This is a genomic window from Nocardia sputi (assembly GCF_023501985.1).
Genome location: NZ_JAMFLC010000004.1, coordinates 339163 through 443371, shown reverse-complemented (window position 1 = coordinate 443371; position 104209 = coordinate 339163). Strand labels below are relative to the sequence as shown.

Sequence of the window (104209 nt, the reverse complement as noted above, 5' to 3'; positions counted from 1 at the left end):
GATGATCGCGTCCTCGTAGTTGTGACCCTCCCACGGCATGATCGCCACCAGCAGGTTCTTACCCAGCGCCATCTCACCGTTCTCGGTGCACGGACCATCGGCCAGAACCTGACCACGCTCCACCCGCTGCCCCTCGTCCACGATCGGACGCTGATTGGCACACGTGCCCTGATTCGATCGAGCGAACTTACGCATCCGATAGGACTTACGCGTCCCGTCATCAGCCATCACCGTGACGTAGTCGGCGGAAACCTCCTCCACCACACCGGCCTTCTCGTTCACCACGACATCACCGGCGTCCACGGCAGCGCGCAGCTCCATGCCGGTGCCGACGATCGGCGCCTCGGAACGGATCAGCGGCACGGCCTGACGCTGCATGTTCGCGCCCATCAGGGCGCGGTTGGCGTCGTCGTGCTCGAGGAACGGGATCATCGCCGTCGCGACCGACACCATCTGACGCGGCGACACGTCCATGTAGTCGACCTCGGTGGCCGCGACGAGCTCGTTCTCCTCGTTGCCCCGGCGGCACAGCACCCGGTCCTCGAGGAAGCGGCCGTCGGCGTCGACCGGCGAGTTGGCCTGGGCACGAACGTGCCTGTCCTCCTCGTCGGCGGTCAGGTAACGGACCTCGTCGGTCACCCGGCCCTCGACCACCTTGCGGTACGGCGTCTCGATGAAGCCGAACGGGTTGACCCGCGCGTACACCGACAGCGAGCCGATCAGGCCGATGTTCGGGCCTTCCGGGGTCTCGATCGGGCACATGCGGCCGTAGTGCGACGGGTGGACGTCACGGACTTCCAGGCCGGCGCGCTCACGGGACAGACCACCCGGGCCCAGCGCCGAGAGGCGGCGCTTGTGGGTCAGGCCCGACAGCGGGTTGTTCTGGTCCATGAACTGCGACAGCTGGGACGTTCCGAAGAACTCCTTGATCGCGGCGACGACCGGGCGGATGTTGATCAGGGTCTGCGGCGTGATCGCCTCGACGTCCTGAGTCGTCATGCGCTCGCGGACCACGCGCTCCATGCGGGAGAGACCGACCCGGATCTGGTTCTGGATCAGCTCGCCGACGGTGCGCAGGCGACGGTTGCCGAAGTGGTCGATGTCATCCACTTCCACCGGAACCTCGACGCCACCGGGGGCGGTCATGGCCTTGTCGCCCGAGTGCAGCCGCACCAGGTACTCGATGGTGTTGACGATGTCTTCCCTCGTCAGCACCGAACCGACGACCTGCTCGCCCACGTGGATGCCAAGCTTCTTGTTGATCTTGTACCGGCCGACGCGCGCCAGGTCGTAGCGCTTCTCCTTGAAGAACAGGTTCTCCAGCAGAGTCTGCGCGGACTCCTTGGTCGGCGGCTCGCCCGGACGCAGCTTGCGGTAGATGTCCAACAGCGCCTCGTCCTGACCGGCGGTGTTGTCCTTCTCCAGGGTCGACATCATGATCTCGGAGAAGCCGAAGCGCTCGACGATCTCCTCGGTGGTCCACCCCAGCGCCTTGAGCAGCACGGTGACCGGCTGACGGCGCTTGCGGTCGATGCGAACGCCCACGGTGTCGCGCTTGTCCACGTCGAATTCCAGCCACGCGCCGCGGCTGGGGATGACGCGCACGCTGTGCAGGTCCTTCTCCGTGCCCTTGTCGACGCTGTGGTCGAAGTAGACACCCGGCGAACGCACCAGCTGCGAGACGACGACGCGCTCGGTGCCGTTGATGATGAACGTGCCCTTGTCGGTCATCATCGGGAAGTCACCCATGAAGACCGTCTGGCTCTTGATCTCACCGGTGTTGTTGTTGATGAACTCCGCTGTCACGAACAGCGGAGCCGCATAGGTCATGTCCTTGTCTTTGCACTCATCGATCGAGGCCTTGACCTCTTCGAAGCGCGGGTCGGAGAACGACAGCGACATGGAGCCGGAGAAGTCCTCGATCGGAGAGAGCTCCTCGAGCACCTCCTCGAGGCCACCGACTAGGCCGACATCGCCGCGAGCGGCCGCGCGCTCGCGCCATTCCGGCGAACCGATCAACCAGGCGAACGATTCCGTTTGTAGATCGAGAAGTCCGGGCACCTCCAAGGGTTCACGGATCTTCGCGAAAGACACCCGCAACGGGGCTCCGGGGATTCCGGCAACTGCCTTGGTCTGGGTGGAGACTGCCAAGATGCGTCCTTCCAGCACCTCACGCGCGTCGCGTGGTGGTCCGCGACCGTCGCTTGTCTGCTACGAATTCCGCTGGTTACTACCCGAACGAAACTCGAACAGGCAACCACGGAAGTAACACCGGAAGGGTGAACTTACGTGTGCAAATCGAGGTATGGACAGGAGGCAGCCAGCGCAACGTCCAAACCTACACCCAAGTACACGGGAGTGTCAAAGTACCACCCGTGTGATCGTCCGCATGGCTGCCGCGCCGCGTCGAAGTCGCTGGCTGCGTCCTTCAGGTGCGGTGCGCTGGAAGCCACTGTGACAGCTGCCGCTGTTGTGAATAGCGTGACGGTTCGGGCGAAACTCGTCAAGTGGCAGGCCCGGCCGGGGAGCCGGTGAGATCGCCTGCCGCGCTGCGTCATCCCCGCCGATACGGCGGGGGTTACTGGTCCACGATGTCGCTGGCCAGCCAGCGACCATCCACCTTCTGCATGTGCAGGACCACCGGTCCCGCGACGCTCTGCTGCGCTACGCCGTCCTTGGTGGCGCTCACCACCAAGTTGACGATCAGCTCGGCGCGATCATCGGTGAGCAACGTCACAGCAATCGGATCGGCTTTCGCGTCGGCGCTGGTCTGCGCCTGCTTGACCGCCGAAATCGTCGTGTCGGCGTACTTGTCCAAATCGGCGAGCATCTTCCCGGTGAGCACCTGCTTGGCGGTGTCCCGGTAGCCGTTGATGTTCTGTACGTCGTAGGCGTAGACGGTGCGCAGGGCGTGGTCGGCGGCCGCGCGCACTTCTTGGGTGGCCTCGTTGTCCACATACGCCTGGTTCGAGGTGTCCACCCCGGGCCGCTGGGCGGCCAGCCATGCGAAACCACCCAGCAGGGTAGCGGCGATCAGCATGCCGGCGACGAGTCCCCATCGGGGGCGCCCGCCGTCGCGGCGCGACGGACGACTCGGCTTCCGCGGCAGGATCCCACGCCACCGCGACGACCCGCCCGCGTCCGCACGGGGCTCTTCGCCGCGAACGGCACCCGACTGCCCGCCGGGCCGGGAAATGCCCGTCACGCGCGGTTTACGGCCGGTTGCGGGCCGCTCGGTACGCGCGGAGGCGGTACGCGCGGAAGACTCCGTGGCGGGCCTGCGCTTGGAGGTGACCCGGTTGACCGGTCGGCGAGACGTCATGGGTGTTCCTCCTACGATCCCGGCTTGGGCGCTGCGGGCGGCTGGTCGGCCGCCGGGGCGGGCGCCTGTTGAGCGGGGCCGCCGCTCAACAGCACCGGCTGGCTGAGCGAGGAGATCTGCTCGGCCTTCCAGATGTCGCCGTCCTTGGCCAGGTCGACGGTCCAGGTATAGCGGTAGTCGGCGGACGGGGAGTCCTTGCCCTTTTCGGTGACCTGTAGCACGACCAGCGCCGACGCCTTGTCCTGTTCGCTGTTGAGCGAGGTGAGCGCCGCGCCGAGCACCTTCGAGGTCATCCCGATCCCACTCTGCTGGGCCAGCTTCTCGGCCTGGTCCTTGTTCTTCGTGGCCGAGTCCAGCAGCGCGCCGGTCATCGAGGACCTGGCCAGCGCCAGCGAGCCGGGCACGTCGTCCAAGTTCATCGAGGTCATGTTGAGCGCGGCCTGCCGGGCGGCGTCCAGCGCGGTGTCGCGGGCGTCGGCGCGCGGTCCGTCGGTCAGCGCGGCCCGCACCCAACCCGCTCCGAACCATGCTGCGCAGCTCAACGCGATCACCAGCAGCGCGGCGGAGCAGACCACAACCACCCGGCCCAGCGCGGACCCGCCGCCCGGACGCGCGGAGTCGCTCCGGTCGGCGGCCTTCTGATCGCCCGCGTCGCCCGGCTTCGCGGGCGGGGCGGGCTTGTCCGCCGTCGCGATGTCCGGCGCGTCCTGCGACACCGCATCGGACTGCTTGGCCAGGTCGGCGGTCACGACAGCGCCTCGCCGTCGCTCGGCTCGGTCGCGCTCCAGGACAGCATGCCCGTGGTTCGCTCGCTCCAGTCACTCACGCTCGACACCCTAACGTCATTGCTCCTGGTCACCGCTTCGGTGTGACCCCCAGCAGGGTCGACAACTGCACGGCGACCGGAGTCAGGTTCAGCTTCTCCGGATCGGTTTTGGGGTTGGAGTCCCAGGGCTGGACGATGGCCGGATCGGCGAATTCGGCTCGGTCGCCACCCCGGACGGCGGTCGGATTACCGAAGGGGACAAGACATCTGGCGTCTTTGTTGAACGGGAACTCGTCGCGCGTGTCGTCGAAGTCCGGGTTCTGCGCCTTCATCTGTTCCAGAATCCGATGCGTGCCCTCGTAGCCCACGGTACAGGCGGGTGGGTTGTTGGTTTCCAGCACGAGGCCGAAGTGGCTGGTCCCATCGCCGGGCGCGGTGGAGGACCCGCCGATCGACAGCTGCGGGATCATCTGCAACAAGGGCTTGATCGCATAGAACTTCGGCGAGATCGCCTGCAACAACAGCCGCAAGTTGGCCAGGTCCTGGGTGAGCGCGCCGCCGCTCTCGTCGATCAGCGCGCCGATCTGCTCCCCCGCGTCGGTTCCGGTGCCGATGAGCCTGCGCACGTCGGGGTCGCTGGAGCGCAGCTGGGCGGTGAGCCGGTCGAGGCCGTCGCTGAATTCGCGGATCGCGGCGGACTGGTCGGCTTGCGTGCCGAGCGCGACACGGCCGTCGCGGACCAGCTGGATGGTCTGCGGGAGCGTCGCGTGGAAGGTCTCGGTGAACTTGTTCAGCGAATCGATCAGTACTCGCAGATCGTCGCCTTTGCCGTCGAACGCCTTGCCGAGTTCGCGCACCGTCGTGTTGAGCGCGTTCAGGTCCACCGAGCCCGCGAAGGAGTCCACGCTGGAGATCAGCTCCTCCACCGGCACCGGCAGGGTCGCCGAGGTGATCACCGAGTTGTCCCGCAGGTACGGGCCGGCGTCCGAGTCCGGCTGCAGGTCGACGTACTGCTCACCGATCGCCGAACGGTTGGCCACCACGGCTTTCGCCGACGCCGGGATCTTCGGCGAACTCGAGTCGATGACGAGGTTCATCACCACGCCCTCGCCGGTGAGTTCCAGCTCACCGACCCGCCCGACCGGGACGCCGCGGTAGGTCACTTCGGCGCCCTTGTAGATGCCGCCGGTCTGCGCCGCACGCAGCTTCACCGTGTACTCGTTGAGCCCCACCATGTGGTCGAGGCGGATGTACTTGCCGCCGACGTACACGACGCCGAGCACCGCGATCACCAGGAACGCGATGAGCTGCCATCGGACCAGACGTGTCACCGCGGACCACTCCCCACACCGAGTTGCTCGAGGATCGCCCCGGCCGGGTTCGGCGGCACACCCGGCGCGGGCGGCTGCGCCATCAGCGGCGGCAGCGGCAGGATCGATACCGTCGGCCAGCCCGGACGCGGGCCGTTGCCGTTGTAGTACGGATTGGTCGGGTCCACCGGCACCGGGGGGCCGACCGGCGGGATGTACACCGGATCGGGCTTGCCCACGCCGAGGTTGCCGAGGGTGACGCCGATCTGCTGGTCCACCGACAACCACGTGTTCACGCTGCCGCCGAAGGTGCTCTCCAGCGCCGAGTCGGGGAACGGGTAGGTCGGGATCAGGGGAACCGCGGCGACCAGATCCGGCGCCGCACGGCCCAGTTCCTGCAATGTCGGCCGCAGCGCGGTGAGGTCGCGGATCAGGTCGTCCTTCGAGGTGTTCAGCACGTCGAAGCCCACCTCGCCGAGCCGGTCCAGCTGCGCGAGCAGGCCGACCAGCTGCGGGCGCTGTTCTTCCAGGATCTTGATGCCCTGCGGCAGCTCGTCGAGGATCTTGCCGATCTGGTCGGTCTGCCTGCTGACCCGGCTGCTGAGCACATCGAGACCGTCGAGCGCGCGGGTGATGTCGTCCACCTGCTGGTTCAGGCCGCCGATCAGCGTGTTCGCCTGCTCGATCAGCGAGCGCACCCGGTCTTCCCGGCCGCCGAGTGTCTTGTTCAGCTCCGTGACGATCGGCTGCAACTGCGCGACGCCACCGCCGTTGAGCAGCAGCGACAGCGCACCGAGCACCTGCTCGACCTCGGTGGCGTGCCGGGTGCGGTCGAGCGGGATGACCGACCCGTCGGTGAGCCGGTAGGGATCGGGATCGGCGGCGGGCCGGGAGAGCTCGATGAACTTCTCGCCGAGCAGATTCGACTGCCGCACCTCTGCGCGCGCGTTCGCGGGCAGGTCCACCGAGGAGTTGACCAGAGTACGCACGGTGGCGGTCCACTGGTCTTCGCCGAGGCTGATCTTCTCGACCCGGCCGACCGGCACGCCCTCGACCTTGACCGCCGACTGCGGAACCAGGTCGAGAACGTCGTCGAACTGGATATCGATGTGCATCGGGCGCTCGCCCACGTCGGCGCCGCCGGGCAGCGGCACGCTGTAGATGCCGTCGGCGGCGCACGAACTGACCAGGGCGGCGGACAGACCCAGCGCCAGGGCCGCGCCGAAACCGCGTGCGACCGAACGGATCCGAATGCTCATCGCGCACCTTCCTGCGACGGCGGAAGCCGGTCCGACGGCGTGCCGGGCACCGTGCCCGGCACCGGGTCACGCTGCTGGTTCTCGCCGCTGAGGATGCCGAACGGCAGGATCAGCGTCGGGGTCTGCACCCCGGCGGTGATCTGGTCGGTGATCTCCTTGCAGTGATCGAGAACCGGCCGCATCTGTCTGCCGAGGGCCTCGAACTTGGGATCGCCCGGCATCAGTTTGGACAGGTCGAGCATCTTGCACACCACACCGAACGGGTCCTGCAATTCGGGGAAGTTGGCACGCATGTCGAGGGTGCCCGATTCGGCGTTGTGCACGTTGATCAGGTTGCTCAACGCCACCGGCAGGACCGGCAGCAAGGCGGCCACGTCGTCGCGCTGGTCGGACAGCGTCTTGGTGAGCGTGATCAAACCTTCGGCGTTGCTGGCGATCAGGTCTCGATTGTCGTCGATGAAGCGGGCGACGTCGCCGAGCGCGACAGAGAGCAGATGCAGCGCGGCGCCGAGGTCCTCGCGTTCGTCGGCCAGGAACGTCGACAGGTCGGCCAGCTGGGTGTTGAACTGCCGTACCTGCTGGTCGTTCTGGGCCAGCATGGTGATGAAAGCCTGCAAATTCTTGACCGTGTCGAAGATGTCGCCGCGCGCGTCGGACAAGTAGCGGGCCGCCCTGGACAGCTGGGTCAGGCTGTTGGCAAGCGCCTCACCGTTGCCCGCCAGATTCGCCGCGCCGGTGCGCACCAGGTCGTTCACCGCGCCCTCGGCATTGGCGCCGTTGGGGCCCAACGCGTCCGACAGTTCGGTGATGCTCTTGTACAACTGGTCGACTTCGACCGGCGTCGCCGTGCGCTCGCGCGGAATCGTCGCGTCGCGCGGCATCTTCGGGCCGCCGGTGTAGACCGGGGTCAGCTGGATGTAGCGGTCGGAGACGATGGACGGTGTGATCTGGGCGGCCCGCGCGCCCGCGGGCACATCGAACTCGCGGTTCACGCTCATCACGACCTTGACCTGGTCGCCCTGCGGCTCGACCTTGTCCACCGAGCCGACCGGCACGCCGAGAATCCGCACGTCCGAGCCCTCGTAGATGCCGACCGACCGATCGAAGTACGCGGTGATTCTGGTGGTGGTCAGCCGGTTGAACAGCCACCACAGCACCACCGCCACCAGCACGGCGAGGACGACTACCAGCGCGATGCCCACCTTGGCGCCGCGGCTGGAACCGCGCACCGCGCCGACGGGATCGTTACGCCAGTTCTCCGCCACGTCAGTTACCTCCCAGGGTGCGGATCGGCTGACGGTAGCCGGGGATTTCGGGTAGCGCGGGCGGCAGCACGTTGACGATCACCGCGTCGAACCAGCGGCCGGTCCCCAGCACGTTGGCGTAGAGGTTGTAGAACGGGGCCGCGAGTTCCAATGTCTTGGAGATGTTCTGCTGGTTGGCGTTGAGCAGATCGATGGAGGCGCGCAGATTCGTCAGCGCGGGGCCGATCTGCTCCTCGTTGTCGTGCACGAGCGCGCTCAGCTCCGCCGAAACCGTCTTGGCGCCGGACAACAACTGCTTGATGGACTGCTGCCGGATGTTCAGTTCGGCCAGCAGCTGGCCGCCGGAGGCCAGCAGCCGCTCGAACTCGGCGTTGCGGTCGGCGAGTACCTGCGTGGTCTGCCTGGTCGCGGCGAACAGCTTCTTCAGCTCCTGGTCGCGTTTGGCCAGCGTCTCCGACAGCCGCGCGACCCCGTCGATGGAGCCGCGGATCTCCGGCGGCGTCGTCTCGAACGCCTCCGACAGCACTTGCATGCTCTTGGCCAGCTGTGAGGTGTCGATCTGATCGATCGTGCGCGCGGCATCGGTGAACGCGTCCACCACGTCGTACGGAGAGACCGTGCGGGACAGCGGAATTCGCGTACTCGGATCGGCAGGCTTCGAGCCCCTCGGGTCGAGCGCGAGGTACTTCTGTCCGAGCAGCGTCTTGATCTGGATGGACGCGGTGGTGTCGTTGCCGATCCAGGTGTCCTTGGTGCGGAAGTCCACGAGCACGCGGTCACCGGCGAGCCGCACATTGGACACCGAACCGACCTTGACGCCCGCGACGCGGACTTCGTTGCCCTTCTTCAGGCCCGCCGCCTCGGTGAATTCGGCGGTGTACTTGGTCCCCGCGCCGATGATCGGCAACTGATCCAGGGAGAACGCCGACACCGTCACCAGCAGCACCATGGCGAGGCCGAGTACGCCCATGAACGCCGGGCTGCGCTTACCGAGCAGAGTCCGGTCGTCCATCAGCGAGCCTTCCCATGGCAGCGCGGCGCCGCGTTGGTGTACAGCGGCTGGTTGATCGTCGGCAGGCCCGCGGGCAGGTTGAGCTGCGGCGCGTCGACCGCGCCCGGTCCGACGACGATGTCGATGCCGCACAGGTAGAACTGGAACCAGGAGCCGTAGCTGGCGGCGCGGCCGAGCTTCTCCATCTTCAGCGGCAGGTTGTACAGCGCTTCGTTCACCTCGTCCTGACGCTCGTCGAGCGTGCCGGTCAGCTGGCTCAGGCCCGCGATCGAGCCTTGCAGCGTCGGACGCACCGGGACGAGTAGGTCCGATGTCGCCGAGGTCAGGTTGGCCAGCGAGGTCACCGAGCGCCCGATCGTGTCGCGGTCGGCATTGAGGCCGCTGATCAGCGCCTCGGTGTTCACGATCAACTGGTCGAACTGGTCGTCGCGCTGGTTGACCGCGTCCAGTACGGCGGTCAGGTTGCGGGTCAGCTCACCGATCACGGCGTCCTTGTCCGCGATCTTGTTGGTCAGGTTCGCTGTGGTCGCGACCAGATCGCGGATCGTGCCCTGCTCGCCCTGGAAGACCTGGATGATCTCGAAAGACAACTTGTTCACGTCGTCGGCGGTCAGCGTGCGGAACAGCGGCCGGAAGCCGTTGAACAGCGTGGTCAGGTTCAGCGCGGGCCGGGTGCGCTCCAGCGGGATGGTGCCGCCCTTGTTCAGTTTGCGGCCCTGTTCCCCCGTGCCCTGCTCCAGCGCGATGTAGCGCTGGCCGACGAGGTTGCGGTACTTGATCGTGGCCGTGGTCGAGGCGGGCAGCCAATCCCGGTCGAGCAGATCGAACCGGACCTCGGCCAGCCGCTTGTCCACGATCGAGACATCGGTGACCTTGCCGACGCGGACGCCGGCGATGCGGACCTCGTCGCCCGGGTTGAGGGCGGTGACGTCGGTGAACCTGGCCTTGAACCCGGTGCCGCGACCGCTGTAGTTGGCGATCGACAGCCCGAGCATGGTCGTCACGAACAGGGTCACCACGACGAAGACGACCAGCTTGGTCAGCGGCCCGCCCAGGCCGCGCAGCTGCTGTTTCATCGCACGCTCACCTCGCTTCCGCGGAACGCGGGCGCGCCGGCCCGGGTCACCCAGCCCGGCACCTGATCCGGGGCGACACCGTTGGCCGCGCCGTAGATCGCGCCGAGCGACTGCTGCTCCATGGGAGAACCGGCGATGGTCGGCATCTTGCTCGCCGGGTAGACGCCGAACTGCGGCGGCTCCAGATGGCCGATCTCCTGGTCACCGGGGTTGCGGCTGGGGACAGCGTAGGAGCCGTCGTTGTTCGGGCCGCCGGTGTACTGGCCGGGGTCGACGCCCAACGGCATCTCGGGGATGCACCACGGCCCCCTCGTGTCCAGCCAGCGCGGTTCGTCCTGGTTGGGCAGGTACTTGCCGCGGGTGTTGGTGAGTTCGATGGTCACCCGGGAGCCGGGCGTATCGGTGCCCTTGCCGAAGATCCGGTCGATACGCGGCTTCAGCTGCGCGAAGTTCGCCAGCGAGCAGGCGTAGTTGGGCGAGTAGTAGGCCAGTTGCTCCAGCGCGGGGCGGGAGTCGGCGGCGACGTCGATGATGTTGTCGCGGTTGGCGATCAAGAACTCGGTGGTGGTGGCGGAGGTCGGCGTCAGCGTCGCGTACAGGACGTCGATATCGGTGCGTCGCTGCACGATCGTGGCGTTGGTCGTGCGTAGGTTGTCCAAGGCTTGGATCAGCTGCGGCGCCGCGTCGGAGTAGGTGGCCGCCACCTCGGCGAAACTGCGTAGGTCGGCTTGCAGGTCCGGAAGCACGACGTTGACCTGACGGAAGATGTCGTCCAGCTTGTCCACGCTCTGGCCGAGCGCCAGTCCTTGCCCGGCCAGCGCCTGGGACAGCGCGCCCAGGGTGGCCGCGAGATCCTGCGGCGGGATGGCCTGCAGCAGCGGTAGCAGGTCGTCGAGCAGTTTGCTCAGCTCGATCGCGTTGCCGCTGACGTCCTGGTGCAGCGTCAAGCCGTCGGTCAGGTGCTGTGGGCTGGGATTCTGCGGAATCACCAGGTCCACGTAGCGCTCACCGAACAGCGTCTTGGGTAGCAGGCGCGCGGTCGCGTTGGCGGGGATCTGGCGCGCCTTCTCCGGATCGATGGCCAGGTTCAAGGTCACCTCGCCACCCTCGGAGCGGCTCGACCGCACCGTGCCGACATTGATGCCGCGCACCTTCACGTCCGCGTTGCGGGTCAGCGCGTTGCCCACGCTGTCGGTGATCAGGTCGACGTCGACGGTCCGCACGAACTGCTTGTTGTAGATCGCGACGGTGGTCCACAGGAACAACGCGACCACGACGAAGAACGCGATGCCCAGCACTCGAATGCGCAGTCTCTCCGTCGAGCGCCAGGTCTGTGTGCGGCTCATCCGGCCACCCGCACCGTGGTGGTGGTGCCCCAGATCGCGAGGCTGAGGAAGAAGTCGAGCACGTTCACCAGGACGATGGCGGCGCGGACCGCGCGGCCGACCGCGACGCCGACGCCCGCGGGCCCGCCGGTGGCGTGGAACCCGTAGTAGCAGTGCACCATGATGATCACGAACGCGAAGACAAGCACCTTGAGGAACGAATAGAGCACGTCCTCCGGTGGCAGGAACAGACTGAAATAGTGGTCGTAGGACCCGCTGGACTGCCCGTTGAACCAGATGCTGATCGTCCGCGATGCCAGGAACGTGCCCAGCAGCCCGACGATGTAGAGCGGGATCACCGCGAGGAACCCGGCGATCACCCGGCTGGTCACCAGGAACGGCACGCCGGGCACCGCCATCACCTCGAGCGCGTCGATCTCCTCGGAGATCCGCATGGCGCCCAGCTGCGCGGTGAAACCACAACCGACCGTTGCCGAGAGCGCGAGCGCGGCGACCAGCGGCGCGATCTCGCGGGTGTTGATATAGGCGGTGAGGAAGCCGGTGAGCACCGAGCTGCCGAGCGCGTCGAGGGCCTTGAATCCCTGCAGTCCGACGACGACGCCGACCGAGCCGGACATGAACACGATGACGCCGATGGTGCCACCGATCACCGCGAGCGCGCCGCTGCCGAAGGTGACCTCGGCGAGCAGCCGCATGACTTCCTTGCGGTAGTGCACCGCGGTGCGCGGAATCCACGCGATGGCCCGCAGGTAGAACGACATCTGTTCGCCCGCGCGGTCGATGACGCCCAGCGGCATACGAGCGATCTCACCCACCCGGCGCATGGACTTGGCGACCGGGGTTCGGTATGACGTGGCCATCCGTCAGGCGCCCTTGGCCGGGACGACCTGTAGGTACACCAGGGTCAGAATGAGGTTCACGAAGAACAGCACCATGAATGTGATCACCACGGATTGGTTCACCGCGTCACCGACTCCTTTCGGACCCCCTTTGGGATGCAGACCCTTGTACGCGGCGATCACACCGGCGATCAGGCCGAACACCGCTGCCTTGATCTCGCCGATCCACAGGTCCGGCAGCTGGGCCAGGGCGGAGAACGACGCCAGGTAGGCGCCCGGGGTACCGCCCTGCAGCAGGACGTTGAAGAAATACCCGCCCGCGATGCCGACCACCGAGACCAAACCGTTGAGCAGCAGCGCGACCAGCATCATGCCGATCACGCGCGGCACCACCAGCTTTCGCACCGGATCGACGCCGAGCACTTCCAGCGCGTCGATCTCCTCGCGGATGGTGCGCGAGCCCAGATCGGCGGCCACCGCCGACCCTGCCGCGCCCGCGATGATCAGGGCCGTGACGACGGGAGCCGCCTGCTGGACTGTTGCCAGGACGCTGGTCGCACCGGTGAAGGATTCCGCGCCCAGCTGCTTGATCAACGAGCCGGTCTGCAGTGCGACGACCGCGCCGAAGGGAATCGCGACCAACGCGCTGGGCAGGATCGAGACGCTCGCAATGAACCACGACTGCTCGATGAACTCCCGCCACTCGAAGGGACGGCGAAAGGTCTTGCGTAGAACGTCGATGAACAGCGCAAATATGTTGCCGGCCTGGGCAAACCCCGACTCCAGGGGAGTTCGCAATCGCGCCAGGGTCGAATTCACGATCGCAGATGTTACCCGTTAGTTGTGTTGTGTCGCACGGTGGTGTCGTACGTGCCGCCCGGATAATTAGCCAGGTCGCCGCTGTTGTACGCCATCACCTGCGTGTCGTCGCTCTCCGCAAGTGATTCACGGATCGCCACCTGGGCGGCGTGTGGCAGGGTGTGCATGATCTCGCGAACGCGTTCCTTGCGCCGCAGCACCGCCTGACGCACCGGCATGCCCGGGGTCGCACGCATCTGCGGGATGATCCCCTCCACCTCTTCGGCGCCGCCGTGGTGGTGACCGGCGTCCACCAGCGCCTGCTCGCGCGCCATCTGCGCCTCGTCCTTCTCCTCGGACATGCCGATCGGGCCGAGCATGCGGCCGTTGAGGAACTGCTTGACCACGGGCTCCTCGGAGGTCAGCAGCACCTCGCGCGGGCCGAACATGACCAGCTGACGACGGAAGAGCATGCCGATGTTGTCCGGCACGGTGCGCGCGAGGTTGATGTTGTGCGTGACGATCAGGATCGTGGCGTCGATCTGGGCGTTGATATCGATCAGCAACTGCGACAGGTACGAGGTGCGCACCGGGTCCAGGCCCGAGTCGGGCTCGTCGACGAGGATGATCTGCGGATCCAGCACCAGGGCGCGCGCCAGCCCGGCGCGCTTGCGCATACCGCCGGAGATCTCGCCGGGCAGCTTGCCCTCGGCCCCGAGCAGACCGGTGAGCTCCAGCTTCTCCATGACGATCTTCTTGATCTCGGATTCGCTCTTCTTGGTGTGCTCGCGCAGCGGGAAGGCCACGTTGTCGAACAGATTCATCGACCCGAACAGCGCGCCGTCCTGGAACAGGACGCCGAAGAGCTTGCGGATCTCGTACAGCTGCTTGTTGGAGCAGGTGGTGATATCGGTGCCGTCGACGTAGATCGAGCCGCGCTCCGGGCGCAGCAGTCCGATCAGCGACTTCAGGAACACCGACTTACCGGTGCCCGACGGGCCCAGCAGCGCGCTGACCTCGCCCGAGGGCAACGTCAGAGAGACGTCCTGCCAAATCCGCTGCGAACCGAAAGACTTGGTTACACTCTCGGTCCTGACCTCGACGCCCACGCCAACCTCCACAATTCTCAGCGAGCTGCCCACCGGCGAACCGCGCGCTCGGACATCGCGGTGCGTCACGTCACAGTGGGTTCGGTCACTGTAACCCATGAGAGAGACGGGGCACACCCCGAGCTGACTGAAGAGTAACCCCGCGATCCTTTCGCCATTTGTAATTGCGGCAAGTTTGCCGAAAAACAGCAAACGGGCGGCCCCACAAAGGGGACCGCCCGTTCGGCGTGTTTCGGTCCGGAATTACTTGACCGAGACCTTGGCGCCGGCCTCTTCCAGCTTCGCCTTGGCAGCCTCGGCGGCATCCTTGGCGACCTTCTCCAGGATCGGCTTCGGAGCGCTCTCGACGAGGTCCTTGGCCTCCTTCAGGCCCAGGCCGGAGACGATCTCGCGGACCACCTTGATGACCTGGATCTTCTTGTCGCCCGCGCCCTCGAGCACGACGTCGAACTCGTCCTGCTCCTCGACGGCCTCGGCCGGAGCAGCGGCACCGCCGACGGCGGCGACGGCGACCGGAGCAGCCGCGGTGACCTCGAACTTCTCCTCGAACTTCTTCACGAAGTCCGACAGCTCGAGCAGGGTCATGTTGCCGAAGGTCTCGAGCAGTTCGTCAACGTTGGCCATTGTTGTTTTCCTTTCGGTAGGTGATGTCTATGCGGGCGTGTCGTGCCGCACGGGTCTTACTCGGCGGCAGTCGCGCCTTCTTCGGCCTGCTTCTTCTCCTGCAGCGCGGCGGCCAAGCGGGCCACCTGCGAAGCGGGAGCGTTGAACAGACCAGCGGCCTTGGCGAGGTTGCCCTTCAGCGCGCCGGCCAGCTTGGCCAGAAGCACCTCGCGGGTCTCCAGGTCGGCGATCCGCTCGACCTCGGACACGGACAGCGGAGCGCCGTCCATGTAGCCGCCCTTGATGATGAGCGCCTTGTTGTCCTTCGCGAAGGTCTTCAGGGCCTTGGCCGCGTTGACCGGCTCACCGGTGATGAAGGTGATCGCGGTCGGTCCGACGAACAGCTCGTCGAGGCCTTCCACGCCCGCCTCGGCGGCGGCACGCTTGACCAGGGTGTTCTTGGCGACGGAGTACGTGGCGTCGGCGCCGAGCGCGCGCCGCAGCTCGGTGAGCTTGCCGACCGACAGGCCACGGTATTCCGTGACGACGGTGGCCGTCGAGCTCTTGAACTGCTCCGCGATCTCCTCGACCGCGGTGACCTTCTCGGGTTTTGCCATACTTCGCCTCCTCTCTGATTGGTCGGTTCGTATACGCGAACTACCGATCAGGGGCCGGCGACAAAACAAACGCCCCGAACGCAGAGCGTTCCGGGGCGCAACAGAAAACCGATCCGAGATGTACCCGGATCAATTCCCAGCCTCGGCTCTCCCTGCGTGGGCCGCCGGCAATGTCGCCGGACCTTCGACCGAACCCATGCGGGATCGGCGACCAACGGTCTTCGGTAGAACGGATTGGGTAGCGATCGAACTCGTCGATAACTGATGTCCAATGTACCTGTAGGGGTTCTTTCTGCCAAAACGACCCCTCACAGAACACCCGATCAAACGTGCCGCCTCTACCGTGTTGTGGTGCGGGACACATGGCCGGGGCGGCGAGGGCGAGTGCGAACGGCGATGAATGCACGGTAGGTCAATGATTCGCCGCTCGACCGGAAGCCGCCGAGCCGGGTTGCTGAGCTGTGATATCAGTCAGCCGAGCCGAAGGGCGCTGGTTCGACTCGGCTGACGCTCTTCACCTTGTCGATACCTTTGCCGAAGGAGGCGACACTCGATCCAGGATCGGCCTCCGCGAGCGCGACCAGATAGGCGTCGGCAAAGGACAACCGTAACGCCGCAACGGCGGGAACGCGAATGCGTTCCCGCCGTTGCGGTCAGCTCAGCTGCTGCTTACGCGTCCTCGTCGAGGAGGTTGCGGGTGCGGTTCGGGTCCACCGGGATGCCCGGTCCGGTGTTCGTCGAGACCGTCACCTTCTTGACGTAACGCCCCTTGGCGGTCGACGGCTTCGCACGCAGGATCTCGTCCAGCGCGGCGCCGTAGTTCTCCACCAGCTTCGCGTCGTCGAAGGACGCCTTGCCGATGACGAAGTGCAGGTTGGCCTGCTTGTCGACGCGGAAGTTGATCTTGCCGCCCTTGATGTCGTTGACAGCCTTGGTCACATCGGTGGTGACCGTGCCCGTCTTCGGGTTCGGCATCAGGCCGCGCGGGCCCAGGACGCGCGCGATCCGGCCGACCTTGGCCATCTGGTCCGGGGTGGCGATCGCGGCGTCGAAGTCCAGCCAGCCGCCCTGGATCCGCTCGATCAGGTCCTCGGCGCCGACGGCGTCGGCTCCGGCGGCCTCGGCCTCGGCGGCCTTCTCGCCCGCCGCGAACACGATGACGCGGGCGGTCTTACCGGTGCCGTGCGGCAGGTTGACCGTGCCGCGGACCATCTGGTCCGCCTTGCGGGGATCCACACCGAGACGCACGGCGACCTCGACGGTCGCGTCGGTCTTGGTGGTGGCGGTCTCCTTCGCCAGGCGCGCGGCGGCCAGCGGGGAGTAGAGCTTGGTGCGATCGACCTTCTCGGCCGCGGCGAGGTACGCCTTGCTTCGTTTTGCCATGATTCTCTGTCCTGTTCGATCCGCGGCGCTCCCGGGCTCTCCGTGGTCACGCAGGCTTCCGCCTCCGAGCCCGTCGCTGGCGCCGCTGTGTTGGTAGTTCAGACGTGGTTATCGGGCCTGGCCGGCCCTCCCACCAGGGAGCGATTCCGCTCAGCCTTCGACGGTGATGCCCATCGAACGCGCGGTACCCGCGATGATCTTGGCCGCCTGATCGATGTCGTTGGCGTTCAGATCTTCCTGCTTGGTCTTGGCGATCTCGCGCACCTGGTCCATGGTCACCTTGGCGACCTTGTTGCGGTGCGGCTCCGCCGAGCCCTTCTGCACGCCTGCGGCCTTGAGCAGCAGCTTGGCGGCGGGCGGGGTCTTCAGCTTGAAGTCGAACGACCGATCCTCGTACACCGAGATCTCGACCGGAATGACGTTGCCACGCTGCGACTCGGTCGCGGCGTTGTACGCCTTGCAGAACTCCATGATGTTGACGCCGTGCTGACCGAGCGCGGGGCCGACCGGAGGGGCCGGGTTCGCCTGGCCGGCCTGGATCTGAAGCTTGATGATCCCGGCGAGCTTCTTCTTCTTGGGGGGCATCTTTCTTTCCTAGGTGTTTGGTGTCCTTGCTCTTTGCAAGTCTGGTGTCGCGATCCTCGACCGGGCGGATTCACCCGACCGCTGACAGCGGTCTAGATCTTCGCGACCTGGGTGAACGCCAGCTCGACCGGGGTCTCGCGGCCGAAGATCGACACGAGCACCTTGAGTTTCTGCTGCTCGGCGTTGACCTCGGAGATGCTGGCGGGCAGCGTCGCGAACGGACCGTCCATGACCGTCACCGACTCGCCGACCTCGAAGTCGACCTCGATGACCGGCTTCGGCGCGACCTCGCCGCCCGCGGCCTCGGCGCTCGACGCCGCGGCCGCCGCGGCGGGCTTCTTCTGCTGCTGCGCGGCCGGGACGAGGAACTTCACCACGTCATCGATGGACAGCGGTGACGGACGCGAGGTGGCGCCGACGAAACCGGTGACACCGGGGGTGTTGCGCACCGCGCCCCACGACTCGTCGTTGAGCTCCATCCGAACCAGGATGTAACCGGGCAGCACCTTGCGGTTGACGTGCTTGCGCTGCCCGTTCTTGATCTCGGTGACCTCTTCGGTGGGCACCTCGACCTGGAAGATGTAGTCCTCCAGGTCCAGGTTCTGCACGCGGGTCTCGAGGTTGGCCTTCACCTTGTTCTCGTAGCCGGCGTAGGAGTGGATGACGTACCACTCACCGGGGGCGCGCCGCAGCGCTGCCTTCATCTCGGCGACGGGATCGGCGGGCTCGGCATCCACAGCGGCGGCAGGGGCGGACTCAGCGGGCTCCGATTCCTCGAGCGCGGGCCCGTCGGTCGCGAACTCCTCGACGGAGTCGGTGGGCTCGGCCACCGCGTCGTCGGCCGGGAACTTGTCGGGTGTGTCGTTCTCCGGGGTGCTCACTGGGGCACTCGCTTCCTGTGTCGTCACGTACATCCTCTGCGTGCCGGGCCGGGCGCGCGGCGAAATCACTGCCGCCCGTGTCCGCCCGGGATCGGCTACCGGCGTCGGCGTCGTTCAGCTAGCCGAACAGCCAGTTGACACCCTTGATGAACGCCAGATCCAACCCGCTGATGAACGCGACCATGAAAATCACGAACACCAGAACAACGCTCGTATAGGTGACCATCTGCTTCCGGTTGGGCCAGATCACCTTGCGCAGTTCCGCGATGACCTCACGCAGGAACTTGATCAAACGCTTGAGCGGATTACCCGGCTTCTTGCGTTCGGCCCGATCGGTCGTCTTGGTTGCCTTACGCGACGGGCGGTCGAGCGTGGCGATCGAGCCCGTGTCGACCTGGGAGGAAGCACTGCGGGACCGCCGGGCGGACCGCTTTCCGCTCGGTCGTGTCGCTGCGGCGGTGCCATCGCCTTCGTCGGCGGCATGTGCGCCGCGGCGAGTGTCCCGCTCGTCGCTCACGCCTTCTCCTCGCTGCGCTCGGTGCCGCCGTGCGCGATGCGCGCTGTGCCAATGGCTCGCTCGCTACGCTCGCTCACGTCGGTCCTCTCTCGTCGCTGGCATCCAGGGCAGGGGCGACAGGACTTGAACCTGCAACCTGCGGTTTTGGAGACCGCTGCTCTGCCAGTTGAGCTACGCCCCTTCGGTCGGACGGTATCGGCTGTCCGACCACTGTTCGATATTCAGTTGTGCTCCGGTGTCACACAACACGCGCGCTACTCCGGCAGTTGCCGGCCCCGTCGACGATCCTCGCGGACCGCTTGGAACCAGCCCCACAGAGCAGCGCGCAGCGGCTGGCGACCCCAGAAACCTGAGTGTACGTTACCGTGCGCGCCATTAGCCAATCAGGGTCGCTGTAGCTGGTCAGGCCAGCTGCACCGTGGCGGTGGCGCGGCCGAAGATCTTCTTTCCCGCCGCCTTCGCCACGATGGCGACGACTGCGGTTTTCGACTCCGGATCGACCGATTTCACCTTACCGGTGTACTCGACCTCGGCGGCCTCGTCGGTGCCCACGTAGACCGGGCTGGTGAAGCGGACGTTGTACTCCTTGATCGCGCCGGGATCACCGAGCCAAGAGGTGACGAACCCGCCACCGAGACCCATGGTGAGCATGCCGTGCGCGACGACGTTGTCCAAGCCGACCAGCTTAACGACCTCGTCGCTCCAGTGGATCGGGTTGGCGTCGCCGGAGACACCGGCGTAGTTCACCAGATCGCCGCGAGTGAGCCGGACGATACGCGCCGGCAGCTCGTCCCCGACCGAGACGTCCTCGAAGCGGATGGCGTGCTTGGTGCGCACCGCCTCCGGCACTTGCGCGACCGGCGAGGGCGCCTGGGTCACGACGGGCGTGCTGCGCGGGCTGTGTCCCGGCGCTTCCTCACCGATGCCGTGCATGAGCACGTTGCGGACCGCGGCGTTCAGGTTGGGGTCGATATCGGCGCCGCTGCGGCCGACCAGGGTGGTGTAGGTGGTGAGTACCAGCTCGTCGTTCTGCGCGGTGACGATGTTCTTGGTGACCATGATGTCGCCGCCGAAGGCCTGGCGGAACGAATGCAGGTAGACGTCGCAGGTGAGCTGGTCGCCGACCTTGATCGGGCGATGGAACTCGAGGATCTGGTCGGTCTGCATGATCTGGCTGAGGTCGTAACCGGTGACGACCTGCTCGAACAGCTTGCGCTGGGCCAGGATCCCGACCAGGGAGATGAAGGTGACCGGCGCGAGCAGGTTGTCGTACCCGTACTCCTGCGCCACGTCCTCGTCCCAGTGCACCGGGTGGTAGTCCTGCACGGCGCGGGCGTATTCACGCACCTTCTCGCGGCCGACCTCGTAGTAGTCGTCGACGCGATAGTGGTGACCGACCATCGCCGCGGCGTTCGCCGCGGGGTCGAGCGCCTCGCCCGTCTGGACCGCTTCGTCTGTACCGGTGTTGATTGTCACGGGAGGACTGTACCTATCTGACCCCGTCGCCCGGAGTCGGCGGAGCGTTCACCACCGCACCCGCACCGTGAAAATGCGTCAGGGCCGGACAACTGTCCGGCCCTCGCGGTGCCACGGCCCGAGATACCGGGATGCGACTCCCGGCGCTACACCACGCGGTAGTTCACGCGCGGAGGACTAGCGGGATTCGCGGTGCGCCCGGTGTGTGCCGCAGTTCGGGCAGAACTTCTTCAGCTCCAGACGATCCGGGTCGTTGCGCCGGTTCTTCTTGGTGATGTAGTTGCGGTGCTTGCACTGCTCGCAGGCCAAGGTGATCTTTGGCCGGACATCGGTGGACTTCGCGGCCACGATATGCCTTCTTTCCGGTACCTGATGGGCTTGTATCGGTTGTGGTAGCGATGGCCGGACTTGAACCGGCGACACAACGATTATGAGTCGTTTGCTCTACCGACTGAGCTACACCGCCACGGCGTCGCATTGCCATGGTGCCGAGCCCGCACTACGGGAGCGATGCCGAGTCGGTCACCACCGGCAATCCGGCGAGCCCCCTAACGGAATCGAACCGTTGACCTTTTCCTTACCATGGAAACGCTCTGCCGACTGAGCTAAGGGGGCATGACTACTTCCGCACCGAGCCCCGAACACTCGACCTCAGCGCGGTGAAGTCTTGAACGAGGTTACACACTCCCAGCTCCCACCACCAAACCGCGTGGTCAGAGGGGTGTTTTACGCGCGGATTCTACCGTCCAGGGCCCGTTTGCGGCTCGCATTCGGGCACGAAAGCGCTCGTAGAAGTCGCGCCACGCGAGGCGACGATAGCGGACGGTTCCATCAGGTCGAGCGAGTGAGGGCGGCAAATACCCGCGCCGAATTGCCGCGTCCACGCAGACCCGCTCGAGGGCAAGCGCCGACAACCTGCCGATCCGGCGGTGGGCGCGTTGTCCCGGATCATGTCGAGCGACGGAACGCAGAGCCGTGAAGTGGAGCGAGACCAACGTCGATCAGATCTCCTGGAGCACGGACCGAAGGCTCCGATCCCCGGAGCACGAAATCACTCCGTTGTCAGCTTCCCCACAAACCGCACACCCCCCAACGCAACCACGACAAGCGGGTCCGGGGGGCGAAGCCCGCCGGGCGGGGCGTGGGGGTTGCACCTTCACAAGACATTACGAAGCGAGCCCTGTACGCGCTTTCTGCGTACAGGGCTCGCTCAGTGAGCGGAGTGGCAGGTGTAGGATTCGAACCTACGTAGGCTTTCACCGACAGATTTACAGTCTGCTCCCATTGGCCGCTCGGGCAACCTGCCGTTCGCGCATTCTTTCGCGCGCTGAGCAGAATACATCGAACCCGCACCCTGAATGCAAACCGGCTGGCTATCGGCCGTGCGACCCGACTACCCTCGGGTCTCCGGGTAGAACTGACGGTGGCTGGAAGCAGAGGGTTCAGCTCACCCGTCGGACCGTCAGAACAGGAGCGCAGCGTGGCTGATTCGTCTTTCGATGTTGTGAGCAAGGTCGACCGGCAGGAGGTCGACAACGCCCTGCATCAGGCGGAGAAGGAACTCAACACCCGCTACGACTTCCGCGGCACCGGCGCGTCGATCGAATGGTCGGGCGAGGACAAGATCGTGCTCACCGCGGAGGCGGAAGAGCGCGTCAAGGCCGCGCTGGAGGTGTTCAAGGAGAAGCTGATCCGCCGCGACATCTCGCTGAAGGCGTTCGACGCGGGCGAGCCGGTCTCCTCCGGCAAGGTGTACAAGATCACAGGTTCACTGGTGCAGGGCATCGACTCCGAGCACGCGAAGAAGATCTCCAAGAAGATCCGGGACGAGGGCCCCAAGGGCGTGAAGGCGCAGATCCAAGGGGACGAGCTGCGGGTGAGCAGCAAGAAGCGCGACGATCTGCAGGCCGTGATCACCCTGCTGAAGAGCGAGGATTTCGGGATCGCGCTGCAGTTCGTCAACTACCGCTGACCGCCGGACCGGAGCGCGGCCGGGTCGGTCGCGTTGAGCGTGTCCACGAGGGTGTCCTCCTCGTAGGTGAAGTGGGTTTCCAGTTCCGTCGCGAGGCGTTCGAATTCCGTGCGCAGCCGCGCGGGGTCGCCCAGGTGCGGCGGGTCGAGAAGTGTCCGTAGTTCGGTTAGCGCGGTGGCGACCACACCGTGTTCGCGGCTCAGCCGGTCGACCACCGGCGCGAGTTCGGGATGCAGCCGCACCAGGGCGGGAAAGACCCCGTCCTCGCCGGTGTGATGTTCACCGAGCGCACCACAGAACGCCAGGCAGTGGGCGCGCAGATCCCGCGGCGGAGTTGGTTGGGCCGCGACGTCCGGTGCACGCACATACTCCGCGAGGCTCGCTCGAATTTCGGTGAGGTCGCGGCGCAGCTGGGCATGGACCTGACGCAGGTGGTCGCCAACGGCCGCGGCGCGCTGTTGCGCGGGTGCGGCCACTCCAGGCGAGTCGGCCGACGCCATCGTGCCCGCGACGCCGGCCGCTACGGTAGCGACAGCGCCTGTTCCCATCAGGAAGCGGCGCCTCTCGAGTTCGCGCCGCTCGAGCGGCTCCAGAGCGACGACGGGGATAGTCCGGTCGGTCGCCGCTCGATAGGCGGCGAACGCCGGCTCGTCGCTTGCCTGAGCGGCATAGTGACGGTCTCGCTCGGCGCCCTCGAGAACTCGGGCGCTCGCGGTGTAGGTCCGGATTCGCTCACCCTCGCCGATCTCGACGGTCACCTCCGGATTCGCCCGCACATTGTGGAACCAGGCGGGATGGTTGTCGGCGCCCGCATTGGATCCGAACACCAGCACACGGTCACCATCCGGGCGGTAGACGACCGGTACGGTGTGCCTCCGTCCCGTCTTCGATCCGGCGGTGGTGAGCAGGAGCAGGGACGCCCCCTCGAACATCCCGCCGACCTTGCCCGCGTTCGCGCGGAACTCCGCGATGATCGCCCGGTTGAAATTCTCTGGCCTGATCTCCGGATCGGTCATGTCCGATATCCCTTCCGCGGCTCACCTGCCGTGACCGCTGGCTATAACCTGATGCCGAAGTCAATATTTGCTTTGCAAGCAAATATGTTTTGTAGTCAAAGATTATTGGGAGGTGGGCCGCATGTCAACCGAGGAGCGGGCCGGACTGGGCGTGGACGAGGGCATCCGCACGCTGCTGCTACTCATGCCGCGCGTCGTGGGGCGGGCCAAGAAGCTGGGCGTTCCGAAGGAACTGGAATCGTTCTCGCTGGCGCCCCGGCACCTGTCGCTGCTGGCCAACCTGGTCTTCGACGGCCCGACCACGGTGACGGATCTGGCCGCCCGCCTGGAAGTGGCTCCGACGACGGTGAGCCTGATGGTCGGCGAACTCAGCAAGCAGGGTGTGCTCGACCGCGGCGCGGACCCGGACGATCGGAGGCGCACCATCGTCGCCATCGCGCCCGCCCACGAGCAATCCGTGCGGGAATGGCTCGGTCGCAGCGCCCGGGCCTGGCGTACGGTGCTCGAGCCCCTGACGGCGGAGCAGCGGAAATTGTTCGTCGACACGTTCCGCGCTTACGAGGACCAGCTGGCCTCGGACGATTGAGGCCGCCGGGACTCAGTACCGGCGCGGGCCGCCCGCCATCTCCTCCAGCCGGGCAATGCGCTCGTTCATCGACGGGTGTGTGGAGAACCAGCGGGCGACCTTCTCGCCCGGACGGAACGGGTTGGCGATCATCAGGTGCGACTGCGCCGCCAGCCGTGGCTCGGGCGGAAGCGGAGCGGTGTGCACGCCACGCTCGATCTTCCGCAGCGCCGACGCGAGAGCCAGCGGGTCGCCGGTGAGTTCGGCGCCGGACTGGTCGGCCTGGAATTCGCGCGAGCGCGAGACCGCGAGCTTGATCAACGTCGCGGCGATCGGGCCGAGCAGCGACACCAGCAGCACGGCAAGCAGGTTCGGGCCCTCCCCGTTGCGGTTGCCGCCGAACATCGACAGGTAGAAGGCCAGATTGGCCACGCCCGAGATGACCGCGGCAAGCGCGCCCGCGATGGAGGAGATCAGGATGTCGCGGTTGTAGACGTGCGAAAGTTCGTGACCGAGCACGGCCCGCAATTCCCGCTCCTCGAGAATCTGCAGGATGCCGCTGGTGCAACAGACAGCGGCATGGCGGGGACTGCGTCCGGTGGCGAAGGCGTTGGGCGCGTTCGTCGGGCTGATGTACAGCCTCGGCATCGGCTGGCGCGCGGTGGTGGCCAGTTCACGCACGATCCGGTACATGACCGGAGCCTCCAGCTCGCTGACCGGCTGGGCGTGCATTGTCTTCAACGCGATCTTGTCGCTGTTGAAGTACGCGTAGGCGTTCATGCCCACCGCGAGCAGGATGGCGATGACCAGGATCGTCGGATTGCGGAACAGCGCGCCGATGAACACGATCATGGCCGACAGGCCCACCATCAGCCCGAAGGTCTTCAGCCCGTTCGCAAGCCCGTGTCCGTGCATGTGTCTCCCTTGCCCGCTCCCCCGTTCACCGAGTCGCCTGACAGCAGGTCAACGATAGAAGCCGCAGGCAAAGTTCCGGTGAATCCCCCACCGCGCCGAAACCAGCCCGAGGAAATCACTCCGCGCCCGCATGGGACCGTTCTTCGACGCGCGGATCACCCCACGCGTTCGATGGTGTACCGGACCAGCCGCTCGAGGGCGTCGTTGGCGGGGCCGTCCGGGAGCGCGGACAGCTCGGCATAGGCGAGATCGGCGTAGCCCTGCAGCTTCTCCTTCGCCAGCACCATGCCGCGGGAATCGGCCAGCAGATCGAGCGCCTCCGCGACCTCCTCGTCGGTTTCCAGCGGACGGGCCAGCAGTTTGCGCAGGCGGTCGCCCGCGGCGCCGTCTTCGCGCAGCGCGTACAGCACCGGCAGGGTGTGCACGCCTTCGCGCAGGTCGGTGCCCGGGGTCTTGCCGGACTGCTCGGAGACGGAGGAGATGTCGATGATGTCGTCGGAGATCTGGAAAGCGGTGCCGACCGCGTCGCCGAGGCGGGCCAGCCGCTCGACGTGCTCGGGGTCCGCGCCGGAGAAGGTGCCGCCGAATCGGCCCGCGGCGGCGATGAGCGAACCGGTCTTCTCCCACACCACACGCAAGTAGTGCTCGACCGGATCCTGGGATCCGCGTGCGCCCATGGTCTCGCGCATCTGACCGGTGACGAGTTCGGCGAAGGTCTCGGCGATGATGCGCACCGCGTCGGGGCCGAGGGTGGAGGTGAGCCGGGACGCGTGCGCGAACAAGTAGTCGCCCGCGAGGATGGCGATGTTGTTCCCCCACCGCGAGTTGACGCTCGGAGCGCCGCGGCGCATCGGGGCCTCGTCCATCACGTCGTCGTGGTACAGCGTGGCCAGGTGGACGAGTTCGACGACGGTGCCCGCGGTGATCAGAGCGGGATCGGTGGGGCGCGGGCCGAGCTGGCCGGTGAGGATGGTGAAGAGCGGACGGAAACGTTTACCGCCGGCCTTGGCCAGGTGCAGCGCGGCCTCCTGGAGGAATTTCGCACCGTCGGAGAGCTCGTCGACCAGGAGTTTCTCCACGTCGGCAAGGCCGTCGCGCACCGTGTCCGCGAGCCGGGGGTCACCGAGGTCGACCCCGGCCACGACCGTGCTCACGTCGCTCCCGGCTTCGCTGTGCCCGCCGTGCGCCGTGCCCATGATTCGCTCGCTGCGCTCGCTCATGGCCGATGTGCTCATTTCTTCTCCCAGCGATGCGTCCGACCCCACGGTAGAGAACCTAGCGTGTCCCCGTCGGATGGCCCATGAACACCGTCACTCTGTGGTGGATCGGCCACCGCCGCACCGCGTCGCTCGTGACCGTCCACGGCGCGAGCGCGACCGCCGTCGACACGGAAGAGACGGCCCTGCGAGTATGGACCGCATGGGTTCACCGGAAGCGAGTCCCGCGAGCGACGAGGACGCGTTGCCCAGCCGGGCCGAGGTGCTGGTCGTCGGCGCGGGCCCGGCCGGATCGGCGTCGGCGGCATGGGCGGCGCGGGCGGGACGGGACGTGGTGCTCGTCGATTCCGCCGTTTTTCCCAGGGACAAGACCTGCGGTGACGGGCTCACCCCGCGCGCGACCGCCGAACTGGAGCAACTCGGTCTCGGCGAGTGGGTGCGCGCGCACATCGTCAACCACGGCCTCCGGATGACCGGCTTCGGCCGCGAGGCGCTGCTGAGCTGGCCGGGCGGTTCCTTCCCGACGTACGGCAGCGCGGTCCCCCGTACCGAACTCGACGACAAGCTGCGCGAGACGGCGGTGAAGTCCGGCGCGCGCATGGTGGACGGGACGAAAGTGGTCGACATCACCCGTGACGGCGACCGGGTCACCGGTGTGACGGTGCGCACGGCCGACGGCACTCGGACGATCGCTTGCCGGACGCTGGTGGTCGCCGACGGAGTGCGTTCACCGATCGGGCGGCTGCTCGGGCGCACCTGGCATCGGCAGTACGCGTACGGCACCGCGGCGCGCGCCTACATCAAGTCCGGCCGCAGCGACGACCAATGGATCACTTCGCATCTGGAGTTGCGCGACGCCGCGGGCGAGCTGGTTCCCGGCTACGGCTGGGTGTTCCCGCTCGGCAACGGTGAGGTGAACATCGGCGTCGGGTCGCTGGCCACGGAGCGGCGGCCCTCGCACATCGCGTTGAAACCGCTGCTGGGGCACTACACCGCGCTGCGCAGCGAGGAATGGCAGTTCGAGGGCTCGCTGCGCGCGGTGGCGTCGGCCCTGCTTCCGATGGGTGGCGCGGTCTCGAACGTGGCCGGACGCAACTGGGTCCTGATCGGTGACGCCGCCGGCTGCGTGAACCCGCTCAACGGCGAGGGTATCGATTACGGCTTGGAGGGCGGTCACATGCTGGCCGACCTGCTGGACGAGCCCGACTTCACCGCGGTCTGGCCGCAGGTGCTGCGCGCCCGCTACGGACGCACGTTCTCCGTGGCCCGGCGGATCGCCGGACTGGCCACCCACCCGCGCATGGTGCCGCTGGGTGGTCCCCCCGTGATGCGCTCGAAGTATTTGCAGCGCACGGCCGTCCGGGTGATGGGCAACCTGGTGACCGACGAGGACGTCGACCTGACCGCGCGGGCCTGGCGGATGGCGGGCCGGGCGTCGCTGCGCTTCGACGAACGCCAGCCGTTCGGATAGGGACGGTGGCCGGCGCGATGGGCGAACAACGAGCCCGCGGATTGCCCGCGCTGTCTCTGCTCCCGCATCTGCGCCGAGCCAGGGACCTGGCGGACCGGCGTTACGCCGACCCGCTCGATCTGGACGAGCTGGCGGCGGCCGCCGGGGTGTCGAAATACCACTTCTTGCGCGCGTTCGCCGCGGTCTACGGCCTCACCCCCGCCGCCTACCTGGCCGAGCGGCGCATCGAACGCGCGCAGGATCTGCTCCGGGCGACCAACCTCACGGTCACCGAGGTGTGCATGGTGGTCGGTTACAGCAGTCTCGGCTCGTTCAGCAGCAAGTTCCGCCAGCTGGTCGGGGTCACGCCATCGGAGTATCAAGCGAAGTTCGCCGACGGCGCTCCGCGCATCCCCGGTTGTTTCGTCTTCATGCACGGGCTGTCGGACCGCAAGCGGACCGGCTGAGCAAACGGCGCAATTTCGGAGAAGCCCGCGGCGAGGCGCGCGCCATAGCCTGGGCCGCATGACGACGATTACGAACGTTTCCCTGGTCACGGTGTATGTCACGGACCAGGACGCAGCAAAACAGTGGTATGTCGACAAGCTCGGCTTCGTCGAGACCAGCGATGTCACGATGGGCGACAACGGTTTCCGCTGGGTCACCGTCGCGCATCCCGCGCAGCCGGAGCTGGAGATCACGCTGATGCTCCCGGGCCCGCCGCTGGACGAGCACTACGCCGACGCCGTCCGGCGCGCGCTCGCCAACGGTACGCACGGTTCGCTCGGCTTGCGGACCGAGAACTGCCAGAAGACCTTCGAAGAACTCACCGCCAAGGGTGTGGAGTTCGTTCAGCCGCCCGCCGAGCGGCCCTACGGGACCGAGGCGATCATCCGGGACAACTCCGGGAACTGGCTGGTGCTGATGGAGCCGAAGGAGTACTCGCCAAAGGACTTCGCCTAGAGGTGCCTAGGGCGAAGGGAAGTTGCCCCGGCGCACGCCGGGGCAACTCGCACGCTCAGGCGGTCGGCTTCGCGGACAGCCATTCCTCGATGAATTTGCGCTCGCTGTTGAGCACCCGGTGGTGCAACTGTTCGGCGAGCGGCTCGATCGCGCCGCCGACCAGTGGCACCTTCACCTGAACGGTGCCAACGACCTCGATCTCGGAACCTTCCGCTGTGGAGCGGATCTCGTAGGTGCCGGACATCACGGTATTGATGCCGCCGGTGCTGGCCTCGAAGGCGCCCTTGGCCACCTCGCCGACCAGCGGCTGCCAGTTGTCGGTGCGATCGAAGGTGAGCTCGCTCTTGAGGACCTTGCGCACCAGCGCCGGTACCTTGTCCTGCGCGGCCTTCTCGGTCATGTGGATGCGGATGGTGCCCGCCCCGTCCGGATGCGACAGCTCCAACGTCGCGGTCGGGGCGTCGGCGAAGCGAGCCCGCCAGACGTCATCGGTGGTGAGTGCCCGGTGGAGATCTTCGACCGGGACGGTGTAAGGCACGGTGAAGCTGAATTTTCGGGACATGGCCGTCACCGTAGCCGAGCCGCTCGGTAGCCTGTGGCGGTGTCGGAAACCAGTCGGTCCAGTGGGCGGCCGATCCGTCTGCGGCGGGCCAGGCTCGGGGTGCTGATCGCCGCGACGGCGGTGAGCGTGCTCGTCGGGCTGCTGGTGCTGGCCGCTTGGCGCAACGACTACCTGATCAGCTCCGACAAGGGCAGCACCACGGCCGAGGTGCTCTCGGCGGGGCGGCTGCGCTCGGCGGTCATGTATGTCACACCCGATGGAGAGACGCATAATCCGAAGGTCGGCGTCCTGTATCCGACCAACCTGACCGCGGGTGAGCGGATTCGCGTGGAATACAGCCGCAGCGACCCCGACTTGGTGCGCGTGGAAGGCCGTGACGTGCGCGTCGCCATTCCGCCCGCGCTGTCGGTCATCGTGGTGGTGTGGCTGCTCGCACTCCCCGCGCTGTGGTTGCTCACCCGCACGGGCAGGCGTGGTCCCGCTCCGGTGACCTGATCCGAGCGTGCCACCGCCCCGCAGCGTCGCGGCCCCGACAATTCGCCGGATCTTTCCGTGTCCTTCACTTCGGTGTGGCGGCGCGGCGCGGTGCACCCGTCACGCTGAGAAGGTGCGTGTAGCGATCGTCGCGGAGTCGTTCCTGCCGAATATGAACGGCGTCGTCAACTCCGTGCTGCGGGTGCTGGATCACTTGGACCGGCACGGGCACGATGCGCTGATCATCGCGCCGGACACCCCGCGCGGGCAGCCCACCGCACCGCGGCGCTATCAACGTTTCCCGGTACATCGGGTGCCCGCGGTCATGGTGCCGAAGATCAGCTCGCTGCCGGTCGGGTTGCCGCAGCCGGGCATCGTCTCGGCCATCGACGACTTCGACGCCGACGTGGTCCACCTGGCCTCGCCGTTCCTGCTCGGCGCGGGCGGACTGGGCGCGGCGCTGCGGCTGGACCTGCCGACCGTCGCGGTGTACCAGACCGACGTCGCGGGCTTTGCCAAGAGCTACGGGCTCGGCCTGGCGAGCCGGGCCGCCTGGAGCTGGACGCGGCGCATCCACGAAGGTGCCACCCGCACGCTCGTCCCGTCCCGGGCCGCCGCGGAGGACCTGGTCCGGCACGGTATCCCGCGCGTGCACCGGTGGGGCCGGGGTGTCGACATCGCGAGGTTCACGCCGAGCGCCCGCTCCGTCGAGTTGCGCGACTCCTGGCTGGGCGGCCGGGACCGCCTGCTGGTGGGCTTCGTGGGGCGGCTCGCCCCGGAGAAGCACGTCGAACGCCTCGCGGTGCTCGACGCCGACCCCGACATCCAGCTGGTGATCGTCGGCGACGGGCCGGAACGCCAGCGGCTGGCCCGTCTCATGCCGACCGCGGTGTTCACCGGCGAGCTCGGCGGTGACGAGCTGGCACAGGCGTACGCCAGCTTGGACGTGATGGCGCACGCGGGCGAGCACGAGACCTTCTGCCAGGGCGTACAGGAGGCGCTGGCGTCGGGAATCCCGGTGATCGGCCCCGACGCGGGCGGTCCGCGCGACCTGATCGCCCACTGCCGTAACGGCTACCTGCTGCCGGTGGACCGGTTCTGCGAGTTGTTGCCCAGCGCCGTCGCAGCGCTGCACGATCCGCGGCTGCGGGGCCGGTTCGCCGGAGCGGCCAGGAAGTCGGTGCTGTCGCGGACCTGGCCCGCCATCTGCACCCAGCTGATGGGCCACTACGCCGAGGTGACCGGTACCCGGATTCGGTTGCCGCATACGGCTTGAAACCCGGCTCGGCGTGACGGAAGTATCCCCGTGCCACGCTCGGTTCGGAACAGACCGCGAGTTAGGGTCTTGGCGTGGCGAAAACGCAATCGAACCGGGCCTCGTTGGACAAGCAGCCGCGCGAAGTCGCGTCGATGTTCGACGGCGTCGCCCGTCGCTACGACCTGACCAATACGGTGATCTCCGGGGGGCAGGATCGCTACTGGCGCTGGGCGACCCGCAAGGCATTGGCGCCGCGGCCGGGCGAGCGATTGCTCGATCTGGCCGCCGGAACCGGTGTGTCCACCCTGGAGCTGCGGAAATCCGGAGCCTGGTGCCTGGCGGCCGACTTCTCCAAGGGCATGCTCAGCGCGGGCCGGTTCCGCGATGTGCCGATGGTGGCGGCCGACGCGATGGCGCTGCCGTTCGCCGACGACTCCTTCGACGCGGTGACCATCTCGTTCGGGCTGCGCAATGTGGCCGACACCGACCTCGCCTTGCGCGAGATGCTGCGCGTCACCAAACCCGGCGGCAGGTTGGTCGTCTGCGAGTTCTCCGCACCGGTTCTCCCGCTGTTCCGCACGATCTACCTGGAATACCTGATGAAGGCGCTACCCAAAGTGGCGCGCGTGGTGAGCAGCAATCCCGACGCGTACATCTACCTCGCCGAATCCATCCCGGACTGGCCGAATCAGCGCAGGCTGGCGATGCGGATCGCGGCGAACGGGTGGTCGTCGGTGAAGTGGCGCAACCTCACCGGAGGAGTGGTCGCCCTGCACCGGGCGTACAAGCTCGGCTGAGCCCGGAGATCCTGATCACACCTCACCGCCGGATTCGTGTGCGGTGAGGTGGAATGTCACCTGGCGATAACGCGAGGTAAATCCCGCGCAATCGGCGGTCCGCATGATCGAAGGCATGTCTGACGCAGTGACCGGCCGCAGCGACGGCACCGCCCGAACGGCGTGCTCGTACTGCGGCGTGGGCTGTGGAATCACGGTGCGGACCGCTTCGAACGACGCGGGGCAGCCGGTGATCGCCAAGGTCAGCGGCGACAAGTTGCACCCGGCGAACGCGGGCAGGCTGTGCACCAAAGGCACGACCCATGCCGAGCTGATGCGCACCCCCGGGCGGATGGAAACCGCCTACCGGCGCTTCGAGCGCGGCCAGGTCCCGGTGCCGTTCCCCGTCGACGAGGCCGTGCACGAGGCCGCCACCCGGCTGCGGGCGATCCTGGACGAGCACGGTCCGGACGCGATCGCGCTGTATGTCTCCGGGCAGATGTCGCTGGAAGCGCAGTACCTCGCCACCAAGCTCGCCAAGGGCTATCTGCGCACGGTGCACATCGAGGCGAACTCGCGGCTGTGCATGGCCAGTGCGGGCACCGGGTACAAACAGTCCCTCGGTGCGGACGGGCCGCCCGGCTCCTACGACGACTTCGAGCACGCGGACCTGTTCTTCGTGATCGGCGCGAACATGGCCGACTGCCATCCGATCCTGTTCCTGCGGATGGCCGACCGGCTCAAGGCGGGCGCGAAGCTGATCGTGGTCGATCCGCGGCGCACCGAGACCGCCGAGCGCGCCGACCTCTTCCTGCAGATCGCGCCCGGCACGGATCTGGCGCTGCTGAACGGACTGCTGCACCTGCTGGTCGCCGACGGTGACATCGACGCGGAGTTCATCGCCGAGCACACCGAAGGCTGGGAGGCGATGCCGGAGTTCCTGGCCGACTATCCGCCGCAGCGGGTGGCCGAGATCACCGGACTGTCCGAGGCCGACATCCGGACCGCCGCCCAGTGGATCGGCGCGGCGGGCGAGTGGATGTCGCTGTGGACGATGGGCCTCAACCAGTCCACGCACGGCACCTGGAACACCAACGCGCTGTGCAACCTGCACCTGGCCACGGGGGCCATCTGCCGTCCCGGCAGCGGGCCGTTCTCGCTGACCGGGCAGCCGAACGCGATGGGCGGGCGGGAGATGGGCTACATGGGCCCAGGGCTGCCCGGCCAGCGCAGTCTGCTCTCCGCCGAGGACCGCGCGTTCGTGGAGACCGCGTGGCAGCTCGAGCCCGGCGCGCTACGCGCCGAAGCCGGGCCCGGCACGGTGGAGATGTTCCGCGGACTGGCCGAAGGGGAGATCAAAGCGGCCTGGATCATCTGCACCAATCCCGTGGCCACCGTGCCGAACCGCAAGACGGTGATCGCGGGACTCGAGGCGGCCGAACTGGTGATCGCCCAGGACGCCTACACCGAAACCGCGACCAACGCCTACGCCGACCTCCTGCTCCCGGCCACGCTGTGGGCGGAAGCCGACGCGGTGATGGTGAATTCCGAACGAAATCTCACCCTGCTGCAACAGTCGGTCCCGCCCATCGGCGACGCGCGGCCGGACTGGCGGATCATCGCCGATATCGCCACCGCGATGGGGTTCCCCGGCTTCGACTTCGCCTCCAGCGCCGAGGTGTTCGACGAGATCAAGCGGTTCGCCAACCCCGCGACCGGCTACGACCTGCGCGGCGTCAGCTACGAGGCGCTGCGCGACGGTCCGATGCAGTGGCCGTGCGCGCGGCCGGAGCAGCGGCGCAATCCGATCCGCTACCGCAACGACGGCGTCAGCCAGACGCTGTTCGTCGACGAGAACGGGCACCGGCCCCGGCTGGCCTTCGCCACGCCGAGCCGCCGCGCGGTGTTCTGGCCGCGGCCGCACATGCTGCCGGAGGAGATGCCGGACGACGACTACCCGTTCCTGCTGAACACCGGCCGCCTACAGCATCAGTGGCACACCATGACCAAGACCGGCAAGATCGACAAGCTGACCAAGCTGAACGGACAGCCGTTCGCCGAGGTGCACCCGGCCGATGCCGAGCGTCTCGGGTTGCACGAGGGCGACCAGCTCGAGATCGCCTCCCGCAGGGGCCGGGCCGTGCTGCCGGTGCAGGTCAGCGACCGAGTGCGCCAGGGAGATTGCTTCGTGCCGTTCCATTGGAACGACGAGCAAGGCGAATACCTGACCATCAACGCGGTCACCAACGACGCGGTCGACCCGGCCTCGCTGCAACCGGAGTTCAAGGCGTGCGCGATAGCGCTGCGCCGGGTGGCCGCCGTGCCGCGACCGAAATCGCCCGACGCCCTGCCCGCGACGGAGTCGGCGCACCCGCTGGCGGCCGTGCTCGGTCTCGACAGCGGCACCGCGCCCACGCTCAGCGAAACCGAGCGGATCTATCTGAGCGGTTATCTGGCCGCGCTGCAATCGCTTCCGGTGACGGGTCAGCCGGTGCTCCCGGAGTCGGCGCCGATGTCCGCGCACAGCAGGTTGTGGGTCGACGGTCTGCTGGCAGGCATGTACTCGCGTGCGGCGGCGGGCTCGGCGCCCGCGACGGACGCGGGTGACATCGGGCACGCGATCACCGTCCTGTGGGCCTCGCAGACCGGCACCGCCGAGGAATTCGCCGCCACGGTCGCGGCGCACCTCGCCGAGCACGGCTTCGCGCCCCGCCTGCTGGACCTGGATTCCTGCGAGCTGAGCGCGATCCGGGGTGACGTGCTGGTGGTCAGCAGCACCTTCGGCGACGGCGGGCCGCCGGACAACGGAGCCGATTTCTGGGATCGGCTGGCCGACGGCGCCGTGCGGCTGACCGGCGTGCGGTACGCGGTGTTCGCCCTCGGCGACTCCTCCTATGACGACTTCTGCGGCTACGGCCGCAAACTCGACGAGAGATTCGCCGCACTGGGCGCTACCCGGCTGCTCCCGCGCGTCGACAGCGAACCCGACTACGAAGACGCGGCCCAGCGCTGGCTCGACGACGTGCTCGCCGCGTTCGGCGACGGCCCGGCCGAGAGCCCGGACTTCCCCACCGCACTTCCGGCGCACGGTGCGACCGACTCGAGGCGGTCCACCCCCCGTGGCGGTGGAGTCGCGACCATGGAGTTGCCGACCGCCGCACCAGCGCTCGGCCGCCACCGTGGCGCACCCACACCGTTCACTCGCACGGCGCCCTTGCGTGCTCCACTCGTGCGCAACGAGTTGCTGTCGACCGCGGAGTCGTCGAAAGAGGTGCGCCGCTTCGGGTTCGATCTGCGCGGTCTGGACGCGGCCTACGAGGTGGGCGATTCGCTGGGCGTGTGGCCGGTGAATTCCACCTCGCTGGTCACCGAATGGCTGGCCGCGACCGGGTTGGACGGCCGTCGCGTCGTCGAGGTCGACCAACGCGAACTCCCCTTGGCCGAGGCGCTGCGCACGCATTACGACATCACGAAGGTCGGGCAGGATCTGCTCGGCTTCCTCGCCGAGCGCAACCACAACGGCAAGCTCGCCAAACTGCTGCGCCGGGACAATCGCAACGAGCTGGCGAGCTACCTGTGGGACCGGCAGGCCGTGGACGTGCTGCGCGACTTCCCGGTGCGGGCCGATCTGGTGGAGTGGCTCGGCACGCTGAAGAAACTACAGCCGCGCCAGTATTCGATCTCGTCGAGTCCGCTGGTCAGCCCGGACGAGGTGGAGCTGACCGTCGGCATCGTGCGTTACGGCGATCCCGCTGCCACCGGTTCGGCGGCGCGGCGCGGCGGAGTGTGCTCGACCTTCCTCGCCGACCGGGCGCACGCCGCCCGCACCGACCCTGCGGTGCCGATCTTCCTGCAGCGCGCACCGCATTTCCGTCCGCCCGCCGACCCGACCGCACCGATGATCATGGTCGGCCCCGGCACGGGTATCGCGCCCTTCCGCGGGTTCCTGCACGAGCGCAGGGCCCTCGGCTGCACCGGCCGCAACTGGTTGTTCTTCGGCGATCAGCATGCGGCGCAGAACTTCTACTACCGCGCCGAGCTGGAGGACATGTTCCGTTCCGGCTTCCTCACCCGCCTCGACCTGGCCTTCTCCCGCGACCAGCGCGAGCGGATCTACGTGCAGCACCGCATGATCGAGCACGGCGCCGAGCTGTGGTCCTGGCTGCGCGAGGGCGCCCATTTCTACGTCTGCGGCGACGCCAGCCGCATGGCCAAAGACGTCGACGAGGCGCTGCTGCGCATCGCGCGCGTCCACGGCAAGCTCGACGAGGACGGCGCACTGGCCTTCAAGAAGCAACTCGTCGCCGAAAAACGTTACGTCCGCGACGTCTACTGATGTTTCAGTTCGCCAGTACCACCTGAGACGGAGGAAAGGCTTGCCGTGGATGAGCCGACATACGACGAGTTGACGGACTCCATCGTTCGCGCCGGGAACTGGGAGGGTTTGAAAATCTCGGTTCGGGAAGGCATTCCGTACATCGTCGAACGCGATGGCGTGGCGCTGGCTCCTCCCGTCGCCATGCGATTCACTCCGGACACGCTGCGGGACTACTACCGGAAGGTTGCGGAGGACGCTCTGCGTGGCAGGCCTGAATCCCCCTGGGACTGGTGGATGGACTTGATGTCCACCCACCTCGGCGAGGCGATGTACGACATGGACCGCGTAGGCGGTCCAGTCGTGATCACGATCGGTGAGTTCGGCTCCACCGCGACCCCGGTCGGAGCGGATTGACGATCGTTCCCCCGCGTTCACACCGCGGGCGGGTTCAGGCGGGTGAAGTCCGGGAGACGGTAGTACGGGTAGTAAGGGTAGGGCGGGGTGGTGGCGCTGGCTTTGTCCAGGCGGGCGACCTGGTCGGGGGTGAGTTCCCAGCCGACGGCGCCGAGATTCTGGCGCAGCTGCTCCTCGTTGCGGGCGCCCACGATGACGGTCGAGACGGTGGGGCGGCGCAGTAGCCAATTGAGGGCGATCTGCGGGACCGTCTTGCCGGTCTCGGCGGCCAACTCGTCGAGGACGTCGACCACGTCGTAGAGCTTCTCCTCGTCCACCGGCGGGCCCGCCTCGGCGGTCCGGTGCAAGCGGCTGCCTTCCGGGAGTGGCCGTCCGCGACGAATCTTGCCGGTGAGCCTTCCCCAACCCAGCGGACTCCATACCACCGCGCCGACACCCTGGTCGCGGCCCAGCGGCATGAGTTCCCACTCGTAGTCGCGCCCGACCAGCGAATAGTAGACCTGGTGAGCGACGTACCTGGTCAGGCCGTTGCGATCCGCCGTGGCAAGGGATTTCATCAACTGCCAACCCGCGAAGTTGGACGCGCCGACATAGCGGATCTTGCCCGCGCGCACCAGATCGTCCAGTGCCGCGACGACTTCCTCCACCGGCGTGCCCGCGTCGAAAGCGTGCAGCTGGAACAGATCGATGTAGTCGGTACGGAGCCTGCGCAGCGACCCCTCCACCGCACCGATCAACCTGGCCCGGCCGGACCCGGCGTCCAGCGGACCCGGGCCGGTCGGCAGTGTCGCCTTGGTGGACAGCAGCACCCGATCACGCCTGCCCTTGACCGCGGCGCCCAGCACCTCCTCGGAGGCGCCGTCGGAGTAGACGTCGGCGGTGTCGAACATGCTGACACCGGCGTCCAGACTGATGTCGACCAGCCGTCGCGCCTGCTCGGCGTCGGTGTCGCCCCACGCGCCGAACAATTCGCCCCGACCGCCGAAGGTGCCCGCCCCGAAGCTCAGGGCCGGCACGTGCAGGCCCGATGAGCCGAGCCGCCGGTACTCCATCTGCGTGTCCACCGTCTGATCGTTCACTGGAGCACCCTCCTAAAGGGTCTATAGTTCCGTTAACGATTCGAACGATACACCCGTCCACGCTTAAATGAAACTGGAGTGCCGTTATGGAGCTTGAAGACGCCACACCCGGCTCGGTTCGACCCGGTGGACGGACCGCGCGGGTCCGCGCGGCCGTCCTCCAGGCGGCGGGCGATTTGCTGGCCGAACGCGGCTTCGCCCATCTGGACCTCGCCGAGGTCGCGGCTCGCGCCGAAGTAGGCAAGACCACCGTCTACCGCCGCTGGCGCACGCCCCCCGGCCTGATCGCCGACCTGCTGGTCGGCATGGCCGAACAGTCGCTGCCACGCGTGGACACCGGCTCGCTACTCGGCGATCTCACCGCCAACGCCCGCCTGGTCGCGAAGACACTCTCCGACCCCCGCCAAGGCAGGCTCTTCCGCGCCGTGATCGCGGCCGCCACGTGCGACGAGTCGGCCGCGTCCGCCCTGCGCCGCTTCTACGACGTCCGGCTCACCGAATGGTCCGCCTGTGTGGATGCCGCCATCGCGCGAGGTGAAGCGCCCGAGCACACCGACGCACGCGCGGTGCTTTCCGCCGTGTCGGCCCCGCTCTACTACCGGCTGCTCGCCAGCGGCGACCCGATCGATGACGCCGCGGCGGACATGGCCGCCCAGGCCGCCGTCGACGCCGTCACCGCGGGCACCTTCGTGACCACCGGTGGACGGCACTGAGCCGACTCCGGCTAGTCGAGCACCGCTGCCCTGGTCTCGGCAGTCCAGTCGGCGCGGCGGCCGGTGAACGCGAGGACCCGCTCCCAGTCGGACGCCGCCGCCGCGACCGGCACCACCGGCCCGAACAAGCCCGGCACGCCCTCGGCGGGAGTGTCGCGCAGCATGTCCAAGAGAATCGCGCCGGACCGGGCATCACACGTGAAAGGCTGGCCGGTGGCCTTCGCCAGATCCCAGCCGTGCACGACCACCTCGTCCAGCGCGAACCTGGCCATCACCGGGGCGGGCTGGCTCACCCCACCCGCCTCCGTCACGCCGTCCCAGGCCGCGGGCTCCCGCCACGCTGCTACCAGGGCATCGAGCCGGGCAGGGATGCGCGAGCGCCAATCTTCCGGCAGGGCGCGCTCGGCAGGGGAATCCGGCGCGACGGACCTGCCGACGGCCTCCTTGGTGGCCGACTGACGAAACGCCTCGGTCAGATCGTCGACGTGCGCGAGCAGAGCACCGACCGTGATGTCCGCGCAGGGTGTCGGCGCCGCGAGCTGGTCGTCGGTGATGCGGCCGATCACTGTCGCCAGCGCGGTAGCGGCCGGTTCGAAATCGAATTCCGGATTCATCGGATCTCCTGAGCCGGGGATATGTCCAACCATGTAGACACAACCGCCGCGCGGAATTCATCGGTCCGGAGGGAACGCGCCGAGCCAGCGCCGCCGCCGCGTGAGCGCTCCGGTCAGCCGTCCGACGCGATGCGGTCGGTTTGTCCGCGATGGACGGCGAGCGCGGTATGCAGGAAGTCCAGGATCAGCGAAAGCTGGGCGGCGTCGTAGCGATCGAGAGCCTGCGCACCTGCCCGGCCGACGGGTTCGAAGATCCGCTCCGCCACCTCTCGCGCAGCGGTGGTGGCGGTTACCAGCACGCGCCGCCGATTGGACGGATCCTGACCGCGCACGACGAATCCGGCACGTTCCAGTCGATCGATCGCCGCGGTGGTGGCCGCGGGGCTGAGTTTCACCGCGGCACTCAGCTCGCCCGCAGGCAGCGGGCCACGGCCGAGCACCACATCCAAGCACCGCATATCGGTGCGGTTCACGCCGAGGTGTGCGGCGACCGCCTCGTCGAAGACGTCGAAGCTCTGCTGAAGCAGCCGCAACTGCATGCCGATTTCGCCGATGAGCTTATCTTTCGACATTCCAAACTTTCTGTTATCGTAACTTTCGTTGATCGAAATCATAGCACGGAGGCGCACCGCCATGACCGACACCCGCGACCGCACCGACGACGACGCCCGGATCCGGGCGCTGTTCGGAGACCTCATGCAGGCGTGGACCGACAACGACGCCGATGCCTACGCCGGGTATTTCACCGACGACTCCGACTACGTGTCCTATGACGGCACCCGCGCCATCGGCCGCGCCCAGCACCAGCACAATCACGACAAGCTCTTCCGAGGCGTGCTGGCAGGCTCCGCACTGGTCGGCGACGTGGAGTCGATCCGCTTCCTCACCTCCGACGTGGCGATCCTGCACGGCACCGCGTCGGTACTGATGCCATGGCGCTCGCGGCTGCCCGAGCGCAGGCTGTCGCGCCAGACACTGGTGCTGGTACGCACGTCCGAAGGCTGGCGGGTAACCGCGATTCACAACGGCCGGGTCCGCCCGGTCGCGATCCCCGAACCGGATTCCTTTCCGGCCGAGATGTCGCACCTCATGGGCCGCCTCGCGCGCAAGCTCGGACTCGGATCGCGCAGGCCCGCTCCGTGATCGGCACGCGCGAGACCGAACCGTCCCGACCGGCTCGCCACACCGCCGTTACCTACTCGTAGCGGCGAAATGCGCTGGAAAAGCGGACAATTGGTAGATGAAGGGTGATCGGGTGGAGATCGTCGTCGACGTGGGCGACGGGTCTCGCAGTTACGAGATCGCGGCTACCCGGGCGGGGCGGCGGGTCGAGGTACGGATCGCGCGCGGCGTGGTCGAAGTCAGCGAAGTGACGCGATCGGGGACGGCGGTGCGGACCGCTCGATTCATGGCCGGGCGCACCCTCGCACTCGTCGAGCACCCCGCCGACGCGACGGCGCCGCAGATCGGCGAAGAACGACAACGTTGACGGGGAGATGCTTGCCGTACGGTCCTGCCGCGGGCATCCTCGATGCAGCCGAAGTTGAACGTCCGCCTCGATTGCGGCGCGCCACGACGGGTATGCCGATCGAGAGGCCTACATGGAGAGGAGCGCACGATGTCAGATCCCCTTGCCGACGCGGTCCCGGAGGCCGATCTCGCCGAGCAGTCCGTTCCGGCGTATCCGGAGGAGCCGGTGCTCGCCGACGACCTGCCGGAAGAGGACGTCGTCGAGCGGGCGATCCTGGAGCGCGACATCTTGGAGGCGAACCCCGCGGACGTGATCGAACAGTCCATCGCGGTTCCGATCGATGACGATCCCGAGGAGGACCTCGGCTACTGACCGCCCCGGCCCGCGCTCAGGGCTAAATCTTCGCCCGCACCGTCGTGTGCAGTTCGCGCAGGCTCGACCGCTCGGTGGCCACCTCCAGCACGCGCACGCCGTGGGCGTGCCCGGTCAGCTCGGTGGCCAGTTGCTGCGGGTCCACCTGCCGGTGCGGGATGCGGTAGGCGGCGCACAGTGCGGCGAGATCCATGCCGTGCGGGGTGCCGAAGACCCGCTCGAACACGCCCGCGTACTGCGGGTCGCCCTGTTCGAGCAGCTCGAAGATGCCGCCGCCGTCGTCGTTGGCGACCACGATGGTCAGATCGGCCGGCCGCGGTTCGCCGGGTCCGATGAGCAGGCCGGACGCGTCGTGCAGGAACGTCAGGTCACCGATCAGCGCGATGGTGCGCCCCTCGTGATGCAGAGCGGCGCCGACGGCCGTGGACACCGTGCCGTCGATACCGGCCACGCCGCGATTCGACAGCACTTCGATCCCCGGCCGCGGATGCGACACCAGCGCGGCGTCACGCACCGGGTTCGAGGCGCCGAGCAAGAGTTGGTCACCTTCGCGCAGCGCGTCCATGACGACAGCGGCGACGTGCAGCCCGGTGGGTTTCGGGTGCCGGGCCAGTTCGGCCCGCACCACTTGCTCGGCTTTGGCGTTCAGTTCGCGGCAGTGCTCCAGCCATTGCGCTCTGGGCGTGCCGGTGATGACAGCACGCGTGCCGGTTCCCACCACATTGCCGGACACGTCGGGCCATCGCGGCCCGGTGGTCAGCGCGTAGACCCGCACGTCGGGATCCGCGAGCACCTTCGAGACCTGCCGGTGCAAAGTGGGGCGGCCGGTGATGATCGCCTGCTTCGGCCGCAGCAGCGGCAGCGCCAACGGGTGCAGCGCCGGACCGTGCATGGGGGCGGTGGGCTCCGCGACGGTCGGCAGATGCGCCAGCTCAGGGCGCAACCCGGCGCCGTGTCCGGAGATGACGACGGTGTCCGGGGTGAGGTCCAGTTCGAGCGGCACGTCGAGCGTCGCGTACTGGGTCTCGGTCCAGGCGCACTCGCCCGCGCGACCGGCGGGAGCCGACTCGCCGGGCGCGAGGTCGGGGACCAGCGGCTCGCGCAGCGGCACATCGAAGTGCACCGGGCCCGCATTGCCGGAGCGGGTGCCGCGCGCCGCCGCGAGCACCCGGCAGACCGCTGAGCGCCACTGGCTGTTCTGGTGGCCGTACGGCTGGTGATCGCCGTCGCCCGCCTCCTCCTCTGCCAGACCCAGCGAGATGGTGGCGCGTACCTGGCTGCCGAACAGGCCGAACTGCTCGACGGTCTGGTTGGCGCCGGAGCCGAGCATCTCGTAGGGCCGGTTGGCGCTGAGCACCACCAGCGGGACCCTGGCGTAGTTCGCCTCCAGCACGGCAGGCCCGAGGTTGGCCACCGCGGTGCCCGAGGTCATCACGACGGGGACGGGGAGCCGGCTGGCGATCGCGAGCCCGACGGCGAGGAATCCGGCCGTCCGCTCATCGATCCGCATGTGCAGCCGCAGGCGCCCGGCCGCGTCGGCAGCCTGCAGGGCGAAGGCCAGCGGAGCGTTCCGGGAGCCGGGGCACAGGACGACATCCCGCACGCCCCCGCGCACGAGTTCGTCGACGACGACCTGCGCTTGTGCTGTAGACGGGTTCACGCCTCCAGACTGGCAGACAGTCAACTAGAAGTCGCCGCCGGGAGGCTCGCAATCACACTGTGTCATCGCACACCCTGCGGCTTCGCGCAGTGGCTCGCCCATGAATCACCCGCACCGCCGCCATCGACCGGAGCGTGATCCGGTATCCCGCGTCGCGCCCTCGTGCGTCGGCTCCCTCGCCGTCTCCATAGGGGGTCGGCCTCGAGGCTCATCAATCGCTGCGTGACCCCACCGGTTCGGCCAAGCCTTTCGAGCGAAGCGAGACCGAGCATCGTCCGTTCACGGCCCGGCTCGTGTCCGTGTGGCCGTCGCGTAGGCGACGAACGAGCAAGCGGCGGCCGCTGGGGTCGCGAACCTTGATGGGGCCGCGAACACGCCGCGTGGAAGGCGCGGCAAACGAACAAGCCCGCCAGTCACCGGGTGCCGCGAACCCTAGCGACCAAGCGCCGGCAAAACCGAACAGCCGAGAGCACCCAGCATGGAAGGCGCTGGGAACAAACGCAGCTCGCGTCCGAGCGACCGACCCGTCCGCGACGAAGTCGTCGGCGGTGGCCGCTCGGACGCGAGCCGTACAGGGGCGCGAACTCGCGCTGCCCGACGCGCTGTGCACAAGCACAGCGCTAGGAGATCACTTGGCGTGCTTCTCGATCAGGTCGCCGACCCGCGGGAGCGCCTCGATGACGTTCTTCTTCGCCGAGGAGCGCATCGAGGAGTAGACCTTCTTCAGGGCGGGGCGAGTGGAGGACTCGGCCCGGGCGTCGGTGACGGCGAGCAACGCCTCGGCGACCTCGTCGGACTTGGCGACGAGCAGATCGGCGAACTTGCCGGAGCCCGACGCGGCGTATTCCTGCCAGAACGGCTCCAGCTGCGCGACGAGCTTGGGCGCCAACGACTCCAGCGCATCGGGCACGATGGACGGGCTGATCTTCTTGACCGCCGCGTAGCCACCCTTCACAGCCAGGCCGGACGCACCACCCTTGTCCGAGACCTCGGCGTCGAGAACCTCGACGGCGTCGGCAAGGAAAGCCGGGCGCTTCGCGTCGTCGAGCAGGGATTCAGACAGTGCTGCAACCACTTTCAGGTTCCTCCGGATCGGTATCGATGAACGAGCGAGGGCAACTATACGCACCCGCGCCAGCATTCACCCGGCTATGGCTGCCAGGGCAGCAACTCCACCATAAGGCCTTCGCAGTCCGCGAGCAGATCGCCCTGCTCATCGCGCAATTCAGCGGTGATGAAAGTCTTGCGCCCTTCGATCCGGTCGACCCGCCCGCGAACCGTCAGCGGTGCTTCCAGCGGAGTGATCTTGCGGTAGTTCACGTGCAGGTACGCGGTGCGACTGATCGGCCGTCCGGCGTAGTGCACGATCATGCCGAGCAGGTCGTCGAACAGCAGCGGCAGCACTCCGCCGTGCGCGGCCCCGTTTCCGCCGAGATGGAAGCGGCGGAACACACCGGTCATCTCGATGCCGTCTGGCCCCGCCTCGACCACCTGCCACGGCAGCAGCAGAAGGCTTCCCCGCCCGGGCAATTCGACGGCGCGGCCCGCCGGGCCCTGCAACTCCGGCGCGCGGTGGGGCTCCAGCAGCTCGATCAGTTCGCGGGCTTTGGCCTGCGCGGCCCCGAAGACGTCGTCCGGCGCGTCCGCCGACACCGCCAGATCCTGCAACGTCCGCATCGCTTCCACGAACCCGCCGAAGTTCGGCCCCACCCGCGCAGGCGTGACCTTCGGAAATCCCCCGTGCTTCTCGTACCGGGAGGCATCCACCGCAGTCCGGTCGATAACCGGTTTCACTCGCTCGCTCATACTTGCACGGTAACGCGTAGTTTTACACCGTCAAATCGAAGTCCGGCGCACACGGCGGCAAGCCGGTCGCCGGCACGCGTCCGAGCACCGCCACGAACCGTGCTGTCCGAGACACTCATAGAGCCCGACGGACTCATGAGTCGCATCCCGACGCCACCACACCGGCTCGACCACCGGTTTCGAGCGAAGCGCCTCCGAGCATCCGCCGTTCGTGGCCCGGCTCGCGTCCGAGTGGCCGCCGCGTAGGCGACGAAGGCGCTGCGAATCGGACACAGCGATAATCACAAGGTGACGTTCAATCCGAAGCTGTGGCGTCCCGTTCCGGGATTCGAGAACCTGACCGACATCACCTATCACCGGCACATCGAACAGGGCACGGTTCGTGTCGCATTCGACCGGCCGGAGGTGCGCAATGCGTTTCGCCCGCATACGGTCGACGAACTCTATCGGGCCCTCGACCACGCCCGGATGACGCCGGACGTCGGCGCGGTTCTGCTCACCGGCAACGGCCCCAGCCCCAAGGACGGTGGCTGGGCCTTCTGTTCCGGCGGTGACCAGCGGATTCGCGGTCGCAGCGGATACCAGTACGCCAGCGGCGACACCGCGGACACGGTCGACCAGGCTCGCGCGGGCCGGCTGCACATTCTGGAGGTGCAGCGGCTGATCCGCTTCATGCCGAAGGTGGTGATCGCGCTGGTGAACGGCTGGGCCGCGGGCGGAGGGCACAGCCTGCACGTGGTCTGCGACCTCACCCTGGCCAGCCGCGAGCACGCCCGCTTCAAGCAGACCGACGCCGACGTGGGCAGCTTCGACGGCGGCTACGGCAGCGCGTACCTGGCCAAGATGGTCGGCCAGAAGTTCGCCCGCGAGATCTTCTTCCTCGGCCGCCCTTACACCGCCGAGGAAATGCATCAGATGGGCGCGGTGAACAAGGTGGTCGACCACGCCGAGCTGGAGGACGTCGCGCTGGAGTGGACCGCCGACATCAACGGCAAATCGCCGCAGGCTCAGCGCATGCTGAAGTACGCGTTCAATTTGCTGGACGACGGGCTGGTCGGCCAGCAACTGTTCGCGGGTGAGGCGACGCGGATGGCCTACATGACCGATGAGGCCGTCGAAGGCCGTGACGCGTTCCTGCAGAAACGCCAGCCGGACTGGACCCCCTACCCCTGGTACTTCTGACATGGACATTCTCAGCAGCCGGGTCATCCTGCGGCCCGCCGACTACGAGGTCACCCTCGCGTTCTACCGGGACGGGCTCGGCCTGGCGATCGCGCGGGAGTATCCCGGCGGCACGGTCTTCTTCGCCGGCCAGTCGCTGATCGAGGTGGCCGCGCACGGCGGATCGGGCCGGGCGTCATCGTTCGAGGGCGCCATCTGGCTCCAGGTGCGTGAACTGTCCTACGCGGCCGCGGAGTTGGCGCTGAAGGGCATCCCGATCGACCGCGCCCCGGTCGAAGAGCCGTGGGGTTTGCACGAGATGTGGGTGCACGACCCGGACGGGGTGCCGATCGTGCTCGTGGAAGTCCCGCCGTCCCATCCGATCAGACGGGATTCTCGCTGGTCACCGTCGTAGCGATGATTCCGTTCGGTAGCTCGGCGGGCAACACCGAGTTGCCAACGCGACAACCGGCGAGGACGATAACGCTCGGATGGCCACCCGACCGCCGACGTCCGGGCCGGCTGCGTCCGTGTCCCGTCCGACGAGTGAATCGCAGTCTCGATGTCTGTCGTACTTGAGCCCCGATCCGACCGGGTGGCCGCGCCGCGGGTGCGCCACTCCGGCATACCGACCCGTTCCGCGTGCGGCGACGCGGGCATGACACGATCCCTACCGTGAGGGAGTGCAGCGAGCGAGCCGTGGGTACAGCGGCTCTGAGCACGACCGCGCCTGGTGAGCGGCGAGGCACGGTATGAGTAAGACACTGCGAACCTTGCCGATGCCCACCGGGTCCGGTCTCGGCGACGTCATGCCGCACCTGCGGGAGGCGCTGGAAGGTAGCGGGTCCGCCTGGCTGCCCATTCCCACCAGCGACCGGCGTGAGGCCAGACGCCTGAGCGACGCCCTGTCGCCGGGCGAGCCGATCGATGACGAGATCGCTCTGGTGGTGACCACCTCCGGCACCACGGGCGTGCCGAAGGGCGCGATGCTCGGCACGGCGGCTCTGCGCGCGAGCGGCACCGCGACACACGACCGGCTCGGCGGCCCCGGCAACTGGTTGCTGGCCCTGCCGACCCATCACATCGCCGGTATCCAGGTGCTGCTGCGCAGCATCCTGGCGGGGACCGAACCCACCGTGCTGGACGTGTCCGGCGGATTCCTGCCCGAGGCCCTGGCGGGCGCCATTTCGGGGATGCGCGGGGAACGCCGCTACACGGCCCTGGTGCCCACCCAGTTGATCAAGGCGCTCGAATCGCCGGTCGCCGCTGCCGCGCTGGCCGAACTCGACGGCGTGCTCGTCGGCGGCGCGGCCACTCCGTTGCCGGTCTACGAGCGCGCGCGAGCGGCCGGCATCCCCGTGGTCCGCACCTACGGTATGAGCGAGACCTGTGGCGGCTGCGTGTACGACGGCGTGCCGTTGGACGGCGCGAAGGTGCGTATCGAGGACGGCAGGGTCGTCCTCGGCGGCGCGATGCTCGCCTCGGGGTACCGCAATCAGCCCGACCATCCCGCGTTCGCCGAGCCGGGTTGGTTCCGCACCGAGGACGAGGGCACCTTCGACAACGGCGTGCTCAGCATCACCGGACGGCTCGACGAGGCGATCACGACCGGCGGCCTGCTGGTGATCCCGCAGGTGGTCGAGGCCGTGCTGATCAACCACCCGGCGATCAGCGAAGTGGTGGTGCTCGGCCTACCGGACGAACGACTCGGCCAGCGCGTCGCCGTAGCGGTGATCCCCGCCCCCGGCGCGGCTCCCAGCCTGGCCGAACTGCGCGAATACGTGGTCGCCGAACTGGACGCCATCGCCGCTCCCCGCGAACTCGCCGTCCTCGACGAGTTCCCGCTCCGCGGCCCGGGCAAGCCCGACCGCGCCAAACTGCGCGAATACCTGTTGGCCGAATCGTCGCACTAGCGGTCGTCTGCGGCACTCGCGACGCGGCAGGATCCCGCTGCCGCGGAACCGAGCAATCGCGGCGCGCGGCTACGGCGAAGCGGCTGTGGGCCGCTCGGACCCGAGCCGTCAGAGGGTCGCGAACACACGACACCGAGAAGACAGAGCTGTGCAAGCGCGGTGCAAGCCCGGGTGGCCACAGTAGTCCGCATGACTTCTTTCGCACCGACTTCAGCGCTCGCCGTCGAGGCGGACGGCCTGGTCAAGGTGTTCGGGGAACAGCGAGCCGTGGACGGGGTGAGCTTGGCGGTGCCGCGGGGCTCGGTGTACGGCGTGCTCGGACCGAACGGCGCGGGCAAGACCACGACCATCCGCATGCTCGCGACCCTGTTGCGACCGGACGGCGGCAGCGGGCGCATCTTCGGCCGTGACGTGGTCGCCGAGCCGACGGCGGTCCGCTCGCTCATCGGCGTAACCGGGCAGTACGCCTCGGTCGACGAGGACCTGACCGCCACCGAGAACCTGATCGTCTTCTCCCGCCTGCTCGGCCTGAGCCGAATCGACGCCCGGCGCAAAGCGACCGAACTGCTGGAGGAGTTCGACCTCACCGAGGCGGCGAGCAAGCCGCTGCGGAACTTCTCCGGCGGCATGCGGCGCAGGCTCGACCTGGCGGCCAGCTTGATCGCGACGCCGCCGCTGCTGTTCTTGGACGAACCGACCACCGGCCTCGACCCGCGCACCCGCGCCCAGATGTGGGAGACCATCCGCCGCCTCGTTCGCGACGGGGCGACGGTGCTGCTCACCACGCAGTATCTGGACGAGGCCGATCAGCTGGCCGACCGGATCGCGGTGATCGACCGCGGAAAGGTGATCGCCGATGGCACGGCCGACGAACTGAAGGCCTCGGTGGGTGGTTCCTCACTGCACTTGACCCTGGTCGATCGCGGGCAGCTGGAGGAAGCGCGCCGTATCATCGGCGATTTCCTCGGCGCCGAGGCGCAGATCACCCCGGAAGCCGGGCGGCTCACAGCCCCGCTGACCGACACCGGTGTCACCGCTGACCTGCTGATCCGCCTGCGCGAGTGGGAGATCGGCGTCGACGAGATCACCGTGAACAAGCCCAGCCTGGACGAGGTCTTCCTCACCATTACCGGCCACCCGGTCGAAGACACCACCGACGAGTCCGAAAGGAGCGCGGCATGAGCGTCAGGCCCGGAGGCGGCAGCGTGCGTAACCACGAAGGGCCCGCGCATGCCGACAACGAACACAGCATGAGCGTCAGGCCCGGAGGCGGCAGCGTGCGTAACCACGAAGGGCCCGCGCATGCCGACAACGAACACAGCATGAGCGTCATCGCGACCGACACCGTCGCACACCATGCGGCACCGACCGCGATTCCCGAAGTGAGCAACCGCGTTCCGCTGGGTCGAGCGGTGACCAGTTCGCTCACCATGGCCTACCGCGGCCTGTTGAAGATCAAGCACAAGCCCGAGCAGCTGTTCGACGTGACGGTGCAGCCGATCCTGTTCACCGCCTTGTTCGCCTACATCTTCGGTGGCGCCATCGGCGGCAGCGTGCAGGACTACCTGCCGGTTCTGGTCCCCGGCATCCTGGTGCAGACCGTGGTGCTCACGTCGGTCGTCACCGGTACCCAGTTGCGCGAGGACATGGACAAAGGTGTCTTCGACCGGTTCAAATCCCTGCCGATCGCGCGTATCTCGGCGCTCGCGGGCGCGCTGTTGGCGGACATGGTGCGCTATGTCATCGCCACCGTGCTGACCATCGTCGTCGGCCTGGTGATCGGCTACCGCCCGGAGGGCGGCGTGCTGGGCGTCGTCGCGGCGGGTCTGGTCATCGTGGCCTGCTCGTTCGCGATCAGCTGGATCTGGGCGCTGGTCGGGGTCACCGGCAAGAGCGCGGCGGGCGTGCAGGGCATCTCGATGATGATCATGTTCCCCCTGACCTTCATGTCCGGCGCCTTCGCCTTGGTGAGCACGATGCCGGGCTGGATGCAGGGGCTCAATCACGTCAACCCGGTGTACTACATGGTGAACGCGTGCCGCGGGCTGATGAACGGCGCCGGCTTCGGCGGCGACCTGGCGTGGTCGCTGATCGGGTCGCTGGTCGTCATCGCGATCTTCGCCCCGCTGACCGTCAAGGCGTACATGCGCCGGGCGTGAGACGCGCGCACGCGAGACGGCGGCACGCCGGGGGTGACGACCAGTCCACCGGCGTGCCGCCGTCGTGCTCGCGATTCCGCTCAGCCGACACGGCGCCGCGGGAGTGTCAGCGGGCGGCGTCCAATTCTCGTAGCGCTCGCAGGATACGAGCGGCGGATTCCCTCCTCCCCAAATGACCCGAGCGGCGACGCGCCTGGTCAACCCGTTCGGAGCCCAGCTTCACGACGGCGGCGTCCAGGTGCCGGTCCCAGCGCAGGGAAGGGAAATCCTGGCGGCAGGACACCTTCGGAGCCAGCATCAGCAGCTCGAGACCGCGGTCGATCTCACGGTCGACCGCGATGAGATACGAGCCGATCGCACAGGCGACGGTGCCGATCTGCGGAAGGTCCTGATACTGCGCCATCATCGGCACCGTGAGCTGCGCCAGTTGAGCGCACAGCGTCGCGGCGGCGCCCGCGGCGCCGTGCAGCACCTGGGCGGCGAGTGCGGCCCCGGCGAGCATCAGTGCGCCCGGCCCCGGGCCGAGCGCGCTGTCCGGCCAGCCGAACCGTTCCAGCGCGCGCTCGTAGCGAGCCAGACCGCCCGCGATGTCGCCCACGGCGAAAGCCAGCTCGGCGGAACTCTGCAGCACGGTGGACAGCAGTCGATTCTGTCCGGCGGCCGAGAAATCCAGATCCGATGTGCCGAAGGCGAGGTCGAGTTCCCGTCGGGCCTGCTCCAATTCGCCGATCCCGACCAGCGAAGCCACCAGCACGCTGCGGATCTCCACGATCTCCTCGTAGGCCCCGAACTCTTGCAGCAGGTCGAGCGAGCGGCGGTAATAGGTCACCGATTCGGCGTACCGGGCGATCTGGCCGCAGGCCTGTCCCAGGTGCCTGCACACCATGGCTACGCTCCAGACGTTCTCTTCCCCCAGGATCTCCAGCGCCTTGGTCGCGTCGAGGGTGGAGCCGCGCACATCGCCGAAGTTCTCCCTGATGTTGGCCCGCAACAACAGCGCCGTGGCCTTGGTCTCCGGATCGGCCGAACGCGCCGCATCGGCGAGCAACCTGCCGAGGCCACGCCCGTCAGCCCTGGTGAGCAGGACTCGGCCGACGAAACGGTTGTTCTCGCTGAGTTCGGCGGGGTTGCGCAGCAGTCGGCGCACGCGCAGGCGCAGCTCGGCCATCCTGCGGGCGTCGCTGTTGGTGTAGGCGAGATGCAGGAACATCATTTCGTAGGTGACGAGCACCAGGTCCGGACGCGGTGCCCTGGGGCCGAGGTCGACCGCCTCCAGCTCGATGACCCGCTCGGCCCAGGCGACCACCTCGAGGTGCGATCCGCGGATCACCCACAGCGTCGCGACGACGGGAAACACCGTGTAGGCCGTCGCGCTGTCCTGCCGGTCGATCGCGCAGCGCAGGGCAGCGACCAGGTTGTCCAACTCCGCCGCCACGGAGAGCGCGAGGCGGATCTGATCCCCGGTCAGGTACCGGCTCGCCACGTCCTCGGCGTAGTCCTCGGCCCATCGCATCATTCGGGTGTCGACCTGGTCCGGCTCGCCCGCGACGGCAGCCAGCTGTTCTTCACCGAACTCCCGCACCGTCTCCAGCATGCGGTAGCGGGTACCGAGTACCTCGTCGTCCAGCACGGTGAGCAGTGATTGGTTGACCAGGCCGTCGATAGCCGCGGCGACATCGCTCACGTCGGTTCCACCCGCGACCGCCTCGGCGGCCACCGCGGTGAATCCGGCCGGGAATCGGCACAACCGGCGCAGCGCCGCCCGCTGGTCGGTGTCGAGCAGATTCCAGCTCCAGTCGATCACCGCGTGCAGGGTGCGGTGCCGTTGGGGCGAGCTGCGATCGCCGTGCCGCAGCAGCGCGAACCGATCGGCGAGCCGCTCGGTGATCTCCTCGACGCTCATCACGCGCGCTCGGGCGGCGGCCAGCTCGATGGCCAGTGGCAGCCCGTCGAGGGTGCGGCACAGCTGGGCGACGACGTCCGGGTCCAGCCGGACCGCCGGTCGCACCGCCCTGGCGCGCGCGGCGAACAGCTCGGTGGCCGGTGAACCCGCCGGGTCGATGGTCAGCGGCGGTAGGGGATACACGGTCTCGGCGGTGATCGTCAGCGGCGAACGGCTCGTGGTGAGCACGGTCAGCCGGGGCGCGACGCCGATCAGGTCGGCGACCACCACTGCGACGGCGTCGATCAGATGCTCGCAGTTGTCCAGGATCAGCAGCATCGAGCGCGCCGACACCGCGTCACGCAGCCGCCCGCGCATATCGACGGTCTGCCCGGCACGCAACGTCGCCGTGTCGAAGGTGACCTCGCTGAGGCCGAGCACCGCGGCGATCGCCGCCTCGATCTCGAACCTGGCGTCGTCGTCATCGGCGCGCACCGACGCCAGCTCGACCAGCGCCACGAACCGGGTGGCCGCCGCCCGCGCACCGATCTCGTTGGCGACTCTGGTCTTTCCGGCACCGCCGGGGCCGAGCACGGTGACCACCCGGCAGTCCCGGAGCAGATCGGTCAACGCGGTGAGATCGGCGGCCCGGCCGAGCAGTGCGTTGGGCGCCGCGCGCAGGCCTATCGCCGCATGCTGCGGTCCCAGCGCGAAGTCACCGGGCGAAAGGATGGCATCCGCCGCGAACCCGCTGTGGGGAACGCCGTTCGCCGCCGGCGTCACGACGCCGGCGGAGCGAGGGGGCGCGATGCGTGCTACCGGCTCTCCGCGCAGGATCGCGGTGTGCATCTCGGCGAGCGCCGGTCCGGGATCGGTGCCGAGTTCCTCCGCCAGCCGGGAGCGGAATGCCGCGAACGATTCCAGCGCCTCGTTGGCCCGTCCCGCAGCGGCGAGCAGCCGCATCAAGGTCTGCTGCGCGGGCTCGTGCAACGGGTCGGCGGCGGCGCGCACACGGGCCAAGCTCAACGCGCCGTCGAGGTCGCCGCCGTCCTCGCGTGCGGTGAGTTCGAGCTCGTCGAGTTCGGCGAGGCGCTGCTCGGCGGCGGCACTCAGGTCTTCGGCGAGATCGCCCGGCGGCAGATCGGCGCCGGGGTCGCCGCGCCACAGCGCCCGTGCCCGCTCGACCTCCGCCAGACATCCGGGAAGGTCACCCGCGGCGCGGCGCCCGCGCGCCCGTGCCAGTCGCTCGCCTACCGAGGACAAGTCGATTTGTTCGGCGCCGAGCGTCAAGCGGTAGCCCGCCGGGCCGATTTCCAGCGCGCCTTCCGGCAGCGCCGAGCGCAACCGGGAGACCTGGGTATGCAGCGCGTTCATCGGCGATCGCGGGGGCTGTTCCCCCCAGACCTCCTCGATCAGGGCGTGCGCACCGCGGCTGCGTCCTGGCCGCAGCGCGAGGGCGGTGAGCAGGAGCCGGGAGCGCGCGCCGGGCAACGGCGTCAGCGCACCGTCACGACGCAGCGCCACCTCGCCCAGCAAGGCCACCACGACCGATTCGCCTGCGGGCGGCATCACTGCTCGACTGTGGCCGTGCGGGCCGCTGTGCTCCGGAAACATCCCGCGGTCATCGTAGGCGAGCAGGCCGGACCGGCCGACACGAATTCTTTGCCGCTGATGCGAACGCCGTCTCGCATAGGGTGACCCCCATGGCTGAGTTCGAGGTGGTCCGATCGGCTGTCATCACGGCCGATCCCGCGCGCGTGCACGGGCTGATCGACGATTTCCACGAATGGGTCAGATGGTCGCCATGGGAGGACCTCGACCCGCAGCTCCAGCGCAGCTACTCCGGCGCGGAATCCGGCGTCGGCGCGAAGTACGCCTGGAGCGGCAACCGCAAGGCGGGGGCGGGCAGCATGGAGATCATCGGCAGCGCCGACCGGGAGATCGCGGTGCGCCTGGAGTTCCTGAAACCGATGAAGGCCACCAATATGGTGACCTTCACCCTGGACCCGGTTGAGACCGGCACCGAAGTGACCTGGCGGATGACCGGACAGCAGACCGGCCTCATGGGCTGGATCGGCAAGCTCATCCCGATGGACAAATTCGTCGGCCGGGATTTCGAGAAGGGACTGGCGCGGTTGCAGCAGGCTGTGACGGACGAAACGACCTGATCGACCCGCGCGCACCAGGCGTACCTGCGCCTTCGCTCCGGCCGTGCGCGGGCTGAGGACGGACTGCGTCCGACTGCGCCCATTATGCTGCGGACATGGCTACTGCAGCGCAATGGATCGAGGGCGCGCGACCCCGTACTCTGCCGAACGCGATCGCCCCGGTGCTCGCCGGGACCGGCGCCGCGGCGTCGGTCGACGGTGCGGTGTGGTGGAAAGCGATTCTGGCACTGCTCGTTTCGCTGGCGCTGATCATCGGCGTGAACTACGCCAACGACTACTCCGACGGCATCCGCGGCACCGATGACGTCCGCGTCGGCCCGTTGCGTCTGGTCGGGCAGAAACTGGCCTCGCCCGCCGCGGTGAAGAACGCCGCGGTCGTCAGTCTCGTCATCGGGGCAGCGCTCGGTCTGGTGCTGGTGTTCACCAGCGCGTGGTGGTTGCTGCTCGTCGGCGCGGCCTGCCTGGCCGGGGCCTGGTTCTACACCGGGGGCAGCAAGCCGTACGGCTACAGCGGATTCGGCGAAGTGGCGGTGTTCCTCTTCTTCGGGCTGGTGGCGGTGCTCGGCACCCAGTTCGTGCAGGCGGGCCGGATCGACTGGGTGGGCGCGCTGCTCGCGGTCGCGGTGGGCGCGTTCTCCAGCGCCGTGCTCGTCGCGAACAACTTGCGCGACATTCCCACCGACACCGAGTCCGGGAAGGTCACCCTCGCGGTGAAACTCGGCGACCCGCGCACCCGCACGCTGCATCTCGCGCTGCTCACGGTGCCGTTCCTGGCGACGCTCGTGCTGGTCGCGCGCACGCCGTGGGCACTGCTCGCGCTGATCGCGGCGCCGCTCGCCGTGCGGGCCAACGCGCCGGTGCGCGGCGGCAAGGGCGGCCTGGAACTGATCCCCGCCCTGCGGGATTCCGGCCTGGCCCTGCTGGTCTGGTCGGCGGTCACCGCGCTGGCGGTCGGGCTGGGTTAGCGGCGCCGAGGATCAGTCTCCGTCGGGCACCAGGATGCCGAGCACCCAGTTCACGATCGAGACGATGATGCCACCGAGCACCGCGGCCCAGAAACCTTCGACGCGCAAACCGTAATCGGTGAACGCATCGGTGATCTCGGCGGTCAGCCACAACATGAGCGCGTTGACCAGAAGCAGGAACAGCCCGAGCGTCACGATCACCAACGGCAGCGACAGCAGCTTCACGATCGGCTTGACCAGCGCGTTCACCGCAGTGAACACCGCGGCCACCGCGAGGACGACGGCGATCTTGGCGCCCGTGCCGCCTTCGGGGGCGAGAATGTCGATGTTGTCCACCCAGAACGCGGCCAGCCAGATGGCCGCCGCGTTGATGATCAACCGAATCACAAGCTGCATGGACCAATGCTAGGCCCCGGGTGGGGACATGCGCCGTGGGACAGCGGGAACCGGCACAGCGCATGTCCGCTCACTCACGCCGCACGGTCGAGCAGGGCGTGCACTTCGGGGCGCAAGGCGTGGACCGCGTCGGCTCCCCCGAACAGCCGCTGGGTGGTCGGGTTGGGCGCCCGCAGGATGCCGAGCAGGACGTGCCCGGATTCGATGGTCTTGTCCTTGCGGGCGAGCGCCTCGCGCAGGGCGAGTTCGAGCACCTTCTTCGCGTCTCTGGTGAACGGGATGTGCCGGTAGTCCCCGGCGCGGCCCCAGCCGAACAGCCCGCGCCGCGGCCCGGGCGCCGCACGCTCCAGTGCGTCTTCGCCGAAATGAGCTTCCAGCGAATCCCGCACGGCGTCGAGATCGATGCCGATGGATCGCAGCGCCTCGGCGTCTTCCGCGCCGAGCGGGTCGCCCTTGCCCTGGTCCGACAGCGTGCGGATGACGCCTTCATGGGTGAGCCCCGCGTCGGCGAGCAACGCCGTGAGCTCCGGCTCGCCCTGCGCGAGCAACCCGAGCAGCACGTGCTCCACATCGATATTCGATGCGCGCAATGCGCGCGCGTCCTCCTGCGCGACCACGATCGCCGTGCGTGCCGACCTGGTGAATCGTTCGAACATCAGCGGCTCCTGTCTCTCCGGTTGTACTTCTGGTGGACCGCCTGCTTGCTGACCTCGAGCGCCTCCGCGATGGCCTGCCAGGACCAGCCCTGAGCACGGGCATTGGCCACCTGGATCGCTTCGAGACGTTCGAGCAGCCTGCGTAGCGCGAGTACCGCGCGCAGCCCGACCTTGGGATCGGGGCTGCCCGCGGCGGCCGCCAGAGTGGTTGCTTCGGTCATGACGTCAATTTTGATTGACGAGCGCGCACGGTGTCAACAAAAATTGACGATCGGCGACGTGGCAGCGCTCGATTCCACTTTCGGCGAACATCCGGAGGCCGCGCCCCGCGCGAGGCGGGAACCGCTCAGTCGTCCCAGACTCCGGTCGCGAAGAACTTCTCCAAGACGGCGGTGGGCTCCGCGAGATCCAGCCCCTGGGACGCGACCCACGCGTCATCGAAATAGGTTCCGGCATAGCGATCCCCGCCGTCGCACAGCAGAGTGACCACACTGCCACCGCACCCTTCGGAGATCATCTCCGCGATCAGCGCGAATACGCCCCACAGGTTGGTCCCGGTCGATCCACCCACCCGGCGGCCGAGGCGCGCGCTCGCGAACCTCGCCGTCGCGATGGACGCCGCGTCCGGCACCTCGAACATGCGGTCGACCACTTGTCCGACGAACGACGGCTCCACGCGCGGACGGCCGATGCCCTCGATCCGGGAGGGCATTCCGGTCTGGTAAGCCGAGTCACCCGTTTCGTAACCGCCGTAGAAGGCGGAGTTCTCCGGATCGACCACGGCCAGCTTCGTCGCGTGCCTGCGATACCGGATATAGCGACCGATCGTGGCGCTGGTTCCGCCCGTGCCCGCGCCGACAACGATCCATTCCGGCACCGGATAAGCCTCCAATGTCATCTGCTGGAAGATCGATTCGGCGATGTTGTTGTTGCCGCGCCAGTCGGTGGCGCGCTCGGCGTGGGTGAACTGGTCCATGTAGTGACCGCCGCATTCGGCCGCCAACCGCGCCGCCTCGGTGTACATGTCCGGCGGGCGGCGCACGAAATGGCAACGACCGCCCTGCGCCTCGATCAACGCGATCTTCTGCGGCGAGGTGCTCGCCGGCATCACCGCGACGAAATCCAAGCCGAGCAGCTTCGCGAAATAGGCCTCGCTGATCGCGGTCGAACCGGAGGACGCCTCCACCACGGTCGTTCCCTCGGTGACCCAGCCGTTGCAGATCGCGTACAGGAACAGCGAGCGGGCCAGGCGGTGCTTGAGGCTGCCGGTGATGTGGGTGGACTCGTCCTTGAGGTACAGCTGGACGTTCCACTCGACGGGCAGGGGGTAGCGCAGCAGGTGGGTATCCGCGCTGCGCTGGGCATCGGCGTCGATCAGCCGCACCGCGTTGTCGACCCAGTCGCGCGGGGCGGTGCGACCACAGGACTTCACGAAGACGTCCCCGCCTCCGGCGGATCGCGTGGCTCGTCGCCGCGTAACCGCGCCCGCAGCTCGGACTTGTCGCGGCGCCTGCGCTCGTCGACCAGGGCGATGTCCTCGTTGACCTTGGCCCGCAGCCGCTTGAACAGGGTCAGTGACAGCGGCATCGCGATGATCAGCGCGAACAGGGTCGCGACCACCACGGGGATGTCCACCGACACCAGCCGCGCGGCCAGCATGATCACCGCGGTGAGCACTACCACGAGACCCAGGCGGGCGACCGTGTAGAGGGCTAGATTGCGGGCCAGCCTGCGACCTGCGCCAGCAGTTTGCTGTCCGGAAGCACCTTTTCGTGGAGTTGCGTCACGCACATCCATCAGCCTATGCGAAGCTGTTGCCCGCCCCCGGTGCACGCCCATAGCCGAGGGTGGGCGCACATCCGATTTGTCTATTACCTCCCCTTTACCAACTGTAGGTGGTTCGAGTACCTAGGGGTTTCGGTGCGACGATGGCGCCATCTGATGAGGGAACTGTCGAGAACGGAGAGGTTTGCTATGACTGCGATCACCGTCGGCGGCCAGGACACCCTGCTGACTCCGGGCCAGGTTGCTGCCCTGTTCCACGTCGACCCCAAGACCGTGACGCGCTGGGCTCATGCCGGGCGCCTCGGGTCACTGCGCACACCGGGCGGACATCGCCGGTTTCGCGAATCGGAAGTACTCCAGCTGCTCAAGTCGCTGACCACGGAGGCGACGGCACGCTGATCGCAGGGCGCGCGGACTCGTCGTGCTCGGGTCCGCGCTCGCCCACAACTCATTTTCGCGTCTGCGGTGTGCAGCGGTCACGTCCGCGGCTACCCTCGTAAGCAGGAGGTGAGCGACGTGACGTACCTGTTGGCACTCATCGCGGTGGTGGCGATAGCGGTGTTGTGCTGGAAGGCGTTCGGCCCCGAGCGGACTGGACCCACTGCCCCGCAAACGCGTTCACCACAGCGCAAGCGCGTAATCGGACCCGACGACGACCCGGAGTTCCTCTGGCGACTATCTCGCCAGCACCGCGACGGCGAGTCCGGTTCCGCCGAGCGCTGATCTTCGGCACGACCCGCGCGATAGCACGCGCCCAGCGGTATTCGGCGTTCGCGCGTTTCCTTGCTCAGTACATCAGCCGTGGCGCCGTCCGGCCGGGGGCGAGCTCGTTCCCCCGCGCCGGGCGGCACGGCGATCGACAACCCGGTTCCGGGTGGGGCAGGCGCGCTGCGGTGCGCCTGCCCCACCCCGATCCGTGCGTCACAGATCAGGGTTCTCCGTTGACGACCGCCATCAGCGCGTCGGTGAACGGCTGCCCACCCTGGATGGCTCCGCCCGCGATCGCGCCGACGACCAAGCCGATCGGGCCGGTGATGATGCTGAAGAAGCCCAGACCGATCAGGGCTCCGAGCAGGCCGCCGAGCAGCGCGCCCGCGACCACGCCCACGACGTTCTTGTTCAGTTCGGCGATGAGCCGGTTCATCGAGCTGATCGGCTGCATCTCGCCGATCTCCTTGGCGCCCGCCACCGGGGTGAGCGCGAGCCGCCGTCCGCTGTCGCTGATTTCGTGCGCGACCGACAGCTTGCTGCCGGAAACCTCGAAGCTCAGCGGCACTTCGGCCACCACGGCTCCGGTGTCGGAGGTCAGCTTGATCTTGGTGCCGTCGTCCACCACGGCGAAGGTGCCGTGCTCGACGGCGGTGGTGATGGCTCCCGTCTCGCGGGAAACCGTGGTGCGGTAGTCGACGCCCTCCTCGACACCGGTTGTCGCGATCTCTCGATCTGGCTCTACGGGTTGCGCGTTCGCGGCCCCCGCGGTGATGCCCAGTGCGGCAACCGCACCGAGCGTTATAGCGGCAATAGTGCCGAACTTCATTGTGGAATTCCTTCTCACCGAGACACCCGGCTCCGGAGGCCGGATGGCGTGTGACTGTACAGCGCCCGTGACTTGTTTCCAGATCTGGCTGTCGGCACACGTAATCGTGATCGTTCGTTATCGGATTGTGATCACTTCGCCAACGATGAGGCCACGCAGGTGGATTCCCGGGGCGGATCACTGGTTATGGGAAGGAAAACTCGACGCGGACGTGCCGCGTAGTGTATGCATGGCGTGGTCTTCAATCCGCAAGATTCACAACTTCGGGTCGCTAGGTGGGTTCGAAGGGTTTACAGCTCTGGAGGACGTGACGTGTCGCGCCAACGTGTCCGTGCCGGTATCACCCTGGCCGCCTTCATGGTCGGGACCGGGCTGGCGGCCGCCCTCGTGGTCTTCGCCGCCGTCTCGATGACCGGCCCCGCCGAGGAGCCGGCCAACGCCGCCCAGACCGCCTCGGCGCCGACTACATCGGCGCCGCCGCCCACCACCGAGGAGCCGCTGCCGACCAGCACGGAGGCGCCGCCGACCACGTCGGCGATGCGCGGCGCGTCGAACAAGAGCGCCACGAGCCTGCAGGTGAACATCGGCGACTGCGTGCACCTCGGCGGCGCGGGCGGGATCGACAAAACCGCCTGTGGCAGCGCCAACTCCACTTACAAGGTCATCGAGAAGGCGCCGGCGAACGCCGCGTGTCCCACCGACGCCGACCGCACCTACCACGAAACCCTGCACGGCGCCGCGCAGGCCGCGCTGTGCCTGGACATCGACTGGGTGGTCGGCGGGTGCATGGAACTGACCCCGGACAACCCCAAGCGACTGGACTGCGCCACACCCGCACCGGGCGCCGTCCAGGTGATCGACATCAAGCAGAACACCGTCGACGTCAACGCCTGCGGCTCGGCCGACAGCGGAATCGTCTACCAGCAGCGCCATTTCGTCGTGTGCGTGGCACGGCTCTAGAACGTCCGCCGCGGCCGTCGTAGCACGCTGCCGCCTCCGCAACCCGGCCACGTGCGCGGTCTTATCAACAGACATGCGAAGTCTCGTGTCCCATTGGACAGTGGGTCCCGAAGCGTTATTGGTTCGGGCAGTTGATATTTCGTGTGTTGCCAACTCGCGCTTTGCGGCCCTTGGTCACTGACCTCAGAGACCGAAGTCGGGCTCGCGCAATTTCCGCCCACATTGTGAAAACGTTTTCATCCAGATTTCTGGCGCAAACGATTCAATAAAACCGACTATTTCGGTGAGTAGCGCTTCGGGCATGCACCCATCAGACTGCGTCGTCGAGTGGCAGACCCATGAGCACCGCATCCCACAGCTCGCCCCCGCGGCGTCGGTAATGCCCTCGCAACACGCCTTCGACTTCGAAACCGGCCCGGTCGTACAGCGCCATCGCGGGCTGATTGTGTGGCCATACCTGCAGAGTCACCTTGTGAGCACCCTGGTCCCGGGACCAACCGATGACTCGGTCGAGCAGCGCCGTTCCGATTCCACGTCCTCGTCGACCCGTCGCGACCATCATGGCGAAAACTGTGACGCCAGGCGTGGTGAAGTAAACCGTCGCCGTGCCCGCGAGGCTTCCGTCGATCTCCGCCACGAAGACACCGCAGCCATCATCGCCGAGATTCGATCGCACGTGGCGGGCAGCGTCTTCCGTATCGAACGGCGCCTCGGCACCGATCCATTTGCCCTCCGCCGCGACCGCGACGCGCAATTGGACGATCCCGTCGACGTCCGCCGGTATCGCAGCACGGACGATCGGCGCGCCACACAGCGATCGCGGACTCTTCGATCGGGTCGGCGCCAGCCGCGCGTACATGTACATGTCGCGACGGCTTTCGCCGACTTGCTGCCACCCACGCAGGAGCCCTTCGCGCCGGAAGCCCGCCCGCTCGGCGGTCCGGACGGACGCCGTGTTCCACGGTTCCACGTAGAGCTGCAACCGGGGAGCGCAGAGCTGCTCGAACGACCAGGCGGTAACTGTCCGCAGTGCGTGCGCGGCAATGCCCTGTCCCCGAGCGGACCTCACCAACCAGTAGCCGATCGACGCTCGGCCCTCCCGGAGATCTCTCACCCACACTCCGATACCGCCGAGCGGCTTACCGTCCACAGCTCGCTCGATCACGAAGGGATACCCGCTCCCGCTCGAGACCCGCTCCCACTGACGCTCGATGAACCTCGTCGCCTCCTCGGCGGAGTAAACCGATGGCACGCTGGTGATCAACGGGATCAGATCGTCGTCGGCCGCTTCCCGCACCAACTCGGAATCCGCAGAAGACATCGACCACGGTCGGAGCACCAACTCCCCTGCCGCCGCGGTCAATTCCGGCACTCGACGTTCCCCGGCCGTACCCCAGTTCTCCCGCATCACACGATGATCACCGAGCGGGATCACGACCGCCAATGGTTTCGGCCGCGATGCCGACCCGTCAGTATTCGAGTTCGGTCCACGGGATGCTGATCGGGAACGGAAAATCGAACTCGATGCCATCCGGGTTCTGGTGGGTCCACTCGGCGGCGAGGATGTAGTTGGCGGTGCGGAGCGGGTGGACCCCGTCCGGGAGCTGAGCGTGGCCGATATCGAGGCCGTAAGCGCGAACGGTGGCGATGACGCTGCTCTCACGGGCCAGTGTCACCTCCCAATACCACGGGATCCCGGCGCCGGCGTAGCGTCCCTTCTTGGCTTCTACGTCGGTCTGCGTGTTGCCGGGCGACAAGACTTCGCCGACCAGGATGACGTCGCTGCCGCGCACGTCCTGATAGGGGGCTCCGAGACAACGGTGGACCAGGAAATCCGGTGTCAGGAAGTCGGACTTGCCCGTGCGACCCAAAAAGACGTTCGTCTCGGTGGTGACACGCCAGCACTGTTCGGGATTCTCCGACATGATTTTTCGTGCACAGCGTTCCAGCGTGGCCCAGAGCCGGTTGGAGAAAGTCTGATGCTCGGCCGGGCCGCGGCGCAACCAGACCACATGACCGTCCCACAACTCGATCTGCTGCGCGATCTCCTCGGGGAGTCGCTCCAATTCCTCCCACGTCATCGACTCTGGAAGGTCCGGCCGCTCGATGTGTGGCACCGACATGCCGCAATGGTAATGCCAGGTGCGAGGAGTACCGCCGGCCTCAGTTCAGTCCGGCGTACGAGTGCAGCCCGCTGATCACCATGTTGATGATGAACAGGTTGAACAGCATGGCGACGAAGGCGGCGATGTTGATCCAGGCGGCCTTGGTGTCGCGCCAGCCGGAGGTGGCGCGGGCGTGCAAGTAGGCGGCGTAGAGGACCCAGGCGATGAAGGAGCAGGTTTCCTTCGGGTCCCAGCCCCAGAAGCGGCCCCAAGCGGCCTCGGCCCAGATGGCGCCCAGGATGACACCCGCGCCGAACAGCGGGAAGCCGATGATGGTGGTTTTGTAGGCCAGCCGGTCCAGGGTGCGGGCGTCGGGCAGGCGGCGGGCGATCGCGCCCAGAATATTGTTCGACTCCTGGCCCTGGGGCTGGCGCAGGCGGTACAGGAAGAGCATGCTCGCCACGCCCGCGAACAGGAACACGCCGCTGCCGATGGCGACGATGGTGACGTGCAGCGGCAGCCAGAACGACCGCAGGGCGGGCACCACGGGCGCGGCGTCGGCGTAGAGCACGGTGCCCGCGAGGAACAGCAGGAGCAGCACCGGCACCAGCACGAAAGCCCAGATACCGCGGTAGCGCTGATCGCGCAGGAACACCAGACCCACCACAACGGCGGCGGCGGTCGCCATCGTGACGAACTCGTACATGTTGCCCAGCGGGAAACGGTGGGTCGAGAAGCCGCGCAACGCGATCGCGCCCACGTGCAGGGCGATGGCGACCATCAGCACCGAGAACGCCATGTTGCCCAGCCGCTCCGACAGCGGCCGCCGCGCGGGCTCGGTGATTCGGCCCGGCCCCTGCGGTATCGATCCGCCGCCCACCGTCACCAGCTCGCGCTCGGCGACCTGGCGGCTGCGCGCCGTCGCGTACTGCCAGATCAGCAGCACCAGCACCAGCGCGTACACCACGATCGCCGTCTTGAAGGCGAAATCGCTGTACCTGGCGATGGTCTCGTCGATCGGCATGCTCACTCTCCCGTGGTCTCGGCGCCCCGCGCCACAGTGGTCTCGGCGCCCGTGTCGAGCAGGCGGGCGCGCAGCCGGTCGAACTCGCCGCCCCAGCCCGCCTGGTCGGTCCTGGCGAGCCCGCCCATTTCTACTACAGTGCGTCGTTGACCAACGGTACCGGCTGGGTCCTCGGCCGGATAGACCCGCACCCAGATCCGCCTGCGTTTGATCAGCAGTGAAGCCAGCAGGCCCGCCATCATCAACAGCGCGCTCACCAGCACCCACTGCTGAGCGGGGTCGTGCGAGACCTGGATATTCACGAACTCGTGCGCACCGTCGAAGCTGACCTTGGTGCCGTTCGGCAGTGTGGTCGACTCGCCAGGACGCAGATTGACCCTGGCCTCCTTGGTCAGCCGGCCCTGTTTGACCTGTTCGGGGTCCAGGGCGAACAACGACTGCGGCTTCCCGGTGTCCAGGCCGGTGTCACCGCGATAGATGTCGACCGCGACGGCCGGATCGTTCATCGCGGGGAACGCCGAGGTCAGCAGTGACCCGTGGAACATCGCGGTGGGTGCGAACAGCCCCTCGATCGCGATCTGGTTCTTCCGGCGCTCCTCGTCGGTGGCATACATGCCACCGGGCGGGTCGATCCGCAGCACGCCGCTGGACAGGAACGTCGAGGCGTCGTCGGGACGCCACTGGATGGACTCGGTGCGGGTCTGGCCGTTGGGGAAGGTGACGGTGAAAGTCGGTGCGTAACCGTGCCCCTGCAGGTAGAGTCGGTCGCCCGCGACGCGCAACGGATGGTTGACCTGCACCCGGGTGTCGCGCCAGGTGTTCGTCCGCAGGTCTTCGCCCGCCTGGTAGGCGAGGTTGGCCGTGAACATCTCGGCTTGCCCGTTGGTCAGGTAATCGGCCTTGAAATCCTTCACCCGCACGCAGATCGGGTTCATGCCGGTGCCGTCGTTGACGTTGCCCGCTTTGAAGGAGTCGAACACCGCGGGCGAAGTGGTGCAGAAGCCAGGACCGTTGTTCGCCAGCACGATGACGCTGCCCTCGTACCCGAACAGCTTGCCCACCGCGATGGCGACCAGCAGCCCGACCAGCGCGAGATGGAACACCAGGTTGCCGAGCTCGCGGGAGTAGCCCTTCTCCGCCGACAGCGCCAGTTCGCCCTCGCGGGGACCGGGGCGGACCTCGGTGCGCCAGCCGCGCAGCTGGGCGCGGGCGTGGTCGACGAGTTCCCGGGGCGACTGCTCGACGCGTTCCGAGTGATGGTGCGGCAGCCTGGTCAGGTTGCGCGGCGCCCGCACCGGTGGGGTGCGCAGAGCGCGGTAGTGGTCGAGCGTACGCGGCAAGATGCAACCGACGAGCGAGATGAACAGCAATACGTAGACGGCGGTGAACCAGAAACTGGAGAACACGTCGAACAGCTCGAACCGGTCCATCCACGGGCCGAGCGTGGGCCGGTCGGCGATGTACTGCTCGACCTTCTGCTCGTTGAGGTTCCGCTGCGGCAGCAGCGCACCGGGGATCGCGGCCAAGGCCAGCAGGAACAGCAGCACCAAGGCGGTGCGCATGCTGGTGAGTCCGCGCCAGGTGTTGCGCAGGAACGCCCACGCCCTTCCGGCCGGGGATCGGTGCGGTGGGCGTACGGGAGTTTCGCTCGTCGGCTGGTCGGTCACGGTCATATCGGCAAGGTCACCTCGGAGACGAACGCGTCGCGCACCCAGGCGACGAACTGGTCCCACGCGCCGGTGACCAGCGCGACACCGACCGCGACGAGCAGCATGCCCCCGATGATCTGGATGGTGCGGGAATTACGACGCAACCAGCCGACCCCCCGCAACGCGCTCGCCGACCCGAACGCGAGCACCACGAACGGCAGACCGAGGCCGAGACAGTAGGCGACGATGAGGGCCACCCCGCGCACGGCCGTCGTGCCGTCGGTGCCCGCGGCCACCGCCATGACGCCCGACAGCGTGGGGCCCAGACACGGCGTCCAACCCAGCGCGAACACCCCGCCCAGCAGCGGCGCGCCCATGATGCTGGTGAGCCTGCGCGGCTCCATCCGCGTGTCACGCTGCAACGCGGGCACCAGACCTATGAAGACCAAGCCCATCAGGATCGTCACCACGCCACCGATGCGTTGCAGCAGTTCCCGATTCACGTTCAAGGTCTGGATGACGCCGAAAACGGTCGCGGTGGCGAGCACGAAGACCACGGTGAAACCGGCGACGAACAAACCGGCCGCACCGGCGACCCGCATCCGTCCCGAGCGAAGGGGCTGCGCGACGGCCGCCGAACCCGGTCCGGCCGCGCGGGTCCCGGCCGCCTGCGCGACCGTGGCGGGCGGCGCTTCCGCACCGACCAGGCCGGCCAGGTAGGACAGGTACCCCGGCACGAGGGGAACCACACACGGCGAGGCGAACGACACCAGACCCGCGAGCAGGCACGCGCCGAGCGCCAGCAGCAGCGGCCCGGAGGCCGCCGTCTGCTGGAACGAATCACCGACTCCGGCGAGCACCGTCACAGGTCCTCCCCGGCACGGGGCGCGTTGCGCTCGGGTGTCACACCGATTCCTCCCGCGTGTCCTGCGAGCGTCCGGCGGCGCGGCGCGGCGAAACCTTCCGCTCTGTGGCGGCGGGTTCCTCGGCCCCGTCGAACACCGCGAAGTCCAGCAAGGACTCGGCGGCGACGCTCCGCGGCACGGTGGCGATACCCGCCCACCGGTCGTCGACGGCCCATCCGCCGCCGATGCGTCGAGCGCCCTGCCGGGGCCGGCAGGCGCGCAGGTGGCGGGTGCGACGGTCGCGATTCACTGTTTTTCCTCCGAGGCGATGCGTTCGACAATTGGCTGCAGATCCTCGGCCAGCAGGGACCGCAGGAAGACCGCGGCGACCCGATGTTGCCGGTCGAGGACCAGAGTGGTGGGGATGACACTGGTAGGGAAGTTCCCGCCGAGCGCGAGCAAGGTGCGCATCGACGGGTCGTAGATGGACGCGTAGCCGACTTTGTTGTCGACCATGAAGTCCTGGGCCTTGTCCTGTTGCGGATCGCGGACGTTGATGCCGAGGAAGGCGACGCCCTTGTCCTTGGTCGCCTCGTAGACCTTCTCCAGGGCGGGCGCCTCCGCGCGGCACGGACCGCACCACTGGCCCCACAGGTTGAGCACCACGACCTTGCCCGCGTAGTCCTCCACCGCGATGGTCTTGCCCGCTGTCATCAGGTCCGGGCCGGCCAGTTCACCGATGGTGCCGCGCGAGGCGGGCGGGTCGTAGAGAATGTCGGTCTTGCCGCCGGGCGAGACGAATTCGAAGGTGCCACCCGAGGCCACCGCGTCCGAACCGGTCGAACAACCCGCGAGCGCGGCGATCAGCGCCACGCACGCGAGCAGCACCGGCAGCACCCGTCCGGGGCGTGCCGAGGGCGGAGTGGGGAACGCGGTGGAGCGAGTCATGCGCCGTGTACCGAGGGGTCCGAACCGCCTGCGGGCTCGGAGTAGACGATGTCGACGAGCGTGTCGCCGTGATAGACCAGCGAGGTCAGCGACGCGAGTGAGCATTGCCGCTGGCGCGGATCGTGCCAGAGGCGCTGCCCCTGGAGGAATCGCCGCAGCGTCCACACCGGTAGCTGGTGGGACACCAGCACCGCCTCGCGCCCGGCCGCTTCGACTCGGGCTTTGTTCACCGCGGCCAGCATCCGGTGCGCGATCTGCAGATAGGGCTCGCCCCAGGACGGGGTGAATGGGTCGCGCAGCTTCCACCAGTGCCGCGGCTTGCGCAGTGCGCCGTCACCGACCGAGACGCGCAGGCCCTCGAAGGTGTTGCCCGCCTCGATGAGGTTCTCGTCGGTGCGCACGATGACGTCGTGCTGGGCGGCGATCGGCTCGGCGGTCTCCTGGGCGCGCTGCAGCGGGGAGGCGATGACCAGCGCGATGTCGTGATCGGCCAGAGTCCGCGCGACGGCGGCGGCCTGCGCTCGCCCCGCCACCGAGAGGCTGAAACCGGGCAGGCGGCCGTAGAGGATGCCGTTCGGGTTGTGCACCTCGCCGTGCCGCAACACGTGCACGATGGTCTCGATCGGGGCGGCGCCGCCGTCGTGCGCCCGTTCGGCCGCGCCGGTCCGGCTGTCGGCGCGCTCGGTCCCGGCCTCGTTCTCGGCCGGGGCTGCCTCGTCCCCTTCGCGCGCCGCGCCGACCGGGGCGTTCGACCCGGCGGCCGCCGCGAAGTGAGCACCCGCGTCGATCACTGTGGCTTCCGCGGCGGAAGCGGCGGCAGGCGCCGCGGCGACCGCACCGTTCGTCGCGGACACATCAAGCTCGGCGGACGGCTTGGTTAGCTCGCGCCGGTCGGCATCGGGCTGATCGAGATCGGAGCTCACGCGCGGGATCCTTCGGGGGTGGCGGCCGCCGCCGCGTGCGCGGCGGCGGGCAGGGCGGCAGCGATACGGTCGAACGCGTCCTCGTCGAGCGCCGCGGAGACGAACCACGCTTCGAACGCGCTCGGCGGCGCGTACACGCCGCCGTCGAGCAGGGCGTGGAAGAACGCGGGGTAGCGCCAGGTCTGACTCGCCTTGGCGGCGGCGTAGTCGGTGACCGGGCGTTCGGCGAAGAACACGCTCACCATATTGCCCGCGAACTGGACTCGGTGCCCGACCCCTGCGGCCGTCAGCGCCGATGTGAACAGATCGCCGAGCCGCTGCGCGTTGCGGTCCAGCGCGGCATACACCGCGTCGTCGGCCGCCCGCAGCGTGGCGAGGCCCGCGGCCACCGCCACCGGGTTACCGGACAACGTGCCCGCCTGGTAGACCGGCCCGAGCGGCGCGAGGTGATTCATGATCTCGGCGCGCCCGCCGAACGCGGCCGCGGGCAGCCCACCGCTCATCACCTTGCCGAAGGTGTAGAGGTCGCCCGCGACGCCTTCCCTGCCGAACCAGCCCGCGCGGCTGACCCGGAAGCCCGTCATCACCTCGTCCATGACCAACAGCGCACCGTGCTCGGTGGCGAGCGTGCGCAGACCGGCGTTGAAGCCGGGCAGCGGCGCGACCGCGCCCATATTCCCCGCCGCCGCCTCGGTGATCACGCAGGCGATCTCGCCGGGATTCGCGGCGAACGCGTCCGCGACGGCCTCGAGGTCGTTGTAGGGCAGCACGATGGTGTCGGCCGCCTGCGCGCCCGTCACGCCCGGCGAGGTGGGCAGTCCGAGCGTGGCGACACCGGAGCCCGCGTCGGCCAGCAGCGCGTCGACGTGGCCGTGATAGCAACCGGCGAATTTGATGATCTTGGTGCGGCCGGTGTAGCCGCGGGCCAGCCGGACCGCGCTCATGGTGGCCTCGGTGCCGGAGTTCACCAGTCGCACCCGTTCCACCGGCGCGACCCGCTGCACGATCGCCTCGGCGAGTTCGATCTCGGCCTCGGTGGGCGCCCCGAAGGACAGGCCGCCGCCCGCTGCCCTGCGCACCGCCTCGACGACCGCGGGGTGCGCGTGGCCGAGGATCATCGGCCCCCACGAGCAGACCAGGTCCACGTACTCGTTGCCGTCGGCGTCGACGAGCGTGCAGCCGTCGGCCGAGCCGATGAATCGCGGTGTGCCGCCGACGGATCGAAATGCCCGTACCGGAGAGTTGACGCCACCCGGAATCACCGAACTCGCCCGGTCGAAGAGCTGAGCGGAAACCGGCACCGCTGCACTGGTCACGCGCGGAGAAGAACTCACGCTTTCCAGTCTCTCAGCACCGGAAAATCGGTTCGACGACAGGGTGTAGTGCAGTGATGCAGGCCGCAGCCGCCCGGCAACACGCCGAGGTGATGTTCGCGCGAATTTTGATCGCTGAACGGTTGCCGGTGCGTAGTCTCAGCTCACATTCGTCCACCGCCAGGGAGGGTCTGCATGCGGATTGCCATCGTCAGCGTGGGTGTGCTCGCCGTCGTCGCGGGGGCCACCGTGGCCCTCGGCGCCGGGTCCGCCGCCGCGCAGCCGCTGGATCAACTCGACCAAGCGCGACTGGCCATCCCCCTGGACCACACGGCGACCGCCGCTCTGGCCGCCGGACCCATTCCGGCGCTGGTCACCATGGTCGTCCCGCCGAACCGGATCGGCGCCGGGCTGAAAAGCGACTCCGCGATCCACCGGGACGAGCGCGGCGCGGTGCACGCCACGCTTCGCCAAGTGGTCCTGGAGGCGGCCGGCCATCCGGACGGGACGGTCACCGTGTATCTGAACGCTCCCGGCGCCCGCAACGGCCGCGTGCTGGACGTCTACCAGCACTGGAACTGAGCGGGCGCCCGCGCCTCCGCCGTCAGGCGTACATGCAGGGGACTTGCGCCGACATGGTGTGCAGGAAGCACATGAACCCGTTGTAGGGGCCCGCCGAACCGGAGTCCGGCACGAGGATCGGCGCGTCGACCGGGCTCGCGTCCTCCAGGGGCAGTCCCGGGTCGGCGCCCGCGGGCGCGGCCCCGATCCCGAGGGCGGCGGCCACGGCAAACGCGGCACAGATCTTCACGGCGAACCGGTTCATCAAGCACTTTCCTTCATCGACGCACGTTCGAACTACGGCCGAAATACTAACGGCCACAGGGGCACTCCGGCCAAAGTGCGGCCGGGTGGGCGTCGGGCACCCGACAGCGCGCGGTCACACGGTAACTCGTCGCGCCGTGCGCAACGCTTCGCTGGGCAACCTGCGGCTACGTCAGGCCCAGGCAGAACTTGGCGAACCCGGTGGTCACCAGGCAGGCCAGCGGCGTGGGCAAGGCGTGCAGCAACGGCGCGGGCGGAGTGGCCGCGAATACCGGTGTCGCCGGAACAGGCGGCGCCGGAACGGTTTCGGCGGACGCGGTGGCGGGCACGGCCGCGGCGATCACACCGGTCGCCACCGCGCCGAAAAGTGTTCGCTGGACGATTGGTTTCATGGAGTTGGCGTTCCCGTGCTCCCCCACGTCAAACGGCGGCAAGCGTATTCGCGCCGATCAGCGCCCGGCGCGCAGACCGCGCACGATCCGGGCCGCGGCGTCGATGGCGAGCACGCCTGCCACCGCGACGAGCGCGGCGGCCAACAGCCACCAAGGTCCGGCGTAGCGGGTCGCGGTGAAAGCCGGGGCGTCGCCCGCCGGCGCGAAGTCGGTGGTGCGCACGCCGGTGCGCGCGCTCAGCACCGCCCCCAGCAGGGCTAGTACGAACAGGTCCAGTTCCACGAGCACCGCGACTATCCAGCGCCTCATCGGTCCGCTCCATCCGCACTGCGCTCCACGGCTTCGGTCAACGCCGTGCGCAACGTCTTGTGGTCTCTGGCCCAGGCCTGCACCAAGCCGCCGTCGGCCAGCCGCAATCCGATGCCGGTGCGGCGGCGCGGCACGCCGGTCAGCTCACCGAGCGCTCGTGCCGATTCCCACTCTTGCTCGTCCCAGGAGTCCTCGTCCCGCTCGGGAAGGACTTCCGCGATCGAGCACAGCGGCAGCGATTCGGTGCCCGCACGCAGCGTCTCCGTGGTGAGCTCCACGCTGACGTGCCGCTTGCCCGCGACCACCTGCAACGCCACGAAGCCCGCGATCAGCGCGGCACAGAAAACGAGGGCGAACCAGTGCACGGCGCCACCGGTGACGATTTCCAGGACGAGAACCGCGAGGCACAGGATCGGCCCGTAGGCCACCGCGCGCCAGCGAGCGCCCGGCTCGACGAACAGGACTGTCGCGGCGGTCACGCCAGGCCCATCACGGCAGCGCGCGCCGACACGACGAAAAGCGGAATCAGCGAGTCAGGCCGGGCAGCAACAGCACGGCGACGGTCAGCACGGCGAACAGAATCAGCAGGCTCAAGACGGCCAGATCCCGCCGAATGCTGTGCGGCTGCTGGATCACCACTCGCATCGATGCCTCCGATCCTCCGGAGCCGTCTGCCGAGATCACGCACGTAATGCGAGTCAACGCACGACAAAAGACCACCGGTTCCCACGTCCACTGTGACAACCCTCACCATACATGCCGGACTGTCTCGGACAAATTGGGAACATGTTCCATCCAGGCGCTCAGCGCCTGCCCAGTTGGAAGTACGTGGTGGATTCGGGCCGGTGGGACAGATAGATCGCACCGGCGGCGAGCACGGCCTGCACGATCGAAGCGCCGCCCGCGACGAGCGAGGCCGTCCCGGTCACCGCCTCGATCGCCAGCAACGCGCCGACGCCGATCACGACCACCCACGCGCCGAGCACCGTCAGCACGGTGCGCGCCCACAGCTTGCCGCGCCCGAACTGGTACACGATCACCGAAGCCAGCGCCGCGACGCCCAGGCCGAGCAGGACGACGAACACGTAGACCAGCGACACCATCAGTTCGGCGCTGGCCAACGTGACCTGCGGATCCTGCACCCTGGCTTGCTCGAACACCTCTTCGGCGAAAGTGCGCCGACGATCCAGCGCGGCGACGATCGAGGCGATCAACTGCACCACGCCGAAGCCGATGACACCCCACCACAGCTGCCGCGCGGTACCGACATCCTCCGGCATCGGGGGACGGACCGGGCCCGCGGCGAACGGTCCCGCCATATTCGTCACGACAGCCAGTGCGCGGCCTCGGTCGCCCAGTAGGTGAGCACGATGTCCGCACCGGCCCGGCGAATGCCCAACAACGACTCGAGGACGGCGCCGCGGCGGTCGATCCAGCCGCGCTCGGCGGCGGCGGTGATCATCGCGTACTCACCGGAGATCTGGTAGGCAGCGACCGGGACCGTCGAGCGATCGGCGACCTCGCGCAGGATGTCCAGATACGACATCGCAGGCTTGACCATCACGATGTCCGCGCCCTCGGCCAGGTCCAGCTCCAACTCACGGATGGCCTCGCGGCGGTTGGCCGGGTCCTGCTGGTAGGTGCGCCGGTCGCCTTCCAGCGAGGAACCGACGGCCTCCCGGAAGGGGCCGTAGAACGCCGAGGCGTATTTCGCGGAATAGGCCAGGATGCCGGTGTCGATGCGCCCCGCAGCGTCCAGGCCCCGCCGGATCGCGCCGACCTGGCCGTCCATCATGCCGCTGGTACCGAGCAGGTCGGCCCCGGCCTCGGCCTGGGCGAGGGCCATCTCGACGTACCGCTCCAGCGTCGCGTCGTTGTCGACCGTGCCTTCGGCGGTGAGCACACCGCAGTGGCCGTGGTCGGTGAACTCGTCCAGGCAGGTGTCGGCCATGACCACGGTCGAGCCCCCCACCTCGTCTGCGAGCACGCGCAGTCCGCGGTTGAGGATGCCCTGCGGATCACTGGCCGCGCTGCCGACGGCGTCCTTGTCTTCCGGACGCGGCACACCGAACAGCATGATGCCGCCGACACCCGCCGTGACCGCCTCGACAGCCGTCTTGCGCAGCGAGTCCAGCGAGTGCTGCACCACGCCCGGCATGGAGCTGATCGAGCGCGGCTCCGCCAAGCCGTCGGCCACGAACATCGGCAGTACCAATTGCCGTGGTTCCAGTGTGGTTTCGGCCACGAGACGGCGCAAAGCCGGGGTACGGCGCAACCGCCGCGGGCGGTCCATTCCGGTCATGAATCGCACGATACGCCCGGTGCGATCCGCTGTCGCGAGCACCCGTGGGCGGCGCCGGACCCTCGTCCCGGCTCTCTGGGACAGCCGCCGCGCGCGACCCGCCGACTAGACACGTCATCCGACTGATAACGGTGTGTGAAATCTCACCTCCACCCCCGCGCGAAGGCGCATACTCCGACTAGGCGAGACCCGCTGGGGGACAGGATGACCGATCCGCACATCGACATCTCGCTGGCCAGAGCCGCCGACTTCGAGTCGTGGGTGGCGGTGCTGCTGTCGGACTGGTGGCCGGTGCTCACCGACGGCCTGCCCCCGCCCGCGGCCGCGCTGCGGATCTGGCACGACGCCGACGGCGGCTGGGAAAACATCAGCGTGGAGTTCGTCGCACGGCAGGCGGCCGAGCCGCAGGTTATGCCCTGCGCGCACGTTGCCTTTGCCACCCTCGGCATCTATCCCGACGAGCCCGAATGGGCGCGCAGCCGGGGCACCCACCTGGTCGGCGGCACCGAGGACGTCCTCGTCCAGCTGCGTTTCTCCGACACCCGCACCGTCTTCGTCGGCCTGCGCAGCAGGCCGTGTCCAGTCGCTCCGGAGGCGGGCCGACGGCTGCTGGCCGCGGCCGAGGCGACCTTGCGGTTCCCGAACACCTCCACCGGACCGTTGGACGTGCGGGTGGCCCGCAACAGCGCGCGGCATGCCCTCGCCGAGCACAGCGCGCGAATTTCCACCCCGGCCGATCCGTTGCAGCTGGGACCGCCGCAGCGAGTCGCCGACATCGGCTGGGCCTTCATCTTCCCTTGGTCGACCACGTCCTGGTACACCGAGGGCGCCGTCCCCACGTTCCCGCCGGGCACCCGAGGGCCGATCGTGGTCGTCAAGGACACTGGACACACCTGGCTGCTGGACAGCCTGCGCAACTACGACGCGCAGCTGGCCGCGTACGCGCGCGAGCACGGGTACCGTGCCCCGGTCGAGCAGGCGCGATGATGGGGAGCGTGATTGTCGCGGAGTGTCGCGAGGCGAGGGTGCTGAGATGACCGAGCCGCCGAGTGAGGTCGAACTGCTCGCCATGCAACGGCGCGCCGAGGCGCTGTGGGACGCGGGCGACGCCGCGGGCGCCGAGCATTGGCTGCGCCGGGCCGCCGCGGGCGGCAGCGTGCCCGCGATGGGGATGCTGGGCGCGCTGCTGGGAGCCGACGGCCGGCTCGGCGAGGGGATCCGCTGGCTGGAGGACGCCGCCGCGCGCGGCAACGAGCCCGCGGGGGTGCAGCTGGGCCTGCTGCACGTGGAACGTGGAAATCTCGATGAAGCCGAGCGCTGGCTGCGTCCCGCCGCCGATCGGGGATTGCCCGAAGCGCTCTGCAACATGGGCGTTCTCGCCAATCGGCGCGGCCGGGACGACGAAGCCGAGCAGTGGTACGAACGCGCGGTCCGTGCCGGAAACCCTACGGCCATGCGCAGTCTCGGCCTGCACCTGGCGCGCCGCGGCGAAACCGACCGCGCGATGGAACTGCTCACCGAGGCCGCGCGCCGCGGAAGAACCGACGCGTTGGCGGTGCTGGGTGCCCTGCATCTGGACCGGGGAGAACGGATCGAGGGTGAGCGCTGGCTGCGCAAGGGCGCCGAAGCGGGCGACCCGGACTCGATGTTCCACCTCGCACTATTGCTGCGCGCGTCGAATACGCCGTATCTGGCAGGTGATCTCACCGATCCCGAGGTGCTGCGAACCGCCGCCGCCATCGCGACCGGCCGCACGCCCGCGCAGCGGGAAGCACGGCAGTGGCTCGAACGTGCCGCCGCACTGGGACATCCACAGTCGCTGCGGTTGCTGCACGATCTGTGAACCCACCCGCTGCGGCTCGAAAACCTCTGTGGCCAGCGAAGTTTGTCGGTACCCGAAGGTAGAATCGAAGGTACGTTCGAGGGGGCTCGCCTGCCCCCGATCGCCACGGGAGGGATGCCAATGCGCACACCGCAAACCGTTCTCATCGATCGCCCCTACGCACCGCTGCAGAAGCGCCCGCTGCCCGCGGGCCGCCCCCGGGCGTGGTACGTGATGCACAACCGGCGGCTGAAGGCGATGCGCCTGGCGATCGCGCTGCTGGACTCGGGCGTCTACGCACCGAGTTACGCCACGAACAAGCGGATCCGGCACACCGCCGAAGTGATCGGCATCAGACCGCCCTCCGACGCCACCTGTTCCATGGTTCGCACCCTGATGCGTAAGCGGTACTGAGACCGGATAGGTGACGCTGCCCGCCGCGCGCCGATCCGATATGCCCGGGCCGAGCACACTTCGGCCGGAATCGGCCGGCCGGCCGTGCTGAATCGCCGTAGCAGTGAGGGAGCGGCGCGCGGGCAAGGGAAACCGCCGACCTGACCGGCTCTCGACGGATTGCTGGCAACCGTGAGGGGTGTTCACGAACGAACTCCCCGGCCCAGCTCGAGCCGTGATCGGCACGACCGCGCCCAACGCGCGGAGGTGCGGCCGACCATCGGCTCTGCAGCCTCCGCCACGGTAGGGCGGTGCGCCCTCCTCTACTCCAGGCCGAGTGACGCGGCAGCAACGCATATCCGCCTGGCGACCAGGCCACAACGGCCGCCCCTGACCTCAGCACCCTGACCAAGCTCCGGGGTCGAGCGAAGCGAAACCGAGCATGCGCTGTTCACGATAGGAGCTGCCAGGACCGACCCGGTTACCGGCTGCGGCGGCTCTTCTTGCGCGGCGGCGGCAACAGCCCCTCCGCACGCAGCCGGGCCGCGTGCTCGGCCAGCGCTTCGACCAGCGGACCGACCTGGGCCACCTCGGGCTGCACGTCCACGCGCAGGCCGAATTCAATGGCGGTTTCGGCGGTCTTGGGGCCGATGCACGCCACGATGGTGCGCGCGTGCGGCTTGCCCGCGATGCCGACCAGATTGCGCACCGTGGAGGACGAGGTGAACAGGACGGCGTCGAAGCCGCCGGTCTTGATCATCTCGCGGGTCTCCGCGGGCGGCGGCGAGGCGCGCACCGTGCGGTAGGCGGTGACGTCGTCGATCTCCCAGCCGCGGTCGCGCAGCCCTTCGGCCAGCGTCTCGGTGGCGATGTCGGCGCGCGGCAGCAGTACCCGGTTCACCGGGTCGAACACGTCGTCGTAGGGCGGGAAGTCGGCCAGCAGGCCTTCGGAGGACTGCTCACCGCTGGGCACCAGCTCGGGGTTGATGCCGAACGAGCGCACCTTGTCCGCGGTGGCCTCGCCGACGCAGGCGATCTTCACGCCGGAGAACGCCCGCGCGTCGAGACCGAACTCGGCGAACTTCTCCCAGACCGCGCGCACCGCGTTGGTGGAGGTGAACACCACCCACTGGTAGCGCCCGTCGACCAAACCCTTGACCGCGCGCTCCATCTGGGCGGGGCTGCGCGGGGGCTCGACCGCGATGGTCGGCACCTCCATCGGGATGGCGCCGTGCGTGACGAGCCGCTCGCTCATCTCCGCGGCCTGATCCTTGGTGCGCGGCACGAGCACGGTCCAGCCGTACAGCGCGCGTGACTCCCACCAGGACATCTTCGAGCGGTGCGCGACCACCTTGCCGATGGTCACCACCAAGGGGCCGACCAGCTCGGAGGCCGCGCTGTTCAGCGTGGCCAGGGTGGCCTCGATGGTGCGCTGCTGGCGGGTGGTGCCCCGTACCGTCACCGCGACCGGGGTCTGCGGAGCCATGCCGTGCTCGACCAGGGCGCTCGCCGTCTCGGCGAGATGCCCGGAGGTCGCGTGGAGCACGAGCGGGCCGGGTGCGGCCGCCAGTGCGGCCCAATCGACCTCGCCGCGCACATCCGCCTCGGTGTGCCCGGACCCGAGCGCGATGCCCGCGTAGCTGGGGACCGCGGAGCCGTTGGGCAGGCCGGGCAGCACCTCGAAGACCATGTGCGACCGCGTGACGGCGTTGACCTCGGCGATCACCGAGTCGGTGGTCAGCGGGTCGCCCGCGACGACGCGCACCACGTCGTGGCCGCCGCGCGCTTCGGCGATCAGCGTCTTGGCCACCTCGGCGGGCTCGCCGAGCGCGGGCCGCACGTCGACGGGACGCTCCCCGTCGGGCCCTGGTTCGACCGCGGTGCCGATGAGGGCGAGCACGCCCTTGTCGACGTCCGGGTCGGTGAACGCCAGCGTCGCCCGTCCGATCACCTCACGGGCTCGTACCGTGAGCAGCGCCGGGTCACCCGGGCCCGATCCGACGAAAAGGATCCGACCGGGGTGCTTCTTCGTCGCTCGGCTCATGCCAGCACCTCGCTTTCGCTCGGCTCCGGCATGCCCGAGGGCTCGGTGCCTATGTTTCGCTCACTCATGACTCCGCCTCGCTGTCGCTCGGCTCCGTCACGAGCGAGAGCTCGGCTGTGCCTGTTGTTCGCTCGCTGGCACTCGCTCATCGGCTGTTCTCCATTGGGCTGGGGTTGGGCAAGTCTGTGGTGGGCGAACTCACCGCCCGGGTGGGGGAACCGTCGTCCGGTTCGACGGCGAGCAACTCGCGCGCGCCCATGTCGAGCAACTCGCGGGCAAGCGCACGGCCGAGCTCCTCGGCGTCGGCCGGGTCGCCGACCACCGACGCGCGCAGCACGTCGGATCCGTCGACCGCCGCCGCGCACGCGCGCAGCGAGAGCTCGTCCACGATCCGCCCTTCGTCGTCGAGCGATTCGACGACCTCGGCGAGCGCGCCGATCGGCGCGGTGCAGCCCGCCTCCAGTTCGGCGAGCAACGACCGCTCGGCGACGACCGACGCGCGGGTGGCCGCGTCGTCCAAGCCGGACAGGATCTCCACCAGGGCGGCGTGGTCGCTGCGGCATTCCACCGCGAGCGCGCCCTGGGCGGGGGCGGAGAGCATCTGCACCGGCTCCAGCGCCTCGGTGACCGCGTCCAGCCGGTCGATGCGGGCAAGTCCGGCTCTGGCCACCACGACGGCGTCCAGCTCGCCCTCGCTCACCTTGCGCAGCCGGGTGTCCAGGTTGCCGCGGAGCGGGACGATGTCCAGGCCCAGCCCGAGCGCCCGCAGCTGGGCGGCGCGGCGCGGCGCGGAAGTGCCGACCTTGGCGCCGGCGGGCAGCTCGCCGAGGACCAGCCCGTCGCGGGCGACCAGCGCGTCGCGCGGGTCCTCCCTGGGCGGAATGGCGGCGATGGTGAAGCGGGGGTCCTGCGCGGTCGGCAGATCCTTGTAGGAGTGCACGGCGATGTCGATCGCACCCGCCGCCAGCTCGTCGCGTAGCGCGGAGGTGAACACGCCGACGCCGATCTTCTGCACCGGGTCCGACGAGAGGTCACCGGCGGTCTTGATCACGACCAGCTCGGCGGGCTGCCCCGCGGCGATCAGGGCGTCACGCACCGTGCCCGCCTGGGTGAGCGCGAGCAGGCTGCCCCGGGTGCCGATCCGCCACGGCGTACGGGTGCCCTCCGTGGTCGCGCTGCCTTCTTGGTGCACCATGGTCATGCCGTCTGCCCCTGTTCCTCGCCGCGATGGCCCGCGGTGAAGTCGTCGGCCAGCGCGATATCCCCGTCGGCCAATGTGATTTCGGCGCCATCGCCGGTGACTGCGGTGATCTCCATCGGCGCGGCGACCGCCTGCGCCGCACCGGGCTTGAGTTCGAACAATTCGCGCAGCGCCTCGGCGTAGCTGTCGCCGCCCGGCGTGGACGCGAGCTGCTTGACCCGCACGGTCGGCGCGTGCAGCAGTTTGTCGACGACCCGGCGCACCGTGCGCGCGACCTCGTCGCGCTCCGGGTCGGCCAGGCCGGGCAGCCGCGAATCCAGGCGGAGCAGTTCGGCCTCGACCACCTCCGCGGCGCGCTGGCGCAACGCGGCCACCGTCGGGGTGACCTCGGCCATCCGCTGTCCGGCGAGGTATTTGGCGAGTTCGTCGGCGACGATCGAGCGGGCGGCCGCGGTGTCGTCGGCGGCGGCGCCTGCGGCCGGATCGCGCTGCAAGCTCTCGATGTCGATGAGCGTGACGCCGGGCAGCCCCGCCACGGCGTGCTCGACGTCGCGCGGCAAGCCGAGATCGCAGAACACCAACGGCCGCTCCACCGTGGCGAATTCCTCGCCGCGCTCGCGTTCGGTGAGCGCACGGTGGGTGTCGGCGAGGGTCACGACCGCGCCGACCGCGCCGGTACAGGTGACCACCACATCGGAGGCCGACATCGCCTCGGTGAGCCGCGACAGCTCCACGGCATCGGCCTCGACACCGTGCGTCCGCGCGGTCTCCGCGAGTCTGCGCGCCCGCCCGAGAGTGCGGTTCACCACGATGATCCGGCCGATTCCGGCGCGCGAGAGGTGCGCGACCGCCAGACCCCCCATCGCGCCCGCACCGACGACCGCGGCGGTGCCGCCCGCCAGCGGGCCGAGCACCTGCTGCGCACGATCCAGCGCGACCGACACCACCGACGCGCCCGCGCGATCGATGCCGGTTTCCGCGTGCACCCGCTTGCCGACCCGCAGCGCGTGCTGCGCCAATTCGTGCAGTGTCCGCCCGACCGCCTGCTGCGCGTCGGCGGAGGCGTAGGCGCCGCGAATCTGGCTGAGTACCTGCTGCTCGCCGACCACCATCGAGTCCAGGCCGCTGGCCACCGCGAACAGATGCTCGGCGGCGGCCTCGGAATAGCGAACGTAGGCGTGCTTGGTCAGATCGGGCATCGGCAGCCCGGAGTGCTTGGTCAGCAGGTCGCCGATTTCGGCAAGACCGCCGTGGAAGGCGTCGACCACCGCGTAGACCTCCACCCGGTTGCAGGTGGAGACGATCATCGCCTCGGACACGTGACTGGATGCGAGTAGACGGTCGATCAGCTTCGGCCGGTCGGCATCGGTGACGGCCACCTTCTCCAGCACCGGAACCGGCGCGCTGCGGTGCGAGATGCCGACGAGGAGAACACTCATGGTGTGACCACCGATCCCTTGCTGTTTGGCTCCGTTGCCGTATGCGAGGTTGTCGTATGCGAGGTTGCCGAGTGCTGGAGCGCCGGGTGCGCGGGCGCCGCGTGCGGCGACGGCAGCCGATGCGCGATGCGCCCCGATCCGGCGTGCGCCACCTCCGGCAGTGGGGTCTGCTCCGCGTTGCGTACCCGCTCGAACGACAGCATCTGCATCTCCACGGCCAAGTCGACGCGACGGACCTCGACCGTCGCCGGTGCGACCAGCTCGCGGGGGGCGAAGCTCAGGATCGACTGCAGTCCGGCCGCGACGAGCCGGTCGCACACGTCCTGGGCGGCGTCGTCGGGAACAGTGATGACCGCGATCGTCGGCTCCAGCTCGGCGACCGCGCTTGCCAGCTCGGCGACATCGCGCACCACCAGACCGGCGACCGACATGCCGATCACCTCGGGATGGCTGTCGAAGATGCCGACCACGGTGAAACCGCGCCGCCGGAACCCGCCGTAGCCGACCAGCGCCCGGCCCAGGTTGCCCGCGCCGACCAGGACGACACGGTGGCCCTTCGACAGCCCCAGCACGTCTTCGATCCGGGAGCGGAGCTTGGCCACGTCGTAGCCCACGCCGCGAACGCCGTTGGGGCCGAGGAAGGAGAGATCCTTGCGCAATTTGGCCGAATTGACACCCGCCGCGACAGCCAGTTCCTCACTCGATACGATGGCAACACCGTCGTCGGCCAACATGGCGAGAACCCGAAGGTAGGTAGCCAGCCGCGCGACGGTGGCCTGCGGGATGTCCTTCTGCAGAGCCCTGCCGGAGACGCCGCCTGGCGCCTCATGCTGCTCTGTCACGTCGTCGGCTCCTCGTACCGGGCTCGGGCACCGGTTCGTCGCTCGACCCCTCTGACCCGGGGGCGGTCCGGTGCCATGGTGTCGAAGTTTCGGATTTCGGGGCGGCTCCGCAGCCTCGGCATGCGGGTCGCGTGCCACCACCGTAACTGCTTGTGAAGCCCTGCACAAAGTCGGTGAAATTGGCCTCATTTTCCGCTGCGACCAGCACAGCGGCCGAATCGGACCGAAAACGGGCGCCTCAGCGCTTCAGGTCCGCCCGCAATCGGGTCTCGTCGACATCGAAATAGCTGTGCTCGCGGCCGTCGAGCAGGACGACGGGAAGCCGGTCGCCGTACTCCGCGCGCAGGCCAGGGTCGGTGCCGGCGGCTTCGTCGACGTCCACGGTCCCCGGTTCGATGCCGAATTCGGCGCAGATCGCGCGCAGCTGTTCCAGTGCGGTCGCGCACAGCCCGCAGCCCGCGCGAGTCAGCAATGTCACCGAATGTGTGGGATTGGTCATGCGGGTATTTAATCCGCCACGCGATTGTGTCGCACGCCGCCTTCCGCCGTCACTGTCAGCCGATCCGGCTACTGTTGACATGGTTCGCGCGACGGGCGGAGGTACTGGTGCCGGAACGATCGAAGGTGGCGAGGGCCGGATTCATCGCGGGACGATTCGGTGAGTTTCCGGCGCGGTGGAATCTGAGCCAGATGGGCCAAGGCCTGCAGGGTCTGCAGGACCAGCTCGCCCGCATCTCGCGCAGCCCTTTCGGCCCCAGCGAAGAGGAATTGCGGGCCAATCTGGCCGGTGAGGCCAGCGCCGACGCCGCGCTGACCCTGCACGACGCGGAGCTCGCCGCGGGCGAGGCTCAGCCCCCGGAGGCGCCGCGCGATCTGACGGCGGCGGCGTTCTTCGACGTCGACAACACCATGGTGCAGGGCGCGTCGATCGTGCATTTCGCCCGCGGCCTGGCGGCGCGCAAGTACTTCAAGACCTCCGATCTGGTGGACGTCGCCTGGAAGCAGGTGAAATTCCGGGTCACCGGCAAGGAGAGCAGCACCGACATGGCCAGCGGCAAAGAGAAGGCGCTGGCGTTCATCGCCGGGCGCTCGACCGCCGAACTGGCCGAGCTGGGCGAGGAGATCTACGACGAGATCATCGCCGACAAGATCTGGCCGGGCACCCGCGCGCTCGCGCAGATGCACCTGGACGCGGGCCAGCAGGTGTGGCTGGTGACCGCGACCCCGGTGGAGCTGGCGCAGGTGATCGCGAAACGGCTCGGGCTCACCGGAGCGCTGGGCACCGTGGCCGAGAGCGTCGACGGGAAGTTCACCGGGCGACTGGTCGGCGACATCCTGCACGGCCTCGGCAAAGCGCACGCGGTCCGCACGCTGGCGATCCGCGAGGGCTTGAACCTCAAGCGGTGCACCGCGTACTCCGACAGCCACAACGACGTGCCGATGCTCTCGCTGGTCGGCACCGCGGTGGCGATCAATCCGGACTCCGATCTCCGCGAAGTCGCGAAGAACCGCGGCTGGGAGATCCGCGACTTCCGGACCGGTCGCAAGGCCGCCAAGATCGGCGTGCCGACGGCGCTGGCCCTGGGCGCGGCAGGCGGAGCCGTCGCCGCGGCGGTCACCCGCCGCCGCGACGGTCAGTAACCGTCTTTACCCCGTGAAGACGTTGCGGCGCTTGGTGAGCAGCTTGTAGAGCGTCTGCTGGATGGTCTCGCGTACCTGGTCGGTGACCTCGAACATGGTCATCGGGTCGTCGGCGGCTTCCGGCTCGTACGGCGTGGTCGAGACGGGGGTGCCGAATTCGATGTACCACTTGGATGGCAGCGGCACCGCGCCGAGCACGCCGAGGTGCGGGAACAGCGGCGTCACCGGGAAGTACGGGAGGCCGAGCAGCCGGGCCAGCGGCTTGAGATCGGCCAGCTTCGGGTAGATCTCCTCGGAGCCGACGATGGAGCAGGGGATGATCGGCACGCCGGTGCGCACCGCCGCGGCCACGAAGCCGCCCCGGCCGAAGCGCTGCAGCTTGTAGCGATCGGAGTACTGCTTGCCGACGCCCTTGAACCCTTCCGGAAACACACCGGTCAGCTCGCCGGAGCGCAGCAGCCGTTCGGCGTCCTCCCGGCAGGCCAGGGTGTGGCCCGCCCGGCGCGCCAGCACACCGAGCACCGGCGTCTCGAAGATCAGATCGGCCGCGAGCAGGCGCAACGCGCGCTGCTTGGGATGCCGGTCGTGCACGGCCAGCTGCAGCATCAGGCCGTCGAGCGGGATGGTGCCCGCGTGATTGGCCACGATCAGCGCGCCACCGGCCTCCGGGAGATTGTCCATCCCGCTGACCTCCACCCGGAACCACAGGTCCGCCAGCGGCCGCAGGGCGGGCAGGATGACCGATTCGAGCAGGTGCTCGTCGAAGCCGAACTCGTCGACCTGATAGTCGCCGGTGAGCCTGCGCCGGGCGAAATCAGCGGTCTTGGTGATCTGCTTGCCGAGCGCGCCACGCAGCATTCCCGACAGCGACTCGGGCGCGGGAGGCACCGCCGCCGCTCGCCGCTCGCTCAGCGATGTCACCGGGCTCGGAGCGGCCAGGCGCCGTGGCGCCGGCCGCTGACGAGTCTCGATCTGAAGATCGTGGAGTTGGATGACTTTCGCTACGTCGTTCATTGGTGTGCTCCCGTACCGGCCCCGAGCAGGCCGAGCAGTTTGTGTTCTGCGGCGTCGATCCACGCTGGATCGACCACGGGCCGCAACGCTGCGCCCCCTATGAAGTCGTCGAACGCCTGCACCGTCGTCCAGCGCGGCACGAACCCGAGTTCGGTCCGCATGCGCGTGGTGTCCAGGCCACAACCGAAGTGGAAATAGTCGAGCTGTTCGGCGGAGAACTCCCGCATCACCGGGCCCATGAGCAAGCGACCCGCCGTGCGGAACACCGTGAAGGGCACCGGCAGCTCGATCCGGCCCGCCCGCCGGACCGCCTGCGATAACGACAGCGAGCCGTCACCCGCGATGTTGTACGTCCCGCTCGCCGCGGTGCGCGCCGCGAGCGTCAGCGCGGCCACCGCGTCCTCCTCGTGCAGCAGCTGCATCCTGGCGTCCCGGCCGAATACGGTAGGTGTCACCGGCGAACGCAAGTATTGCACGCCGCGGGCGGCCAGCCGCGGGCCCACGATCGGAGCGAATCGCAGAATTGACGTGGCGATATCGGGGCGTCGGCGGGCGAGCCCGCGAACATAACCCTCTATATCGATCATGTCGCGCGCAAACTCGCCTCGCGGCGGTGTGCGCGCGCTCATTTCCTCGCTGAATTTCGCAGGATCCTTCGCACTGCAACCGTACACCGCCGAGGACGAGCGCAGCACCACCCGGCGCACCGAAGACGCCTTCTGGCACACCGCGAACAGCTGCATCGCGCCGAGGACGTTGTGATCCTTCATGACCGCGCGCCCGCCGCCCGCGGGCGGGCGCGTCAGCAAGGCGGTGTGCACGACGGTGTCCACCTCGCCACCATCGATCACCTTACGGATCAACGGGTTTCGGATGTCCGCGCGCACGAACTCGGCGCGGCCCATGCGCCGCTGCAGCTCTCGGCCGGGCGTCATCGTGTCGACCGCGAGAATGCGTTCGATCCCGGCGTCCTGGGCGAGCCGGGCGACGACCGTGCCACCGAAGAACCGGCTGGCCCCGGTGACCAGCACGACCTTCGGTGTGTGTCCTTCCCGACCCTCAGAACCCACCGGCACCCGCTTCCTCTGCCAGTCGCCGTTGTGATTATTCCCAGCACCTAGCGTAGCGGGTCGTTACCCGCCCACCGAGAGTATTAACCAGGATCTAACGATGACTTCAGTCACGCGATACAAATGATAATTCCAAAATTTGAAATTTCAAACGAAAAGGCCCGTCACCTATTGGTGACGGGCCCCCGCAGCTATCACGCAGCGATGCCTTACTTGCCGAGTTTGCGCCGCTGGACACGCGTACGGCGAAGCAGCTTGCGGTGCTTCTTCTTCGACATGCGCTTGCGGCGCTTCTTGATCACAGAACCCATAGGGTTGTCCTCGCGTTCTCTCTACTCGGCGCGCACGCTGCCCGTGCGCGATTGCCGGACGCCCGTCCGCCGGGACCCCGGCCCACGGGGGCCAGGGTCGCTCGGCAAGCCTCACGCCCCGTGTTCGCGCCGCCGGATACCACGAGGCAACCAACAGCGATGCCACCGGCGGGCGAACACGAACCGAGGAGCTATCGTACCGGCACGCCCGGCCGGTCCCGAAACCGCCTCATCCGGCGTCGAAATAGGACGTTTCCAGATAGTCGTGTACCGCCTTGGCATGTACCCGGAACGATCGGCCGACGCGCACGGCGGGCAACTCGCCCGAGTGCACGAGCCGGTAGACCGTCATCTTGGACACCCGCATCAGACTCGCCACTTCGGCGACGGTGAGAAACTGGGTGCCGCCGCCGAGCACGGGTTGCCCCTGCGTCGCGGCCTCACGCTGTGGACGGGCGTTCCCCCGACCGCCCGCGGGACCGGAGCCGCCGGACGCTCCGGAATTCGCAGACATCTTGTTCGCAGACATCATTGCACCATTGACCTCCGGCACGTCCGCGCCGCCGGCTTCCCCACCGGCGGAACAGACACGCACGTGCTCCTTGAAGCTTAGCGGGACCAGTGGTGTTACTGCGACGGGTGTGAGAAATCGGGTTTTCCGAATTTAAACAGACCGGTCACTCCGCTGATGCGCCTTGTTCGGCCGACCTTTGCTTGGCCGCGAAAAGGGCCTCCAGGAATGCCGAGCGTAGTCCTCCGCGCTCGAGTTCGCGGATGGCGGCCGCCGTCGTGCCCGCGGGCGAGGTGACCGCGGCGCGCAGTTCCGCGGCGGACTGGCTGGAGCCGTCCAGGAGAGCGGCCGAACCGACCATGGTCTGCACGACGAGCTGAGTGGCCACGTCCCTGGTGAGCCCGAGCCCGACGCCCGCGTCCACCATGGCCTCGACGACCAGGAAGAAGTAGGCGGGCCCCGAACCGGACACCGCGGTGACCGCGTCCATCTGGCTCTCCGCCACCGCGACGACCTTGCCGACCGCGCCGAGCACCTCGGTCACCAGTTCCAGATGCTGCTCGCGCGCGTATCGACCCGGCGCGATGACACTCATCCCCTGCCCGACCAACATCGGCGTGTTCGGCATGACCCGCACCACCGGGAAACCGGCGGGCAACTTGCCCTCCAGCCGCGCGGTCGGCACACCGGCCGCGAGCGAGACCAGCACCTGATCGCGATCACTGCCGATCTCCGCCTTGCCCAGCGGGGCGAGTACCGCGTCCACATCGCTCGGTTTCACCGCGATCACCAGCAAATCCGCGCCGACGGCGGCATCGGCCACATCGTCGGTGACCCGGATACCGAAGCGATCAGCGATCTGATGGGCCCGCTCCCGATGGGTCTCGACGACGACCAAGTCCTTGGTCAGCCGCCCGGACTCCAGCAACCCCGCGACCAAGGCCTCCCCGATGCGCCCGCCACCGATCACCGCAATTCTCGTCATGGGGCTCAAGGCTAGACGGCGCGCGCGGAGACTCAACGCTGGGGAACGAGCGCCAGCTGACGACTCTGCGCGACGACCGCACCGGTCGAGTCGAGGACCAGTTGATCTTCGTCGAACATGCGCTTGCCCACCTCGTGCGTGGTGGCGATGATCCGGAGCCAGCCCGGCGCGGGCCTGCGACGCAAGTAGGTGGTCATCTGCACGGTGGGGGCCCAGCCGAAATGGCCCAGGTTGGTCGGCACCGGCGGGCTCATGTCGGCGCTCATCATGGCGAAGTACATCGCGACCTCGGGATCCTGCTCGTCACCCTGGCGTGGGCGCATCCACAGCCGCAGGCGCGGTTCGCCCTTCGCGCCTTGGAGGAACCGCGCCCACTCGCGGTCGAGATAGATCTCCGCGCCCTGGCCCACGTGCACGATCTCGCCCATCGGCGAACCGGGCTCGTAGCCGATCGCGTCGGCAGGCGGCTGGGCGGGCATGTCGGCATGCTCCGGCGCGTAGATCGGGTCGGTGTCGTCGAGGCGGCTGAACGTCAGCGCCGTACGCACCAGGACGCGGCCGTCTTGGACGAGGTCGGCGTCGGCCAGGCAGATCTGGCGGCCGATCTTGCGGACGCGCACCTCGTATTCGACCTCGCCGGGATTGGGGGCGCCGAGGAAATCGGAGCTGGCGGCGATCGGGGCCATGTCCACCAGGGCGGGATCGGACGCGCGCAGCCAATTGGCGGCTGCCGCGGCGCTGGCCGCGACCATCGTCCCGCCGTGGACCTTCGGGCCGATGGTCCAGATGTCGTCGATGACGCCGAGATAGCGCCCGGTCCCCGGCGTGGCCGGTGGCGCCTCGGTCAGCGCGCACACCTGGCTGAACGGCGCGTCGGTCGTGGCCACCGGGCCGAAGTCGGCCGTCAGCTCCGTCGTCATCCTCACTCCTGTCCTCCGTCGACCGCACCCGATGGCGTCGTTCGCGGCGTCGTAGCCCGCACTGTTGCCGAGCGGCGTTCGTACAGCGTACAACGAGGCGCGGGCCGCACCGCATCTCTCCGTGCGGGGGTAGCGACGAGCGTCACACCGGCGGTTCGGGCGACCCACGTCGCGCGCCGGTGGGTGTGGGCGCGGCAGTCAGATGCGCGCGGGCGAAGGCCAGGGTGCGGTGCAACATGGCGGCCCGCTCCTTGGTGGTGCGCGCGTTCTGGGTGTTGATCTCGGCGACGACTTGGCCGGAGAAGCCGGTGCGGACCAAGCTCTCACACACCTCCACGCACGGTTGCGTGCCCTCGCCGGGAACGAGATGTTCGTCGTGTGCGGCGCCCCGGCCGTCGGCCAAGTGCAGGTGAGCCAGACCCGGACCCATGCGGGCCGCCAAGGCCAACGGATCGGTTCCGGCGGTCGCGGTGTGCGACAGGTCCAGGGTGTAGTGACGGAACCCGGTATCGGTCGGGTCGTAGGAGGGGCTGAACGCGGTGAGCGCCGGCCCCGGGCCACCGCGCCGCTCCAGCCGTTTCACCGCGCCCTCACGTCGGCCGAACAGCGTGTCCGCGCGCATCGGGAACATGTTCTCCACCGCGACGATCACCGGGCTGTTCTCTTCCAGCTCGGCCACCTGCGCTGCGAACCCCGCCGCGTAGCGGCGCTGCCAGCGGAACGGCGGGTGCACGACGACCGTGCTCGCACCGAGCGCCTCGGCCGTGTGCACACTGCGCTCGAGTTTGGCCACCGGGTCCGAGCCCCACACCCGCTGCGAGATCAACAGGCACGGCGCGTGCACGGCGAGCACGGGGACACCGTATTCGCGGGAGTAGGCCTGCGCGGTGGCGATGCTCTGGCTGGCGGGCTCGGCCCAGACCATCAATTCGACGCCGTCGTACCCGAGCTCGGCGGCATATCGGAACGCGGCCTCCGTGTTCTGCGGGTATACCGAGGCGGTCGACAGGCCGACCTGGATCGGCTTCGGCCGGGACGCGCCTTCGAGGTCACCCGGTGAACCGGCGCCCGTGCGCGACCCCGCCTCGGGCGCGGGCCGCACCCCGGTCTCGTTCGCCTGTCCGATATTCCCCACGACGGCTCCCTACTCAGTTCGTACTGAGAAGAAAGGCTAGCGGGCCCAGCGTGACGAAGATGCCGACGACCACGGCGATCACGGTACTGAGGATGTCGTCGGTCCTGCGCAGAATCCGCACGAGCGCCACCAAGCCGAGAATCACGATCATCGCCAGAGCCAGCGCCACCCAGGGAAGCATCTCCCACATGCGCTCGAAGCCCTTGAACAGCAACATGCCCGCGACGGCGGCGCCGGTGCTCTGACCGCCGAGGATCATCCACTGGCGGCGATTGGCGTCGTACTCCGCCTTCTTCGCCGCCCTGGACCGGCGCGGCGAGGTGGTCCGGGCGGCGCGAGGCTCGTCGGCGATGTCGTCCTCGTCGTCTTCGTCCACCGTGATCGGCTCGTAGACGTCGGTGACGCCGTCCATCTCCGCGGGGTCGACGGCGGCACGCCCACCGCGCCCATTGCGCCTGCCGCGTTCCGCGGCGCCGCGCTCGGCCCGGTCGACCCCGTCGCGCAGCAGGTCGCCCGCGACCGTCTGGCCGGAGATCAGCTGCTGGTCCTGGCTGGCCAGCGACCAGGCGGCGGTGGGGATGCCGGCGGATGCCGGCGGCGGATCGGCTTGCGGCTTGTGCCGCCGGGCCGACCAGGCCGGGAGACCGTTCTCCCCCGCGCCGTTGCGCCGACTCGGTCTGCGCTGCCCCTCCGGCTGCGGCTCGGGCGGAACCGGTCTACCTGGCTTCGGTCGCGGATCCGGCGGCGGCGGGAGGGGTAGCGGTTCCGATTCGGGGGCGAAGCCGCCGGTGGACGGAGACCACGCCGCGGTGGACGGACCGAGGTCCTCGGCCGCTTCCGCGGCTTCCGCCGCCCTGCGCCGGGCCGCGCGCCCGCCCCCGGCGCCATTGCGCTCGGGAAGAGGCGCCCGGCCGAAATCTGGCTCGCCGGGTTCGGCGTAGCCGCCGAAGCCCGGTTCGGCGACGCCCCGGTCGGGCGGCGCGGCCAGGCCGAACGACTCGGACGGCGTCTCTTGCCAGGACCGTACCTCGGTGGCCGATTCGTCCGGTTCCTCACGCCTGCGCCTGCGACCCGAACGCGGGGACGTCTCGGGCACGCCGCCCGGCGGATCGGGGACGTACGGGCCGGGGGCGGCTGAGAACAGATCGGATACGGGGGTATCCGGCGAGAGCGGATCGAACGACGTGCTGTGCCGCGACGAGGGCATCTCCCGGCCGGGCATGACGCGGCTGGATCGCCCCGGCGGCGGATCGGCCTGTGGCGAGTCGGGCTGCGCGTAACCGGCCAGCGGGTCGTACATCGAAATCGGGCCCGACATGGGCGAATACGACGACGGGTCCGGCTGCGGCTCCGGGGGGTGGGAAACCGGCTCGGGCGCGGACGGTTCGAACGAGGGCGGCGCGTAGGCCTGCTCCTGGGCGCCCGACTCGGGCGCGGCGTGCGCGGAATGACCGCCCTCCCGGATGACCGGCAGGTCACCGGTCAGTTCCGCGACGGAGATGCCCCGGCCACCGCGGCGGCGTCTGCCACCACCCGACGAGGCGCCCTGCTGGCCGTTACGCGCCAGCAGTTCCGCGACCGACAGCTGTTTGGAGTCCTCGCTCATGACGACACCGTCCCGATCGAGCCCGGCAGCGGCGCGCCACCGTCGGACGCCGGTCGGCCGTCTCCGGCCGCCGAGCCCGCTGAGTACGTTGCTTCGGGTCCACCATTCATATCGGTATCCAGTTTGCGCAGGATGAGCCCTTCACGCAGCGCCCACGGACAAATCTCCAAGGAATCCAGCGAAAGTGCCCGCATACTCGCCTCCGCGACCAATGCGCCGGCCACCAATTGTTGTGACCGATCGGAACTTACGCCTTCCAATTCTGCACGGTCCGACGCCGTCATCCGCGAGATGAACGCGATCAGCTGGCGCAGAGCCGAGCTCGTGAGTGTACGACGCACCCGCGGACCCGCCGCGGACGGCGCCGCTCCGGTGAGCCGGGCCAGGGAGCGGAACGTCTTCGACGTGCCGACGGCCAGATCGGGCTTGCCCGGTTCGATCAGCTTCTTCGCCGGGACCACCAACTCGGCGTCGAGCCAGTCGCGCAGCACGGCCACCCGGCGCTTGCCCGGCGGATCCTCCCGCAGCCATTCCCTGGTCAACCGGCCCGCGCCCAGCTGCAAGGACAACGCGACATCAGGCTCCTCGTCGCCGCCGTTGGTCATCTCCAAGGAGCCGCCGCCGATGTCCAGATCGAGAATGCGCCCGGCGCTCCAGCCGTACCAACGGCGCACCGCGAGGAAGGTCAGCCGCGCCTCGTCGACGCCGGACAGCACTCGCAGCTCGACGCCGGTCGCCGCGCGCACCCGGCCGAGGACCTCTTCGGAGTTGGCCGCCTCGCGCAGCGCGGAGGTGGCGAACGGCATCAGCTCGACGCACTTGGAGGTCTCGGCGATGCTGGCGAATTCGGCGACGGTGTCGATCAGCCGCTGCGCGCCCGCCTCGGTGATGCAGCCCGCCTCGTCGATGTTCTCCGCGAGCCGCAAGGTGGCCTTCGTCGAGCTCATCGGCAGGGGATGACCGCCACGATGCGCGTCCACCACGAGCAGGTGAACGGTATTGCTTCCGACATCGAGTACCCCAAGCCGCACATGAACACGGTACTGGGTGGTGCGGCACTTCAGCCCAGGCGACTGAACTGTTAGCGTCCTATTTCGTGACGGTAGGCGCATCCCCGAGCAGCCCGACCCGGCCCCGACCAGCGGGGAAGATCGACCCGGCCCCCGAGGTCGACCCCGACTTTCCCCGTGAGTGGATCGAGTTCGTCGATCCGGCAAACGACGAGCATTTGATCGTCGCGGACCTCACCTGGCTGCTGTCGAGCTGGACGTGCGTGTTCGGCACGCCCGCCTGTCAGGGCATCCTCTCCGACCGGCCGGATGACGGCTGCTGCTCGCACGGCGCGTTCCTCGCCGACGACGACGACCGCAAACGCCTGGGCCGCGCTGTGAAACTGCTCACACCGCAGGACTGGCAGTTGCTGCCCGAAGCCGCCAACGCGCAGGGCAAGGTCACCAAGAGCGGCTATCTGGAACTCGACGAGCTCGACGACGAGCCCGCGCTGCGCACACGCCGGTTCGAGGGCGCGTGCATCTTCCTCAACCGTCCCGGCTTCGCGGGCGGCATCGGGTGCGCGCTGCACAGCATGGCGCTGCGGCGCGGCATCGAGCCGCTGGAGGTCAAGCCGGACGTGTGCTGGCAGCTGCCGATCCGCCGCACCCAGGACTGGGTCGACCGGCCCGACGGGGTGCAGATCCTGCGGACCGTGATCACCGAATACGACCGCCGCGGTTGGGGACCCGGCGGCGCCGACCTGGACTGGTACTGCTCCGGCTCCCCCGACGCCCACGTCGGCGCGAAGCCGGTCTGGCAGTCCTACGCTCCGGAGCTCACCGAGCTGATCGGCGCGCCCGCCTACGCCGAGCTGGCCCGGCACTGCAAACGCCGCGAGGGCCTCGGGCTGATCGCCGTTCATCCGGCGACGGTGCACGCCGAGCGGATGCGGGACTGCGTGGATCCGCTCCCCTGATCGCGATCGTTTGCCGAACGAGCGCTCGGTATGGTCGCCGCGCGCCGTGTGATCCAGCGCGGGGTTCACCCCGTCGCCATGCGAGCTTCACCCGGATCGGGTTTGATGTGCCGTTATGTCCAAGAAAGTTCTCACCGTGGCGACCATCGCTCTGGGTGCCGCCCTCTCGCTGACCGGAGTAGCCCACGCGGAGCCGAACGGCGACCCGCACAAGTTCTACGACTTCACCTCGGAGTTCGTGGCGGCCACCGACCCCGCCGCGATCAATGCCAAGGCCGCGGGCAAGCTCCTGATCGCGAGCCCGTACGGCACCTCGCACACCATCGCCTGCCGTGGCACCAACACCGCGGACCTCTACGACTGCATGCAGGAAGACGACCTCGGCTGGATCACCCTGCAGAAGACCGAGACCCCGCTCGGCACCACCTGGATCTACTTCCCCTGACCACCCCGCCTCGCCGGGTCTTCAGGCCGTAATGGTCAGGTCTCGCGGGATTCGCGTTCAGATCCCGCGTCGCGATGCCACTCGTGTTCTGGGCATACCCGGTGAGTTACCCATGTGCTCACGAAGACGGAGGTTCCGTTTCGTGAGCACATGGGTTTTCGGCCGAACCGGATGAGTTCGCTCTCTATGCTTCGAGTTTGTAGCCCAAGCCGCGCACGGTGACCAGGTGTTCCGGCTTGGCCGGGTCCGCCTCGATCTTCGAGCGCAGCCGCTTGACGTGCACGTCCAGGGTCTTGGTGTCACCGACGTAGTCCGCGCCCCACACCCGGTCGATCAGCTGACCGCGGGTGAGCACCCGCCCGGAATTGCGCAGCAGGTATTCGAGCAGGTCGAATTCCTTGAGCGGCAACGTGACCGGCTTACCGTTCACCATCACGGTGTGCCGGTCGACGTCCATCCGGACCGGGCCTGCTTCCAGGACGCCGCTCTCGTTGGATCCCTCCAGCTCGTCGCCCGCCCCGCGGCGCAGCACGGCGCGGATGCGCGCGATGAGCTCACGAGCGGAATACGGCTTGGTGACGTAGTCGTCGGCGCCCAGTTCGAGGCCGACCACTTTGTCGATCTCGCTGTCGCGCGCGGTGACCATGATCACCGGCACACCGCTGCGGGTGCGCAACTGCTTGCACACGTCGGTGCCGCTCATGCCGGGCAGCATGAGATCGAGCAGGACGATGTCCGCCCCGGACCGGTCGAACTCGGCGAGCGCGGACGGCCCGTCACCGACCACGGTGACCTCGAAACCCTCCTTGCGCAGCAGGAACGCGAGCGGATCGGCCAGCGACTCCTCATCCTCGACGATCAGAACACTCGTCATCTGCGTGCCTCCACACCATTCGGTCGGCCCGGTCCGGTGGGACGCGGGCTTGTTTCTTTCGTGCTCACCACGGCGCCGTCGTGGTCTTCGTCCGCGCCTGCTTCGTGGTGGGCGGGTATGCGCAAGGTGAATGTCGATCCGGTGCCCAACTTGCTCCACAGGGTGATTTCCCCGTTGTGGTTGGCGGCCACGTGTTTGACGATAGCCAAGCCCAGCCCGGTGCCGCCGGTGGCGCGAGACCGCGCCTTGTCGGACCGGAAGAATCGCTCGAACACTCGCTCCTGGTCTTCCTTGGCGATGCCGATGCCTCGGTCGGTGACCGCCATCGCCACGTGATCGCCGCGCAGCGAGCGGCTCACCGATACGTGCGAACCGGCCGGCGAGTAGGCGATCGCGTTCTCCACCAGATTGGAAAGGGCGGTGACCAGCAAGGTCTCGTCGCCGAGCACCTCCAGCCCGCTGGGGCGGTCGGTGCTGACCGTGATCCCGGCGGCCTCGGCGGCGGTGCGGGACCGATCGACCGCCTGCATCACCACCGTGTCCACGTCCACCACCTCGAGTTCGGGCAGTTTCTCCGCGCCCTGCAGGCGGGAGAGCGCGATGAGTTCGGTCACCATCTTGCCGAGGCGGCGGGATTCACCGAGCACGCGCTGACCGAAGTGTCGCACGGCCTCCGGGTCCTCGGCGGATTCCAGCAAAGCTTCGGCCAGGAGGCTCATCGCGCCGACCGGGGTCTTGAGCTCGTGGCTGACGTTGGCGACGAAGTCGCGCCGGGTGGCCTCCATGCGGGCCTGTTCGGAATCGTCGTCGGCGAACAGCACGGTGAAGGTGGTCTCTTCGCGCGACAGTTGCCTGGCGACGCCGCGCACGGCGATGCGGCCGCGGCCGGGGACCGGGTTCTTCGCGGTCAGGTCGAACTCGGCGGATTCGCCGGTGGCCAGCACTTTCTCCACTGCGGCCCAGGCGCGCTCGTCGAGCAGGCGGTTGCGGACCAGTCCGAGTTCCTCCGCGCGCGGGTTGACCAGCACGACGTCGCGGTACTCGTCGACCACCGCGATACCGCTCTCGGAGGCGAGCACGATCAGGTCGAGGACTTGGGACATGGTGAGACCGGACTCGGCCTGCCTGCGCGCGGCCTGCCTGGCATTCACATACGGGATCAATAGCCCGCCGACTGCCAGGCCGACGACAGCCGCCAAGATGGCCAGCAGCACGGCCTGGGGAACACTCACACTTGAATCGTACGGTCGCCGACCGGTCGGCCGACGCCGGGTACTTGAAGTTTCGCGCAGGTCATAGGCCCTTCCGGCCCCGTTAGCCGCATGTTTACGCACTGTTCGAAGTGGCGTATCCCAGCGTATTCGCCGGCCAGTCAGTCCGCTTCGTCGTCGGCTCCGGCGACCGCCTCGTTCACGGCGTGGCCGTGCTTGTCCACCCAGTCGCCGAGTGCGTAGATCGGGACGAGCAGGTCCGCGCCCGCGGCGGTCAGTTCGTATTCGACCCGCGGCGGGGCCTCCGCGTAACGGTGACGGCGCACCAGCGTCATCCGCTCCATCCGCCGCAGGGTCTGCGTCAGCATCTTCTGGCTGATTCCGCCGATGGCCGCGCGCAGCTCGCCGGGACGCATCGGTCCTTCGCGCAGCATATAGACGATCACCGGCAACCAGGAGTTGCCGAAGATGTCCACACCCATCCGGGCCGGGCAGTCGGATTCGTAGTCGCCGTAGGGCGCGAATTCCACTCGCTCGGCGCTGACCGGTTCGCTCGGTGCCGCGCTCACTGTTCCAGCTTGCCAGTGCCGTCGCGCACCTCCGGGTGCGTATCGGAATTCCTAGCGTCGTCTCGGAACACTTTTCGAGTCAGGAGTTGGGATGCGAATCGGAATCATCGGAGCAGGCGCGATGGCGCGGGCACTCGCCGGCGGCTGGAGTGCGGCGGGTCACGAAGTGCTCGTCGGCGCACGGTCCCCCGCAGCGGCGGCGGAACTGGCGGCCGCGATCGGGGGGCGGGCCGGAACGATCTACGACGCCGCGGTTTTCGGCGATGTCGTGCTGCTCGCGTTACCCGTCCCGGCGTTGCCGGAGGTGCTGCGCGCCGTCGCGGAGCCGCTGGCCGGCCGCACGGTCGTCGATTGCACCAACGCCTTCGCCCCCGATACGGCGGCGCCCGAGGGAGCCACCGCGTTCGTGCTCGCGCAAGACGCTGTCGCGGAGGCGATCGCGGCGCAGGCGCCCGGGGCGCACGTGGTGAAGGCGTTCAACCTGTGTGCCGCCGAGGTATGGGAGGCGAAGGCGCGCGTCTTCGACGATCGCCGTTTGGCAGTGCCGATCTGCGGCGACGACGCGGCCGCCGTGGCGGCGGTCGCCTCGCTGGCCGGAGACCTCGGCTTGCGGGCGATCCCCGCAGGCGGACTGCACCGGGCCCGGTACCTAGAGGCCCTGTCGGTATTCACTGTCGGCCTCTGGTTCGCCGGACACGATGCCCGCGCGATGTTCCCGCCGTTGGAGGCCGCGTTCGCCGTCGCCGACTGACAGGCCGCACGGGTCAAGCGGGATCTACCGAGCCGAGATCGGCGAGCTTACGCGCGAGCACCGCCCGTTCGCGCTGGTTGCCGCACAACCCGCTGGCACGCTCCAGTTCGATGCGCGCCTCCTGCGTGCGTCCCAGCCGGACGAGCAGTTCCCCGCGAACACTGGGCAGCAGATGCGAATGCGCCAGCGTTTCGGCGGCTGCCAACCTGTCCACGATCGGCAGCGCCGCGGCGGGTCCCTGGGCCATGGAGACCGCCACCGCGCGGTTGAGGTCGACCACCGGCGACGGCGCGAGCCGGCCGAGCGCCTCGTAGAGGAGCACGATCCGCTCCCAGTTCGTCGCGTCCACCGATGCCGCGATGGCATGGCACTCGGCGATCGCCGCCTGCAAGCCGTAGGCGCCCAGGCCCCGGCCGACCCGCTCGGCCCGGGCCAGGGCGGCTTGTCCCCGGCGAATCGCCGAGCGGTCCCAGCGGCGGCGGTCCTGGTGCTCCAAGAGCACTGGCTCGCCGTCCGGCCCGATGCGGGCGGGGAAGCGCGCCGCGGTCAGCTCGAGCAGCGCCAGCAGGCCGTGGACCTCGGGCTCGTCCGGCACCAGCCGGGTGAGCACCCGCGCCAGGCGCAGTGCCCCGCTCGCGAGGCCGAGCCGGATCAGATCCGCCCCCGAGCTGGCCGAAGATCCTTCGGTGAAGATCAGGTAGACCACGCTGAGCACCGAGCCCAGGCGCTTGGTCCGCTCCCCGGCCGATGGCAGCTCGAACGGCACCCGGGCCGCCGCGAGGGTCTTCTTCGCCCGGGTGATCCGAGCCTGCACGGTGGCAGCCGGAACGAGGAACGCCTTGGCGATCTCGTCGCTGGTCAGACCGCCGATCACTCGCAAGGTGAGCGCGACTCGCGCCTCCCGCGACAATACGGGATGACAGGAGATGAACATCAGCGCGAGCAGGTCGTCATCGATCCGGTCCGGGTCCCACAGCACATCCTCGGCGTCCCGGGCCGGATCGGCCGGCGAGCCGCCCGAGACGGCGCCGCCCTCGCCCAGATCCCGGGCGAGCGCGGCGTACCTCTCGTCGAGGGCGGAGCGCCGACGGAACGCGTCGATCGCGCGACGGCGGCCGACGGTGAGCAACCACCCCGCCGGGTTGCGTGGCACACCGTCACGCGGCCACGTCACGAGCGCCTCGGCCAGCGCCTCCTGCGCCAGGTCTTCGGCCAGCGCGAAATCGCCGGTATACCGCGCGAGCGCTCCGACGATCCGCGCGGACTCGATCCGCCAGACCGCGGCGACGGCTGCGCGGCCGGTGTGGTCGGCCATCGCCCCTCGATCCGCTCAGAGCTGGCCGGTGGCCTCGCGCCACGCCCGCTCTTTCTGGATCCACTCGTTGTCCTGCGGGAACTCATCGATCGTCGGGACCCGGCGGATCTCGGTCTTGAACCCCGGGCCGGTCATCGGCATCCGCTTCGCCCACTCGATCGCTTCTTCCTTCGACGCCACGTTGAGGATGTAGAAGCCGCCGAACAGCTCCTTCGTCTCGCCGTAAGGGCCGTCGGTGACGACGGGAGTCTCGGAGGAGTAGTCGACGACCACGCCCTCGGCGGCGTCTTCCAACCCCTCCGCGGCCAGCAGCACGCCCGCCCGGATCAGCTCGTCGTTGAACTTGCCCACGGTGTCGAGCATCTGCTCGAAGTCGGTGTTCGCCATCCCCGCGAAGGCCTCGTCGGTAGCGCGCATGATGAGCATGTACTTCATGGTTGTCTCCCTGACTGTTCGGGTCCCTCTCTGGACCCTCTCACCCATAGGTCGAACGGGGGAACTCGGAGATCGACACACGCGCCGAAATTTTTTTCACCTGGTTCGAACACGCCGATCGAAGCGTGCACCCTCGCCCATACCCCGCAGCGTGAAACATGATGCGCGACGGGTGCACGCTCGGACCGCGCCCCAGCTCTACCAGCCCGGATTCCCGCGGACCGGGATGTTGACGAAACTCGGACGGTCGGGATCCAGGTCCAGATGCTGTGGCCGCAGGCCGGTGTCGATCAGCATCGGCATGATCGGCAGGCCCTTGGGGAAGTTGCCCGCGTACACGTCGACGCGCAGACGGTGACCCGGCTGCAGGAGCGCCTCCGTGGCGGGCAGCGCGATGTCCAGCGTGGTCACTTCGCCGGGGACCGTCATCTGCCGCTGCTCCAACGAGGTGAACGGCCGCGGGTCGGTGTAATCGCCGTTGGCGGACTTGCTGCTGTTCGCCTCATCGATCGCCCGCAACGACGCCATCAGCTGCCCCGACGACAGCACGCTGGACTGCCCGTCCGGCGCAACGTCGTTCACCGTGACCACCCAGTAGCCGTCGGCGGCATCCTGCACGGTGTTGAGCCGCACCGCGATCCGTCCGGAGATCGAAGTAGGCTCGGCGACCGGCGCGCTGGTGAAGGTCAGCCCGTTCGACTCCTGAATCCTGGAGTCCTTCGCACAGCCGTCGATGACCGACAGCGCGCCCGCGGTGGCTTGGGCGGCGTCGTTGGAGCACAGGCTGGTCAGGCCGGGCGCCACGGTCAGGCGCGCGGGCTCGCCGGTGCCCTCGGGGCTGAGCGAACCGTCGTAGAGACTGTCGGCGGTGCCGCTGGGCGCGGCGGTCAGGTACATCCTGCGGTGCGACGCCTGCTGCGAACCCTCCGCACCGGTGGACGCGGCGAACGAGTCGGTGGTGATCCAGCCGCCGCCCTGCTGGCGCAGGGTGATCGGACCGTACTGGTCGATGCCGTTGTCGATGTCCTTGAGCCACTTGTCGAACCAGGCGCGCTGCAACACGTCCAGCCGCGGCGGCAGGCCCGGCTTGCCGTACTCGTTGCCCGAGTTGATGTGATAGGTGTCGCCCATCAGCAATTGCTTGTGGCCCGGCGGCAGCGGAATCTCGTTGTAGATCTTGGATTCCGAGTAGGTGAACAGGTCGTGCCAACCGCCGGTCACGAAGGTCGGCGTCCGGATCTCGCCCGGATCACCCAGCCAGTCCCGCCTCGGCCCGGAATCGTCGGTCAGCAGTTCCTTCGCGCGCGGGTCGAGGTCCTCTATGCGCGCGGTGGTGTAGGCGTTGAGCAGCACGTCCATGAAGGTCAACGGATCTCGGGCGCGATCGGCCAGCCACCTGGTGTCCAGTTGCCCGTTGAGCACCGACGCCAGGTCGGGAAGGAGCTTGAGGCCGTTGATGGCGGTCAGCCACAGCGGGATGAAGTTGAAGCCGAATCCGCCGCCGGGCGCCAGCACGTCGTTGACCAGGTCGCTGCCCGGCACGACCGGGAAGATCGCCCGCAAGGCGGGCGGGCGCTGCTGGGCGGCCTGCACCTGGTTGATCCCCGAGTAGGAAATGCCGTTCATGCCGATCCGCCCGTTGGACCAAGGCTGCCGTGACGCCCAGTCGATCACCTCGAGCGTGTCCTGCTGTTCGCGCCCGCGCAGCATGTCCCAGACGCCCTGGGAGAAACCGGTGCCGCGCACGTCGACGACCACCTGCGAGTAGCCGCTCTTGATCAACTGCCGGTCGACGGTGAAGTTGCGCAGTTCGCCGCCGCCGAACGCCTTGGTCAGGTCGGTGACGCCGGACAGCGGGGTGCCGCTCATGTCGATCTGCCGGAAGAACTCGATCAGCGCGTCGGACAGCCCGGGAATCGACTGGGCGTGGTCGGCCAGATTCGAGACCAGCTTGGTGTAGGGCGTCAGGTTGACGACCGTCGGCGTGGGGAGGTCGATCGGCCGGCTGGAGGCGTCCGCGGGACGGTAGACGTTGCCCTTCAGGACGGTTCCGTCACTCATCGTGATGGGGACGTCCCACTGGATGTGGATGTTCGGGTACTGCTGTGGTCCGTCTTGGGTGGCCGCCCATGCCGCTCCGGCGGCGCCGCCGTCCGGGCCGGTCGGCGGCTCGACGGCGTCGGCGAGGAAGGGAACGAGCATCGTGACGGCTATCGCCGCCACCGTGGCCCGGAGCGCGTACTTCATCGAACGTGATCCACCTCTCGGCTGGTCGAACGACCGAAGTGTACCTACCTACTTGTCGGTAAAAACAGTGGGTAACTTAATCCGCCGTCGAACGGTAGCCGCCCGCCGCGCCGACAGGCACTCGATCCTCCGGCGTGTCGCAAGGCAGCGGACCTGCTCGCGAACAGACGAACGCGCTGCCACCCGAGCGGGTGACAGCGCGTCGCGTGGTCGCTGTGGTGCGCGGTTATTTGCCGCCCTGGCCTGCGACGGCGGCGGCGCCCGCGGCGGCCGCCTCCGGGTCGAGGTACTCGCGCGGACGCACCGGGCGCAGGTCCTCGTCGAGGTGGTAGACCAGCGGGATGCCGGTGGGGATGTTCAGGCCTGCGATCTCCTCGTCGGAGATCTGGTCGAGATGCTTCACCAGGGCGCGCAACGAGTTGCCGTGCGCGGCGATCAGCACCGTCTTGCCGGACAGCACGTCCTTGGAGATCACCGACTCCCAGTAGGGCACCATCCGGTTCACCACGTCGAGCAGGCACTCGGTCTTGGGGACCTCCACGCCCGCGTAGCGCGGATCACCCTCCTGGCTGTACTCGTTGGCCGGATCGATCGGCGGCGGCGGCGTGTCGTAGCTGCGGCGCCACAGCATGAACTGCTCGTCTCCGTACTTCTCCCGGATCTGCGCCTTGTTCTTACCCTGGAGTTCACCGTAGTGCCGCTCGTTGAGCCGCCAGTCCCGGATCACCGGAACCCAGTGGCGGTCGGCGGCGTCCAGCGCGATGTTCGCGGTGGAGATCGCCCGGCGCAGCAGCGAGGTGTAGACGACGTCCGGCAGGATGCCGTGCTCGGCCATCAGCTCTCCGGCACGCTTGCCCTCGGCGATGCCCTTGTCGGTCAGATGCACATCCACCCAGCCGGTGAACAGGTTCAGGGCGTTCCATTCGCTTTCGCCGTGGCGCAGCAGCACGAGGGAGTACGTCATGCCGTCATCCTCCCATGCGCGCTCGACCGGGTCGCATCGGTTCCCGCCACGGCCGTCGCGGAAAGCGCGGCGTCAGACCGGTTCGTTCGCGGCGAGCACGGCCGCGCCCGCCAGCGTGGCGCCTGCGGTGATCTGCGACAGCTCCACGCGCAGCTCACGCAGGAATCTCAGCCCGGCGTGCTCGTCCACCGCGGTGCGCAGCGGATCCCACAGCGGCGCACCGGATTGCGCGAAGCCGCCGCCGACCACCACGCGGTCGATGTCCAGCAGGGCGGCGGCCGAGGCAATCGCCGCGCCGAGCGCGGTGCCCGCCCGGTGCAGCGCGGCGACGGCGATCGCGTCGCCCGCGTGCGCGGCCTCGGCCAGTTGCGCTCCCGTGGCCCCGGGCCAACCCTGCTCCCGCGCCCAGCGCACCGAGGACATGCCGCTCGCCACCGCCTCGACGCAACCGCGACCGCCGCAGCCGCACGGCGTGTCCCAACCCGGCACGACGATGTGCCCGACGTGCCCGGCATTGCCGGTGCGCCCGAGCAGCACCTTGCCGTCCGAGACGATCCCGCCGCCGATCCCCGACGACACCGTCATGGCCAGCGCGTCGGCCACCCCGCGCAACGCACCGAGGCGGTGTTCGGCCAGCGCCAGACAGGCGCCGTCGATGGCGAAGCGAATCGCGGCGGCGGGAAACAGCTCCTGTACGGCGGCGACGACCGGGAAGCCCGCTTTCCACTCCGGGATGTTCAACGGGCCGGTGATACCGGCGCGCACGTCCACCGGCCCGGCGGCGCCGATGCCGACGGCGCTGACCCGTTGCGTCCCCGCCACCTCGAGCAGCAGTCCGCGACAGGCGTCCCACACGCCCGCGTCCGGCACGTCGATCCTGCGCACGTCACATACCTCGGCACCGCGGCGCACCACCCCGGCCGCGAACTTCGTCGCGCCGATGTCCAGAGCGAGAATCGCCAACGCCGTGTCCCTTCGCCGATCCGAGCCACCTGCGATTGTCACCCGGGGCGCCGGGCTGGATCCGGCGATCGGTCAGGGCTGGTCGGCGGAATCGACCAGATGCTCGAAGGCGCGCAGATTCTGCAACGACTCTCCGCGCGAAACGCGCCACTTCCATTCCCGCCGGATGGATTCGGCGAAGCCGAGTTCCAGCAGCACGTTGAAGTCGGCGTCGACCGCCTCGAGGATCTGCCCGAACACCCGGTCCAGCTCGTCGGACGTGACAGCGTGTGCCGAGAGGCGGCCCACCAGGTAGATGTCGCCGACCCGGTCGAGGGTGTAGGCGACGGCGTAGAGCCTGCGGTTGCGGCGCAGCAGGAATTTGTAGACGCCTTCGAAGTTCTCGTCCGGCTTGCGGCAGACGAACGATTCGACGCGGACCCCGTGCTTGCCCACCGTGAGCATCACCGTGGTCTTGAGCTTGCGCTCACCGGGCAGGACGACGACGAAGGTCTCCTCACCCGGCCTGGTGTACTCGATCTCCCTGTCGCGCAGCGTCTCCTCGATGAGCTGCGCGGTCGACTGGATCTCGTTCACCGGCGTACTCCCATCCGGCGCCGCCACAGCGCCCGCGATCTGGCCTGGCTGCTCTCGCCGAGGAGGGCCGCCGTCCGTTCTCCGGTCAGGTTGGTGCGGTCGGCGGCGACGCGGTCGTACGCGTCTTCGCGCACCGCGCTGTGTGCCAGGCCGCGCCCGCCGAGCACCACCCGGTCCTCGCGGAAACCCGCCAGGGCTGCGGCGTAGCTGGCCAGCAGCCCGTCGGCGGTGTGCGCCCAGGAGAAATTGGCGGCGTGCGTGACGGCTCGCTCGCTCATCCGGCGCAGCTCGCCGGGGTCGTTCAGCAGGTGACGCAGCGCATTCGCCCAGTCGGCGGTGCGGTGCCCCGGGACGAGCAGGCCCGACTCGGCGTGCCGTACCGCCGTGCCGAGGCCGCCGACGTCGGCGGCCAGCACCGGGGTGCCGCTGGCCTGCGCCTCGATCGCGACCAAGCCGAAGGACTCGTTGTAACTCGGCACCGCGACCAGGTCGGCGGCGCGATAGACCAGCACCAGCCGCTCGGGCGGCTGCGGCGGCAGGAAGCTGACCCGCTCGGCGATGCCCAATTCGGCTGCCAGCTCGATCAGCGCGTGGGGCCGCTCCAGTCCGGTGCCGGAGGGACCGCCGACGATCAGCACGCGCAGCGCGCGCTCCGGATCGGCGCGCAACACCTCCGCCGCCGCGCGCACCAGCACATCGGGCGCTTTCAGCGGCTGGATCCGGCCGACGAACGCGACGATCTGCTCGTCGGCGGCCAACCCCAGCGCGGCGCGGGCGGCGGCCTTGTCACCCGGGCGGTAGCGGGTCAGATCGGCGCCCGGCGGCACGACGTCGATGCGCTCGGGGTCGGCGCCGTAGAGCTCGACGAGCTGGCGCGCCTCCTCGGCCGTATTGGCGACGAGCCGATCGGATTCGGCGATCACCTGCTTCTCACCGATCTCGCGGGTCGCCGGTTCGGGGCAGTCGCCATCGGCGAGCGCGGCGTTCTTCACCGCCGCCAACGTATGCGCGGTGTGTACCAGCGGCACCCGCCACCGATCCCTGGCCAGCCAGCCGACCTGGCCGGACAGCCAGTAGTGCGAGTGCACCAGGTCGTAATGGCCGGGCAGATGCCGGGCCTCCTGACGCAGCACTTCCGCGGTGAAAGGGCACAGCTGGGTGGGCAGATCGTGTTTGTCCAGTCCCTCGAACGGACCCGCCACCACGTTGCGCACCAGCACGCCGGGCGCCGCCTCTTGGACGGGCGGGACGTTCGAGGAGGTGGCCCGAGTGAAGATCTCCACTTCGGTGCCGCGCCGGGCCAGCTCGACGGCCGTTTGCAGGACATAGACGTTCATGCCGCCCGCGTCACCGGTGCCCGGCTGAGCGAGTGGTGAGGTGTGCACCGATAACACGGCGATACGGTTCGGCCGTAGGTCCAGGCGCTGACTCACACTATCCATAGTGCACGTTGCGTTCCCCGGCCCAGACACGCTATCCGCGGCAAGTGAGAGCTATCACAGGGCGGACATGACACCGATCACAGGCTCTCGGCGAACGCGCTCACCTCGGTGACGAACCGGACACGATCCTCGATGAACAGGCCGTGCTGGGCGCCTTCCCAGAACGACACCCGCGCGTCCGGGGCGGTGTCCGCGATGTAGCGGCCGTTCTCGATCGGCACGACCTGGTCGGCCGTGCCGTGCAGGACCAGCACCGGAACGTCCAGCCCGCGCAGGGTCCCGGTGTTGTCGACGGTCCGGTAGAACAGCGCTTTGCGCACCGCGGGCGGGGTGGCGAGGCTGGCTCCGAACAGGCGCTGCGCGTCCGGCCCCTTGTCCGCGCCTGCACCGGTGTTGGCGTTGCCGAACGCACCGAACGCGCGCACGGCCCGCCCCGCGCTCTCCTCGAAGACGCCCGGTATCGCCTCCCGCATCCGGTCGCCGGTCGCCGCGCCCGGCACGCCGGGACCGATGTTCGCCATCGAGCCGGTGTAGACCACACCCGCGACGGCGTCCGTGCCGTAGACGGTCAGGTAATCGGACAGCACGATTCCGCCGTAGGACCAGCCGAGCAGCACCGCACCGGAGTCGATGCCCTCGGCCGACAGCACCGCCGCGACGTCGGCCGCCCAGTTCTTCGGATCGTCGTATCCCGCCGCGGGCGCGTCGGAGTAACCGTGGCCGCGCAGGTCGACGGCGATCACCCGGAAGCGCGCGGCCAGATCGTCGGCGGCCGCGCCCCAGCAGCGCAGATTCGCCGACCAGCCGTGCAGCAGCACCAGCGGGCGGGCAGACGCCGGACCGCTCACCCGGTAGACGATGTTCGTTCCGTCCGCGCTCACCACGTCCCGAATAGGCATGCCCTTCAGGCTAGCCGCGCGCCCGGTGACCGCTCGGGCCCGGCAAACCTCGCGCACCTAGGATCTACCGGCATGAGCACTCGCACCGCCGTCGTCACCGGAGCCAGCTCGGGCATCGGAGAGGCCACCGCCCGGGAGCTGGCAAAGCAGGGCTGTCATGTCTACCTCGGCGCGCGAAGGCTCGATCGGCTGCGCCGCCTCGCCGACGAGATCGGCGGCACCGCGCTGGAACTCGACGTCACGTCCGACGAGTCGGTGCGATCGTTCACCGAGGCGGTCGAGCGCGTCGACGTGCTGGTCAACAACGCGGGCGGGGCCAAGGGCTTGGCGCCGGTGGCCGAGGCCGACGTGGACGACTGGCGGTGGATGTGGGAGACCAACGTGCTCGGCACGCTGCGCGTCACCAAAGCCCTGCTGCCCAAGCTGATCGCCTCCGGCGACGGTTTGATCGTCACCGTCACGTCGGTGGCCGCGTTCACCGCCTACGACAACGGCTCCGGCTACACCTCCGCCAAGCACGCGCAGGCCGTGCTGCACCGCACCCTGCGCGGTGAGTTGCTCGGGCAGCCGGTGCGGCTGACCGAAATCGCGCCCGGGGCAGTGGAAACCGAGTTCTCGC

Annotated in this window: 110 protein-coding genes and 4 tRNA genes (1 of these 114 cut by a window edge); 33 read left to right on the top strand and 81 right to left on the bottom strand. The window is 68.5% G+C overall.

All coding sequences use genetic code 11. The features are described 5' to 3' along the window. The 24 genes from rpoB to M8859_RS09150 all read right to left on the bottom strand — a co-directional run. The coding region (gene rpoB, locus M8859_RS09265) for a DNA-directed RNA polymerase subunit beta (protein WP_249644088.1) at positions 1-2169 on the bottom strand (2169 nt) is incomplete at its 3' end. Positions 2170-2578: 409 nt separating this feature from the next. Further along, positions 2579-3322, bottom strand: a complete 744-nt coding sequence (locus M8859_RS09260) for a dermokine domain-containing protein (protein WP_159921354.1) — start codon at positions 3320-3322, stop codon at positions 2579-2581. Between the two features lie 11 nt (positions 3323-3333). After that, positions 3334-4071, bottom strand: a complete 738-nt coding sequence (locus tag M8859_RS09255; RefSeq protein ID WP_195069589.1) for a hypothetical protein — start codon at positions 4069-4071, stop codon at positions 3334-3336. A 106-nt stretch (positions 4072-4177) separates the two neighbouring features. Further along, positions 4178-5419: an MCE family protein gene (locus M8859_RS09250; protein ID WP_159921356.1), complete on the bottom strand. Its 1242-nt coding sequence runs from the start codon at positions 5417-5419 to the stop codon at positions 4178-4180. Continuing rightward, a complete protein-coding gene (locus tag M8859_RS09245) occupies positions 5416-6657 on the bottom strand; it encodes an MCE family protein (protein ID WP_159921358.1) in 1242 nt (413 codons plus the stop codon). The genes M8859_RS09250 and M8859_RS09245 overlap by 4 nt, the downstream gene beginning before the upstream one ends. Next, positions 6654-7886 carry an MCE family protein gene (locus M8859_RS09240; RefSeq protein ID WP_159921726.1) on the bottom strand — a complete coding sequence of 411 codons (1233 nt, stop codon included), beginning with the start codon at positions 7884-7886 and terminating at the stop codon, positions 6654-6656. Before M8859_RS09240 ends, M8859_RS09245 begins: the two co-directional genes overlap by 4 nt. Positions 7887-7923: 37 nt before the next feature. Then, positions 7924-8934, bottom strand: coding sequence for an MCE family protein (locus M8859_RS09235; protein ID WP_223518969.1), 1011 nt, complete (start codon positions 8932-8934; stop codon positions 7924-7926). Further along, positions 8934-10010, bottom strand: a complete 1077-nt coding sequence (locus M8859_RS09230; RefSeq protein ID WP_195069590.1) for an MCE family protein — start codon at positions 10008-10010, stop codon at positions 8934-8936. Before M8859_RS09230 ends, M8859_RS09235 begins: the two co-directional genes overlap by 1 nt. After that, positions 10007-11356, bottom strand: a complete 1350-nt coding sequence (locus M8859_RS09225; RefSeq protein WP_159921360.1) for an MCE family protein — start codon at positions 11354-11356, stop codon at positions 10007-10009. Before M8859_RS09225 ends, M8859_RS09230 begins: the two co-directional genes overlap by 4 nt. Continuing rightward, entirely contained in the window at positions 11353-12216 is an 864-nt protein-coding gene (locus tag M8859_RS09220) for an MlaE family ABC transporter permease (protein ID WP_159921362.1), read from the bottom strand. The genes M8859_RS09225 and M8859_RS09220 overlap by 4 nt, the downstream gene beginning before the upstream one ends. Before the next feature lie 3 nt (positions 12217-12219). After that, positions 12220-13014, bottom strand: a complete 795-nt coding sequence (locus M8859_RS09215; protein ID WP_159921364.1) for an MlaE family ABC transporter permease — start codon at positions 13012-13014, stop codon at positions 12220-12222. A gap of 11 nt (positions 13015-13025) precedes the next feature. Continuing rightward, positions 13026-14102: an ABC transporter ATP-binding protein gene (locus tag M8859_RS09210; RefSeq protein ID WP_195069751.1), complete on the bottom strand. Its 1077-nt coding sequence runs from the start codon at positions 14100-14102 to the stop codon at positions 13026-13028. Between the two features lie 243 nt (positions 14103-14345). Continuing rightward, entirely contained in the window at positions 14346-14726 is a 381-nt protein-coding gene (gene rplL / locus M8859_RS09205) for a 50S ribosomal protein L7/L12 (RefSeq protein WP_039802004.1), read from the bottom strand. A gap of 56 nt (positions 14727-14782) precedes the next feature. Beyond that, positions 14783-15322, bottom strand: a complete 540-nt coding sequence (rplJ, locus tag M8859_RS09200; protein ID WP_159921366.1) for a 50S ribosomal protein L10 — start codon at positions 15320-15322, stop codon at positions 14783-14785. Between the two features lie 669 nt (positions 15323-15991). Further along, positions 15992-16705 (bottom strand): 50S ribosomal protein L1, encoded by a 714-nt coding sequence (gene rplA, locus M8859_RS09195; protein WP_159921368.1) that lies wholly within the window; start codon positions 16703-16705, stop codon positions 15992-15994. A gap of 150 nt (positions 16706-16855) precedes the next feature. Further along, entirely contained in the window at positions 16856-17290 is a 435-nt protein-coding gene (rplK, locus tag M8859_RS09190; RefSeq protein WP_014988496.1) for a 50S ribosomal protein L11, read from the bottom strand. A 92-nt stretch (positions 17291-17382) separates the two neighbouring features. Beyond that, the gene (gene nusG, locus M8859_RS09185; protein ID WP_159921734.1) at positions 17383-18171 is read right to left on the bottom strand and encodes a transcription termination/antitermination protein NusG; all 789 of its coding nucleotides are present in this window, start codon (positions 18169-18171) and stop codon (positions 17383-17385) included. Positions 18172-18289: 118 nt separating this feature from the next. Next, on the bottom strand, positions 18290-18688 hold the full coding sequence (secE, locus tag M8859_RS09180; RefSeq protein WP_195069591.1) for a preprotein translocase subunit SecE: 399 nt from the start codon (positions 18686-18688) through the stop codon (positions 18290-18292). 108 nt (positions 18689-18796) lie between these two features. Further along, a tRNA-Trp gene (locus M8859_RS09175) sits at positions 18797-18869 on the bottom strand. Positions 18870-19090: 221 nt separating this feature from the next. Beyond that, positions 19091-20158, bottom strand: a complete 1068-nt coding sequence (locus M8859_RS09170) for a fused (3R)-hydroxyacyl-ACP dehydratase subunits HadA/HadB (protein WP_159921736.1) — start codon at positions 20156-20158, stop codon at positions 19091-19093. A gap of 183 nt (positions 20159-20341) precedes the next feature. Continuing rightward, positions 20342-20512 (bottom strand): 50S ribosomal protein L33, encoded by a 171-nt coding sequence (gene rpmG, locus M8859_RS09165; protein ID WP_011211653.1) that lies wholly within the window; start codon positions 20510-20512, stop codon positions 20342-20344. A 42-nt stretch (positions 20513-20554) separates the two neighbouring features. Next, positions 20555-20630: transfer RNA gene (locus M8859_RS09160), tRNA-Met, on the bottom strand. Between the two features lie 76 nt (positions 20631-20706). Next, positions 20707-20779 (bottom strand) — tRNA-Thr (locus tag M8859_RS09155). A gap of 608 nt (positions 20780-21387) precedes the next feature. Then, a tRNA-Tyr gene (locus tag M8859_RS09150) sits at positions 21388-21470 on the bottom strand. Between the two features lie 174 nt (positions 21471-21644). Between M8859_RS09150 and M8859_RS09145 the strand changes: the two genes are divergently transcribed. After that, entirely contained in the window at positions 21645-22136 is a 492-nt protein-coding gene (locus M8859_RS09145) for a YajQ family cyclic di-GMP-binding protein (RefSeq protein WP_159921372.1), read from the top strand. On the opposite strand, the gene M8859_RS09140 is transcribed toward M8859_RS09145, so the two are convergent. Then, complete coding sequence (locus M8859_RS09140; RefSeq protein ID WP_159921374.1) at positions 22127-23152, bottom strand: nitroreductase/quinone reductase family protein; 1026 nt, start codon at positions 23150-23152, stop codon at positions 22127-22129. The genes M8859_RS09145 and M8859_RS09140 overlap by 10 nt on opposite strands. A gap of 121 nt (positions 23153-23273) precedes the next feature. Between M8859_RS09140 and M8859_RS09135 the strand changes: the two genes are divergently transcribed. After that, entirely contained in the window at positions 23274-23738 is a 465-nt protein-coding gene (locus M8859_RS09135; protein WP_159921376.1) for a MarR family winged helix-turn-helix transcriptional regulator, read from the top strand. Between the two features lie 12 nt (positions 23739-23750). On the opposite strand, the gene htpX is transcribed toward M8859_RS09135, so the two are convergent. Beyond that, a complete protein-coding gene (htpX, locus tag M8859_RS09130; protein ID WP_159921378.1) occupies positions 23751-24632 on the bottom strand; it encodes a zinc metalloprotease HtpX in 882 nt (293 codons plus the stop codon). Between the two features lie 155 nt (positions 24633-24787). Further along, positions 24788-25828: a polyprenyl synthetase family protein gene (locus M8859_RS09125; RefSeq protein ID WP_249644092.1), complete on the bottom strand. Its 1041-nt coding sequence runs from the start codon at positions 25826-25828 to the stop codon at positions 24788-24790. A gap of 223 nt (positions 25829-26051) precedes the next feature. Here M8859_RS09125 and M8859_RS09120 point away from each other — a divergent pair, with 223 nt between their 5' ends. From M8859_RS09120 to M8859_RS09110, 3 genes are read left to right on the top strand one after another with little or no spacing between them, the layout of a single operon-like run. Then, entirely contained in the window at positions 26052-27320 is a 1269-nt protein-coding gene (locus M8859_RS09120) for a geranylgeranyl reductase family protein (RefSeq protein WP_159921380.1), read from the top strand. Between the two features lie 17 nt (positions 27321-27337). Beyond that, positions 27338-27766: a helix-turn-helix transcriptional regulator gene (locus tag M8859_RS09115; RefSeq protein ID WP_159921382.1), complete on the top strand. Its 429-nt coding sequence runs from the start codon at positions 27338-27340 to the stop codon at positions 27764-27766. A 58-nt stretch (positions 27767-27824) separates the two neighbouring features. Beyond that, positions 27825-28262 carry a VOC family protein gene (locus M8859_RS09110; protein ID WP_159921384.1) on the top strand — a complete coding sequence of 146 codons (438 nt, stop codon included), beginning with the start codon at positions 27825-27827 and terminating at the stop codon, positions 28260-28262. Between the two features lie 55 nt (positions 28263-28317). On the opposite strand, the gene M8859_RS09105 is transcribed toward M8859_RS09110, so the two are convergent. Next, the gene (locus M8859_RS09105) at positions 28318-28824 is read right to left on the bottom strand and encodes a DUF2505 domain-containing protein (RefSeq protein ID WP_159921386.1); all 507 of its coding nucleotides are present in this window, start codon (positions 28822-28824) and stop codon (positions 28318-28320) included. A 39-nt stretch (positions 28825-28863) separates the two neighbouring features. Between M8859_RS09105 and M8859_RS09100 the strand changes: the two genes are divergently transcribed. The 5 genes from M8859_RS09100 to M8859_RS09080 all read left to right on the top strand — a co-directional run bounded on the left by M8859_RS09100 (position 28864) and on the right by M8859_RS09080 (position 36064). Then, a complete protein-coding gene (locus M8859_RS09100) occupies positions 28864-29319 on the top strand; it encodes a DUF3592 domain-containing protein (RefSeq protein ID WP_249644087.1) in 456 nt (151 codons plus the stop codon). 112 nt (positions 29320-29431) lie between these two features. Further along, on the top strand, positions 29432-30574 hold the full coding sequence (locus tag M8859_RS09095; protein WP_249644086.1) for a glycosyltransferase family 4 protein: 1143 nt from the start codon (positions 29432-29434) through the stop codon (positions 30572-30574). Between the two features lie 74 nt (positions 30575-30648). Further along, positions 30649-31353, top strand: a complete 705-nt coding sequence (locus M8859_RS09090; protein WP_195069593.1) for a demethylmenaquinone methyltransferase — start codon at positions 30649-30651, stop codon at positions 31351-31353. A 115-nt stretch (positions 31354-31468) separates the two neighbouring features. After that, positions 31469-35668 carry a bifunctional nitrate reductase/sulfite reductase flavoprotein subunit alpha gene (locus tag M8859_RS09085; protein WP_249644085.1) on the top strand — a complete coding sequence of 1400 codons (4200 nt, stop codon included), beginning with the start codon at positions 31469-31471 and terminating at the stop codon, positions 35666-35668. A gap of 45 nt (positions 35669-35713) precedes the next feature. Further along, positions 35714-36064: a hypothetical protein gene (locus M8859_RS09080; protein ID WP_159921396.1), complete on the top strand. Its 351-nt coding sequence runs from the start codon at positions 35714-35716 to the stop codon at positions 36062-36064. A 17-nt stretch (positions 36065-36081) separates the two neighbouring features. Here the strand turns inward: M8859_RS09080 and M8859_RS09075 are convergent, their stop codons facing one another. After that, positions 36082-37116 (bottom strand): aldo/keto reductase, encoded by a 1035-nt coding sequence (locus M8859_RS09075; RefSeq protein ID WP_159921740.1) that lies wholly within the window; start codon positions 37114-37116, stop codon positions 36082-36084. A gap of 113 nt (positions 37117-37229) precedes the next feature. On the opposite strand from M8859_RS09075, the gene M8859_RS09070 reads away from it, so the two are divergent. Continuing rightward, positions 37230-37856: a TetR/AcrR family transcriptional regulator gene (locus M8859_RS09070; RefSeq protein ID WP_159921398.1), complete on the top strand. Its 627-nt coding sequence runs from the start codon at positions 37230-37232 to the stop codon at positions 37854-37856. An 11-nt stretch (positions 37857-37867) separates the two neighbouring features. Here M8859_RS09070 and M8859_RS09065 read toward each other — a convergent pair whose 3' ends face one another. Together M8859_RS09065 and M8859_RS09060 are read right to left on the bottom strand one after the other, a co-directional pair. Continuing rightward, complete coding sequence (locus M8859_RS09065) at positions 37868-38470, bottom strand: TIGR03086 family metal-binding protein (protein WP_159921400.1); 603 nt, start codon at positions 38468-38470, stop codon at positions 37868-37870. Between the two features lie 113 nt (positions 38471-38583). After that, on the bottom strand, positions 38584-39105 hold the full coding sequence (locus M8859_RS09060) for a MarR family winged helix-turn-helix transcriptional regulator (protein ID WP_249644084.1): 522 nt from the start codon (positions 39103-39105) through the stop codon (positions 38584-38586). Between M8859_RS09060 and M8859_RS09055 the strand changes: the two genes are divergently transcribed. The 3 genes from M8859_RS09055 to M8859_RS09045 all read left to right on the top strand — a co-directional run bounded on the left by M8859_RS09055 (position 39104) and on the right by M8859_RS09045 (position 40313). Then, positions 39104-39613 (top strand): SgcJ/EcaC family oxidoreductase, encoded by a 510-nt coding sequence (locus M8859_RS09055; RefSeq protein WP_159921402.1) that lies wholly within the window; start codon positions 39104-39106, stop codon positions 39611-39613. The genes M8859_RS09060 and M8859_RS09055 overlap by 2 nt on opposite strands. 97 nt (positions 39614-39710) lie before the next feature. Beyond that, positions 39711-39959, top strand: coding sequence for a DUF8836 family protein (locus M8859_RS09050; protein ID WP_159921404.1), 249 nt, complete (start codon positions 39711-39713; stop codon positions 39957-39959). A gap of 129 nt (positions 39960-40088) precedes the next feature. Next, positions 40089-40313 carry an Rv3202a family protein gene (locus M8859_RS09045; protein ID WP_159921406.1) on the top strand — a complete coding sequence of 75 codons (225 nt, stop codon included), beginning with the start codon at positions 40089-40091 and terminating at the stop codon, positions 40311-40313. A gap of 22 nt (positions 40314-40335) precedes the next feature. Here the strand turns inward: M8859_RS09045 and menD are convergent, their stop codons facing one another. The 3 genes from menD to M8859_RS09030 all read right to left on the bottom strand — a co-directional run bounded on the left by menD (position 40336) and on the right by M8859_RS09030 (position 43779). Next, the gene (gene menD, locus M8859_RS09040; RefSeq protein WP_195069595.1) at positions 40336-41973 is read right to left on the bottom strand and encodes a 2-succinyl-5-enolpyruvyl-6-hydroxy-3-cyclohexene-1-carboxylic-acid synthase; all 1638 of its coding nucleotides are present in this window, start codon (positions 41971-41973) and stop codon (positions 40336-40338) included. Between the two features lie 628 nt (positions 41974-42601). Continuing rightward, positions 42602-43048 carry a DUF6918 family protein gene (locus M8859_RS09035; RefSeq protein WP_159921410.1) on the bottom strand — a complete coding sequence of 149 codons (447 nt, stop codon included), beginning with the start codon at positions 43046-43048 and terminating at the stop codon, positions 42602-42604. Between the two features lie 74 nt (positions 43049-43122). After that, the gene (locus M8859_RS09030) at positions 43123-43779 is read right to left on the bottom strand and encodes a PaaI family thioesterase (protein WP_159921412.1); all 657 of its coding nucleotides are present in this window, start codon (positions 43777-43779) and stop codon (positions 43123-43125) included. Between the two features lie 288 nt (positions 43780-44067). Between M8859_RS09030 and M8859_RS09025 the strand changes: the two genes are divergently transcribed. From M8859_RS09025 to M8859_RS09005, 5 genes are all read left to right on the top strand, one after another. Then, a complete protein-coding gene (locus M8859_RS09025; protein ID WP_159921414.1) occupies positions 44068-44961 on the top strand; it encodes a 1,4-dihydroxy-2-naphthoyl-CoA synthase in 894 nt (297 codons plus the stop codon). 1 nt (position 44962) lies between these two features. Beyond that, positions 44963-45355 carry a VOC family protein gene (locus M8859_RS09020; RefSeq protein ID WP_249644083.1) on the top strand — a complete coding sequence of 131 codons (393 nt, stop codon included), beginning with the start codon at positions 44963-44965 and terminating at the stop codon, positions 45353-45355. 337 nt (positions 45356-45692) lie between these two features. Further along, a complete protein-coding gene (gene menE / locus M8859_RS09015; RefSeq protein ID WP_159921418.1) occupies positions 45693-46853 on the top strand; it encodes an o-succinylbenzoate--CoA ligase in 1161 nt (386 codons plus the stop codon). A gap of 189 nt (positions 46854-47042) precedes the next feature. Further along, positions 47043-48035: an ATP-binding cassette domain-containing protein gene (locus M8859_RS09010; protein ID WP_249644082.1), complete on the top strand. Its 993-nt coding sequence runs from the start codon at positions 47043-47045 to the stop codon at positions 48033-48035. Positions 48036-48175: 140 nt separating this feature from the next. Continuing rightward, complete coding sequence (locus M8859_RS09005; protein ID WP_159921744.1) at positions 48176-49012, top strand: ABC transporter permease; 837 nt, start codon at positions 48176-48178, stop codon at positions 49010-49012. A gap of 106 nt (positions 49013-49118) precedes the next feature. On the opposite strand, the gene M8859_RS09000 is transcribed toward M8859_RS09005, so the two are convergent. After that, a complete protein-coding gene (locus M8859_RS09000; RefSeq protein ID WP_249644091.1) occupies positions 49119-52463 on the bottom strand; it encodes an AfsR/SARP family transcriptional regulator in 3345 nt (1114 codons plus the stop codon). 134 nt (positions 52464-52597) lie between these two features. Here M8859_RS09000 and M8859_RS08995 point away from each other — a divergent pair, with 134 nt between their 5' ends. Both M8859_RS08995 and M8859_RS08990 read left to right on the top strand, forming a co-directional pair. Beyond that, a complete protein-coding gene (locus tag M8859_RS08995; protein ID WP_159921424.1) occupies positions 52598-53062 on the top strand; it encodes an SRPBCC family protein in 465 nt (154 codons plus the stop codon). A 95-nt stretch (positions 53063-53157) separates the two neighbouring features. After that, complete coding sequence (locus M8859_RS08990) at positions 53158-54027, top strand: 1,4-dihydroxy-2-naphthoate polyprenyltransferase (protein ID WP_159921426.1); 870 nt, start codon at positions 53158-53160, stop codon at positions 54025-54027. A 12-nt stretch (positions 54028-54039) separates the two neighbouring features. On the opposite strand, the gene M8859_RS08985 is transcribed toward M8859_RS08990, so the two are convergent. The 5 genes from M8859_RS08985 to M8859_RS08965 all read right to left on the bottom strand — a co-directional run bounded on the left by M8859_RS08985 (position 54040) and on the right by M8859_RS08965 (position 56870). Next, positions 54040-54423, bottom strand: coding sequence for a phage holin family protein (locus M8859_RS08985; RefSeq protein WP_159921428.1), 384 nt, complete (start codon positions 54421-54423; stop codon positions 54040-54042). A 74-nt stretch (positions 54424-54497) separates the two neighbouring features. Beyond that, the gene (locus M8859_RS08980) at positions 54498-55079 is read right to left on the bottom strand and encodes a Clp protease N-terminal domain-containing protein (RefSeq protein WP_159921430.1); all 582 of its coding nucleotides are present in this window, start codon (positions 55077-55079) and stop codon (positions 54498-54500) included. After that, positions 55079-55300 (bottom strand): hypothetical protein, encoded by a 222-nt coding sequence (locus tag M8859_RS08975; RefSeq protein ID WP_043699011.1) that lies wholly within the window; start codon positions 55298-55300, stop codon positions 55079-55081. The genes M8859_RS08980 and M8859_RS08975 overlap by 1 nt, the downstream gene beginning before the upstream one ends. A gap of 125 nt (positions 55301-55425) precedes the next feature. Then, positions 55426-56511, bottom strand: coding sequence for an L-cysteine desulfhydrase Cds1 (gene cds1, locus M8859_RS08970; RefSeq protein WP_159921432.1), 1086 nt, complete (start codon positions 56509-56511; stop codon positions 55426-55428). Next, a complete protein-coding gene (locus M8859_RS08965) occupies positions 56508-56870 on the bottom strand; it encodes a DUF4229 domain-containing protein (RefSeq protein ID WP_236565311.1) in 363 nt (120 codons plus the stop codon). The genes cds1 and M8859_RS08965 overlap by 4 nt, the downstream gene beginning before the upstream one ends. Positions 56871-57053: 183 nt before the next feature. Between M8859_RS08965 and M8859_RS08960 the strand changes: the two genes are divergently transcribed. Together M8859_RS08960 and M8859_RS08955 are read left to right on the top strand one after the other, a co-directional pair. Then, positions 57054-57263 carry a BldC family transcriptional regulator gene (locus M8859_RS08960; RefSeq protein WP_040783886.1) on the top strand — a complete coding sequence of 70 codons (210 nt, stop codon included), beginning with the start codon at positions 57054-57056 and terminating at the stop codon, positions 57261-57263. 117 nt (positions 57264-57380) lie between these two features. Next, positions 57381-57587 (top strand): hypothetical protein, encoded by a 207-nt coding sequence (locus M8859_RS08955; protein ID WP_043733248.1) that lies wholly within the window; start codon positions 57381-57383, stop codon positions 57585-57587. Positions 57588-57792: 205 nt separating this feature from the next. Here the strand turns inward: M8859_RS08955 and M8859_RS08950 are convergent, their stop codons facing one another. Further along, positions 57793-58401, bottom strand: coding sequence for a DUF8020 domain-containing protein (locus tag M8859_RS08950; protein WP_159921436.1), 609 nt, complete (start codon positions 58399-58401; stop codon positions 57793-57795). Positions 58402-58713: 312 nt separating this feature from the next. Between M8859_RS08950 and lppU the strand changes: the two genes are divergently transcribed. Then, on the top strand, positions 58714-59361 hold the full coding sequence (gene lppU, locus M8859_RS08945; protein ID WP_223519021.1) for an LppU family putative lipoprotein: 648 nt from the start codon (positions 58714-58716) through the stop codon (positions 59359-59361). 310 nt (positions 59362-59671) lie between these two features. On the opposite strand, the gene M8859_RS08940 is transcribed toward lppU, so the two are convergent. The 9 genes from M8859_RS08940 to hemL all read right to left on the bottom strand — a co-directional run bounded on the left by M8859_RS08940 (position 59672) and on the right by hemL (position 68171). After that, the gene (locus M8859_RS08940; RefSeq protein WP_195069596.1) at positions 59672-60769 is read right to left on the bottom strand and encodes a GNAT family N-acetyltransferase; all 1098 of its coding nucleotides are present in this window, start codon (positions 60767-60769) and stop codon (positions 59672-59674) included. A gap of 61 nt (positions 60770-60830) precedes the next feature. Continuing rightward, on the bottom strand, positions 60831-61484 hold the full coding sequence (locus M8859_RS08935; RefSeq protein WP_249644081.1) for a Uma2 family endonuclease: 654 nt from the start codon (positions 61482-61484) through the stop codon (positions 60831-60833). A gap of 40 nt (positions 61485-61524) precedes the next feature. Further along, positions 61525-62490 (bottom strand): c-type cytochrome biogenesis protein CcsB, encoded by a 966-nt coding sequence (gene ccsB / locus M8859_RS08930; protein ID WP_195069597.1) that lies wholly within the window; start codon positions 62488-62490, stop codon positions 61525-61527. Between the two features lie 2 nt (positions 62491-62492). Continuing rightward, positions 62493-64163 carry a cytochrome c biogenesis protein ResB gene (resB, locus tag M8859_RS08925; protein WP_249644080.1) on the bottom strand — a complete coding sequence of 557 codons (1671 nt, stop codon included), beginning with the start codon at positions 64161-64163 and terminating at the stop codon, positions 62493-62495. Next, positions 64160-65005 (bottom strand): cytochrome c biogenesis CcdA family protein, encoded by an 846-nt coding sequence (locus M8859_RS08920; protein ID WP_195069599.1) that lies wholly within the window; start codon positions 65003-65005, stop codon positions 64160-64162. Before M8859_RS08920 ends, resB begins: the two co-directional genes overlap by 4 nt. 37 nt (positions 65006-65042) lie before the next feature. After that, positions 65043-65294, bottom strand: coding sequence for a hypothetical protein (locus M8859_RS08915; RefSeq protein ID WP_159921448.1), 252 nt, complete (start codon positions 65292-65294; stop codon positions 65043-65045). Beyond that, complete coding sequence (locus tag M8859_RS08910; RefSeq protein ID WP_159921450.1) at positions 65291-65932, bottom strand: TlpA disulfide reductase family protein; 642 nt, start codon at positions 65930-65932, stop codon at positions 65291-65293. The genes M8859_RS08915 and M8859_RS08910 overlap by 4 nt, the downstream gene beginning before the upstream one ends. Next, a complete protein-coding gene (locus M8859_RS08905; RefSeq protein WP_159921748.1) occupies positions 65929-66555 on the bottom strand; it encodes a histidine phosphatase family protein in 627 nt (208 codons plus the stop codon). Before M8859_RS08905 ends, M8859_RS08910 begins: the two co-directional genes overlap by 4 nt. Positions 66556-66851: 296 nt before the next feature. Then, positions 66852-68171: a glutamate-1-semialdehyde 2,1-aminomutase gene (gene hemL / locus M8859_RS08900; RefSeq protein ID WP_321212369.1), complete on the bottom strand. Its 1320-nt coding sequence runs from the start codon at positions 68169-68171 to the stop codon at positions 66852-66854. A 192-nt stretch (positions 68172-68363) separates the two neighbouring features. On the opposite strand from hemL, the gene M8859_RS08895 reads away from it, so the two are divergent. Continuing rightward, complete coding sequence (locus M8859_RS08895; RefSeq protein WP_159921454.1) at positions 68364-68750, top strand: hypothetical protein; 387 nt, start codon at positions 68364-68366, stop codon at positions 68748-68750. Positions 68751-68772: 22 nt separating this feature from the next. On the opposite strand, the gene M8859_RS08890 is transcribed toward M8859_RS08895, so the two are convergent. The 6 genes from M8859_RS08890 to hemB all read right to left on the bottom strand — a co-directional run bounded on the left by M8859_RS08890 (position 68773) and on the right by hemB (position 71996). Continuing rightward, positions 68773-68994 (bottom strand): hypothetical protein, encoded by a 222-nt coding sequence (locus M8859_RS08890; protein WP_159921456.1) that lies wholly within the window; start codon positions 68992-68994, stop codon positions 68773-68775. 166 nt (positions 68995-69160) lie between these two features. Then, on the bottom strand, positions 69161-69385 hold the full coding sequence (locus M8859_RS36810) for a hypothetical protein (RefSeq protein WP_159921458.1): 225 nt from the start codon (positions 69383-69385) through the stop codon (positions 69161-69163). Positions 69386-69442: 57 nt separating this feature from the next. Further along, complete coding sequence (locus M8859_RS08880) at positions 69443-69694, bottom strand: hypothetical protein (protein ID WP_195069600.1); 252 nt, start codon at positions 69692-69694, stop codon at positions 69443-69445. Beyond that, positions 69691-70173 (bottom strand): transport-regulating membrane protein Mce1N, encoded by a 483-nt coding sequence (gene mce1N, locus M8859_RS08875; RefSeq protein ID WP_195069601.1) that lies wholly within the window; start codon positions 70171-70173, stop codon positions 69691-69693. Before mce1N ends, M8859_RS08880 begins: the two co-directional genes overlap by 4 nt. 324 nt (positions 70174-70497) lie before the next feature. After that, a complete protein-coding gene (locus M8859_RS08870; protein ID WP_159921750.1) occupies positions 70498-71013 on the bottom strand; it encodes a hypothetical protein in 516 nt (171 codons plus the stop codon). A gap of 5 nt (positions 71014-71018) precedes the next feature. Further along, complete coding sequence (gene hemB / locus M8859_RS08865) at positions 71019-71996, bottom strand: porphobilinogen synthase (RefSeq protein WP_195069602.1); 978 nt, start codon at positions 71994-71996, stop codon at positions 71019-71021. Positions 71997-72200: 204 nt separating this feature from the next. Here hemB and M8859_RS08860 point away from each other — a divergent pair, with 204 nt between their 5' ends. The 3 genes from M8859_RS08860 (at position 72201) to M8859_RS08850 (ending at position 74232) form a co-directional block, all read left to right on the top strand. Next, positions 72201-72983, top strand: a complete 783-nt coding sequence (locus M8859_RS08860; protein WP_195139135.1) for a hypothetical protein — start codon at positions 72201-72203, stop codon at positions 72981-72983. A gap of 46 nt (positions 72984-73029) precedes the next feature. After that, the gene (locus M8859_RS08855; protein ID WP_195069604.1) at positions 73030-73839 is read left to right on the top strand and encodes a tetratricopeptide repeat protein; all 810 of its coding nucleotides are present in this window, start codon (positions 73030-73032) and stop codon (positions 73837-73839) included. Positions 73840-73959: 120 nt separating this feature from the next. Then, positions 73960-74232 (top strand): hypothetical protein, encoded by a 273-nt coding sequence (locus tag M8859_RS08850; RefSeq protein ID WP_159921470.1) that lies wholly within the window; start codon positions 73960-73962, stop codon positions 74230-74232. 460 nt (positions 74233-74692) lie between these two features. On the opposite strand, the gene M8859_RS08845 is transcribed toward M8859_RS08850, so the two are convergent. From M8859_RS08845 to M8859_RS08825, 5 genes are all read right to left on the bottom strand, one after another. Beyond that, positions 74693-76255: a bifunctional uroporphyrinogen-III C-methyltransferase/uroporphyrinogen-III synthase gene (locus M8859_RS08845; protein ID WP_159921472.1), complete on the bottom strand. Its 1563-nt coding sequence runs from the start codon at positions 76253-76255 to the stop codon at positions 74693-74695. A 145-nt stretch (positions 76256-76400) separates the two neighbouring features. Beyond that, a complete protein-coding gene (gene hemC, locus M8859_RS08840; RefSeq protein WP_159921474.1) occupies positions 76401-77456 on the bottom strand; it encodes a hydroxymethylbilane synthase in 1056 nt (351 codons plus the stop codon). Next, positions 77453-78895 carry a glutamyl-tRNA reductase gene (locus M8859_RS08835; protein ID WP_195139136.1) on the bottom strand — a complete coding sequence of 481 codons (1443 nt, stop codon included), beginning with the start codon at positions 78893-78895 and terminating at the stop codon, positions 77453-77455. The genes hemC and M8859_RS08835 overlap by 4 nt, the downstream gene beginning before the upstream one ends. Further along, positions 78892-79737 carry a redox-sensing transcriptional repressor Rex gene (locus M8859_RS08830; RefSeq protein WP_159921478.1) on the bottom strand — a complete coding sequence of 282 codons (846 nt, stop codon included), beginning with the start codon at positions 79735-79737 and terminating at the stop codon, positions 78892-78894. The genes M8859_RS08835 and M8859_RS08830 overlap by 4 nt, the downstream gene beginning before the upstream one ends. A 238-nt stretch (positions 79738-79975) precedes the next feature. Next, a complete protein-coding gene (locus tag M8859_RS08825; protein WP_159921480.1) occupies positions 79976-80236 on the bottom strand; it encodes a glutaredoxin family protein in 261 nt (86 codons plus the stop codon). Between the two features lie 191 nt (positions 80237-80427). Here M8859_RS08825 and M8859_RS08820 point away from each other — a divergent pair, with 191 nt between their 5' ends. Next, positions 80428-81378 (top strand): HAD family hydrolase, encoded by a 951-nt coding sequence (locus tag M8859_RS08820; protein ID WP_236565327.1) that lies wholly within the window; start codon positions 80428-80430, stop codon positions 81376-81378. A 6-nt stretch (positions 81379-81384) separates the two neighbouring features. Here M8859_RS08820 and M8859_RS08815 read toward each other — a convergent pair whose 3' ends face one another. From M8859_RS08815 to M8859_RS08775, 9 genes are all read right to left on the bottom strand, one after another. Further along, positions 81385-82392 (bottom strand): lysophospholipid acyltransferase family protein, encoded by a 1008-nt coding sequence (locus tag M8859_RS08815; RefSeq protein WP_159921482.1) that lies wholly within the window; start codon positions 82390-82392, stop codon positions 81385-81387. Then, entirely contained in the window at positions 82389-83462 is a 1074-nt protein-coding gene (locus M8859_RS08810) for an NAD-dependent epimerase/dehydratase family protein (protein WP_236565313.1), read from the bottom strand. Before M8859_RS08810 ends, M8859_RS08815 begins: the two co-directional genes overlap by 4 nt. 209 nt (positions 83463-83671) lie before the next feature. Next, positions 83672-83773, bottom strand: coding sequence for a 30S ribosomal protein bS22 (locus M8859_RS08805; protein ID WP_003402602.1), 102 nt, complete (start codon positions 83771-83773; stop codon positions 83672-83674). A 229-nt stretch (positions 83774-84002) separates the two neighbouring features. Next, positions 84003-84287 (bottom strand): helix-turn-helix domain-containing protein, encoded by a 285-nt coding sequence (locus tag M8859_RS08800; RefSeq protein ID WP_223519053.1) that lies wholly within the window; start codon positions 84285-84287, stop codon positions 84003-84005. 163 nt (positions 84288-84450) lie between these two features. After that, positions 84451-85269, bottom strand: coding sequence for a pyrroline-5-carboxylate reductase (proC, locus tag M8859_RS08795; protein ID WP_159921484.1), 819 nt, complete (start codon positions 85267-85269; stop codon positions 84451-84453). A 32-nt stretch (positions 85270-85301) separates the two neighbouring features. Next, on the bottom strand, positions 85302-86189 hold the full coding sequence (locus M8859_RS08790) for a thioesterase family protein (protein ID WP_159921486.1): 888 nt from the start codon (positions 86187-86189) through the stop codon (positions 85302-85304). 142 nt (positions 86190-86331) lie between these two features. After that, on the bottom strand, positions 86332-87210 hold the full coding sequence (locus tag M8859_RS08785; RefSeq protein WP_195069758.1) for a sugar phosphate isomerase/epimerase family protein: 879 nt from the start codon (positions 87208-87210) through the stop codon (positions 86332-86334). 127 nt (positions 87211-87337) lie between these two features. Beyond that, on the bottom strand, positions 87338-88930 hold the full coding sequence (locus M8859_RS08780; RefSeq protein ID WP_195069781.1) for an Rv0497 family membrane protein: 1593 nt from the start codon (positions 88928-88930) through the stop codon (positions 87338-87340). Beyond that, on the bottom strand, positions 88927-89961 hold the full coding sequence (locus M8859_RS08775; protein ID WP_159921488.1) for a Ppx/GppA family phosphatase: 1035 nt from the start codon (positions 89959-89961) through the stop codon (positions 88927-88929). Before M8859_RS08775 ends, M8859_RS08780 begins: the two co-directional genes overlap by 4 nt. 65 nt (positions 89962-90026) lie before the next feature. Here M8859_RS08775 and M8859_RS08770 point away from each other — a divergent pair, with 65 nt between their 5' ends. Then, positions 90027-90899, top strand: a complete 873-nt coding sequence (locus M8859_RS08770) for a DUF3109 family protein (protein ID WP_223519059.1) — start codon at positions 90027-90029, stop codon at positions 90897-90899. A 115-nt stretch (positions 90900-91014) separates the two neighbouring features. Then, complete coding sequence (locus M8859_RS08765) at positions 91015-91344, top strand: hypothetical protein (RefSeq protein ID WP_159921490.1); 330 nt, start codon at positions 91015-91017, stop codon at positions 91342-91344. Between the two features lie 184 nt (positions 91345-91528). Here M8859_RS08765 and M8859_RS08760 read toward each other — a convergent pair whose 3' ends face one another. The 3 genes from M8859_RS08760 to M8859_RS08750 all read right to left on the bottom strand — a co-directional run bounded on the left by M8859_RS08760 (position 91529) and on the right by M8859_RS08750 (position 93998). After that, the gene (locus M8859_RS08760) at positions 91529-92218 is read right to left on the bottom strand and encodes a winged helix-turn-helix domain-containing protein (protein WP_039802162.1); all 690 of its coding nucleotides are present in this window, start codon (positions 92216-92218) and stop codon (positions 91529-91531) included. Continuing rightward, entirely contained in the window at positions 92215-93450 is a 1236-nt protein-coding gene (locus M8859_RS08755; RefSeq protein ID WP_159921492.1) for a sensor histidine kinase, read from the bottom strand. The genes M8859_RS08760 and M8859_RS08755 overlap by 4 nt, the downstream gene beginning before the upstream one ends. A gap of 140 nt (positions 93451-93590) precedes the next feature. Continuing rightward, positions 93591-93998: a winged helix-turn-helix transcriptional regulator gene (locus M8859_RS08750; protein WP_195069606.1), complete on the bottom strand. Its 408-nt coding sequence runs from the start codon at positions 93996-93998 to the stop codon at positions 93591-93593. A gap of 91 nt (positions 93999-94089) precedes the next feature. Here M8859_RS08750 and M8859_RS08745 point away from each other — a divergent pair, with 91 nt between their 5' ends. Further along, positions 94090-94749 carry an NADPH-dependent F420 reductase gene (locus M8859_RS08745; protein WP_159921494.1) on the top strand — a complete coding sequence of 220 codons (660 nt, stop codon included), beginning with the start codon at positions 94090-94092 and terminating at the stop codon, positions 94747-94749. Between the two features lie 13 nt (positions 94750-94762). Here the strand turns inward: M8859_RS08745 and M8859_RS08740 are convergent, their stop codons facing one another. The 8 genes from M8859_RS08740 to M8859_RS08705 form a co-directional block, all read right to left on the bottom strand. Then, positions 94763-96064 carry an RNA polymerase sigma factor gene (locus tag M8859_RS08740; protein WP_159921496.1) on the bottom strand — a complete coding sequence of 434 codons (1302 nt, stop codon included), beginning with the start codon at positions 96062-96064 and terminating at the stop codon, positions 94763-94765. A 15-nt stretch (positions 96065-96079) separates the two neighbouring features. After that, positions 96080-96499: a YciI family protein gene (locus tag M8859_RS08735; protein ID WP_159921498.1), complete on the bottom strand. Its 420-nt coding sequence runs from the start codon at positions 96497-96499 to the stop codon at positions 96080-96082. 198 nt (positions 96500-96697) lie between these two features. Continuing rightward, positions 96698-98746 carry a CocE/NonD family hydrolase gene (locus tag M8859_RS08730; RefSeq protein ID WP_195069608.1) on the bottom strand — a complete coding sequence of 683 codons (2049 nt, stop codon included), beginning with the start codon at positions 98744-98746 and terminating at the stop codon, positions 96698-96700. Between the two features lie 226 nt (positions 98747-98972). Next, positions 98973-99710, bottom strand: a complete 738-nt coding sequence (locus M8859_RS08725) for a phosphoglyceromutase (RefSeq protein WP_159921502.1) — start codon at positions 99708-99710, stop codon at positions 98973-98975. 72 nt (positions 99711-99782) lie between these two features. Continuing rightward, a complete protein-coding gene (locus M8859_RS08720) occupies positions 99783-100673 on the bottom strand; it encodes an ROK family protein (RefSeq protein ID WP_195069609.1) in 891 nt (296 codons plus the stop codon). A gap of 72 nt (positions 100674-100745) precedes the next feature. Then, positions 100746-101240, bottom strand: a complete 495-nt coding sequence (locus tag M8859_RS08715; protein WP_159921762.1) for a type III secretion system chaperone family protein — start codon at positions 101238-101240, stop codon at positions 100746-100748. A gap of 5 nt (positions 101241-101245) precedes the next feature. Beyond that, positions 101246-102691, bottom strand: a complete 1446-nt coding sequence (mshA, locus tag M8859_RS08710; protein ID WP_159921506.1) for a D-inositol-3-phosphate glycosyltransferase — start codon at positions 102689-102691, stop codon at positions 101246-101248. 77 nt (positions 102692-102768) lie between these two features. Continuing rightward, positions 102769-103590: an alpha/beta fold hydrolase gene (locus M8859_RS08705; protein WP_159921508.1), complete on the bottom strand. Its 822-nt coding sequence runs from the start codon at positions 103588-103590 to the stop codon at positions 102769-102771. A gap of 72 nt (positions 103591-103662) precedes the next feature. On the opposite strand from M8859_RS08705, the gene M8859_RS08700 reads away from it, so the two are divergent. After that, positions 103663-104209, top strand: partial view of an SDR family NAD(P)-dependent oxidoreductase gene (locus M8859_RS08700; protein WP_159921510.1) — the 5' portion only. 188 nt of this gene lie beyond the right edge of the window; only the first 547 of its 735 coding nucleotides appear in the window; it begins with the start codon at positions 103663-103665; its stop codon lies off the right edge, out of view.

What these genes read in the sequence shown, in the direction of transcription:
- M8859_RS08910 (WP_159921450.1), bottom strand. Translation starts at nt 65,932, where the DNA reads ATGACTCGCTCCACCGCGTTCCCCACTCCGCCCTCGGCACGCCCCGGA.
- M8859_RS36810 (WP_159921458.1), bottom strand. Translation starts at nt 69,385, where the DNA reads ATGAAACCAATCGTCCAGCGAACACTTTTCGGCGCGGTGGCGACCGGT.
- M8859_RS09260 (WP_159921354.1), bottom strand. Translation starts at nt 3,322, where the DNA reads ATGACGTCTCGCCGACCGGTCAACCGGGTCACCTCCAAGCGCAGGCCC.
- ccsB (WP_195069597.1), bottom strand. Translation starts at nt 62,490, where the DNA reads ATGCCGATCGACGAGACCATCGCCAGGTACAGCGATTTCGCCTTCAAG.
- M8859_RS09140 (WP_159921374.1), bottom strand. Translation starts at nt 23,152, where the DNA reads ATGACCGATCCGGAGATCAGGCCAGAGAATTTCAACCGGGCGATCATC.
- M8859_RS09125 (WP_249644092.1), bottom strand. Translation starts at nt 25,828, where the DNA reads ATGGGCACGGCGCACGGCGGGCACAGCGAAGCCGGGAGCGACGTGAGC.
- M8859_RS09020 (WP_249644083.1), top strand. Translation starts at nt 44,963, where the DNA reads ATGGACATTCTCAGCAGCCGGGTCATCCTGCGGCCCGCCGACTACGAG.
- M8859_RS08825 (WP_159921480.1), bottom strand. Translation starts at nt 80,236, where the DNA reads ATGACCAATCCCACACATTCGGTGACATTGCTGACTCGCGCGGGCTGC.
- hemC (WP_159921474.1), bottom strand. Translation starts at nt 77,456, where the DNA reads ATGACCATGGTGCACCAAGAAGGCAGCGCGACCACGGAGGGCACCCGT.
- M8859_RS08880 (WP_195069600.1), bottom strand. Translation starts at nt 69,694, where the DNA reads ATGAGGCGCTGGATAGTCGCGGTGCTCGTGGAACTGGACCTGTTCGTA.
- M8859_RS08800 (WP_223519053.1), bottom strand. Translation starts at nt 84,287, where the DNA reads ATGTCTGCGAATTCCGGAGCGTCCGGCGGCTCCGGTCCCGCGGGCGGT.
- M8859_RS09230 (WP_195069590.1), bottom strand. Translation starts at nt 10,010, where the DNA reads ATGAAACAGCAGCTGCGCGGCCTGGGCGGGCCGCTGACCAAGCTGGTC.
- mshA (WP_159921506.1), bottom strand. Translation starts at nt 102,691, where the DNA reads ATGGATAGTGTGAGTCAGCGCCTGGACCTACGGCCGAACCGTATCGCC.
- M8859_RS08790 (WP_159921486.1), bottom strand. Translation starts at nt 86,189, where the DNA reads ATGACGACGGAGCTGACGGCCGACTTCGGCCCGGTGGCCACGACCGAC.
- M8859_RS09110 (WP_159921384.1), top strand. Translation starts at nt 27,825, where the DNA reads ATGACGACGATTACGAACGTTTCCCTGGTCACGGTGTATGTCACGGAC.
- M8859_RS09060 (WP_249644084.1), bottom strand. Translation starts at nt 39,105, where the DNA reads ATGGCGGTGCGCCTCCGTGCTATGATTTCGATCAACGAAAGTTACGAT.
- M8859_RS09220 (WP_159921362.1), bottom strand. Translation starts at nt 12,216, where the DNA reads ATGGCCACGTCATACCGAACCCCGGTCGCCAAGTCCATGCGCCGGGTG.
- M8859_RS08895 (WP_159921454.1), top strand. Translation starts at nt 68,364, where the DNA reads ATGCGGATTGCCATCGTCAGCGTGGGTGTGCTCGCCGTCGTCGCGGGG.
- proC (WP_159921484.1), bottom strand. Translation starts at nt 85,269, where the DNA reads ATGACGAGAATTGCGGTGATCGGTGGCGGGCGCATCGGGGAGGCCTTG.
- M8859_RS08780 (WP_195069781.1), bottom strand. Translation starts at nt 88,930, where the DNA reads ATGAGCGAGGACTCCAAACAGCTGTCGGTCGCGGAACTGCTGGCGCGT.
- M8859_RS08725 (WP_159921502.1), bottom strand. Translation starts at nt 99,710, where the DNA reads ATGACGTACTCCCTCGTGCTGCTGCGCCACGGCGAAAGCGAATGGAAC.
- M8859_RS08855 (WP_195069604.1), top strand. Translation starts at nt 73,030, where the DNA reads ATGACCGAGCCGCCGAGTGAGGTCGAACTGCTCGCCATGCAACGGCGC.
- M8859_RS09055 (WP_159921402.1), top strand. Translation starts at nt 39,104, where the DNA reads ATGACCGACACCCGCGACCGCACCGACGACGACGCCCGGATCCGGGCG.
- M8859_RS08870 (WP_159921750.1), bottom strand. Translation starts at nt 71,013, where the DNA reads ATGGCGGGACCGTTCGCCGCGGGCCCGGTCCGTCCCCCGATGCCGGAG.
- M8859_RS09050 (WP_159921404.1), top strand. Translation starts at nt 39,711, where the DNA reads ATGAAGGGTGATCGGGTGGAGATCGTCGTCGACGTGGGCGACGGGTCT.
- M8859_RS08850 (WP_159921470.1), top strand. Translation starts at nt 73,960, where the DNA reads ATGCGCACACCGCAAACCGTTCTCATCGATCGCCCCTACGCACCGCTG.
- M8859_RS08815 (WP_159921482.1), bottom strand. Translation starts at nt 82,392, where the DNA reads ATGAACGACGTAGCGAAAGTCATCCAACTCCACGATCTTCAGATCGAG.
- rplJ (WP_159921366.1), bottom strand. Translation starts at nt 15,322, where the DNA reads ATGGCAAAACCCGAGAAGGTCACCGCGGTCGAGGAGATCGCGGAGCAG.
- M8859_RS09000 (WP_249644091.1), bottom strand. Translation starts at nt 52,463, where the DNA reads ATGCCGCCCGCAGGCGAATCGGTCGTGGTGGCCTTGCTGGGCGAGGTG.
- M8859_RS09065 (WP_159921400.1), bottom strand. Translation starts at nt 38,470, where the DNA reads ATGAATCCGGAATTCGATTTCGAACCGGCCGCTACCGCGCTGGCGACA.
- M8859_RS08745 (WP_159921494.1), top strand. Translation starts at nt 94,090, where the DNA reads ATGCGAATCGGAATCATCGGAGCAGGCGCGATGGCGCGGGCACTCGCC.
- M8859_RS08980 (WP_159921430.1), bottom strand. Translation starts at nt 55,079, where the DNA reads ATGTTCGAACGATTCACCAGGTCGGCACGCACGGCGATCGTGGTCGCG.
- rplL (WP_039802004.1), bottom strand. Translation starts at nt 14,726, where the DNA reads ATGGCCAACGTTGACGAACTGCTCGAGACCTTCGGCAACATGACCCTG.
- M8859_RS08820 (WP_236565327.1), top strand. Translation starts at nt 80,428, where the DNA reads ATGGGCCAAGGCCTGCAGGGTCTGCAGGACCAGCTCGCCCGCATCTCG.
- M8859_RS08985 (WP_159921428.1), bottom strand. Translation starts at nt 54,423, where the DNA reads ATGCAGCTTGTGATTCGGTTGATCATCAACGCGGCGGCCATCTGGCTG.
- M8859_RS08990 (WP_159921426.1), top strand. Translation starts at nt 53,158, where the DNA reads ATGGCTACTGCAGCGCAATGGATCGAGGGCGCGCGACCCCGTACTCTG.
- M8859_RS08860 (WP_195139135.1), top strand. Translation starts at nt 72,201, where the DNA reads ATGACCGATCCGCACATCGACATCTCGCTGGCCAGAGCCGCCGACTTC.
- M8859_RS08805 (WP_003402602.1), bottom strand. Translation starts at nt 83,773, where the DNA reads ATGGGTTCTGTGATCAAGAAGCGCCGCAAGCGCATGTCGAAGAAGAAG.
- M8859_RS08845 (WP_159921472.1), bottom strand. Translation starts at nt 76,255, where the DNA reads ATGAGCCGAGCGACGAAGAAGCACCCCGGTCGGATCCTTTTCGTCGGA.
- M8859_RS08765 (WP_159921490.1), top strand. Translation starts at nt 91,015, where the DNA reads ATGTCCAAGAAAGTTCTCACCGTGGCGACCATCGCTCTGGGTGCCGCC.
- M8859_RS09070 (WP_159921398.1), top strand. Translation starts at nt 37,230, where the DNA reads ATGGAGCTTGAAGACGCCACACCCGGCTCGGTTCGACCCGGTGGACGG.
- M8859_RS09010 (WP_249644082.1), top strand. Translation starts at nt 47,043, where the DNA reads ATGACTTCTTTCGCACCGACTTCAGCGCTCGCCGTCGAGGCGGACGGC.
- M8859_RS09235 (WP_223518969.1), bottom strand. Translation starts at nt 8,934, where the DNA reads ATGGACGACCGGACTCTGCTCGGTAAGCGCAGCCCGGCGTTCATGGGC.
- M8859_RS09075 (WP_159921740.1), bottom strand. Translation starts at nt 37,116, where the DNA reads ATGGAGTACCGGCGGCTCGGCTCATCGGGCCTGCACGTGCCGGCCCTG.
- M8859_RS08735 (WP_159921498.1), bottom strand. Translation starts at nt 96,499, where the DNA reads ATGAAGTACATGCTCATCATGCGCGCTACCGACGAGGCCTTCGCGGGG.
- M8859_RS08995 (WP_159921424.1), top strand. Translation starts at nt 52,598, where the DNA reads ATGGCTGAGTTCGAGGTGGTCCGATCGGCTGTCATCACGGCCGATCCC.
- M8859_RS08705 (WP_159921508.1), bottom strand. Translation starts at nt 103,590, where the DNA reads ATGCCTATTCGGGACGTGGTGAGCGCGGACGGAACGAACATCGTCTAC.
- rplK (WP_014988496.1), bottom strand. Translation starts at nt 17,290, where the DNA reads ATGCCCCCCAAGAAGAAGAAGCTCGCCGGGATCATCAAGCTTCAGATC.
- M8859_RS09120 (WP_159921380.1), top strand. Translation starts at nt 26,052, where the DNA reads ATGGGTTCACCGGAAGCGAGTCCCGCGAGCGACGAGGACGCGTTGCCC.
- M8859_RS08935 (WP_249644081.1), bottom strand. Translation starts at nt 61,484, where the DNA reads ATGTCGGTGCCACACATCGAGCGGCCGGACCTTCCAGAGTCGATGACG.
- M8859_RS09135 (WP_159921376.1), top strand. Translation starts at nt 23,274, where the DNA reads ATGTCAACCGAGGAGCGGGCCGGACTGGGCGTGGACGAGGGCATCCGC.
- M8859_RS08975 (WP_043699011.1), bottom strand. Translation starts at nt 55,300, where the DNA reads ATGACCGAAGCAACCACTCTGGCGGCCGCCGCGGGCAGCCCCGATCCC.
- htpX (WP_159921378.1), bottom strand. Translation starts at nt 24,632, where the DNA reads ATGCACGGACACGGGCTTGCGAACGGGCTGAAGACCTTCGGGCTGATG.
- menE (WP_159921418.1), top strand. Translation starts at nt 45,693, where the DNA reads ATGAGTAAGACACTGCGAACCTTGCCGATGCCCACCGGGTCCGGTCTC.
- M8859_RS09030 (WP_159921412.1), bottom strand. Translation starts at nt 43,779, where the DNA reads ATGAGCGAGCGAGTGAAACCGGTTATCGACCGGACTGCGGTGGATGCC.
- M8859_RS09105 (WP_159921386.1), bottom strand. Translation starts at nt 28,824, where the DNA reads ATGTCCCGAAAATTCAGCTTCACCGTGCCTTACACCGTCCCGGTCGAA.
- M8859_RS09115 (WP_159921382.1), top strand. Translation starts at nt 27,338, where the DNA reads ATGGGCGAACAACGAGCCCGCGGATTGCCCGCGCTGTCTCTGCTCCCG.
- M8859_RS08940 (WP_195069596.1), bottom strand. Translation starts at nt 60,769, where the DNA reads ATGCGGGAGAACTGGGGTACGGCCGGGGAACGTCGAGTGCCGGAATTG.
- hemB (WP_195069602.1), bottom strand. Translation starts at nt 71,996, where the DNA reads ATGACCGGAATGGACCGCCCGCGGCGGTTGCGCCGTACCCCGGCTTTG.
- M8859_RS08960 (WP_040783886.1), top strand. Translation starts at nt 57,054, where the DNA reads ATGACTGCGATCACCGTCGGCGGCCAGGACACCCTGCTGACTCCGGGC.
- M8859_RS08950 (WP_159921436.1), bottom strand. Translation starts at nt 58,401, where the DNA reads ATGAAGTTCGGCACTATTGCCGCTATAACGCTCGGTGCGGTTGCCGCA.
- M8859_RS08740 (WP_159921496.1), bottom strand. Translation starts at nt 96,064, where the DNA reads ATGGCCGACCACACCGGCCGCGCAGCCGTCGCCGCGGTCTGGCGGATC.
- M8859_RS09245 (WP_159921358.1), bottom strand. Translation starts at nt 6,657, where the DNA reads ATGAGCATTCGGATCCGTTCGGTCGCACGCGGTTTCGGCGCGGCCCTG.
- M8859_RS08760 (WP_039802162.1), bottom strand. Translation starts at nt 92,218, where the DNA reads ATGACGAGTGTTCTGATCGTCGAGGATGAGGAGTCGCTGGCCGATCCG.
- M8859_RS08890 (WP_159921456.1), bottom strand. Translation starts at nt 68,994, where the DNA reads ATGAACCGGTTCGCCGTGAAGATCTGTGCCGCGTTTGCCGTGGCCGCC.
- M8859_RS09225 (WP_159921360.1), bottom strand. Translation starts at nt 11,356, where the DNA reads ATGAGCCGCACACAGACCTGGCGCTCGACGGAGAGACTGCGCATTCGA.
- M8859_RS09005 (WP_159921744.1), top strand. Translation starts at nt 48,176, where the DNA reads ATGAGCGTCATCGCGACCGACACCGTCGCACACCATGCGGCACCGACC.
- M8859_RS08835 (WP_195139136.1), bottom strand. Translation starts at nt 78,895, where the DNA reads ATGAGTGTTCTCCTCGTCGGCATCTCGCACCGCAGCGCGCCGGTTCCG.
- resB (WP_249644080.1), bottom strand. Translation starts at nt 64,163, where the DNA reads ATGACCGTGACCGACCAGCCGACGAGCGAAACTCCCGTACGCCCACCG.
- M8859_RS09045 (WP_159921406.1), top strand. Translation starts at nt 40,089, where the DNA reads ATGTCAGATCCCCTTGCCGACGCGGTCCCGGAGGCCGATCTCGCCGAG.
- M8859_RS08730 (WP_195069608.1), bottom strand. Translation starts at nt 98,746, where the DNA reads ATGAAGTACGCGCTCCGGGCCACGGTGGCGGCGATAGCCGTCACGATG.
- rplA (WP_159921368.1), bottom strand. Translation starts at nt 16,705, where the DNA reads ATGGCAAAACGAAGCAAGGCGTACCTCGCCGCGGCCGAGAAGGTCGAT.
- M8859_RS09085 (WP_249644085.1), top strand. Translation starts at nt 31,469, where the DNA reads ATGTCTGACGCAGTGACCGGCCGCAGCGACGGCACCGCCCGAACGGCG.